We start from the raw sequence: 113,887 nt of genomic DNA, 5'->3' as shown, positions 1-113,887 counted from the left end.
TTCCCCGGGCTCGCGCGAGCGGGTCTCCCGGGAGCGGTGTGACACGGCCCGGACGAAATACGTTCGCCACTCCTTGCGCCCGGGTGAGATCCTGGAATCCGTATGTCTACTTCCTTCGCCGATCTCCAGTCCCAGCTCGGACAGCTCTCGCTCCGCGACGCGCACAGGCTCGGCCGCCGCCTCGAGGGTGCCCGCCGCATCCGTAAGCCCGAGGCCCGCCAGTCCGTGCTGGACGAGATCTCCGCCGAGGCCGGCAAGGCATCCGAGCGGCTCGCCGGACGCGCCGCGCGGGTGCCCGCCCTGACGTACCCGGAGCAGCTTCCGGTCAGTCAGAAGAAGGACGAGATCCTGGAGGCGATACGCGACCACCAGGTCGTGATCGTCGCGGGTGAGACCGGCTCGGGCAAGACCACGCAGATCCCCAAGATCTGTATGGAGCTGGGGCGTGGGGTCCGGGGCATGATCGGGCACACCCAGCCCCGCCGGATCGCCGCACGCACGGTCGCCGAGCGTGTCGCGGACGAGCTGAAGACCCCGCTCGGCGAGGCCGTCGGCTGGAAGGTGCGCTTCACCGACCAGGTGAATCCGGACGCGACCTTCGTGAAGCTGATGACGGACGGCATCCTGCTGGCCGAGATCCAGACGGACCGCGAGCTCCTCGCCTACGACACGATCATCATCGACGAGGCGCACGAGCGGTCGCTGAACATCGACTTCCTGCTGGGTTATCTGGCCCGGCTGCTGCCGAAGCGACCCGATCTGAAGGTCGTCATCACCTCGGCGACCATCGACCCGGAGCGCTTCGCCAAGCACTTCGGCGCGGCGCCGATCGTGGAGGTCAGCGGGCGGACGTATCCGGTCGAGGTGCGCTATCGCCCCCTGCTCGAAGAAGAGGGCGACGACTCCGACCGCGACCAGATCACCGCGATCTGCGACGCCGTCGACGAGCTGGACCACGAGGCCAACGGCGACGTTCTGGTCTTCCTCTCCGGTGAGCGGGAGATCCGCGACACCGCGGACGCGCTGAACAAACGCAACCTCAGACATACCGAGGTGCTTCCTCTCTACGCCCGCCTCTCGCACGCCGAGCAGCACCGGGTGTTCCAGCGTCACACGGGGCGCAGGATCGTTCTGGCGACGAACGTCGCCGAGACCTCGCTGACCGTCCCCGGCATCAAGTACGTGATCGACCCGGGCAATGCCCGCATCTCTCGCTACAGCCACCGCACCAAGGTCCAGCGGCTGCCGATCGAGCGCATCTCCCAGGCCAGCGCCAACCAGCGCAAGGGCCGCTGCGGCCGTACGTCGGACGGCATCTGCATCCGGCTGTACTCCGAGGACGACTTCCTGACCCGTCCGGAGTTCACGGATCCCGAGATCCTGCGGACCAATCTCGCCTCCGTCATCCTCCAGATGACCGCGGCCGGTCTCGGCGACATCGAGAAGTTCCCCTTCATCGACCCGCCGGACCACCGCAACATCCGCGACGGCATCCAGCTGCTCCAGGAGTTGGGCGCACTGGATCCGGCCGAGAAGGATCCGAAGAAGAGGCTCACCCCGCTGGGCCGCAAGCTCTCCCAGTTGCCCGTCGACCCCCGCCTGGCCCGCATGGTCGTCGAGGCCGAGAAGAACGGCTGCGCCCGCGAGGTCATGGTCATCGCGGCGGCGCTCTCCATCCAGGACCCGCGCGAGCGGCCCGCGGAGAAGCAGACCCAGGCCGACCAGCACCACGCCCGCTTCAAGGACGAGACGTCCGACTTCCTGGCGTTCCTGAATCTGTGGCGCTACATCCGGGAGCAGCAGAAGGAGCGCGGCTCCTCCAGCTTCCGCCGGATGTGCAAGCAGGAGTATCTGAACTTCCTGCGGATCCGTGAGTGGCAGGACATCTACGCACAGCTGCGCACGGTGGCCAAGCAGATGGGCATCGAGGTCAAGGAGTCCTCGACGGGTGCCGACGCTCCGGAGCAGTCGGTGCACACCTCGCTGCTTGCGGGGCTGCTGTCGCACATCGGGCTGAAGGACACCGAGAAGAACGAGTACGTGGGCGCCCGCAACGCCAAGTTCGCGATCTTCCCCGGGTCGGCGCTGTTCAAGAAGCAGCCGCGCTTCGTGATGTCGGCGGAGCTGGTCGAGACGTCCCGGCTGTGGGCGCGGGTCAACGCGAAGGTCGAGCCGGAGTGGATCGAGCCGCTCGCCCAGCATCTGCTGAAGCGCACGTACAGCGAGCCGCACTGGGAGAAGGACCAGGCTGCGGTGATGGCGTACGAGCGGGTCACGCTCTACGGGGTCCCGATCGTCGCCCAGCGCAAGATCAATTTCGGCCGTATCGACCAGGAGGCGTCGCGCGATCTGTTCATCCGCAACGCCCTGGTCGAGGGCGACTGGCGGACCACGCACCAGTTCTTCCATGACAATCGCAAACTCCTCGGCGAGGTCGAGGAGTTGGAGCACCGTGCGCGGCGCCGCGACATCCTCGTGGACGACGAGACGCTCTTCGACTTCTACGATCAGCGGATCCCGGAGCACATCGTCTCCGGCGCCCACTTCGACTCCTGGTGGAAGCACAAGCGCCGTGACGAGCCGGAGGCGCTCGACTTCGAGCGCTCGATGCTCATCAACGAGAAGGCCGGGGCCGTCACCAAGGACGACTACCCGGACTCCTGGCGCCAGGGGAACCTCAAGTTCCGGGTGACCTACCAGTTCGAGCCGGGCGCGGACGCCGACGGTGTGACCGTCCACATCCCGCTCCAGGTGCTCAACCAGGTCACCTCGGAGGGCTTCGACTGGCAGATCCCGGGCCTGCGCGACCAGGTGGTCACCGAGCTGATCCGCTCGCTGCCCAAGCCGATCCGCCGGCACTACGTCCCCGCACCGGACTACGCGGCGAAGTTCCTGGACCGTGCGGTCCCGCTGCAGGAGGCGCTGCCGCTGACACTCGCCCGTGAGCTCCAGCGGATGGTCGGTGTCCCGGTCACGGCGGACGACTTCGACCTCTCCCGGATCCCGGACCATCTGAAGATCACCTTCCGGGTCACCGACGAGCGGCGCCGCAAGGTCGCCGAGGACAAGGACCTGGAGGCGCTGAAGATCCAGCTGCGCCCCAAGGCCCGCCAGGCCCTCTCCAAGGCCGCCGCGGCGACCGCGGGGCCCGCGGGTGAGTCCATCGAGCGTTCGGGGCTCACGGACTGGACGATCGGCACGCTGGACCGGATCTTCGAGACCCGGAGGGCAGGCCAGCCGGTCAAGGCCTATCCGGCCCTCGTCGACCAAGGCGAAACCGTCTCCGTACGGCTCTTCGACACGGAGGCCGAGCAGCAGCAGGCGATGTGGCGCGGCACCCGGAAGCTGATCCTGCTGAACATTCCGGTCAATCCCGCGAAGTTCGCCTCGGACAAGCTCAGCAACCAGCAGAAGCTGGCGCTGTCACGCAATCCGCACGGCTCCATCCAGGCGCTCTTCGACGACTGTGCGACGGCGGCGGCCGACCGGCTGATCGCCGCGCACGGCGGTCCTGCCTGGGACGAGGCGTCGTTCCGCAAGCTGTACGACAAGGTGCGCGCCGACCTGGTGGACCTCACCGTCCGCACGATCGGCCAGGTGCAGCAGGTCCTGGCCGCCTGGCAGGCCTGCGAGCGCCGGCTGAAGTCGACGAACAGCCTGGTCCTGATCAACAACGTCACGGACGTACGGGATCACCTGGCCCGCCTCGTGCCGCCCGGGTTCGTCACCGCGACGGGGCTGCGCAGACTGCCCGACCTGATGCGCTACCTGATCGCCGAGGACCGCCGGCTCCAGCAGATGCCGACGAACGTCCAGCGCGACACCACGCGCATGGAGAAGGTCCACGAGATGCAGGACGAGTACGCCTGGCTGCTCGAACAGCTGCCGCAGGGGCGGCCCGTGCCCCAGGAGGTCCTGGACATCCGCTGGATGATCGAGGAGCTGCGGGTGAGCTACTTCGCGCACGCGCTGGGTACCGCACAGCCGGTCTCCGACAAGCGGATCGTGAAGGCGATCGACGCCGCCGCTCCGTGAACCCGCCCCGAACGGGGGCGTAGCGGCACCCGCACGGTGAGTGAGTTCGACCTGGCCCTGTGACCTCCTGTAGAGTCTGTCTTCGCAGCCAGCCGCAAGGCAGGCAGCGAAAACCTGGTCCTGTGGAGCAGTTTGGAGTGCTCGCCACCCTGTCAAGGTGGAGGCCGCGGGTTCAAATCCCGTCAGGACCGCAGTACACGGAAGCCCGGATCCACAAGGATCCGGGCTTCCGTGCGTCTTGACTCCGACTCCCGGCGCGGGTAACTCCGTAGGACGGAGTCCGCTCCTTCTTTCCCTCGACGCGGGGCGGCCGGTCCACCGGGAGGCCGCACGCATGTCTGCGCCCACGGAAAGGCACGAGACCCGCGCGCTGCTGCGCGCCCATCTGGCGGCCGCATCCGGCTACCGCCACCTCACCCGGCGCTGCCCGGTCTGCCATCGGCTGCTGCGGCTCGCCATGGAGCCCCTGACGGCCCCACAGGCGCCGCACATACGGCAAGGGCCCGGCAGCGGGACCGAGTCGCCGTCAGCCCCTGAGGCCGCCGCCCACGCCCCCGTGGCGGGCGCCCCCGCGGAGGCCGCGGCACCACAGGGGGACTCGGCCGGCTCCGGGGACGAAAGTCCTCCCGCGACATGACCATCTGCCGCAGCCAGGCACCCCCGGACAGTGGCAGGCTCGTAGTCGGCAAGACCGCGCGAGTGTGACGGGAGTCACCGAACAAGTTTTACGGAGGGGCGGCTTTACGCACTTCCTACAACTGGCGAATTTAATATGTGCCATTGCACCGCCTGGGAAGTACATCCCGGACCGTTCCACCCGAGCCGTCCCACGACGCCCGGGACCCGGGCGAACAGCCCCGAACAGCCCCGACCACAGTCGCACTCGGACGCTCGGCAAACCGACCCGTCGGCAGGTTCGGACGGACGTCCGGACCGTTCGGGCAGCCTTCCGCGCACCGCGCGTCCACCCGGCAGCCCACCACGCACCGGCCCACCGGCCCACCGGGCACAAAAAACCCGGGCCACAGACCCGGGGCACAAAAAGATCGCGCTGGACCCGGCGGAGTCCAGCGCGATCGAACGACGTACCCGCATGTCACAGGCATGGCGCCCGTTGGGGCAGGCGCCCGTCGTATGGAGCTATGAGTGCGGACACCTGGGGTTGGGGGACCCTTCAGTGCCCTGTTGTGGCTGCGGCGACAGGGGTGTGTCAGGCCTCGCTGCGCTGCTGCGGAATACCCGCAAGCAGTGCGCGGACCTCTGCCTCGCGATACCGGCGATGCCCACCGAGCGTGCGGATGGACGTGAGCTTGCCAGCCTTTGCCCAACGGGTGACCGTCTTCGGGTCCACGCGGAACATCGTGGCAACCTCAGCCGGGGTCAGCAGCGGCTCGGCATCAGGGGTGCGAGCGGTCATGAGCGGCCTCCTCGGGAGAACCGAACCATCTCGGTTCTTTCCTCTAAATTCTGCACCTTGACCCGCGTTGCCCGAAATGGCGGACGCGGGTCGAGTCGGTTATAGGACGAACGGCTTGTCTTCGGCACTACAACTACACCATCCGTCCAGCCACGTCGGCCAAACCGATGGAATTGCCCTCCCAGGTGCTCATCAGCGACGGAAGCCGATGGACCATGCCATAGCGGACAGTCATGGCCCAGTAACGATCAGTCACAGGACAACCAGGAGTCGTCGGAAGTCGTCAGACCCCCCATAGCGTGCAATGCTGAGCATTCCACCCACAGTTGGGCGGACAGAGTCCTCCCCCGGACTCCTTGTCCTATTTTGGCATGAGGAGTAGGGAAGGGCGCAAGGGCCCTGTAAGTGCTATCCGTCACGCTTGAGGCAAAGGCCCGGTTCGGGACGTAGGTCCCGGGCCGGGAGAGCGACTCCCCGCCCCACCTGTCGCACGCGTCACACCAAGCACCGGTTCACGGCCCGTCAGTTGCCCTCAGGACATCTCCGTTCACCTCCGCCGGGCTCCGTCGGTGCCCACGGATGTCGGACACCTCACAGGATGTCTCTTCCCTGCGGATAGCGCCTCTATGCGGCGGTGCGTTCTGATTCACACCGCTTCGGGCTAGTTGGAGGATTGTAGGTCACGCACGGCACGCCAGCGGTCGGCGAGACGGCCGTACGCGACCCCCGCCGCGTCACCGTCCCCGGAGCGCAGCGCCGCGATGCCCTCGGCCACATCCGCGGCCGACCGGTCGGTCTCGAGCTGCTCGCCGCTCAGCGCGTGGACCAGGCCGCCGTAGTCCAGCTCGACCATGGCGCGCGGGTGGAACTCCTCAAGCCAGCGCCCCACCTCCACGAGCCCCTCGGTCAGCGGCCCTTCGTCGATGGTCTCCCGCAGGGTCCGCAGCGCCCTCGCCAGCCGGCGCCGCGCCTGCACCATCGGGGTCCGGTAGCGCAGCAGCCGGTCCCCCGCGCCGCCGGCGCCCACGTACTCCCGCTCCTCGTCGTCGAACAGCACGAACCAGCGCACCGGCACGTGCCACACCGTGGTCCTGATCCAGGGTCGGGCGTCCGGGTTCCGCTCGGCCCACCGCTCGTAGTCCGCCTCCGCCTGCCCCCGCACCACCGGGGGCAGCACCGCGTCCAGCACGGTGGCCGGAAACAGACCCCCCAGTTCGCTCATCGCCATCCAGCCCCGCATCCGGGTCCGCCAAGGACAGACGCAGACGACCCCGTCGACCAGAGCGATGAAGGCGTCCCCGCTCTCGTGCACCGGCACCGCCACCGGAGGGGTGGGAACCAGATCCGCCAGCGAACGACGGAGTTCGTCCTGGGCCGTGGGGAGCTTCGTGCGTCGCGCGTAGCGCGTCCAGTGGCTCCGTTCCGGTTCGCGGAAGGCGGCGAGCGGCTCGTAGACCCGCAGATAGGACGCGTATGGGATGAGCACCGAAGACACCACCGACATGCGGTAAATCGTGTCACGCCGCTACTCCGCCGGAGGGTGATCCGGAGCACGGGAACAGATCTACGTGTCACGAGGACTTGCGACGCGCGGCAGGTCGTTACGCTCTTGCCCAGTCGGACCGGCCGGTCACGGTCGGTCCGGGGCCCTCCCCACCTTCAGGAGGGTCTTCCGCCGCTTCGTACTTGGGAGTCACCACAGTGACCGATGTGACCGGCGTACCCGTCGACGTGCTGCACACCCTGTTCCACTCGGACCAGGGTGGCCATGAGCAGGTCGTGATCTGCCAGGACCGCGCCAGCGGCCTCAAGGCCGTCATCGCCCTCCACTCCACCGCCCTGGGCCCGGCCCTCGGCGGAACCCGCTTCTATCCGTACGCCTCCGAGGCGGAGGCCGTCGCGGACGCGCTGAACCTCTCGCGCGGAATGTCGTACAAGAACGCCATGGCCGGGCTCGACCACGGCGGCGGCAAGGCCGTCATCATCGGCGATCCCGACCTGATCAAGTCCGAGGAACTGCTCCTGGCCTACGGCCGGTTCGTGGCCTCGCTCGGCGGGCGCTACGTGACCGCCTGCGATGTCGGCACGTACGTCGCCGACATGGACGTCGTCGCCCGCGAGTGCCGCTGGACCACCGGCCGCTCGCCCGAGAACGGCGGCGCCGGCGACTCCTCCGTCCTCACCGCGTACGGCGTCTTCCAGGGCATGCGGGCCTCCGCGCAGCACCTGTGGGGCGACCCCACGCTGCGTGGCCGCAAGGTCGGCGTCGCCGGGGTCGGCAAGGTCGGCCACCACCTGGTCGAGCACCTGCTGAGCGACGGCGCCGAGGTCGTCGTGACGGACGTGCGCGAGGAGTCCGTACGCCGGATCACCGACCTGCACCCCGAGGTGTCCGTGGCTGTGGACACCGACGCGCTGATCCGCACGGAGGGCCTGGACATCTACGCCCCGTGCGCGCTCGGCGGCGCCCTCGACGACGACAGCGTCCCCGTGCTCACCGCCGCGGTGGTGTGCGGCGCGGCCAACAACCAGCTGGCGCACCCGGGCGTCGAGAAGGACCTCGCCGACCGGTCGATCCTGTACGCACCGGACTACGTGGTGAACGCCGGAGGCGTGATCCAGGTCGCCGACGAGCTCCATGGTTTCGACTTCGACCGGTGCAAGGCGAAGGCCACGAAGATCTTCGACACCACGCTGGCCATATTCGCACGTGCGAAGGCGGACGGGATCCCGCCGGCCGCGGCGGCCGACCGGATCGCCGAACAGCGGATGGCCGACGCCCGCCGTCGCTGACGCGTCATCGGAGCGTCGAGCACCCGTCACCGGACTGTGAGCACGAACCGGTGACGGGGCCCCGCAGGGCGCGGGAGGGCGGCCGGCGGGCCACGGGGAGACAAGACTCACTCCGGTCGGCGGGTCGGCTGCCCACAAGAGGTTAAAATCGGGGTTGACCAGCGAGGACAGGCTTCTCGAAGGCCCTGTACCGAGGCACGTGATGCGGGCGGCGTACCGTATGGCCGAGGAAGCAGGTACGGTTAAAGCCACGGGCGCGGTCTCTCTGCTGAGAGTCCGTCCTGAAACATGAACGCGTGTCAAGACTCTGGGGCCGTCGAGCCCCGTCACCGAGGGGGTCGAGCCATGGGGCGCGGCCGGGCAAAGGCCAAGCAGACAAAGGTCGCCCGCCAGCTGAAGTACAGCAGCGGCGGAACGGATCTGTCGCGTCTGGCCAATGAGCTGGGCGCATCGCCTTCGAGTCAGCCACCGAACGCCGAGCCGTTCGAGGACGACGACGAGGAAGATGACCCGTACGCACAGTACGCGGATCAGTACAACAACGACGATGACTCGGACGAGGACGATCAGTCCGGCCCATCGTCACAGCGCCGCGGCGCTTGACCTCGCGCTGACACATCAACCCGGTCCGGGCCTGCTCGGACCGGGTTCTGTGCTGTCCCGGCACGGATGGACGGAAGCGACCCGTGGTCGGCGCCGCCCGCCGCCGGTCCGTCGCTGTGCCGGACCGGCGGTCATGGCGTCCTACCGTGCGTAGTCACCGGTCAGCTCGGCGCCCGTGGCGCGGTCGCCGCGATCGGTGATCTCGCCGGCGACCCAGGAGTCGACCCCCCGGTCGGCGAGCGTCGTCAGCGCCGCGTCCACCGAGTCGGCGGGCACGATCGCGATCATGCCGACACCCATGTTGAGCGTCTTCTCCAGCTCCAGCCGCTCGACCCGCCCGGCCTTGCCGACCACGTCGAAGACGGCGCCGGGCGCCCAGGTGGACCGGTCGACCGTGGCGTGCAACCCGTCCGGGACGACCCGGGCCAGGTTGTTGGCCAGGCCGCCTCCGGTGACATGGCTGAAGCCGTGCACCTCGGTCGTGCGGGTCAGCGCCAGACAGTCCAGGGAGTAGATCCTGGTGGGCTCCAGGAGCTCCTCGCCGAGCGTCCTGCCGAACTCCTCGACCTCGCGGTCCAGGCTCCAGCCGGCCCGGTCGAAGACCACGTGGCGCACGAGCGAGTACCCGTTGGAGTGAAGACCGGACGACGCCATCGCGATCACGGCGTCACCCTTACGGATACGGTCCGGGCCCAGCAGCCGGTCGGCCTCGACCACGCCGGTCCCGGCACCCGCGACGTCGAAGTCGTCCGGGCCGAGCAGGCCCGGGTGCTCGGCCGTCTCGCCTCCGACCAGTGCGCAGCCCGCCAGGACACAGCCTTCGGCGATGCCCTTCACGATGGCCGCGACACGCTCGGGATGCACCTTGCCGACACAGATGTAGTCGGTCATGAAGAGCGGTTCGGCCCCGCAGACGACCAGGTCGTCGACGACCATGCCGACCAGGTCGTGGCCGATGGTGTCGTACACGCCCATCTGCCGGGCCAGATCGACCTTCGTACCGACGCCGTCGGTGGCGGAGGCGAGCAGCGGGCGCTCGTAACCCTTGAGCGCCGACGCGTCGAAGAGGCCGGCGAATCCGCCGAGGCCGCCGAGGCCCGCGACCTCGGGGCGCTGCGTCTTCTTCACCCACTTCTTCATCAGCTCGACGGCGCGGTCACCGGCTTCGATGTCGACGCCTGCCGCAGCGTAGGAAGCACCTGTTGTCTCAGACATGGCCCGGGATCTTTCGTGTGTGAATACGGGGCTGGTGGGAAAGCAGCCGGCCGGTCCGGGTCACGGACGACGCAGCGCGTCGGCCGCCGCGGTCGCGGCGGGGCCGGCCGCCAGCTCGGTCTCCAGCAGCTGCTTGCCGAGCAGCTCCGGGTCCGGAAGCTCCATCGGGTATTCGCCGTCGAAGCAGGCGCGGCACAGATTCGGCTTGGCGATCGTCGTCGCCTCGACCATCGCGTCGAGCGAGATGTAGGCGAGGGAGTCGGCACCCATGGAGGTGGCGATCTCGTCGACGGACATGCCGTTGGCGATCAGCTCTGCGCGGGTCGCGAAGTCGATGCCGAAGAAACAGGGCCACTTCACGGGCGGGGAGGAGATCCGGATGTGGATCTCGGCGGCGCCCGCCTCGCGGAGCATCCTCACCAGGGCGCGCTGGGTGTTGCCGCGGACGATCGAGTCGTCGACGACCACGAGGCGCTTGCCCTTGATGACTTCCTTGAGGGGATTGAGCTTGAGCCGGATGCCCAGCTGGCGGATGGTCTGTGAAGGCTGGATGAAGGTCCGGCCGACGTACGCGTTCTTGACCAGCCCGGACCCGAACGGAATTCCGCTCGCCTCGGCGTAGCCGATGGCCGCGGGGGTTCCGGATTCCGGTGTCGCTATGACCAGATCGGCCTCGACGGGGGCCTCGGCCGCCAGCTTCCGGCCCATCTCGGCGCGCGAGAGGTAGACGTTCCGCCCGGCGATGTCGGTATCGGGGCGGGCCAGATAGACGTACTCGAAGACACAGCCCTTGGGCTTCGCTTCTGCGAAGCGGGAGCTGCGCAGACCGTTCTCGTCGATGGCGACGAGCTCGCCCGGCTCGATCTCGCGGACGAAGCTGGCGCCGCAGATGTCGAGGGCGGCGGACTCGGATGCCACCACCCAGCCACGCTCAAGACGGCCGAGAACCAGGGGGCGGATGCCCTGCGGGTCACGGGCGGCGTAAAGAGTGTGCTCGTCCATGAAGACGAGCGAGAAGGCGCCCTTGACCTCGGGGAGGACCTTCGGGGCGGCCTCCTCGATCGTGAGCGGTTTGTCGTCGTCATCTCTCTGGCCGGCGAGCAGCGCGGTCACCAGATCGGTGTCGTTGGTCGCGGCGACCTGGGTGGCGCGGCCGTCCTTGCGGGGAAGGTCGGCGACCATCTCCGCGAGCTGGGCCGTGTTGACCAGGTTGCCGTTGTGACCCAGGGCGATCGAGCCGTGCGCGGTGGCACGGAACGTCGGCTGCGCGTTCTCCCACACCGAGGCACCGGTGGTGGAGTAGCGGGCATGACCGACCGCGATATGGCCCTGGAGCGATCCCAGAGATGTTTCGTCGAAGACCTGCGAGACCAGTCCCATGTCCTTGAAGACCAGGATCTGGGACCCGTTGCTCACTGCGATGCCCGCGGACTCCTGTCCACGGTGCTGCAGGGCATACAGTCCGAAATAGGTGAGCTTGGCGACCTCTTCGCCCGGAGCCCAGACACCGAAGACGCCGCAAGCGTCCTGGGGGCCTTTCTCTCCGGGGAGCAGGTCGTGGTTGAGTCGTCCATCACCACGAGGCACGCCACCGAGTGTAGGCGAGATCGACCACCGGTCCGAATTGGGTGACCGCCCCGCCCCGCCCCCGGGCAGGGCGGTCGGGGGTTTCACGGGAACGCGGGGACCGATACCGGACGATCACTCCGGGTGATCATGGCCGTGTCGCCGCCTTCGCCCCGGAGGGCCCTGGATGCGGCCGACGCCCGGGATGGAGGGCGGTTTCCGGCCGGTCGGGCACCTGTGGCCGTGCCACCCTCGCCGGCCCTCCTCGTGGCACTCGGTGAGCCGGGACGCCCGGCGGCGCGGGGACTGACCGAGCGCTCGCTTCGTGGCGAGCCTCACACTGCGCACGCCCCGCCGCCCCGCCCGGTTCGACCGCGAACGGGCGGATCCTGAGGCTTTGCGGGACGGTTGTCCGCAGTACGAGACCGCCGTTGACAGGGTCATGGCCCGTTGGGCAGGCTCCTTCCCCATGCAGCCTCTCGGTGACCATTCGGTCACGCTCGTGGAGCGCCGCCACGTCGATCTGGGACGTGTCGCGAGCGCCATCTGTCGCCACGCCTGAGCCTGCCGCAGCGCACCCCGGGGCTTTCCCGAGTGGCCCCGGCACACATGTGCGCCTCTTCTCTCTTCCTCCGCACGGCCCGTCCTGACCCGGTGCGCCCTTCGGCGCCCCGGTCCCCGACGGGGTCCGCCGCGCCCGCCCCTCGTGCTCCGCCCTCCCCCACCGGCGCCCGAGGCCTGCCCTGGAGACCTCATGACTTCTCGTGACGCGCACGCACGGCCGGACGAGCACTCCGGTTCGCCCCTGAGCCGACGCGCCTTCACCACCGCCGTGGGCGCGACCGCCGCCACCGCCGCCGTCGGGATACAGGCCGCCCCCGCGGCCGCCGCGACCGGGGCCGCCGCCGACGAGGTGACACGGGAGCGGCCGTTCCGCGCGGCCCGCGGCAAGCACGCGCGCCGCCCCAACATCCTCTTCATCCTCGGCGACGACCTCGGCTGGGCGGACCTCTCCTCGTACGGGGCCCCGTACATCCGCACCCCCAACCTGGACAGGCTGGGGCGCGAAGGCGTGCGGTTCACGGACGCCTACTCCGGGTCCGCCACCTGCTCACCCACCCGCTTCAGCCTCTACACGGGGCGCTATCCGGGGCGTACGAAGGGCGGGCTCGCCGAGCCCATCGCCGACAGGTCCGTGGGTCTTGAGCCCACCCATCCGACACTGGCCTCCCTGCTGCGCGGTGCCGGGTACTCGACCGCGCTGATCGGCAAGTGGCACTGCGGATACCTGCCGGACTACAGCCCCACCAAGTCGGGCTGGGACGAGTTCTTCGGCAACTTCGGCGGAGCGCTGGAGTACTACTCCAAGCTCGGTCTGGCCGGCGAGTACGACCTGTACGAGGGCGACGCCGAGTACAAGGACCTGCGCTACTACACCCGGATCCTGACGGAGCGTGCGAGCGAGTACGTGCAGCGCGACCACGACAAGCCGTGGCTGCTCAACCTCAACTTCACTACCCCGCACTGGCCGTGGATCGCCGAGGGCGACACGGCCGAGAGCGCCGAGATCGTACGCAAGATCAAGGAGGGCGGTCTCGACGGGCTCTTCCACGCCGACGGCGGCTCGGTCGAGAAGTACACGCAGATGGTCGAGGACCTGGACCGCTCGGTCGGCGAGGTCCTGAAGGCCCTGAAGCGGTCGGGGCAGGAGGAGGACACCCTGGTCTTCTTCGGCAGCGACAACGGCGGCGAGCGGTTCTCCTACAACTGGCCGCTGTCCGGCAACAAGAGCTCCCTCCAGGAGGGCGGCATCCGCGTGCCCTCGGTGCTGCGCTGGCCCGCGCGCATCGACGCCCACCAGTTCAGCGATCTCCCGGTGTTCTCGCCGGACTGGACGGCGACGCTGCTGGAGCTCGGCGGGGCGCGCCCCGACCCCGCGCACCCGCTGGACGGCGTCAGCCTCGCCGGATATCTGCTGCGGGGCGAGACGCCGAAGGAGCGCGACCTGTTCTGGCGGGTGCGCGGTGAGCGGGCGCTGCGGCGCGGCGACTGGAAGTACTACCGGGGGACCGGCGGGACGGACCAGCTGTTCAACCTGGCCGACGACCGGCGCGAACAGGCGGACCGCGCCGCGGCCGAACCGGAGCGGGTGGCCGAGCTGCGGGCGTCGTGGGAGAAGACGGACTCCGGCCTGCTGCCGTATCCGACGGCCTCCTGACGTCCTGCTGATGCCCCTTCTGATGCCCCTTCTGACGTCCTGCTGACGTCCCGCTCGTCGCGCTGACGTCCCGCTGACGTCCCACGCAGCTCAGGTTCCTGGACGGGTCAGCCCCGGCCGGGCCGCTCGTCGGCCGCCGGGGCGGACGCGTCGAGCCCCTCGCCGCTGCCGGCGTCGATCGACAGGGTTCGGTGGTCGACCGTGTACGTCGTCGTCCCCTTCAACACCCGGAGCAGCACGCGCTCCAGCTCCATCCGGGGGCCCGCGCACATCATCTTGGTGGAGGCGAGCGGACCGAAGGTGAGCGTGGAGCCGGACACCTTCGCCTTGCCGTGGAAGGAGTTGCAGCCGAGGTTCCCCGCCACCGAGCCGTCCTTGCCGAAGGTGAGGTGCGCCTTGCCCTTCGTACCGGCGGGCAGGGATGTGGCGGTGCTGCCTGAGACCAGTGCGGTGACCTTCCAGGCGGTGCCGACGAGAGGAGCCGCCGGTTCGGACGCGAGGGCGATGGAGTCGCCCCGCGCGGTGGTCAGGGTCAGGGTCCTCTCGTCGCCCTCGCCCGCCACCTCGGCCCTGAGCTCGCCGTGGAGCGCCTTGCCCAGCGCGTTCTCGAACCGCTGGACATCCTTCGCGCACCCCATTCCGGTGGTGGTGCCAGGCCCGATGGTGACCTTGTCGCCGTCGAGGCCGGCATCGGCGGTGAAGCGGTTGCAGCCCAGACTGCCGGTGGCCTTCCCCTCGGCGTCGATCTCGATGTGGGCGCCGTCGGGGGCGGTGCTCTTCTGTCCTTGGACGGTCAGCGAGGACACCTTCCAGCGGACCCCGGTCACGGCGGGTCCTGCCCGTACGGCGCCGCTGCCGTCCCCGGAGTCCCCGGATCCCGACTCGGAACCGCAGGCGGCAAGGGTGAGGAGGGCCAGGACGCTGAGGGCCATACGTCGTGTACGCATGGCGATGGGACGGAACGACCGGCCGGTCCGGTTCCCTTCAGCCCATCAGCGGAAGCAGCGGGGCGAGGTCCGCCCGCTCACCGCTGGCACTGACCTGCGCCGCTTCGAGCGCCTCCGGCCACCGCGTACGTCCGGTGGCCAGCCGGATCCAGGTGAGCGGATCCATCTCCACGACGTTGGGGGGCGTACCCCTGGTGTGCTTGGGGCCGCCGATGCACTGGACGACCGCGAAGGGCGGGACCCGCACCTCGACCGAGCCACCGGGCGCCCTGTCCGCGAGCGCGTCGGCGAGCAGCCGGGTGCAGGCGGCGAGCGCCTGGCGGTCGTACGCGATGTCGAGGCCGGTCGCCCGGCGGAGATCGTCGGTGTGGACGACGAGCTCGACGGTCCGGGTCACCAGGAAGTCGCCCAGCCGCATCGTGCCCGCCCGGGTCGTCACCAGCCGGTCGCCCGCGTCGGTGGGGACCAGCTCCGCGAACCGGGCGGCCGTCTCCTCGTACAGCGCGTCGAGGTCGGGCCTGGCCGCGGCCAGGTCCAGGGCCAGGCCGGCGATGTCATCGGCCCGGTCCGCGGTGGAGAAGGGCCACTCCACCAGGGTGAGCTGCGGCTTGGCCCCGGCCGGCTCAGGCAGCTCCAGCTGCCGGCTGACGCGCTCAAGCGCCGTGGTGAGGTGGGCGGCGAGGTCCCGCACGGTCCACTCCCCCAGCCCGGAAGGACCGGCCAGCTGATCCTCCGTCAGCGCGCCCACCGCCCCCCGGACACGGTCGAACTGGGCCAGGACCGCGGTGCGGGTCCGGCTGAGGTCGTAGGCGCGCGGGCGCTTCTTGGCCGGGGGCATACGGGCGAGATTAACGGGCGCCTCTGACAACGCCCTCCCCGTACGGCTCGACACTCGACGCCGGCCGAGCGATCAGCCTGTGCTGACGGCTCCCTCGGCGTCGAACACCTCGCCGTTGGCCGGTACGCCGATGCCCCGCCAGGTGAAGGGGATCCCCCGGGCCTTCTCGAGGTCCGGGTGGTCCATCAGCTGGAAGTGCACATGCGGCTCCGTGGTGTTGCCGGAGTTACCGCACCGCGCGATCCGCTGTCCCGCCCTGACGGTGTCGCCGGCGCGCACCTGGAGGGAGCCGCGCTGGACATGGGCGTAGGCCGCGTACGTCCCGTCGCCGAGGTCGAGCACGACGCGGTTGCCGAACACCCGGTGCGCGCCCGCCAGTCCGCGCGCCTCGCCCTCGGCGAGCAGGAGATAGGCGAGCCCCAGCAGGGAGTTCCGGCTCAGGTGGTCGCGCTGTGTGTCGTCGGCGGCGACGACCGTGGCGTCCGCGACCGCGACCAGGGGAGCGCCGAAGCCGGGGAAGGCCCGGGGCCTGCGCGCCACGGGCCACAGCCAGGCGAACCCGGGACGCCCGCCCGTGGCCCCCGCCGGTCCGTCCTGTCCCTCTGCCGCGGTCCCTGCCGGAGCCTCCGCCGTCACGATGTCGATGGCGTACGTCTGGCCGAAGGTGTGGAGGCCATGGCTCGGTACCCGGTCGGCGGGACTGTTGAGCGCGGACCAGCGGCCCCGCACCGGCGGGAGCACCTCGACGGCGTCGCGTCGCGCGGCTCTGAGGTCACGGCTCGCCATACGGCCTCCCGCGATGCTCCCCGTCCACGCGAGTACGAGGGGGAGGAAGACCAGCCAGGACGGGAAGGGGTACTCGACGAACAGCCCCGTGACGACGAGCGCCACGAAGACCAGAACGAACACCCGGGCGAGCAGCCCCGGCAACCTGCGTACGGACATGTGATCTCCCCCTGCTGTCGTGTTCCTCAGGGCCAGGCGGCCGTGAGCACCACCAGGAGCGGCACCACGCGGACGCCGGGCACCTCGTAGCGCCCGCGTCCCGTCGTGTGCAGCCAGCCCGCGCCCGTCAGGAGGCGCAGATGGTGGTAGATCTGGCCGGTCGTCCCCGTGTCGTCGAGCTCGGCCAGTTCGGCGGCCGTGCGGCGGCCGCCGAGGATCTCGCGGAGCAGCCTCAGCCGTACCGGATGGCCGAGCGCTGCCAGGGGTTCGGCGGCTTCCGCCCAGTCGGGGCGGTCCTCCCGCGTGCTCCCCAGAAGCCCGGCGGTGAGCGCGCCGTACTGCCACTCGTACCGCTCACCGGCCGGCAGCTTCACCGCGCCCGTGAACATCACCCCGCCGTCGGCCGCGGCCTCCCCGACGTGGCCGAGCTGTTCCTTCAGCCCCTCCAGCGCCCAGAAGTCCCCGGCACCCAGCTCCGGCTTCGCACTCCCGGTGACCGGTTCAGCGGCCGATTCCAGCACGGCGAGGCGCCGCTCCAGCTCGGCGACGCGCTCCGCAAGCTCCATGACATCCACCTTACGTAATTACGTAATTTCATTCAACACCCATGACGCAGGAACGCCGAAGCCCCCGTCCGGTCGGCCGGACGGGGGCTTCGGTACAGGGCTTCGGTACAGGCAGAGCCTGGAACCCTAGGCGAACAGACCCGTCAGGGTCCCCTCGTGGGCCGTGCGCAGCTCGCTCAGCGCAATGCTGAACTCGCCCTGGATCTCGATCTCATCGCCGTCCACGACACCGATCCGGGCGACGGGCAGTCCCCGCGCCCCGCACATGTCGTTGAAGCGGAGCTCCTCGCTGCGCGGAATCGAGACGACCGCGCGGCCCGCCGACTCCGAGAACAGGAAGGTGAACGCGTCCAGACCCTCGGGGACGACCAGCCGGGCACCCTTCCCGCCGCGCAGGCAGGACTCGGTGACCGCCTGGATCAGACCGCCGTCGGAGAGGTCGTGCGCCGCGTCGATCATGCCGTCGCGGGAGCCCGAGATCAGGATCTCGCCGAGCAGCTTCTCGCGGCCCAGGTCGACCTCCGGCGGCATCCCGCCCAGGTGCTGGTGGACGACCTCGGACCAGGCCGAGCCGCCGAACTCCTCACGGGTGTCGCCCAGGAGGTAGAGCAGCTGGCCCTCCTCGGCGAAGGCGACCGGCGTGCGCCGGGTGACGTCGTCGATCACACCGAGGACGGCGACGACCGGCGTCGGGTGGATCGCCGTCTCACCGGTCTGGTTGTACAGCGACACGTTGCCACCGGTGACCGGGGTGCCCAGCTCCAGGCAGCCGTCCGCGAGACCACGGGTGGCCTCGGCGAACTGCCACATGACGTCCGGGTCCTCGGGCGAACCGAAGTTCAGACAGTCCGAGATGGCGAGCGGCTTGGCGCCGGACGCCGCGACGTTGCGGTAGGACTCGGCCAGCGCGAGCCGCGCGCCTGTGTACGGGTCGAGCTTGGCGTAGCGGCCGTTGCCGTCGGTCGCCATGGCCACGCCCAGATTCGACTGCTCGTCGATCCGGACCATGCCGGCGTCCTCGGGCATCGCCAGCACGGTGTTGCCCTGCACGAAGCGGTCGTACTGGTCGGTGATCCAGGACTTGGAGGCCTGGTTCGGGGAGCTGACCAGCTTCAGGACCTGCTCACGCAGCTCCGCCCCGTTCGACGGACGGGCCAGCTTGCCGGCGTCGTCGGCCTGCAGCGCGTCCTGCCAGGACGGCCGCGCGAACGGCCGGTGGTAGGTCGGGCCCTCGTGGGCCACGGACCGCGGCGGTACGTCCACGATCTGCTCGCCGTGCCAGAAGATCTCCAGCTGCGAGCCCTCGGTCACCTCACCGATGACGGTGGCGATGACGTCCCACTTCTCGCAGATCTCCATGAAGCGGTCCACATGCTGCGGCTCGACGATCGCGCACATGCGCTCCTGCGACTCGCTCATGAGGATCTCCTCGGGCGAGAGGGAGGAGTCGCGCAGCGGCACGGTGTCCAGCTCGACGCGCATCCCGCCGGAGCCCGCGGAGGCCAGCTCGCTCGTGGCGCAGGAGAGCCCGGCGCCGCCGAGGTCCTGGATGCCCGCGACGAGCTTCTCCTTGAAGATCTCCAGGGTGCACTCGATGAGGAGCTTCTCCTGGAACGGGTCACCGACCTGGACGGCGGGCCGCTTGGTGGGCTTGGTGTCGTCGAAGGTCTCCGAGGCCAGCACGGAGACACCGCCGATGCCGTCGCCGCCGGTGCGGGCGCCGTACAGGATCACCTTGTTGCCGGGACCCGAGGCCTGGGCGAGGTGGATGTCCTCGTGCTTCATCACGCCGATGCAGCCGGCGTTGACGAGCGGGTTGCCCTGGTAGCAGGCGTCGAAGACGACCTCGCCGCCGATGTTCGGCAGGCCGAGACAGTTCCCGTAGCCGCCGATGCCCGCGACGATGCCGGGCAGGACCCGGCGGGTGTCGGGGTGGTCGGCCGCACCGAAGCGCAGCGGGTCGACGACCGCGATCGGACGGGCACCCATGGCGAGGATGTCGCGGACGATGCCGCCGACGCCGGTGGCCGCGCCCTGGTAGGGCTCGATGTACGAAGGGTGGTTGTGCGACTCGACCTTGAAGGTGACCGCGTAACCCTGGCCGACGTCGACCACACCGGCGTTCTCGCCGATGCCGACGAGCATCGCGTCGTTGGCCGGGACCTTCTCGCCGAACTGCTTGAGGTGGACCTTGCTGCTCTTGTAGGAGCAGTGCTCGGACCACATCACGGAGTACATGGCGAGCTCGGCGCCGGTGGGACGGCGGCCCAGGATCTCGCGGATCCGGGCGTACTCGTCCTCCTTGAGGCCGAGCTCCTTCCAGGGCTGCCCGGCGTCCGGGGTTTCGGCCGCGTGCTCGACCGTGTCCAGGCTCATGCGTTGACCAGCTTCTTGATGATCGAGGTGAAGAAACCCAGACCGTCGGTGCGACCGGTACCGATCAGCGGCTCGACGGCGTGCTCCGGGTGCGGCATCAGACCGACGACGTTGCCCGCGGCGTTGGTGACGCCGGCGATGTCGCGCAGCGAGCCGTTCGGGTTGACGTCGGCGTAACGGAAGGCGACACGGCCCTCGGCCTCCAGCGCGTCGAGCGTGCGCTCGTCGGCGGTGTACCGGCCGTCCACGTTCTTCAGGGGTACGGAGATCTCCTGACCGGCCGTGTAGTCGGAGGTCCAGGCCGTCCCCGCGTTCTCCACCCGCAGCTTCTGGTCGCGGCAGATGAAGTGGAGGTGGTTGTTCCGCAGCATCGCACCGGGCAGCAGATGCGCCTCGGTCAGGATCTGGAAGCCGTTGCAGATGCCGAGGACCGGCAGGCCGGCCTTCGCCTGCTCGATGACGGTCTCCATCACCGGCGAGAAACGCGAGATGGCGCCGGCGCGCAGATAGTCCCCGTAACTGAATCCGCCGGCCAGGATGACCGCGTCGACCTGGTGGAGATCCTTGTCACGGTGCCAGAGCGACACGGGTTCGGCGCCCGCGATCCGCACGGCCCGCAGGCTGTCCTGGTCGTCGAGCGTGCCGGGAAAAGTGACGACGCCGATACGGGTGGTCACTTCTCCTCCTCCACCTTGACGGTGAAGTCCTCGATGACGGTGTTGGCGAGGAAGGTCTCGGCGATCTCGTTAATACGGGCGAGGGCGGCATCGTCGACCGGCCCCTCGACCTCGAGCTCGAAACGCTTTCCCTGACGAACGTCCGCGATTCCTTCGAAGCCGAGACGGGGCAGTGCGCGCTGCACAGCCTGTCCCTGCGGGTCGAGGATCTCCGGCTTGAGCATGACGTCGACTACGACGCGTGCCACTGGCACTCCCGGTGGTGTGGTGCGGCTGTGTCTCCGAGGGGTTCCCCAGATCCCCGCGGGTCCGCTCAGCCTACCTGGCCAGAAATTCTACGCGGGTAGATATCGAGTGGCCCCGATCACGGTGAGATATCGGAGGTGACAACGCCCGGGAAAAGTCTGGAAAAAAATCTTCACCCGGATTGCACGCGGACACACACCGGCAACACGCGGATGCAATTGGCCGGGCTTCACAATGCGGCTCCCACCGCTGTACAAATGAATACCGAGGAAAGCACGATTGCCCCGGAACAGTCGACAGCCGTCGATCCGTATCCGCCCAGCCGCCAGAAGGCCGGCATCAGCGCATGTCAGACGCGAGGATGCCGTAGGAAAGGACCGATATCCGTGGCTCAGCGCGTCGTGGTCACACTCTCCGACGACATCGACGGGGGAGAAGCGGCGGAAACGGTCACCTTCGCCCTGGACGGGAAGTCGTACGAGATCGACCTCAATCCCGCCAATGCAAAGAAACTGCGTAAGTCGCTGGCTCCGTACGTAGCCGCCGGCCGAAAGCAGACAAATACTGGCAAGCGCGGCAAGGCCCCGGTGGCGTACCACCACACCTCGATCGCGCCCGACCCCGCGGCCGTGCGCGCCTGGGCGCGCTCGCACCGGATGGAGGTGCCGGCCCGCGGCCGGATCCCCAAGAAGGTCTACGAGGCGTTCGACGCGGCCAGTTGAGGGCTGCGTCCGGAATGTTCTCTTCCGGTTCGCTCCCCTCCGGCCGCTCGGACGACTCCTCGGGGAGCCGACTTGCACAACACCCCCGCAGGTCGGCTAGAGTCTGGAGCACGCCGAAGGGCAAGGCCGGAAAGCCGGGTCCGACGCAGCGTGCGGGTGTAGTTCAGTAGTAGAACATCCCCCTTCCAGGGGGAAGGCGCAGTGTGCAATTCCTGTCACCCGCTCTGCACTGCCTTACCGAGCCACTGAGTGGATCAGGTAGAGTAGTGAGCGCTCCACCGGTGAAAGCCGAGTGGCAGCAATGCGGACGTAGCTCAGTTGGTAGAGCGCAACCTTGCCAAGGTTGAGGTCGCCAGTTCGAACCTGGTCGTCCGCTCCGGAATCAAAGGCCCCGGTCGATATCGACCGGGGCCTTTGGCGTTTCCTCCCCCGGTGTCATCACGGCCCATGACAAACGTCATGGGCCGTGATGACACCGTGTACTGGCCGCGGCCGTGATCCGGCGGAAGTCTTGGTCCATGGCCGTGAAGGGGTGAGGGAGACATGTGGGTACGGGCGCAGGTGCGCGGATGGCAGAAGCGTGAAGCATTCGACAAGATCGATCTCTACACCCGCGGGACCATGCACTGCCTGGCCTGGGGGATGATCTTCTGCGTGGTGCTCCTGTCGGTGACCCGGCCGGTGCGGCACTCGGGCGCGCCCGCCCTCCTGATCGTCGTCACGGTCCTGGCCGCTGTCGCCCAGGGCGTCTTCTCTGTGCGGCTGGTCACGCGGGCCCTCGACAGCTACCTCGGCCTCGGTGCCTTCGGGTGGCGGCTGCCCGCCTTCGCGGCTGTCCTGTGCCTGGCGAACACGGCAGGTCTGCTGACACTCGGTGGGTACGCCGGCACCGAGGCGTTTCCCGGACTGCAGATGGCGTTGGGGGCCGTGGCGTGGCCCTTCCTGACACCTTTCGTCCTCACCGTCCCGATCTGGGCGTCCAGTGTGTGCATCGCGGTGCTCGCAGCCGGGATGAGCGGTGGCGCCCTGCTCGCGGGGGCTACCGGATCCTTCGCGCTCACCACGTTGGCGGGGGTGGGCTTCGGCGGCGTACTGCTCTCCAGCACCGTGCGTCTCTCCGCGTGGACGCTCGGGATGATGCAGAAGCTCCGTGACGCGCGGGATGTGGAGGCCCGGCTGGCGGTCGCGGAGGAACGGCTGCGGTTCGGGCGGGACATGCACGACGTCCTGGGCCGGAATCTGGCCGTGATCGCGCTGAAGAGCGAGCTAGCGGTCGAGCTGGCGCAGCGCGGAAAGCCCACGGCGGTCAACCAGATGATCGAGGTGCAGCGCATCGCCCGCACCTCCCAGCAGGAGGTCCGGGAGGTCGTACGGGGATACCGGGAGGCCGATCTCCATACGGAACTCCTCGGAGCCCAGGGCGTCCTGCGGGCAGCCGGAATCGAGTGTGCCGTCCACGGCGACGGCGGGCGGCTGCCCTCCCCCGTGCAGTCGGCGCTCGGCTGGGCCGTACGCGAGGCGGCCACCAATGTGCTGCGGCACGGCGATCCGCAGCGGTGCGACATCCTGCTGGAGACCACACGGGACGGGATCCGGCTGGTGGTGGAGAACGACGGCCTGACGCCGGACAAGGCCGTCGTCTCCGGCGGCGGCTCGGGGCTCCACGGGCTGCGGGAACGACTGGCCGAGGTCGGCGGTTCGCTGGAGGCGGGGCCGACGGACGGCGGACGCTTCCGGCTGACCGCCGCTGTCCCGCTGCCCCCGCCAGGACCCGCGGCATCCCCGCCGCACACGGCGCACACACCGGACACGCCACGATCGTCCGCTTCCCCGCTGCCCGCGCCCCCGCTGCCCGCCTCACTGAGTACCGCGCCCTCGCCGCTGGAGAAGAAATGAGCTCACCCGCACCTGGCCCCGTCCGCGTCCTGCTCGCCGACGACGAGCATCTGATCCGGGGCGCGTTGGCCGCGCTGCTCGCCCTGGAGGACGACATCGTCCTGGTCGCCGAGGCGGCGACCGGACCTGAGGCCATCGCCATGGCCATGGCGCACCGGCCCGATGTGGCCGTCCTCGACCTGGAGATGCCGGGCGCCGACGGTGTGAAGGTGGCCACATCGCTGCGGACCGGACTGCCCGGCTGCCGGACCATGATCGTGACGAGTCACGGGCGCCCGGGCAACCTGAAGCGGGCGCTGGAGGCGGGCGTCCGCGCGTTCGTCCCGAAGACGGTCAGCGCCCGGCGACTGGCCGAGATCATCCGGACCGTGCACGCGGGAAACCGCTATGTGGACCCGGAGTTGGCGGCCGACGCGATCTCCGCAGGGGACTCTCCGCTGACCGCGCGGGAGGCGGAGGTGCTCGAACTGGCTGCGGACGGGGCGCCGGTCGCGGAGATCGCCGAGCGGGCGTCGCTCTCGCAGGGCACCGTACGCAACTACCTGTCGGCGGCCGTCTCCAAGCTCGGGGCCGAGAACCGTCATGCGGCCGTGCGTCTCGCACGGCAGAGAGGTTGGGTATAGTGAGCAGCGCGCTTCGGCGCTTGCGGACGTAGCTCAGTTGGTAGAGCGCAACCTTGCCAAGGTTGAGGTCGCCAGTTCGAACCTGGTCGTCCGCTCCACGCAAGAAGGCCCCGGTCCTCGTGACCGGGGCCTTCTGCCGTTACGTCTCCCGCCGTTACGCCTCGGCCCTCACACGTCCTGGGGCGGCCAGCCCATGCCGGTCAGGAGTTCGTACGCGTCGATGTACTTGGCGCGGGTCGCGTCGACGACCTCCTGCGGCAGCGGCGGGGGCGGCTGCTCGCTGCGGCGGTCCCAGCCGGAGACCGGTGAGGTCAGCCAGTCGCGCACGAACTGCTTGTCGTACGACGGCTGCGCCTTGCCAGGCTCCCAGCTCTCGGCCGGCCAGAAGCGCGAGGAGTCGGGCGTCAGCACCTCGTCCGCGAGGATCAGCTCCTCACCGCCGTCCTCGGCGGGCGCGAAGCCGAACTCGAACTTCGTGTCGGCGAGGATGATCCCGCGCTCACGCGCGATGTCCCGTGCGCGACCGTAGACGTCCAGCGTCGTCCGGCGCAGCAGGGCGGCCGTCTCGGTGCCGACCTCACGAGCGACCTCCTCGTACGACACGTTCTCGTCGTGATCGCCGACCGCGGCCTTCGTGGCCGGGGTGAAGATCGGCCCCGGGAGTTCGGAGCCGTCGACGAGGCCCTCGGGCAGGCCGAGACCGCAGACCGTGCGGGTCGCGTCGTACTCGATCAGGCCGGAGCCCGTCAGATAGCCGCGCGCCACGCACTCGACCTGGACCATCCGCAGCGAGCGGCAGATCAGGGTCCGCCCGGCCCAGTCGGCGGGTGCGCCGGCGGGGAGCTCCGTCGACAGCACGTGGTTGGGGACGAGATCGGCGAGCTGGTCGAACCACCACAGCGACAGCTGGGTGAGCACACGGCCCTTGTCGGGGATCTCGGTGGGCAGGACCCAGTCGTACGCGGAGATACGGTCGCTGGCGACCATCACGAGGTCACCCGCCTCGTTCCGGTACAGGTCGCGCACCTTGCCTGTGTGCAGGTGGGTGAGCCCCGGCACCTGCACGGGCTCGGGCTTTTCTACGAAACCGGACACGCTGCCTCCGCGTAGGTTGATCCAGGAGTCGTTCCGATTGTCCCGCATGCACCCTGGCCACGCCGCCAGGGGTCGCTCCGTGGACGGACCGGCGCCTCGCGGCTCAGTCCCGCTTGCAGATCCGGTCGAGCAGATTGGCCGTCGCCCGCTGGATACGGGAGTCGACATGGCCCGGGCGGTCCAGGGCCGGGGACCAGGCGAAGGTGCCCGAGGCGAAGACGAGCGCGCCCGAGGGGGCGCGGTACAGCGAGGTCTCCTGGTGCCGGGTCGCCCCCTCGCCGTCCGCGTACGGGGAGTGCGCGAGCAGCATGCGGCTCTCGTGCTCGGGGAGTGTCGTACGCGGGAAGTAACGGTCGGCCTCGCCGGCGACCAGCCCGTCGATCTCGTCGTCCTCGGCCGCGCCGGTCGCTTCCCAGAGCCAGTGGCTCGCGTTGCGCACGACCAGCGGGTGCGGATCGGGGACCCGGCCCGCGTACTGGATGCCGAGCAGCTGTTGTTCGGGGCGGTCGATCTCGCGCCACAGCGCGGATTTCCCCGGGCCACGGCGCTTGCGGCAGGTCAGCAGGCGGTCGGGGACACCGGAGGGCGACGGGCCGAGGCCGACCTGCCAGTACATGGTGTTGGCCGAGAGGAAGACGAGTGAGGTGCCGGTGTCCCTGGCGAGCTCGGTGGTGCGGCGCATCGGCACCGACCAGTACTCGTCGTGGCCGGGGAAGACCAGGCCACGGTAGCGGCTGGGGTCGACGCGGCCTGCGTGCAGATCCCGGGCGTCGGCGTACGCGAGGTCGTAGCCGTAGCGCTCGGCCCAGCGGATGAAGTCGTAGGCATGGCCGACGTGCAGGGGGAGGCCCGCGCCCGCGTAGGGGCGGTCGAAGGAGAGGGTGACCGCGGCGTCCTCCTCGCCGAGCAGCCGGCCCTGCTCGTCCCAGGCGTGGTAGAGGCTGGCGCCCGTGCGGCCGTCCTCCGGGTAGAGGTTGTACGCCTGCCAGGTGACGTCGGGGAGCAGGAGCAGCAGGTCCGCCGGGTGGTCGTCACGAACCGTGAACGGGACATGCGAGCGGTGGCCGTCGGCGGTGGTCAGCACGGCGACGTAGGCGCCGACCGACCAGTAGGTGGGGATCTGCAGGCGCCAGGACAGCCACCAGTGGTGGCAGGAGACCGTCCGCTCGGCGGCCAGCGGGGCCGGCTGGACGATGCCGGAGAGGCGCGGGCTGGTGGTGATCTTCGCGGCGCCGTCGCCCGCGTAGTGCCCGATGCGGTAGACGTCGACGGAGAACTGCTGGGGCGGGTCCACGGTGATGTGGAAGTCGATCGCCTCGCCGGGTGCCGCGGCGCCCGGGGAGACGAACCCCTTGATCTGCTGGCGCACGTCGTCGGCCGTCCGCGTGCCGCCACCCGCCCCACCGCGGCCAAGGTCGGGGTCGGCGTACCAGGGGACGACGTGGCCGGTGTCGTCGAAGTAATTCTCGCTGCCCCGGAGCCAGGGCAGCGGGCCCTGTCCGAAGGGGTCGCTCACGGCGTGCGCGAGGGCACCCGATTCCCATCGCCGGATCTGCTCCGCCCCCATCCCGCTCCCCTCCCTCGTCCCCCGGATGTCTGACGCGCCGGATGCCGACGCCAGCCCCAGCACATCACATTACGCACGCAGTCCGTCACACTTCGTCGCGAATAGATGTGAACGGATCCTGATCTTCCAGCTATCCGGGGGATATTCCGGGCATTTCGCCACTTGGGTGGACGGACGGTCGTTCAACTCCGGGCCCCCTCGACCCAGGCGCACCGCTCAGCCCAGGCGTACGGGTCAGCGGCGTACCGCTCAGCCCAGGCGTACGGGTCAGCCCAGGCGTACGGGTCAGCCCAGGCGTACGGGTTTGTCGGTACGCACTCCCACCGCCGTGAGCCAGGAGCGCAGCGGATCCGCGTCGCCGTCCTCGACGAGGCTGAGCACCGGGACGCCGAGGTCCGGCCTGCGGACACCGTCGACGAGCAGCGCGGGGCCGTCCAGCCAGTCGAGCCCGGGGGCGGCTCCCGCCGTGTCCACGGCGGCGCAGCAGACCATCGCCACGACGTGGTCGGCGAGCAGCTCCGTGCCCGAGCGGGGCGGCTGAAGGGGGAAGAGCGGGAGAGGCCCCGACAGGCCGAGCGGATCGGGGTCAGCTCCGGACGCCGCACCGTCGGCCGGGCTGCTGCCGCCGGGGCGGGGGCGCGGCGCCGCCTTCTCCTCGTCGCGGGCGACGGCGGCGCCGATCCCGGCCGCGAGCGCCTCGCTGTCGGCACCGGGGGCGGCCAGGTGGTCGATCACCCGCGCCAGCGTGGGCATCGGAGAGCCGTCGGCCCCCGTCGCGTCCGGCGCCCCCACGGGGACGCTGGTCGCCACCCCCATGGCATCGAGCACCCGGTGCAGACGGGAGGCCTCCGTACGCCACTTCCGGTCCACGACCTCGTCCGGATACTGCTGCCAGTCGACCGGCGACCAGCCAGGGCCGGCTTCCGCGGGCCCTCCGTGGAAGAGTCGGGCGGCCAGCAGCGATGCCGCCTCGTCGGCCGCGCCCGGCTCCTCGATGAGATCGCAGGCGGGGCGCTCCCCCAGCCGGGAGGTGAAGCCCTCGGCCAGCCGGTCGCGCCGGGAGAGCTCCGTGAGCGCGGAGACGACACCGGCGTCGAGCCTGGAGGGCCAGCGCCCCATCCGCCAGGCGGGCAGCGCGACCCGGGTCAGCAACCGGTCCCAGCCCGCGTAGGCAAGACCGACCTGCTCCTGGGCGGCGATCCGCAGCCCGTAGTCCACCTCCTGCGCACGCCCCGACGCGGCGGCGGCCACGCCGCGCTCCATCTCCGCCGCATGACCGTGACAGCCGCGCAGCAGCACCCTGGCGATCCATCCCACGAAGGCCGCGGAAACCCTGCGCACCGGCCCCTGCCCGGGCACGGTGGCGTCGGCGACCGCGGCGTCCAGGCCGCGGACGAAACGGCGGGCCGCGGCTATGTCCGGGTGCGCGGACGGCCCGGTGCCCGCGACGACCGGGGCGAGAACCGCGCGCAGCTCGGCGACCCTCATCCACCACAGGAAGGGGGACCCGATGACCAGCACGGGCGCCGCCGGGATCCGACGGCCGCGTCTGCTCCCCGCCGGACCTGCGCGATCCTTCGCCCCGGGCTGGGCGGCGGGGTGCGTACGGTCCTCGAGCCAGCTGTCGCAGTCCGGGGTCAGCGCTATGGCCGACGGCGCCGGGACGTCGAGCCGGTCGGCCAGGTCCCTGACCAGCCGGTAGAGATCGGGGGCCGCGGCCTCGGTCAGAGGCACCGTCGGACTGACCGCCGGCCTGGCGCGCGCCACCGCGACGGCGACCGCCGCCGCGAGCAGCAGGATCACGACGGCGCAGGCCGTCACCGTCCAGCTGACCGTGGACCAGACGCCTGGGCCGAGACGGCCCTGGCCGAGCGCGACGAGCAGCACGACGGCCACGGCCGCCGGCAGGATCGCCAGGGCCGTGGCTCTGCTCCGGATGCGCAGCAGAGCCACGGCCCTGGCCCGCGCTGCGTGCGCACCCAACTCCTCAACCGAACCGGTGGTGGACACGGCTGGACGTCACCCCCTCTGCCCCCGCGACGGTGTTGGTCACTCCCCCACTGTGGCACCCGTCACTGACATCGCAATGCCGGTGGGCCAAGTGCCGGAAAGCTTGCGCCGCACCCTAGTTGGGGCCTCGGCGGGCGTCATCCGGATGGCCGAGCCGTCACCCGATGGAATGGCTTTGGGTAAAGCTGCTGACGTACCGGTGCACGGTCGTTCGGTGATACCGCGCGGCCTCGCGAAGGGGCCTGACACCCCTGTGCCCGGCGCCTCCCGTGGGGCGCCGGGCACAGGGGACGAGCGGAGACTCGGGTGAGGAGTGGGGGCTCAGGCTTCCTCGGCGGCCTTGCGGGCGATGTCCGTACGGTGCTGGGAGCCGTCGAGCCGGATCCGGCCCACCGCCGCGTAGGCGCGCTCCCTGGCCTGCGTCAGGTCCTTGCCGCTCGCTGTCACGGAGAGCACGCGCCCTCCGGCGCTGACGACCGCGTCGCCGTCCTGCCGGGTACCGGCGTGCAGGACGAACGCGTGCGGTGCATCCTTCGCCACCACATCGGCGAGGCCCTCGATCGGGTCTCCCGTGCGGGGGGTGTCCGGGTAGTTGTGCGAGGCGATGACCACGGTGACGGCGGCGTCGTCGTGCCAGTTCAGCGCGGGCGCGGCGTCCAGGGTGCCGTTGGCCGAACCGAGCAGGAGCCCGGCGAGCGGCGTCTTCAGCCGGGCCAGGACCACCTGGGTCTCCGGGTCGCCGAAGCGTGCGTTGAACTCGATGACCCGTACGCCGCGCGAGGTGATCGCGAGGCCCGCGTACAGCAGCCCGGAGAACGGGGTGCCACGGCGGCGGAGCTCGTCCACGGTCGGCTGGAGGACGGTCCGCATGACCTCGTCGACCAGCTTCGGGTCGGCCCACGGGAGCGGGGAGTACGCGCCCATGCCGCCGGTGTTCGGGCCCTCGTCGCCGTCCAGGGCGCGCTTGAAGTCCTGGGCCGGCTGGAGGGGCAGCACCGTGGTGCCGTCGGTGATCGCGAAGAGGCTGACCTCGGGGCCGTCGAGGAACTCCTCGATGACCACACGGTCGCAGGCCAGGGCGTGGGCCCGCGCGACGTCGACGTCGTCCGTGACGACGACACCCTTGCCTGCCGCGAGACCGTCGTCCTTCACGACGTACGGCGCGCCGAAGGCGTCCAGGGCCTCGTCGATCTCGGCGGGCGTGGTGCAGACGTAGCTGAGGGCGGTCGGGACGTTGGCACCGGCCATGACGTCCTTGGCGAACGCCTTGGACCCTTCGAGCCGTGCGGCCTCGGCCGAGGGGCCGAAGCAGGGGATACCGGCCGCGCGCACGGCGTCGGCGACACCGGCGACAAGCGGTGCCTCCGGGCCGACGACCACCAGCTCGGCACCCAGCTCGGTGGCGAGGCGCGCGACGGCGTCGCCGTCGAGTGCGTCGACCGGGTGCAGTTCGGCCACCTCTGCGATTCCGGCGTTGCCGGGGGCGCAGTACAGAGCGGTGACTTCGGGGTCGAGGGAGAGAGAGCGGCACAGGGCGTGTTCGCGGGCGCCGCCGCCGATGACGAGGACCTTCACGGGGTGCAGCCTAGCCGCCGGGGGCAGGGTGCCTCGACGGGCGCCGCTCCGTGGACGGCCCGCCGACGGCAGCGCCGTCGACGGACAGGCCCGTCAGCGGACAGCACCGTCGACGGACGGCCCCATCGGCGCGATGACTCGGCCCGCGGGCCCGACCGACTACGCGGGTGCGGGTGCGCGTGCGAGCTCGGGCTCGGGCTCGGGCTCACTCATTGGTGAACTCCTCGACGACCGTGGCGCCCAGCTCGCGGACGATCAGGTCGTGCCCGGAGAGCGCGGAGTCGACCAGATCGGGATCGTCCGCCTCGGCGGTGTCGTCCTCGGGCGCGACCGCCCGGGGCGGCTCGGGAGCCGGGCGGTCGTACGAGGACCGGTCGTACGAGGACTCCTCGGGCCGCCCGGACGACTGCTGCGCCGGGGGCTGCTGAGCGGGCGGCGGGGCCTGCGGGGCGGGTGCGGCCGGCCGGGACTCGTACGACGGAGCCGGCGGCGCCGCGGGCGGGGGCTGATAGGGGGCGGCCGGGGGCCTGCCACCACCACCGCCACCGCCGGTCGGCGCGGGCTGGCCGCCACCGCCCGACGGGTCGACGACCGCGTCGACCCGCCACGTGGCGTTGAACTGCTCGGCGAGGGCCTGCTTGAGCACCTCTTCGCTGCCGCTGCTGGAGAAGGTGTCGCGTGCCCCTGCGTTGAGGAAGCCGAGCTGAAGGGTGCTGCCGTCGAAGCCGGTGACCTGGGCGTTCTGGCTGAGCAGGATCCAGGTGAACCGGCGGCGGTTCTTCACGGCTTCGAGGATGTCCGGCCACATGTTCCGCACCTGGGCCGCGCCCTGCGCCATGTCCTGCCCGCCGGCCGCGGGTGCCCGCCCGGCGGGGGCCTGGGAGGGCGGGGCGGGGGCCGGCGGGGGCGTCTGTGCCTGAGGGGCCTGGGGTGCCTGAGGTACGCCGCCTCCGGGCGCTGAGGCGGTCGGCCAGCCGCCCGGCCTGCGCGCCGGTTCCGCGCCGCCCGCACCGCCACCGGCTCCGGCCGCCCCCGGCCAGGCGCCGGGACGCTGCCCTGCGGGAGCGGGAGCCTGGGGCTGCTGAGCCTGAGGGGGCTGCTGAGCCGTCGACTGCTGGGCCTGGGGCGCCTCCTGCGGTGCCGCCGGCTGGGACTGCTGGGCTTGGGCTGCCGCAGGGGGCGTCGCGGCCTCGGCGGCCATGGGCGCGGCCCGGGGGGCTTCAGCGGGCGCACCGCCGCCCGGAGCGCCGCCCGGAACCTCGCCCCGGACCGCCGCACGGGCCGCTGCGGGACCGCCGACACCGCCGCCGGGCATCCCGACGCCGGGCCCATGGGCCTCCGGCCCCGGCACGTACCCCACAGCGGGCCCGGGCCCCGCTGCGGCGAAGGACCCGCCGCGCTCCAGCCGGTCCAGCCTGGCCTGGAGCGAACGCTCGTCGTCGAAGGCGGCGGGCAGCAGCACGCGGGCACAGATCAGCTCCACCTGGAGCCGGGGCGATGTCGCCCCACGCATCTCGGTGAGCCCTTCGTTGACCAGGTCGGCGGCGCGGCTCAGCTCGGCGGCGCCGAAGACGGACGCCTGCGCCTGCATCCGCTCCACCACATCGGCGGGCGCGTCGATGAGCCCCTTGTCCCCGGCATCCGGCACCGCGGCGAGGATCACCAGGTCACGGAGGCGCTCCAGCAGATCCGCGACGAAGCGCCGGGGGTCGTTGCCGCCCTCGATCACCTGGTCCACGACCTCGAAGGCCGCCGCCCCGTCGCCCGACGCGAAGGCGTCCACGACGGAGTCCAGCAGAGACCCGTCCGTATATCCGAGGAGCGAGGTAGCCATGGCGTATGTCACACCGTCGTCGGCGGCGGAGGCCAGCAGCTGGTCCATGACGGACATCGAGTCACGCACGGATCCCGCACCGGCCCGCACCACGAGCGGCAGCACGCCGTCCTCGACGGAGCTGTTCTCCTTGCCGCACACCTCCGCGAGATAACCGCGCAGCGTCCCGGGCGGCACCAGCCGGAAGGGGTAGTGGTGCGTGCGCGACCTGATCGTGCCGATGACCTTCTCGGGTTCGGTGGTCGCGAAGATGAACTTGAGATGCTCCGGCGGCTCCTCGACCACCTTCAGCAGGGCGTTGAACCCGGCCGGGGTGACCATGTGCGCCTCGTCGATGATGTAGATCTTGTACCGACTCGACGCGGGCCCGAAGAACGCCTTCTCCCGCAGGTCACGGGCGTCGTCCACGCCACCGTGCGACGCGGCGTCGATCTCGATGACATCGATCGAACCCGGTCCGTTGCGCGCGAGGTCCCGGCAGGACTGACACTCCCCGCAGGGAGTCGGCGTGGGCCCCTGCTCGCAGTTCAGACAGCGGGCGAGGATGCGCGCACTGGTCGTCTTTCCACAGCCACGCGGCCCGCTGAACAGATACGCGTGGTTGACCCGGTTGTTCCGCAGGGCCTGCTGCAACGGGTCAGTGACATGCTCCTGACCGATGACCTCGGCGAAGGACTCGGGGCGATAGCGGCGGTAGAGCGCAAGGGACGACACACATACGAGGTTATCGGGGCGGACTGACAACCGGCCCCGCCCGGGCCTGGAACCCGGCGGACGATCACACACGCCTGGCACATCACTCCGGACACGCAAGGGCCCCCCACGCACCCGCCAGAGCCAACTTACCCTTGCTGCCTTCCGGCCCTGGGGGAGTTCAGTCAGATAGCGCCACGTGAGGGGCTGACGCCCACCTTAGCCGATCCCAGCCCCCTGTCGTCCACCCGCTCCCCGACCCCACCCCTCCCGGAGACCGGTGCGGAACGATCTGACGGGAACGTGTTCGCGAGCACCCTCCAACGTCTTGTATTGTTTGCCGCGGAGGATTCGCCTAGTGGCCTAGGGCGCACGCTTGGAAAGCGTGTTGGGGGCAACCCCTCACGAGTTCGAATCTCGTATCCTCCGCCATTGCTCTCACCGGGCAATACGTTGAAGGGCCCCATCGCTTGCGGTGGGGCCCTTCGACGTTGGTGGTTGCAGTTCTGGTTGCAGTTGCCGCCTACCGCCCGTTGAGGGCTGTCCGGCACACGTTGCAGTACATGGCCGCGTTCCGCCCGTACCGCCGCATCATCTGGGTACAGCTGGCGCACAGCCCGAGCTCCCATGGCGGACAGCCCAGCGCTGCGGAGGCTGCTGCCCGCTCGACGCGAGTGATCCGCGTCGGGTCGCTGGAACGTTGGGTTGGCAGACGGGGGAGGGTAAAGCCGCCCGTCGGTTGATCGAGATCGCGAAGAGGCCGGGCGTCACTGATGAACCAGCTGTCTTCGCCTGCCCGGCAGGTGCGGTCGACCTCCTGCTCAGCGAAGGTGATCACGTCGTCGTCTTCCTCGGCCGGGACTGCGGGCAGGGGCGTCTTCTCGTTGACGATCTCCTCCCACAGCGCACGATCGGCCGCCGACACCCACATGTGCCGCCCAGCGCGGCCACTGCCCCGACTGGGCACGTAGACCGGGACGCTCTCCCCTGTAGCGCTCTGCAGGACCAGGTCCTCGATGCGGACCGGCTTCTTCTCCGGGAGGCACAGCGCCGGCACGAACCAGTCCGCGTGAATCGCGCCACAATGACCGGCGCCCTCTCTGAGGAGGCAGTGGCGCTCGCTGCTCGGTACGCACTTCCAGACTTCGAGGTGCCGGTAGCCGCCGCGGATCACCATCTCCTTGCGGTCAACAATGTCCTTCCACGGCATGTCGTCTACGCGCGCCCAGGGGGCACGGTCGATCAGGGAGGCCGTCCGGTCCTTCGCCACCCACAGCGGGGTGATGCCGTGTTCCACGGCGTTGACCGAACGCCGGTGCACGCTGCTGGGGCTGAGGTGGTGGTACTGGATCTCCCAGCCGATCCTGAGACCGCCAGGCCCGGTGACTACGGCGTCCGAGACGCTCCGCCGGTTCGCCATGGGAACCTCGGCCTCGGCGTCCAGACCGTAGCGCCCGGCGGTCTCGACGATCCGGTCCTTGGTGGCCTTGTGCTGGGCACTCTCCGCCGGGGTCGCCTTGTGCGTGATCGGCAGGTGTGAGGCCACGAGAGGTCGCCGGCCCCCAACCCTGCCTCGACGGATGAACATCCACGGGGACTTCCCGCCGGTCTCAGACAGGCATTCCCGCCCGTCGTGGTGTGCGAGGCATTCGAGCAGATGCGCGTCGCGGTCGGAGACCTTGGCGGTGATCTCCCGCAACAGATCGGGACGCCCCGGGTGACCGAGGTCAGGCAGTGACAGATTGATCTCTAGGCCATATCCGGTGTGCCACACCCCATTTGCCATCTCTCTAACATAGAAGCGACCACTGACACTCAACAGGGCGTCTCCCAGGGGGAGATGGGCAACAACAGCACGAAGCCGTGCGACGGATCCCCGTCGCACGGCTTCGTGCTGTTGATTCAGCGTCTACCACTCGTCTGCGTCGCCGTACTTCCCCGGGTTCTGCGCGCGGTCCACAGCTTGTGTACACGCCTCGGCGAAGGCGGCCCCCACGGCCACTTTGTCCGTACCGCGCGCGTTGGCCTCGACCTCTTGGCCCGTACCGGGGATTCGGACCGTGCGCCAGACCGACGGGCGGTTGGTGTAGGCACCGATTTCGAACTCCCAGGTCGGCACGGACCACTGTTCGGGGAGCGCTGTCGACTCTCGCTCTCCGCTGGGACGGAACAGCGCACGGGCGTGAAAGACCACCGTCCGCTCGGGCATCCGATCACGGACCTCCCGCACACCACCGGGGCCGTTGCGCTCCCAGCGCCCGCGATCCCACTCCTCGACCTCAGCCGTTCGGTCCGGCCAGTCCTCGCTCCACTGGGCAACGACCTCGGCAGCATGCTCTCGCTGAAGGAAGGGCACCCGCCGCTCACCAAGGCGGGCGACGTGGACCATCAGCTCAGCAGGGACAGGGCTCTGGTCGGCGCCAGACAATGAGCCTCCGACCGCCTGGGCCGGGGCATTGCCCCAGAGGAGCCCACCGACCTTGTCTGCCGTGTCCTTCAGGACACGGCTGGTGAGGTGCTGGTAGCGGCGGCGCATCCGCGCAGATTTTCCGGGCTCCCAGCCCATGATTCCGTCCACAACCGCGTCAGAGACACCGAGAATCAGCAGGACGGTCGCCGCGGTGTGGCGAGCATCGTGGAGGCGGCCGTCGCGGACTTCCGCCGCCTTCAGGAGGCCCTTCCATTTATGGAAGTCCGTGTTCGGGTTCAAGGGCTCGCCGGTCGGCGAGGTGAAAACGTACCCCTTCTCCGTCCACAGATCGCGTGCGCGCTTCCGCTCGCGATCCTGTTCCTCCTTGTGCCGACGAAGCAGCTTCATCAACTCACCCGGGACACCGATGGGCCGCTGGCCGGCGCGGGACTTCACGGTCTTGGTCTCGCGACGCGTATTGATCTTCTGAGGGCAGAAGCCCGGTTTACGCCCGCAGCGGTCGCCGCATCCGTGCTGATAGCGGGGCCGCAGCCGACCTCGGCGCACGCGGATCACATCGAGTTCGAAGTCAACGTCACTCCACTGCATGCCGAGGACCTCGCCCTGCCGCAGGCCGAGCGCCAGGGCGATGACCCAGCGTGCGGTGTTGCGATGCTTGTGCGCTTCGGCGAGCAGGCGCTGGACCTCCTCGATCGAGTACGGCTCAACCTCCTCCTCTTCGACACGAGGGCCTTTGGCAATCGTGGCCGGGTTGACCGCGAGGTGACCCCGACGCACCGCCTCGTTGAGCGCGGTGCGGACGGTCCGGTGCGTCTGGTGGGCGGTGCCGGCGGCGCTTCCGGTTTCCTGCATCTTCTTGTAGAAGCGCTCCAGGTGTTCCGGCTCCAGCTTCTCCAAGCGGTGGGCGCCCAGGCCAGGTATGAGGTGGTGGTAGACCGCGACGCGGTAGCCGTCGATCGTGTTCTCGGAGACGTTCGGCGCGGCAATGTTCTCGACCCAGTGGACGAGCCAGGTCTCCAACGTCCAGTTCTGGCCGGCCTTGCGGACGGACCCCTTGTCCCGCTGGCGCTCCAGTTCGCGGACAGCCTTGGTCACGTCAGGACGGGTCTTGCGGCTGATGTGGCGCCGGTCAGGTGCGCCGTCGTCCTTGGTGCCCACGGTGACGTATCCGTGCCAACGGCCGTCCTTGCCATGGAAAATCGAAGAGGCGCCGTTGGGCTGACGGCCCTTCGCCGTCGCGCCCCGGGTCATGCTGCGGCCCCGAAGTCGCTGGCCGTGAGGCGCCTGGCCAGGAAGTCGTTCACCGCCTCTGCTGGGATACGGCGCAAGCTGCCGATCTTCACCGAGGCGATCTCGCCGGAGGTGACGTACTCGTACAGTTTCGTGCGGCCGATGCCGATGCGGCGCGCGGCTTCGGCAACGGTGAGGGCCACGAGGGTGGTGTCGCCTCCGGCGGGACGCCGTTCGGAGAGCAGATTCCGCAGGTCGGCCTCGGGGACGTCCAGCAGGTCCGCTATCTGGGCAAGCGGCAGTTCGGTGCGGTGCAAGGGAGGGTCCTCTCCTGGCAGGCCAAGGGACGGCGAATCCCGGTAGGCCGGCAAGTCGTTCAGGGACGGGCGTGAAGTGAAGGAACCGGAGACGGCAGGCCCTCGCTGTTCGTAGCAGCGAGGGGCCGAGTCAGCTCTGTTCGGACGGCGCGTCCATGCGCTCGCCGAGATAGCTGCGAAGCCGAGTTGGCGCTCCGAGGTGGTGATGGAACTCGCCGTTCGAGGCGATGGTCAGCTCGTGGGTCAGCAGAGCCTTGACCATGTCTTCCTGGTTGGGATTGGCGTCCGTGTACGCCGCGAGTTCGTCCTGGATCCGGCGCATGTCCTTGCCCAGGGCCCGCCATTCCTTCCATCTCGCTACGTAGTCGCCGACAAGACGACGGACCAGGGGGTTGGCGAGCTGGCCGGGGGGGCTGGTCAGCTCGTCGAAGGTCAGGTCGAAGACCTTGCAGAAGCCGAGCGCCTCATCAAGGTTGACCCGACGGCGGGGCTTGCCGCTCTCGATGCGCCAGATCGCGGACTGGTTGACCGGGTGGCCGGCGTCTGCCATTCGCTCGGCCAGCGTGACCGTGCTCCACCCGCGTGCCTCGCGTTCGAGCTTGATCCGCTCCGCGACATGCTCCTCGGCTGGCGGCCGGTCCGGCCCCGCGCGGGAGGCGCCTTCGTCACTGCTCATCACTGCACCTCCTTGCTGAGGCCCGACGGACAGCCGGGGCGATGGTGAAAACTAAACACCATTCCGGAGCCAAATGCAACCGTTGCGCTTCCGAAAACGTCAGGTACTGTAGACGTCCGCCCTCGAACGGCGGTGAACGCAAAAAGCCCCCGACGCTACGAACGTCGGGGGCCAAGCACGAACTCTCGTAACCGCCCATCCCTGAACGATTGACCCGCGTGGCCTGGGATTCGCCGTCCCGTACGGCCCGCAAGTTGAGGAGCTCAATGTCCAGTATGGACGAACCCCGGCCGACCGCGCCACACCTCGCGGGAACCGGCCGCCAGCCCACGCCCGGCGACCTCACCGCGGTCCCGCCGCACGACGTCGACGCCGAGGCCGCCGTGCTGGGGGCCTGCATGCACAAGGGCGCGGTGATCGACGAAGTACGCCTGCTGCTCAACGCAGCCGATTTCTACCGCCCCGCACACGAGACGGTCTGGCGTGCCATCCTCGCCCTGCACAGCGAGGACAAGCCAACCGACCCCATCGTCCTGTCGCACCAGCTGCGCGCCCAAGACGACCTGGAGCGGGTCGGCGGTGTGGTGTACGTCCACCAGCTCGCCGACGCCGTACCCTCCGCCAGCAGCGCCGCCTACTACGCGGGCATCGTGCGCACGATGGCCGATCTCAGGCGTCTGCGCGCCTCCGGCATCCGGACCGCTCAGCGGGCGATGGAGCCGGGCGCCGATCCGGATGCCATCCGCAGCGAGGTGGAGGCAGAGGTCCAGACGGAGCGCGAGCGTGCGCTGGCCTCGGGACAGGGCCGACTCTCCCGGTTCATCACCGACGGATGGCGCTTCGTCACCGAGACCGGCACTGACACCGAACCTCTCTGGGGCACTCGGGAGCAGACGGCCTGGTCGTCGGGAGAGAGCCTGATGATCGTCGGAGCTCCGGGAGTCGGGAAGACCACGCTGGCCCACCAGGTGATCCTCGCTCGTCTGGGCCTGTCGGACAGCGTCCTGGACATGCCGGTCGCACCGAGCCGACGGGTGCTTTACCTCGCGCTGGACCGGTACAAGCAGATCGCCCGCGCCATGGCGCGCAGCGTCGGGCCCGAGCATGAGCAGCGCTTGCGCGACGGGCTCGCCGTCTGGCAGGGCCCCCTGCCCGCCAGTCTGGACAAGGAGCCCGATCTCCTCGCCGACCTTGCCGCAGCCCACCAGGCCGACACCATCGTGATCGACAGCCTCAAGGACGCGGTGAGCACGCTGGTCGACGACGCCCTCGGCGTCGCCTACAACAACGCCCGCCAGCGAGCTATCCGCAATGGCGTCGAGATCATGGAACTCCACCATCAGCGCAAGGCCACCGAGGGCGCTCCACGCGCCCAGAAGCCCACCCTGGACCGTGTCTACGGCTCCACGTGGATCACGTCCGGCGCGGGCAGCGTTCTCTTCGTCTCCGGGGAGGCCGGCGACCTCGCCGTCACCCTGCACCACCTCAAAACCCCCACCGGCGAGATCGGCCCCCTCCAGGTCATCCACGACCACGAACGCGGCATCTCGACGCTCGACCCCGCCCTCGACCCGGTCGCCATCCTGCGACAGCGCCCCGACGGCCTGACCGTGCGCGAACTCGCCATGATCCAAAGCGGCCAGAACAACCCCGAGCGCTCGGCCACCGAGAAAGCCAGGCGCACCCTGGACCGACTCGTCAGGGCCGGACTCGCAGGCAAGGCCGAAGGCACCGCAGGCGGCACCGGAGGCGGCCAGCAAGCCCGCTACCGCGCCTCAGTCCGCCATATCGGCGCCGTCTCCTGACCTGATCGCCGAACGCCGGGACCGTACACGAGGGCGTACACGCACCCCTCCCCCGCGCACCGGCCCACGCCTCACCGCAGGCGTACACGCCACGAACGAAACCCCAGGTCAGACGATCACGCGATCGTTCACGCCGTACACGCACACCAGCGTTCACGCGTGAGCCCCCCTTTAGAAGGGGGCTCGCGTGTACGCCCCCGGCGTGAACGCCGTGATCGCCTCCGCAGAACCACCCCGGAGAACCCGCATGACCACACCCGCCACGCCTCATGACACCACCCAGCAGGGCAACGCGATGCCCCACGCCGAGCACGTCCAGGACGTGAAGCCACAAGCAACGGCCCAGCATGCCGCCGAGCGGTACGCCCTCGCCGCAGCCGGAACCGTCATCATCGCCCTCACCGCCGGCGGCTTCTGGCTCTCCTACGCACACCTCGCCCAAGTCGCCGGACAGCATGGCCTGGGAAGCTCCCCGGTCCGGCAATGGGCCTGGCCCGCGACCCTGGACGCCTTCATCGTCGCGGGCGAACTGCTCATGCTCCGCGCCGGCCTCCGGCGAGTGACCGACTGGTGGGCGGTCACCCTGACCGCTACCGGGTCGGTCGGATCCATTGCGCTCAACGTGGCCGGTGTCAGCGGCACGGGCAACGCGAGCGTCGTGCCCTTGCTCGACTACGTGGTCGCGGCGGTTCCCCCGACCGCAGCCCTATTGGCCTTCGGCGTGCTGATGCGGCAGATCCACCAACTGGTCGACCGGCCCCTCGACCGCCCGGCACTCAATTCCGCCGAGGCACCGGAACCGCAGGCCACGCCATCCGAACGCATCGCCAATCCGCAGGCAACCGACTCCAGCCGAACGCCGTCGCCCCGGATTTCGGAGCACCAGCCGCGTGGTGGGCGTCCGGTCAGCGCGACGGTCGAGGACCTGGTTGAGATCGGGCGGATCGCTGCGGCCGAGCAGCGCAAGCTCACACGGGGCATCGTGCAACAGGCCATACGGGCCAAGGGACATACGGTCGGCGGCCAGAGGCTGACCGAAGTCATGGAAGTCCTCCGGTCGGAACCCGGCATCGGTCGGAACGTCGGCTGATCGTCCGCCATCCCGGTGGCCGGAACTCCTACGGCCACCGGTCAAGCGGTCCCCGCCTCTCCGCCGCCCTCACTCATCCACACTCCCGCAGTCGTAGCCGTGGCCTCCGCACGCCACCACCCGGCCCACATCTTCCGGAGAGCTATCCATGACCCACGAACCGATCCACACTGACGGCTCCATCGACGGGCCGCCGACACTGACGAAGTCGCCTACGCTGACGGAACGTTTGCGGCGGGCGTTTGGACGGACGGCTCCTGGCGGAGCCAGTAGTACCCCGAGTCCGACTCATGGCCGGTCTTCGGGGGTCTCCGCCCCAGGGGTGGCGGAGACGGTCCGGCGCCAGGGGGCGCCGGACCGGGAGGCCGGGGCCGAGGGCGGCCCCGACCAGGACGAGCTCCGTACCGTCCAGCAGCAGATCCTCCACCCCACGCCCACCGCCGAGCCGATGGCCGGCGAGCGCGATGTGCAGAGCGTCCAGCCGGCGATCCGCCGCTTCACCGGCACCAAGCGAACCGTCCGCCTCGGCCCGCTGCGCTTCACCGTCGACGAGCACGCCGCCCTCCAGGAGGCCGCCGCCGAGCACGGCTACAAGGGCGAATCCGGCTTCGCCGCCGACATCGTCCTCGCCTTCGTCACCGGCCGGTTCGCCGCGAACCTTCCCCTGTCCGAAGACCGCCGCCGCACCCATATGTTCCGCGCCCAGGTGCTGCGCGAGCTCAACCGCATCGGCGTCAACGTCAACCAGATCGCCCGCGCACTCAACAGCGACTTCACCCCGCCCAACATTCGCCAGCGCCTCGACGAACTCCACCACCTGCTCGTCCTGATCGCCGAAGCCCTGCGTCGGCCCACTGACCCGACGGAGGTCTGACCGGATGATCGCCGCCATCAAACCGGCAGGAGCCAACACCCGCGGCCTGCTCGCCTACCTCTACGGCCCCGGCCGGCACGACGAACACCTCGACCCACACCTGGTGACCGGATTTGCCATGCTCGGCATGCCCAACCCCGGACGCAACGAGAACGCCACCCTCACCGATCTCGCCCGCCACCTCGACGAGCCCGTTCACCTTCGGAACAGCGAGTTCGGCAAGCCCGTCACCGACCACGTCTGGCACTGCCCCGTCCGCGCCGCACCCGAAGACCGCCATCTCTCCGACACCGAGTGGGCCGACATCGCCCAGCGCATCGTGTCCGCAGCGGGCATCGCCCCTGACGGCGACGACCTGGCCTGCCGCTGGATCGCCGTACGCCACGCCGACGACCACATCCACATCCTCGCCACCACCGTCCGCGAAGACGGCCGCCGCCCCAAACTCCACGACAGCGGCATCCGTGTCGGCGACGAATGCCGTCAGATCGAGAAGGACTACGGGCTGCGACAACTGAAGAAGGGCGACCGCACCGCAGCCCGGCGCCCCACCCAGGCCGAGATGCACAAAGCCGAGCGCCTCGGCTGGGAGCAGACCAGCCGCCAGTGGCTCCAGGACCGCATCCGCGCCGCCATCCCCCACGCCACCAGCGCCGAGGAACTCCTCGCTTACCTCGAAGCCGACGACATCCTGGTCAAGCCTCGCCGAGGCCCCTCCGGAGACCTCCTCGGCTACGCCGTCGGCCGGCCCGGCGACCTGAACAAGGACGGCGAGCAGATCTACCACCCCGGCGGGAAGATCGCCCCCGACCTCACCCTCCCCAAACTGAAAGCCCGCCTGGAAACCAGCGCACCGGAGGAACACCCCACAGCCCGCCGCAACCGACCCACCACCCCCTGGCATCAGGCCACCGAAGCCCTCGACACCCTCCGCCCAGAGACCACCAACACCAGCGCCGACGAGGACGCACGAACACAGGCGAACATCAGCGCTCTGGGCGAACTGATCGAAGCCACCGCCCAAGCAGCACCCGCCGACCACCGTGCCCAACTGCGCGCAGCCAGTACGGCATTCGCCCGGGCACAGCGGTCACAGATCCGGGCCGAGCACCGGGCCGCCCACGCCCTGCGGACCGCAGCCCGCGACATCGCACACACCGCCACAGGCCCCGACGGCAGCGCCCTCGCAGCCCTGACCGCCGCACTCCTCTGGGCCGCCATCCTCACCGCACGCTGGCACGAGGCCAAGGGCCACGCCCACCAGGCCGACGCTGCCCGCCAAGCCGTCCAGCACCTCCAGTCAGCAGCCGACACCGCGCTCGCTCCGACACTCACCACACTCCAAGCCCGGCGCCCCGGTGAAGAGACTCGCCGCACTCTCGCCAACGACGTACGCGCAGCCGTCCCCGAACACGCCGACCGGATCCTCACCGACCCCGGCTGGCCCGCCCTCGCCACCGTCCTCGCCGACGCCGAAGCCAGCGGCCACAAACCCCACCACCTCCTCAAAGAAGCCGCAGCCCAACGCGAACTGACCACAGCCCGCCAACCCGCCCGCGTCCTGATCACCCGCATCCAGCACACCAGCCGCAACCCCCCACCCAACCGCCGCGCCGAGGCAGCCCGCCTACGAAGCGTCAGCGCATCAGCCTTCGGAACCCCTTCACCTAACGACCAGCCGAGGACGACCGCAGCGCCCACAAGCCAGCCGAGCCGCCACCGACGCTGATCCGGCAGGAGAGTCAGATCCCCAGAGACCCGCCAGCAGCGTCGGCGAGGGTCTCCCCAGGGCGCCCGTGAGCCCCGGAAGCGTGGACCTACGTCGGAGAGGCGCCTGCGTATCAACGGCTGGGCCGGTCACCACACGTGGTGACCGGCCCAGCCGTTAATGCGCCCACTGTCCGTTCTCAGCCTCACTCCCGACGGAACATGCCGCCCCGCGCGCGATGCTTTCCAACGCGGCGCCCCTCAGGCTGCTCGGTCGCAGAAGCCGTGCTCACAGGTAGCGGGCGAGTCGGTTCGTCGTGAAGGAGGAGAGACTGCCAGACCTGCTCCTGCAAGACGCGGATGCACGGGCCGCAGGCGAACATCGCCGCCTGGGCACCCGCCACACTCACCGGGCCGATCCACAGAACACGGGTCCATCGCTGGCCGCAGTAGAGCCAGCAGAAGCCGTCAGTCCACGTATTGCCGTCGTCAGTGTCTGCCGCGGCGGGCAGACCGCCGCGCGCGAACTCGGCGATGCCGGGTATGACCCGAGGCGTCACGGCCAGTTCTATAAACACAGCTCGGCCCCCAAGATCACTCGCTCAGGACAGCTGTCCTGGCCGCAGCTTGCTTGTCGGCGTCGGCGAAGAGGAGCGTGGGCTCGGCCAGGATGTCCCTGCCGGCTTCGCTCTTGTAGATCTCGTCGACGCTGCCGAACCGTGCCTCGGTGTAGTCGAGGTCGAGCAGGGCGGCTGCCTGGCGGACCGATGCCTCATCGGGTCCTTCGATCTCGACGAAGGTGGGGAGGTCCGGCCAGGTGTCGAAGTCGAAGGCGACTTCGCCCAGGCGCCACTCCTCGCGGTAGTTCTCCTGGTAGCGGACTTCGCGCAGGCCGACGTTGCGGAGGATCTCGGCCATGGCATGCAGGTCGGACACCTCGGTCTCGATCTCGGTGGTGCCGTCGATCGTCGTGGAGTCGGTGACCTGCTTCAGCGTGAGAGTGGAGCGGGTGGCCTCGTCCCTCAGGCGGACCCAGGCGCCGCCTTCGAGGGCGTCGTTCTCGAAGATCTTCCGGGTGAGGAGGGTACGCGGAAATGCCTGGACTGCTCCGAGCGCCGTCAGTTTGGCCTGGAGGCCGTCGACGTCGACGTTGAGGAACTTGGCCTCGTACTCGTGCTTCATAGGTCCTTCTTCCCGTAGCTCTAGGAGGGGGTGGACGCACGGGCGGCGAGGAGAAGGCCCATGCGGTGGTTGTGATCCTGCAACTGTCCGACGTGCGCCTGCTCGGTGAAATCGTTGGTCCGCAGGGTGAGCAGGACGTCCCAGTCCCCGATGAAGTAACGCCGCAGCTTCTCCGGGGATGTGTAGTGCTCCAGCACGTGATGGCGTTGCGTGAGGGGCATCATGAACTCCGCGCCGAACAGACCGCCGGGCCGGACCAGACGCTGCATGCGGTCGACGAACTCGCCCAACGGCCGGTGATGGTTGGCACTGTAATGCCACGAGCAGCTCGTCCAGACGGCATCACAGAGGGCGGTGACGGATTCGGAGGCGAGGAAGTCCTCCTCCACGACCTGAACACGGTCGTGGAGCCCTTCCTGCTTCAGCCGCTCGATCATGCCCATCGCGTGACCGGTTCTGCCACCCGGAAGTTGGACCTCGCCGCCGTGGAGGGCGAGCGGGTCGCGCTCGATCGCGATGACGCGGTAGCCGGCCGCGGCCAGTGGCACGACGAGTCTGCCGTCGCTCGCGCCGATGACCGTCACCGTGGAGTCAGGCTCCGTACGCTCCTTCAGCGCGGCGAGGAACTGAGGGAAGAAGGTGAGGGTGTGCCGCCACATGCTGGGTGCCTGCACTGGCTTGCTCTCCTTGCGGGTCGGTGCTCAGGACGGCTCGGAGGACCTCGTCAGGGGTGAGACCGGTGGTGTTCACGCGGTGCATCGAAAACGAGGCATAGGCGTCGGTGATCTTGTCTGCAGTGATCTCGGCGAGGGCGTCCCAACGCGAGACAGGCTTGTCGCGCCTGGCGAGTCGGCGCCGGCGCTCGTCCTCCGAGCAGACGAGGTAGTAGGTGACGGGACGCGGGATGCCCGACGGCAGGGACACGGAGAGGTCGGCCCCGAAAGCGCGGTGGTTGGCCAGGCACCGTGCGAAGTAGCTCTCGACCACCACCGGGATGCCGGCGGACAGGTACCGCTGGATCTGATCGGTGGCGGTGAACAGAGCTGAGAGGTAGAAGCACATGCGTGCCTCTGCGTTTCCCAGCCGGTCGACCTCCTGCCGAAGTGCCTGGTAGCCGGGTGGCACGGTCGGGACCAGTACCGCGCCACGGGCGGCCGCGAGCATGGGGGCGAGCGTCGACTTGCCGGTGCCGCGTAACCCTTCGACGCTCTCGAACGATGCCGGGTCAGACACGTCCGTAAACCACGTCCGGCACCGCGAGCGTGAGCTCGTCGGTGGCGGACGGCCGGTGGTCGATGTGGTCGGTGAGCTTGTCGTACCAGAAGGCGTGCGAGTCCTTGCCGACGGCCTTGCAGGACATGGTGAGCGCGCCGCGCGGGTCAGCTTCGATCCGTTCGATCTCCACAGGGCCCCCGGCGGGGAGGCAGGCGTCCGGTGCACCGAGCTCGGACAGGTCCTCGTCGAGGATCACCTCGATGTCCAGCTCGGCCGAGGCCAGGCGCTCCCGCAGACGGGTGTAGGCCGTGGCGTCGTTGACGAGGAGCTCGGGGTGGTCCGCTGCGTTGCCGACCGGCCGGAGGCAGTGGAGTTTCAGCTGCTCCACCCCGTAGTGCTGCAGTGTGCGGGCGAGCGGCAGGACCTCGTCGATGTTGCGTGAGGTGACCGTCATGGTCGCGCCGGCGCGGACGCCGAGCTGCTGGGCGATTTCGAGTGCGCTCAGGGCACTGCGGTAGCTTCCGAACTTCCGGATCTTGTCGTTGGTTGTACCGATGCCCTCCAGCGATACCCGGAGCAGGTCCAGGTCGGGGGCGATCTCGGTCAGCCGGCGCTCGATGCGGTAGCCGTTGGTGCAGATCTCGACCTGCATGCCCAGGTCCCGCTTGGCGTACCGGACGACTTGGGCGAGGTCTCGGTAGACGAACGGCTCGCCGCCCAGCAGGGTGACGGCCTCGGTGCCGTACTCGTCGCGCATCAGCGTGAGGAGGTTGACCGCCTCGTCCGTGGTGAAGGCGTCGGCGTGCTGGAGCCGTTTGCCGTGGAAGCAGTGCAGGCATTCGAAGTTGCAGCGGTAGAGCAGCTGCAGGTACAGCATCCGGATCCTGCGGATCCCGGTGACTTCGCTGATCACGAGGGTCTCCTTCGAGGTGCTTGCCTGGTGGGAGACCTGATATTGGCGGGACAGGTACGGACCTCGTCACCGCGTATCGGGACGCTCCGAGGACGTCCTGGGACGTTTTCAGCGTGCGGAGAGCGCCTCCAGGATCCCGAGTACACGGCCGGTGTCTGTCAGATCGGGCAGAACCGTACGGGCACCGGCCTCTGCCAGCTCCTGGGCGCTATGGACTCCGGAGGCGACCGCGATGATCTCGGAGCCCGTGGAGAGTGCGGCCTCCACGTCCCTCGGGGTGTCTCCGACGAGCACAACGAGCACGCCATCCGGGGCGCCCCGCAGCCGCTGGGCACGCTCCCGGGCGACAGCGACCAGGTCGGGGCGCTGAAGGGCATCGGCCCCGTAAGCGCCAACTGGCAGGTCGAGGAGGGGATCAAGGCCGAAGGCCGCGACCTTCACGCGGGCGTTGTCCGCGATATTGCCGGTGAGCACCGACGACACCCAACTGCTGCGTACGGACACCTCCTTCAGGACTTCCCGCACGCCGGGCAGGGCTGTCCCCCGCTGGCTGAGGGTATGGAGACGCGCCTCCCCTGCGTCGGCAAGCGCCTCCTCGACCGCTGCCCAGTCCGGCTCGGCCAGGCCGTTCCGCTCGAACATGTCACGCATGATCAGCCGGTCCGTACGCCCTTCCGTCCGCGCCGGCCCCGCGGGCGCCCTTCCCGCCAGGGCCGTGAAGGCCGCGGCGTAGATCTCCTTGCTGACCCCGGCGTTCTCGATCAAGGTGTGGTCGATGTCCCACAGGACGATGAGCTCCATGCATCCAGCGTAAATACAGCGGTCATGGCCCCCTTCCTTCTGGGGAACGTCCCGAAACGTCCTTGCCGCTCCTGACCGATCTCGGCTTGTATGGCTTCTGTGAACGAGCGATTGCACTCCGTGCTCACCCAGCGCGGTATCCCACCTGAATCACTTGCTGAAGTCTGCGAGGTGGACCCTAAGACCGTTGGCCGGTGGCTCGGCGGGCGCGTTCCCCATCCTCGCCACCGCTTCCGCGTCGCCAAGCACTTACGGGTCGAGGAACTGTTCCTCTGGCCCGCGCCGGCGCCGAGCACGCCGCAGCAACTGGCAGGTTCGGGGCAGGAGCTGGTCGGGACCTACCAGAACCGGGCGAGCGTCCCGCGCGACACGTGGCTGTCGCTGCTCAACGGCGCCCAGGAGCAGATCAGCGTCCTCGTCTTCTCCGGAACCTTCTTCGCCCAGTCCAACCCCCACGTCGCCAAGATGCTCGCCGAGCGCGCATCGAGCGGGGTGCGAGTGCGTCTCTGCTTCGGCGATTCGAAGGGCCGGTCCGCAGCAATCCGGGGCCACGAAGAAGGAATCGGCGACACACTCGCTGCCAAGATCCGCGCTTCCCTGACCTACTACCGGCCCCTACTGTCCGAGCCCGGCTGCGAGGTGAGGCTGCACGACACCACGCTCTACACCTCGATGTTCCGGTACGACGATGATCTTCTGATCAACCCGCATGTCTGGGGCCAGCCGGCCAGCGCCAACCCCCTCCTCCATCTCCGCAGAGCAGACACGGCGGGCTGGTTCGACAACTACGCTCAGAGTTTCGAAGCTGTCTGGGCCACCGCACGGCCCTGGACACCAGACCAGGAGGGGCCCTCGCCACATGGGCAGGACTGAGTACTACAACGACCCCAAGGCCCCCAAGGCGAACACGCTCATCCCCGCCAACAACCTGCTCGTCATCGACGACAACGGCGCCATACTCCTCCAGCGCCGCCGGGACACCGGCCAATGGGCCCTGCCCGGAGGAGCCCAGGACATCGGCGAGACCGCCGCCCAGTGCGCCGTGCGTGAATGCCTGGAAGAAACCGGCATCGTCGCCGAGATCACCGGATTCCTGGGGGTCTACACGAACCCGAACCACATCGTCGCCTACACCGACGGCGAGATCCGCCAGCAGTACGAGAACACCTACATCGGCCGACCCGTGGGCGGCGAGCCCACGATCAACGACGAAGCCGATGGCGTCCGCTACGTCCAACCGAACGACCTGGACAAGTACGACATCCACCCCAGCATGCGCCAACAGATCGGCGACTACCTCGCCGGCACGTACCCCTACCTGGGCTGAGCCGCCAATGCTGCTTCCACCCGGCCGACGGCCGCCAGGATGTCCGGCGTTGCCCGACGGATGAACCGCCCCACCAGGCTGTCAGGCCCGTATCGCCCGGTGATCTCGGCCAACCGAGCCTCGACCGTCGTGACCTGGCCGTCGGGTGTGGTCGTCATGTCGCAGTACACAAGTGCGTCCACAAGGCGCTGGTCGTCCAGAAGTGGAAACTCGGCTTCCAGTACGGCCCTCAAGCCCCGCTCGTCGGCTTCCACCAACGCAAACGAGTGGTTGGCCACGAGACGGACCAGTCTTTTGTCAGCAGCGTGGCTGTCACGGAGGAAGCGAGCACCGTCCAGCGGATGAAATCCAGTGATGGCCAGGCGAGGCGCGTAACCCACGTCGTGCAGTACCGCAGCAGCAAGCAAGAGGTCCGCCTCGTCCCCGACGAGCGCCGCCAGTTCGCTTCCGCGCCACGCGACCCCTTGCGAGTGCGTCCATCGACGAGGGAGTGGTTCACTCAACTCCGCTTCGGCCACCAGGCGAGCCCACTTCGCCACCGATCCATTCATGTTCCCCGCCGTTCACCGCGCGCCGGGGGCGGGCAGGTTGAGCTCGCCAGTGGACAGCTCTTTCCGCATCAGGTCCCTGTAGCTCCGGCTCTCATGCTCGAGGAGAACCAGCGCCTCCTCCTGGCTCGACTTCCCTGCCGCCACGTACACCTCGACCGCAGCCACCCGAGCCCTGAACGATTGCTCCTCCAGGAACTCGACCACTTGGTAAGCGCTCGCCTCCGGGTGGAGCTCCAACCAGGTAGCAGCCAACTGATGGCCGAACGCAAGGGTCATAGCGTTGGTAATGATTGCGTGATCTTGGGCTGCATTTCGACGAGACACAGGTACCACCATGGCAACAGGAAGGCAGCCGCGCAGCTACTTCTCGTAAGACAGCTCCGGCAGCCACGTCCGTCGGGCCGTCCGCGGGTTACACCGGACTAGTCACTACCGCGACCCGGGGCTCGCCCAATCAGAGCGCAAGCTGAAAAGGCTCACTCATAGGGGCCGAGGAACCGTGAGCCGTTCAGGTGGATCAGGTGGTCAGGCGCGTCAGCCACCCAGGCTTCGGTCTCCCAGGCCAGGTCGGCCAGCCACTTGCGCATCGTGGCGCGGTCCGGGAAGCAGTTCACGAACACCAGCCCTGCCTTGTCCGTCGCGAAGAGCTTCTTCAGGTGCTGACGCCGTCCGAAGTCGATCGGTCCGTGAGAAGTGACGGCCTCCATCAGGAAGAGCCAACCGCGCTGCTCGTCGTAGACCACGAGGTCCGGGTTCTTGCCGTGCTCGTCGAAGGTCAGTCCGAGACGTGCGAGGACGTCGTCTTTGCGGATGTCGTAGCGGTGATCCTTGGCGTCCCCCAGGTAGAGCACCTGCCCGCCAGGGGCGAAGCGAGGGCAAAACTCCTCGACCATGTCCCGGATCAGGGGGTTTTGGCCACCGGGAGAGAGGCGGAACGGAGACCCATCGGGCAGCGTGACCGGGAGCATCTGCATGTCGCGGGTGGCCTTGTACGCAGCCTGCTGGGTGGGAGCTTCGGCTATCCAGGCGTCGAGGGCGTCCTGGAACCCCGGGGTGCCGAAGAGACGCACTACTGACAGAGCAGCCGGAGTGATCCGATAGTTGTTCTTTGAGGAGTTGACCGCGCGCCCTTCGGGAGCGTCGGAGTTGTGCTCAGCGAAACCCGCGTCGACGAACTGGTGGAGCGTCTGCTTGCGAAAGGTCTCGCGCGAGTTCGGGGCGTACCCCTTGCCCCACTTGTTCGCGATGACGCCCATGACTTCTGTGACGCCGAGGCGCGGGTTGGTCGCCACGTCCCACGGCTCGCCGGGCTCTAGGCCGAGCAGCACGAGGGCTGTCAGGGCGGACCTGTCATTGCAGCGAACCTTGTCGAAGCGGAAGGCTTCCAGGAGGGCGCTGGCGTTGTCGACGGATGCTCGTAAAGTGCTGGTCACTCTGCGGAGCCTACGACAGCGGGGAACAAGTCAGCCACGAGGGCGTCGAGCTTCGACTGCTCCGGGAGCCATTCCGGCGCGCTCTGCGCCAGGCGCACCAAGTCGTCACGGGAGGGGAAGGGGAGCGTCTTGACGTCCCCGGCATTGACCTGGGTGTGCCCGGAGAAGGTGCGAAAGATCGCGTCGAGTGTCGAGGAGTTCAGCCAGAGCATCAACCCGTGCGCAAGCTGAGGCTCGATAGGCCCCTTCTTCTCGTGCAGATAGTTGGTCTTATTGTCCAGGGCAATCGGGCCGTCGTGCTTCCAGACGCCCGCGACCACGCGCCGCCTCTCCTCCTTCGCGGAGAAACGCTTGATGACGACGTAGTGCCCTTCGGGAAGGAGTAGTTTGCGTGCGGCCTCGGTACTGGGGAAGAAGCCCTGCGGCTTCTTCGCAGTGCGCTGTGGCCACTCGACCACTCCGCCGCGCACGTTGGCCTGGTAGACCATCGGCACGACACCGTCGGCGCCGAAGTCTTCGGTCAAGTGCTCGCGGTTGCGGAAGTCCACGACCTTGCCCGTGCTGACGCCCAAGCCCAGGTCAGCCAAGGTGAACGCGACGGCCGGCGGCACAACAGCGGAGTCATCGAAACGGACGAACCGCTCGCGGTCCCCGGGCAGGACCACGGCGTCGAACAGGATGGTGCGGCGCAGCGGGGCGTCGCCGTGCGCGATCGACGCTGACAGGACGACCTGGGGCTGCTGATCGCCCCGTGTGCCAGCCACGATGACGTTTTCCTGGAGGACGCCGGTGTCGGCGAAGACTGTGTTACGGCTCTCGAAGACGTGTAGGAGATCGAGGCTGGTGCGATCGAGCATCCACTGACGAAAGGCGCGGTGGTAGGTGCCGTTGGCCCAGGAGCGGGGCACGATGATCGAGATCTGGCCGCCGGGGGCGAGGGCGGCTGCGGCCCTGGCCCAGAAGGCCGTGTAGATGTTGCTGGTATCGACCAGGTGGTGCGCAGTGCGCGTCCGATGCAGGCTGCCTGCGGCGAGCTTTCCATAGGGCGGGTTGGCGACGACGAGGTCAAACGGCCCGTCGATGAGTGCGTCATCGTCGGTTAGGTAGTCGCCCTGCACGAGGTCGAACGTGATGCCGTAAGTTGCCTTGCACTCCTCGAGCGTGGCGCGCAGGTACGGAATGACTTGCGGGTCGATCTCCACTGCAACGACATGTACGTGCAGGTCAGGGCGTGCTTCGTACAGTCGGGTCACCAGTGCGGCGGTCAGCGAGCCGGCCCCAGCACCGGGGTCCAGAACACGCACGGTATTACTCAGCGCGTCCAGGCGAGGCATCGAGGCGATCAGGTCGGCAGCTGGTGCAGGAGTGAAGTACTGCCCCAGGGCGGCCTGGGAATCAGACGCAAGGACACTGAGCGCCTCCACCCGCCGTGCCTCGGTGTTCTCGATCAATTTCACGTCCGCGATCCTCTCACGGGGTACCTCCGTGAGGTCATTGGTAGAGATATGCACTATAAGTGCACCACCTCGTGGCAACGTCAGGCGGCAGGTAATGAAGGGCGAGGTGGGCCCAGGGCTCCCCAGGACCGTGTGTCATGCGCTGATCACCCACGTCGTCACCGACAGCACCCCCGGGCTGCCGGCAGACGCTCAGAGCGCCTGGACGACGGTGGTCCCTCCGGTGTTCGGCTCTGCCGCAGGATGCGTGTCAGGCAGGCGACTACGCGACGGCGTCCACGCGGCGCGCGGGCCGCAGCGAGTCGCGCGTTTCAACGGGCCGGGCTGACGGCCTCGGCTTCCGGTCCCTGCCGAACGAAGCACCGGAGACTCTGCTTCCAGGGCGATAAGCGCCTTCAGACTCCAGTCGAGAGTTCGGGACGCGCGTCAAGGGCGGTCCGGCAGAGAGCCTCTTGCACGTCCGTATACGCCAGCAGATATAGCATCCGGATGCAAGACGCCGGATGAGCTTCGAAGTAGCTCACGGTAGCTGCCAGCAGGGTATCCACGGTGTGCTGTAGATCACTGTTACCCCCGCCGGTCCCCAGCAGCGGAAGAACGACCGAGCGCAGTGGCTCCCCAGTCTCGGCAAGCCGGTCAACCTCAGAGAGAATGTTGCGGGCGCACCGCGCAAGGTCCATCACCTGGCGGTAGCCAGATCCGGGTTCCCCCTCGACCGCTGCAACATGCATGATCTTCCGAACCTGATGACTATCCATCAGCTCGCCAGGCCCAGTGACCAGCACCTGGCCCGCTGACACGTGCTGTCGGCCAGCCATCCGCTCGACAAGTTCTCCGGCGATGATGTCGTCAACCAGATGTCCGGCGTCGTCCCGACGACCCCCGTGATAGCGGATCGCAGCGGAAACGGTCGGCTCATCAACGCGGGACATCTCCATGCGGGTGTTCTCTGGGTTGACCCACACGTCGACACCAAGCACATTCGCAAGATTTCCCGTCACCACACCGATTCGGTGCCGCCTGCTGCCACGTAGGGGGAGGTCATACCGGGTGGACTGAGCGAGCGGGCGAGGGGCCTCTCCCGTGGAGCGTTCACCCACCAACTGCCGGCGCAGAGAGGAGTTCTCGCGCCAAGCCTTCTTCAACTGAGCGTTCACCTCGTCCCGTCGGCGGGTCTTGGCAAGCCAAGTGAAGGAAATCAGCATGAAGAACGCGGCGAATCCTGCCGCGCCGCTGAGGCCGAACCCCAACGCCCTGCCATCCGTGAGCGAATCCGGGAAGACCGAGAACAGGAACAGCGCCGCGGCGAGCGAATACAGCAGAACGGAAGGAAGCTGGAGGGCGTACTGCCGCTCGGCCCTACTCGGCGCGGACGACCAGATCTGCAGGGCGATGCCAGCGACGGTGAGGATCGCCGTGATGGCGAGCTGCAACGGATTCAATGGTGGCATCCCCTCTGCCTCGGACCCGACACGGGCCCGATCATAAGTGTCGCTGGCCGCGAAGTGATCGGTGAACCAGAGCCATTTGGAGGTGGCTTGAAACGTTCGCGTGGCCAGGGAGGGCAACGGGAGGTGCGCACCTCCCCAGCCGCAGTGGTTGGATCGGTTCATGGGTCCTATCGACTTCGGTGACATCACAGACCTCAAGATCCGCCTCCAGTTCCTGGCCGAGGAGGCTGACCGTCGCCTTGTCACGGTCTTCGGTTCGGGGATCAGTAGCGAGGTCCTCCCCAGCGTCCCCCAGCTCACGGAAATCTTCCGGGAGCACGTGCCAAAGCCGGGCCTCGCCAGGTTCGACGCGACTGTCGCCGACGCAACGGACCCCGGCCTCAAATACCAGAGCGCGGCGGCAGTGTTGACCAGGCAGGCCGGTGAGGCCACGGTCATGAGGGCGATCCGGAAGGCTGTGCTCCAAGCGTGCCCCGACGTGCCTGAGACAGACGTGACGGCAGTTGCCAGGGACGAGGAGCGCTGCCGGGAGTACGCCAGGACAGGGAACTGGATCATTCCCCGCGGGTACCAGCGGTTCGCGCAGTTCTTTGCCTCGCTCAGCGGAGGGGCACGGGGCCCGATCATCACCACAAACTTCGACCCGCTGATCGAGATTGCCCTCGGTCAGGTCGGGATTCAAGCCGTCCCCATCCCCATTCCAACCGACACCGTCCCCGCAATGGGGCAGCTGAGCGAAGCCATCGCCCACCCCGTCCTGCACATCCACGGCTACTGGACCGGCCAGGCTACGAGCAACGTACCGACGAGGATTACTTCCGCCCGCCCCGGGCTGGACGATGTGCTGAGGCGGCTGCTCACGAACTCGGTCGTACTGGTGGTGGGCTACAGCGGGTGGCTCGACAGCTTCATGAGGAGCATGCGCAGCCAGGTTCTCGACAATACGGCCGACCTACTGGAGGCCGAGGTCCTCTGGGCAGCGTACGAGACCGATGCCACCGCCGTTACGAGCGGCCCTCTTGGCGACTTCGTGGGTGCTCCGGGCTTCACCCTCTACCTCGGCGTCGACGGGCACGAGCTGTTCACCGACGAGCTGGAGCGGGACGAGACAGAAACCGAAGAGGCCCCTTCTCAGTACGGGTACTCGCGGGTGCCGCGCGTTTTGGCTGACTCGGCCTCGTACCAGCCAGGGGCCTTCGCGGAGGGTAGCCAGCCGGTATGGGCGGACGCCGTGCCGGGCCGCTGGCCCGTGCTCAGCTCAACAGTCTCCCTGGAGCAGATGGTGGTCGAGTGCCTGAGGAACGGCGGTGGCGGCGGTGCGGTGGCCATTGGTCCGCTGGGCGAGGGCAAGTCCCTAGCTCTGCGCCAAGTGGCGCACGCAGTAGCGGGTTCACGGCCGGAGTGGAACGTGCTGTGGCGGGAACCCGGCGCACCGCTGTTGACCAAGGACTGGCTAAACGACGTCCGCGCGACCGGGAAGACCCTGATCTGCGTCGACGAGGCCGACCTGATCATGGACGACATGGTGTCCACGAAGGACGTCTGGGCGGCCGAGGGATCGGGCATCGCCTTTCTGCTCGCCAGTCAAGACCGCCTGTGGTGGCAGGGCGCTGGTTCGACACTGCGACCATGGATCGAGGACGTCGTGTTCCATGGCATCACCAACGACGACGCCAGGAACATTGCGCTGACCTGGCAGAGGCTTGGGCTGCTGCCTGGCGGCAGTCAAGAGATCGACAGCGTCGCGGAACGCCTCGCGGCGTCAGCCGACGCCATGGTCGCCGAGAGCAACACGCTCTTCGGAGCGGTTCTCGACGTCCGGTACGGGGCGGATCTGGGTGCCCGTATGGAGGATCTGGTACGCAAGCTGCACGAGATCAAGCTGACGGACTCCGTGGACCTCGGCGACATCTTCGGGGGCATCTGCGTGATGCAGCACACGCTCGACAAGAACGGCAACCGTGGCAAGGGAGCAAGCAGGTCGGTGATCGCGGCCATGGTGGGCCTCGACCCGGTCTTCGCCGACGGAAAGATCCTTCAAACGCTCGGCCGGGAGGCCGCAGTGACTTTCGCCGGCCACCGTGTCTACTGTCGGCATCCCTCCATCGCTGCAACGGTGGTCGAATACCTGCACCGGGAGGGAACCGCCTCGAAGGTATACGAACTCGTGGGCCAGGCTGGCGGGGAACGCCTAGTGAAGAAGGCTTCAATCCTCGAGGGCTACCGCGATGCCTACAAGCTGTCCCGCTCCCTGTCGGCGCCCGAGTCAGTGTGGGCGGCAAAGGGGGCGGTGCAGGGCACCGGTCGCAAGATCCTTGAGTCGCGAGTGTCCCTGCTGCGGGCCCTCCGTTTGGAACGGAAGCAGAGAGCCGGTGCCTACGCTAGAAATCTGGCGCCTGAGCTTGCGGACTATGACGACTACCACAGGGCGGTCAGGGCGTTCCTCGTGGAGTTCTCGATCTCACTCAGGGACGAAGCGGAGGCCCAGACATCGTCTGGCCTGGCGGCACTTGCGCTGGACGACCAAATCGGCTTCACGCTTGACGAAGACCGGGCGGGCTACGCGCTGGTGAGCCTTGCCAAGTCGGCTGCGGCGCTGAACGCCCAGACCCGTGACGCGGCCACCAAGGACGCCCCCACCCTCTGTTCCATTCTGTTGGAGTACATACGCGGAGAAGCGGATGCTTCAAAGCACCTTGGCCGCTTTCGGCCCACAGCACACCACGAGATGCGGCAACTGTCGACCGTCAAGCTCTGCGGCCAACTGGCAACGATGTTCAATAAAGCTGCCGCGCAGGCACTTCAGGAGACCAAGGTCGATGTGGAGACGCGCGGGGTGCTGTCTTTCGGCACCCTGCGCCGACTGGCTGACCGCTCTCCCCGCCAAACCGGTCGGTGACCCGCGCCCGCCACAAGCGGAGCAGGGCATGGTTGCAGTTCTGGTTGCATCCACCCCCGTCCGGGGCGGTACGGGTAAGCAACCAGACTGCCCTCCGGTGCTGGTCAGAACACTCCTGACCTGAACCGAACCCCCAGGCGAACATTTGGAAAGCGTGTTGGGGGCAACCCCTCACGAGTTCGAATCTCGTATCCTCCGCCATTGCTCTCACCGGGCAATACGTCGAAGGCCCCCGCAGCTTGCTGCGGGGGCCTTCGACGTTGTCCGTTTCCGTCGCCCCGCAGCGGGGCGGACCGTCGCCGGATCTTGGTGCGGCCCCACCTTCTATCCTCGCCAGGTGATAACCACCGGTCGTCCCCGCCTCAAGATCACGCTGCCCAGCCGGGCGCTTCTGCCTTCCGGCGACACGGGCACCGCGCAGAGCCTCGCGAAGCAGCCCGTACCCCGCTCGCCCCTCCTGCCGGCGCGCGCCGTTGACCTGGTGCTGATGGTCATCGCTCTGCTGCTCGCGGTCTTGGACAGCTTCCAGAACCCCTACTCGGGACCGGCCGCTCCCTGGGCGAACCTGCTGCTCGCCGCGGTGAGCGCACTGCCACTGCTCGCACGGCGCCGGGTCCCCGAACTGGCACTCGCCGTCGGACTGCTCGCCAAGGTTCTCCAGGTCTCGATGTTCGCGACGCCTCTCGCCTACTACGCGGAGGGTGCCTACCGCGGCCCGCACAGCCGCCGGACCGTCTGGGCCTCGGCCGGCATCGGGCTTGTGGTCCTCGCGCCCTGGCATGCGGCGACATGGTCCAGCTTGGGGACAGTGGTGGCCTGGTTCGCGGTGAACTTCGTCCTCTCCTGCCTGGTGCCGCTGCTGCTGGGGCTCTACGTGGGCCAACGGCGCGCCGTCGTCGCCGGCCTCGTCGAACGGGCGGAGCGCGCCGAACGAGAGCAGCAGCTCCTCGCCGAGGCCGCGCGGGAGGAGGAGCGCCGGCGCATCGCAAGCGAGATGCACGACGTGGTCTCCCACCAGGTGAGCCTGATCGTCGTACACGCCAACGCGCTCAGCGTCGTCGCCCACGACCCGGAGGTGACGGGTGAGACCGCGCAGATCATCCAGACGGCCGGCCGGCGCGCGCTCACCGAACTCCGCGAGATGCTGGGGCTGCTCAGGAACAGCCCGGCCGGTGGCCCGGACACCGCAACCGGGTCGGGAGCGGAGGCCGAGGCGCACGATCCTGTCGCGTCGGCCGAGCAGCGGCCCGCCCCCGGCTCGGCCGTCGACAAGATCACCGAGCTGGCCGACGGTTCCCGTACCGCCGGGCTGCCTGTCACCGTGCTTGTCGAGGGCCCGCCGCAGCCACTGTCAGACCCGGTCGCGCGTGCCGCGCACCGGGTCGTGCAGGAGGCTCTGACCAACGTGCACAAGCACGCCCCGGGCGCCATGACGCAGATTCACGTCGAGTTCGACCCGCGAACCGTGGGGGTACGGATCATCAACGGCCCGGCCGAGAGGCCCGTCGAGGCGGCCCCCGACGGTGAGCCTCTGCTCCCCAGCGGAGGACACGGGCTGATCGGTCTGGCGGAGCGGGTCCGCCTGGCCGGAGGCACCTTCGGGTCCGGGGCCACAGGTGACGGCGGCTTCCGTATCGACGCCGCGCTCCCCACGTCGGCGCCCGGAGCGCCCGCGACCGTGGCTTGACCCTGCCGGGAATCGTGACGAACCGGCCTGCGGGGCCCGCTCGGTGAGATGGCCGATGAGCCAGGTGTTCAGGTCAGTCCGGCGTCATGGGTGATGAGCGCGACCTGGGTGCGGTTGGCGGCGTCGAGCTTGGTCATGATCCGGCTGACATGGACCTTGACCGTGGACTGGCTCACCAACAGGTCGGTGGCGATCTCGGAGTTGCTGTGGCCCTGGGCGACCGCCACGGCGACCTCCCGCTCGCGGGCGGTCAGTTCCGCCATCCGCGAGCGCGCCTGCGGAGCGGCCGCGCCCGTGGCGAAGACAGCGAGCAGCTTGGTGGTGATGCGCGGTGAGAGCATCGCCTCGCCGCGCGCGAGGACCCGTACCGCGTCGGTCAGTTCGCGCGGCGAGGTGTCCTTGAGCAGGAACCCGGCCGCGCCGTGCTGGAGTGCCGCGTAGACGTATTCGTCGACGTCGAAGGTGGTGAGCACCCCGACGGCGGGAGGATCGGCCAGCGCGGCGAGTTGCCGGGCGACCTCCAGGCCGCCGACGCGGGGCATCTGGATGTCGGTGAGCACCACGTCCGGCCGGTGCTCGGTGACCAGGTCCACTGCCATCGAGCCGTCGCCGCCTTCCGCGACCACCTCGATGTCCGGCTCCGCGTGGAGGATCATCCGGATGCCCTTGCGGACCAACTCCTCGTCGTCGAGGAGGATCACCTTGACGGTCACTCGGGCCACCTCCTCGTCCGCTCACGGGCACCGGCGTCCGCACACCGTATCCGCCCCCGCGAACTCCCCCGTCGTTCTCGCGATCATCCCGCGGCACGACCCGGCCGGCGTGCCGTACGACTTTCGGGCAGCCCATCCCAACGGGGAGGGTGACGCGCCGAGGGCACCGGCCGGGACAGGATCGACGGTGTCGGGGCCGGCCGGGCCGGATGCGGATCTCCGGACGGGGCTTCCCCACATCGGTTCCGTCCGGCGCCGCTCCTGCGCTTCACCGGTGACCGAATCCTTGAACGAGACACAGGAGGACAGATGGCCAGGACGATCAAGCGCGGCAAGGCGGCGTTGTTCGCAGCGGCGGGGACGATCGCGCTCACCATGACGATGACGCCGTCGGCATCGGCGATCATCGGGGGACACGACGCCACGTCACCGTACCCATTCATGGTGAGCGTGCAGAAGGACGGCCACCACTACTGCGGAGCCTCCCTGATCGAACCGGACTGGATCGTGACCGCCGGGCACTGCACCGTGGGTGTCAAGACCGAGCAGCTTTCCGTACGGGTCGGCGACCTGGATCGTACGAAGGGGGAGAAGGCGAAGGTCACCAAGGTCATCGCACACCCGGACTTCTCCTACGAGCCGTTCCACGACGACGTGGCCGTCATGAAGCTGGACCACCCCGTGGACGCGAAGCCCATCAAGGTGGCCGCCAAATCCGTGCGGACGGGTTCCGACACTCGGATCCTCGGCTGGGGAATGACCTGCGAGGACGGCAGCGAGTGCCCGGACCTCCCGGTCCGTCTGCAGGAACTCGACACCAGGATCGTCCCCGACGACCGGTGCAGCGAGGACTACGACGCGGACAACGAGCTGTGCACCGACAGCCCCACCAAGAACGCGCAGGCGTGCATCCTCGACTCCGGCGGGCCGCAGATCAAGGGCCGTCCCGGGCGGTGGGAACTGATCGGGGCGACCAGCCGCGACGGCGACGCCGATCCGGCGTGTGCCACCGGTCCCGGCATCTACACCGACCTGACGGCCCACCGCACATGGCTCAAGCGGGTCACCGCGAAGTGATCGGTCTCGCCCGTCGTGCGAGCAGCGCCGTCGGGCCGCACCACCACGTCCTCACCGGGACGTCGGCCTGCGCCGCCGGGGCGCGGCGTCGGGTTCGGCGGCCTGGAGATCGGCCAGCAGCTCGGCCTGGCCCGTCAGCACGCCGGACAGGATGGTTCGCGCCACCCGCAGCAGCTCCGCAACTCGCGGGTCGGTCAGCGAGTAGTGGACGGCGGAGCCCTCGCGACGCGGGACGACCAGGTTGGCCCGGCGCAGGACGGCCAGCTGCTGGGAGAGGTGGGCCGCTTCGACGCCGATCTCGGACAGCATCTCGGAGACCGCGTACTCGCGCCGGCTGAGGAGTTCCAGCACACGAACACGCACCGGGTGGCCGAGGGTTTTGAAGAACTCCGCTTTCAGTTGGTACAACGGCGCGCTCATCGACCTGGCCCCGCCCCGCCCCCGGCCGCCGACCGGCCGGCGGGCCGGACCGTCGCCGTCGCCGTCGCCGTCGCCGTCGTGCGAGCACCGTGCACCGCGTCCACCTCAGATCGCTTCACCATGGGGACATCATCGCGCCCCCACGCCGAAGTCGTGGCCTCGGGAAGCGACGGGCCGAGCGATACCGCAGGGCGCGCTGTCAGGCCTTCTTGACCACGCTGGACTTGAGCTGCATGGGGCCGAACCCGTCGATCCTGCAGTCGATGTCGTGGCCGTCCACACCGTCCACCAGCCGGATGTTGCGTACCTTGGTGCCGGCCTTGATTCCGCTCGGGCTGCCCTTGACCTTCAAGGCCCTGGTCACTGTCACCGAGTCGCCGTCGGCAAGTACGTTACCGACGGCATCCCTGATCGCCCCGTCGTCCCCTGTGCCGCCCAGGGGTCCGGGGGACGCGGGCGGCCACTCATGACCGCACTCGGGACAGACCAGGAGCGCGCCCGCCTCGTTGGTGTACACGCCTGAGCACTCGGGGCACGGCGGCGGAGTCCCGGTCTCATCGCTCATGGTGGTTCCTTCTTTCACGGGGGAGGCTTTCACAGGGGAGGGTGATCCAGATGCTCTTGCCCTTGCCGTCCGCGTCAGCGCGGACGACGGCGGTGCCGCCCAGACCGAGGGTGAGCTCCATGACGGTGCGCAACCCGCCGCCGCTCGCCTCCGTGACCGCCGAGAAGAGCTCGGGCCGGTGGGGGTGCCGGTCGTGCACGGCGAACGCGAACGTGTCAGGACCGGCCGCGTAGATCACGGTCAAGGACGGGGACAGAGCGGCGGCGTGCCGGACGCTGTTGGTGACCAGCTCGGACAGGATCAGCAGCGCCGGATCGACCACAGGGTGGCGTCTGCTGACGCCCCACTCGGTCAGGACCTGTTCGGTGGTCTCACGGGCGATCCGCACCGCGGACCCCATGGCGGGCAGAGTCAGTACGTGCCGCAACGGGAGGACCTCCAGCTGATCGCTCACCGGGGGGCCTCTTCGGTGACGGGCCCGGCGGGGAGGAGTCCGGCCCTGCGCAGGTGGGCGTGGGCTCCGGCGATCGCTTCCGGTGTGGTGGCGTACTCGCGGCCCTCCCGGCGCAGCAGGTCCAGCGCACCGACCGATTCGAGGGCGCGCCGCTGGCCGGGGCGTATCCCGGAGGTCAGTACGGCGATGCCGCGCCGGTGCAGCTTCTCCACGGCGTCCTTGAGCACCAGGGCCCCGGTGGCGTCCATCGTGGTGATCCGCGACATCCGGAGGATCACGACGCGGACGTCGGCGACCTCGGCGAGCTCCAGAAGGAAGCGGTGGGCGCCGGCGAAGAACACCGGCCCGTCGATGCGGTAGGCGACGATGTGCTCGGCCAGCAGCGCGTGTTCCTCCTCGCTGTGCTCGCCCGGCAGATCGGCCTTGAAGTCGACCTGGTCCATCCGGGCCTGGCCGGCGACCGCCCTCAGGGCCAGAGCGCCCGCGACGGCCAGGCCGATGATGACCGCGTAGACGAGGTCGAGGGCCAGTGTGGCGACCGCGGTCAGCACCAGCACGATCGCGTCCGAGCGGGTCGCCCTGACCATCGCTCGCAGTGCGCCGACCTCGACCATGCGGATCGCGGTGGCCAGCAGCACTCCGGCGAGCGCGGCCAGCGGGATCCTGGAGACGAGCGGGGCGGCGGCGAACACGATCACCGCGAGGACGGCTGCGTGGGTCAGGGCGGCGAGGCGGGAGCCCGCGCCGCTACGGACGTTGACGGCCGTACGGGCAATGGCCGCGGTGGCCGGTACGCCGCCGAACAGCGGGGCGGCCAGGTTCGCGATGCCCTGCCCGAAGAGTTCCTTGTCCGGGTCGTGCTTCTGCCCCACTGTCATGCCGTCCGCGACCGTGGCCGACAGGAGTGACTCCAGCGCTGCGAGCGCGGCGACCGCCACGGCCGGGGCAAGGAGCGAGCCCAGCGCGGACAGGTCGAGGAAGCCCAGCGAGGGTGCCGGCAGCCCGGACGGCAGGTCTCCGATCGGTGCGGCCCCGTCCAGGTGGAGGATCTCAGCGGCCAGCGTCGCGGCGACGACGGCGACGATCGAGAACGGGATGGTGGGCCGCCATCGGGCCCCGAGCAGCATGACGAGCGCCACAGCGAGGGCCAGGGTGGCCGCGGTCCAGTTCGGGGTGCGTACGAACTCCCCGACGGCCCGCCAGGTCACCACCAGGACCTTGTCCCCCTCGGGTTTGGCGACCCCGAGGGCGTTGGGGACCTGCTGCAGGCCGATGACGCACGCGATGCCGAGGGTGAAGCCCTCCACCACCGGCGCCGGGATGTACCGCATGTACCGGCCGGCCTTCAGCAGGGCCAGCGCGATCAGCAGCACGCCGGCCAGCAGTCCGACCGTCAGCACCCCGCCAGGACCGTACTCGGCGACGATCGGCACCAGCACCACCGTCATCGCGCCGGTCGGCCCGGATACCTGGAGGTTTGAGCCGCCGAACAGTGCGGCGAGCGCACCGGCGACGACAGCGGTGGCCAGCCCGGCCTCGGCGCCCAGGCCTGAGGAGACTCCGAAGCCGAGCGCGAGCGGCAGCGCCACGATCGCCACGGTGAGGCCGGCGAGCAGGTCACGGCGCGGGTTGCGGGCCATGACGGCGAAGTCGGCACGGGCAGGCAGCAGAGACCGCACCCGGCCCCACGACCGGCCGGACGACCCGCTCATCGCGGCGAGCCCTCGGCTTCCCGCAGCTCCACGAGCAGTTCGTTCTGCCCGGCCAGCATCTCGGTCAGGATCCGGCGGGCCGCCCGCATCAGCTCTGCCACGTCCCCGCCCGCCAGCTGGTACACGACCGTCGCCCCCTCACGCGTGGAGGCGACGATGCCCGAACGGCGGAGCACCGCCAACTGCTGGGAGAGGGCCGAGGGCTCCACCTCGATAGCCGCCAGCAAGTCACGGACCGGCATCGGGCCGTCCTGCAACAGCTCCAGAACCCGTATGCGTACGGGGTGCCCGAGCATCCGGAAGAAGTCGGCCTTGGCCTGATACAGCGGAACCGGCACGGTCACGGACCCCTTTCACCACCCCGACGGCCCGAGGCTTCGTTCGCCACCGCGCCTGCGGCTACCTGTCGGCACAGCATGTAGTCAATTGCTAAATTTCGCAATTCACAGATTCATTGTGCCGCTCGGGCCTCGTCATCCGTCGGCCTTCTCCGGGACCGGCCGGTCCTTCCTGAGCTGCTCGAAGACCTTCCTGGCCCGCCCCCGGTCCACCTCCACCGCGGAGCCGGCCCGGGTCGCCAGGCCTCTGCCGGTCACCGGTATGTTCAGCCGCGCCATGTCCGAGCCGCCGCGCATCATCCGGAACACCGAGGCCAGGTCCTGCGGGTGCGTGTCGTTGTCGACGGTGAGCGCGCCGAGGCCGGTGGAGGCCGCCGAGAAGGCCTTGCGCGGATTGCTCAGCACCTCCGGGGACGCCGCCTTCTCGGCCAGTGCGGCGAGGAACTTCTGCTGGTTCCTGGTCCGGCCGAGATCGCCCTCCTTCTCCTGGTGGCGCTGGCGCACGAAGGCGAGGGCGCCGCGTCCGTCGAGGGTGTGGCAGCCCTCGGTCAGGTCCAGGCCCGACTTGGGGTCCCGTACCGCGTGGTCCAGACACATCGGTACGCCGCCGACCGCGTTCACGATCCCGACGAAACCGCTGAAGCCGATCTCCGCGTAATGGTCGATACGCAGTCCGGTGTTGGCCTCGACCGTGCGGACCAGGAGCGGTGCACCGCCCAGGGAGAAGGCCGCGTTCAGCTTGTTCTTCCTCGCCGGGTGGTGGACCCCGGTGTCGGGGCTGACATAGGCCGGGACGGTCATCCAGGAGTCGCGGGGCAGACTGACCATCGTGGTGCCGTGCGCTCCGGTGTGCAGCAGCATCATGGAGTCGGTGCGCCGGCCCGCGTCGGCCGAGCCACCGGTGTGCAGGGCCTTGCGGTCCTGGGCCGACATCCCCTCCCTGCTGTCGGAGCCGACGATGAGGTAGTTGGTGCCCTTGCCCGGCACCGGGCGGTCCTTGACGGCGCCGAGGTCGATGCCCTTGGTGAGCGCGGAGTCGGCCCAGACGTAGCCGCTGACCGAGACCGCGACCAGCGCCACCACCAGGGTGAGGATCAGGAGGGCGAACTTACGGCCGCGACTGCGCGGCGGCCTCGGCGTGCGCTCGCTGTTGCCGTAACCGCCGGACCTGCCGTCACCGATGGCGTCGCCGACGTCGCCGGCCGGCGCGGGGGCGGCCGGCTCCCGCACCGCGGGCGGTACGGCGGGCGATACCGCCGACGGTACGAAGACGTCGGCAGGCAGGCCGGCGTCGTACAGCCCGTCGTGGGGCGGGGGCGGCGCGGCGTCGGCGGCGTACCGGGGCCCGGGCCCGGGCCCGTCGACGACCCGGCCGGACACCACCCGGGACGGCTCCGCCCCGTGCGCGGCCGCGCCGCGCATCCCGCCGCGCTTCCCACCGCCCCGGAACCGTCGTGGTCTCCTGTGGGTCATCGCGACTCCAGACTCCGGGCCCGCGGCCGGCCGCCGATCTCCTGCGCCGCCGTGCCGGAACGCTGCATCCGCTGCCACTTCAGCCGGGTGCCCGACACGGTGGCCGCCACCGACTGGATCACCACCAGATACATCAACTGCCGGTAGACGACCAGCTGGAACGGCATCGCCCACAGCGACCGCAGACGCTCGCCGTCCAGCTTCAGCGCGTATCCCGCGCAGAACATCTGGGCGGCCAGGAAACCGCCCCAGACGGCCATCGCGTCGGACCCGTCCTGGAAGAGGATCCCGTACAGCGCGTAGACGTCGATCACCGGCGCGAGGAGCGGCAGCGCCATCTGGAACACCAGCAGATAGCTGATCCCGCGGCGGGCGAACCGGCCGGCCGGGCCGAACTCCCGCAGGGCCCCCGCGTGCTTGCGAGCCGCCTGGAGCGTGCCGAAGCACCAGCGGTAGCGCTGGCGCCACAGCTGCCGCAGCGAGGTGGGCACCTCGGTCCAGGCGATCGCGGTCTCCTCGTAGACCACCCGCCAGCCGGCCCGCCACAGCGCCATGGTCAGGTCGGTGTCCTCCGCGAGGGTGTCGGTGCTGACACCGCCGACGCCGAGGGCCGCGTCCCTGCGGAACGCCCCGATCGCGCCCGGCACCGTGATCATGCACTCGAGCACCTCGAACATACGGCGGTCGAGGTTGAAGCCGAAGCAGTACTCCAGATGCTGCCAGCGGCCGAGCAGTCCGCGCCGGTTGCCGACCTTGGTGTTGCCGCTGACCGCGCCGACGGCGGGGTGTGCGAGCGGCTGGATGAGCCGCCGGATCGCATCAGGTTCGAGGACGGTGTCGGCGTCGACCATCACGACGATGTTGTAGCGGGCGTACCGGAGGCCGGTGTTGAGGGCCTCGGCCTTGCCGGCGTTGGCCTGCCGTACGACGTTCAGCCGCGGGTCGCGGACGGATTCGGCGATGGTGGCCGTGCGGTCGCTCGAACCGTCGTCGATCACCACGATCTGCAACTGCCGGTGGGTGGAGGCAAGGAGTGAGCGAAGCGTCGACTCGATGCCCTTCTCCTCGTTGTAGGCAGGCACCAGGACCGTCACCGGGTCGCGGATCTCCCGCAGCCACGGTGAGCCGGGCCGGTACCGCTCCAGGCGCCGCACATGCACCCGGGCGAAGAAGACCAGCATCAGCAGCCGCAGCACACCGAGCCCGCCTGCGACGACGAGCAGCCAGCCCATGATCGTGAGGAACCGGTCACCGGCCCGGACGGACAACAGCAGCGCTTGACCACGCACCTGCTGCCATGGCGTCGCGGTGCGCTCGGAGGCCCCGAGACCGGTGGCCACCGACACGGTGTCGAACTCCTCGACGTCCTTGTCCTTGTTCTTCAACAGCGCCTCGGCCTGCCCGAGGCCGTGCGCGTTCTGCTCGTACTGCCGCAGCACCCCGGTGCCGGCCTTCTTGCTCCACGGGGAGGCCGCGACGACCGTGTACCCGTCGGCTGAGGCGCGCCGCACCGCGGGCCACATGTCGCCGCACAGCGTGGGCACCGAGGTCGTCCGGGGCATCCGCAGCAGGTCGGTGTGGGCACCGGCGGAGCCGGCCAGGGTCGCCTGGGTCAGGGCGAGCTCCAGGCCCGCACGCTGCGAGGAGGCGTCGTCCATCGCGGCACCGGTGTAGGTGCCGGAGCCGATCTCGTGGCCCTCGGCACGGATCTGCCGTACGAGCCCGGGGTACTTGGCCGCGTCCGCTCCGCTCAGGAAGAACGTGGCGTGGGCGTGGTGGCGGCTCAGGAGGTCGAGGACGCGTGGGGTCCACACGGGGTCGGGGCCCCCGTTGAAGGTCAGTGCGACCTTGCCCGCGGGGACCGGCAGCGACACGGCCGTGTCGCCGCGGACCTTCGTCAGCACCGGGCTCGTGGTGTTCACGCCGTCGGGTACGGGCTCGTCGCAGGTCAGCCTGGTCCTTGCGGCGTCGACCTCGTGCTTGGTCCAGCCGTGGAAGACCAGCACCACCGCCACCAGGGCCAGCGAAAGGGCCAGCAGCAGCCAGTGGGCGCGCGGTTCGCGCTTCTGCTTGTGTCGTGCAGCCATCAGGTGGAGACCAGACCACCCGGCCTGCTGGTCGTGCGTATGACCACCCTCGGGGACAGCTCCTTCGCGCGCCTGTTCCTGTTGCTCATGCGCAGCGAGTGTAGTCAGAAATTGATTGGCCTTTGCAAACTACGATCAAATCGGCCCACTTGCGACCAATGCCACCACTTGTTCGGACCTTCTATGGAACTATCCGGATATACAGCTAGATCCATGCTCGATATTCACGCGCCGACCCACACCCACGCACCGTCTGGCAAATCGCTAGATATTCACGATTGCAAATTCTTCGGTTCGCCGACTCGTCGGGAGAGCTCAGCCGGGACGAAAAACGAGACGCTCCCGTTCCGTCGGACACCCCGTGCCGGATGATGGGAACCGATCCGACGGTGTGACAGGCGATATGAGGGGCGGCGCAGTGGCAGACAGCGATTCCATCCGGGCGGAGCCGGACCTTCCGCCGGTCGGGGAGAGCAACGCGGGTCCCAGGCGGTCCCTGCGCGCGCGACTGGGCGGAGCCGTGGTCGTACTCGTCCTCGCGGTGCTGTTCTTCCTGCCTTGGTGGACACTGTTCGGCTCCGGCACCGACTGGCCGCTCCCGGTCTTCCTGGTCGGCACGGTCGTCCTCGCCGCGATGCTGGTCGCCTTCCCCTTCCTGATGGCCGCGGGCCACGGGCGCCGGCGGGCCGACCGGGCGGCTCGCATCGCGGACAGCACCCTCGGGGTGATCTGGGTGCTGTTCACCTGGTCGGCGCTGGGCGGCCTGGTGCACCTCGTGCTGATCGGGCTCGACGCCGGTGGCGCCGACCGGGCCAGGGTCATCGCCGTGGCGGTCGCCGTGGTCTCGGCCGGGCTGCTGGCCTGGGGGCACCACGAGGCCATGCGCGTGCCCCGTGTGAAGCGGCTGGACGTCCACGTCCCGCGGCTCGGTGCCGGCCTGGACGGGACCCGTGTCGTCGTGCTGGCCGACACCCACTACGGGCCGATAGACCGGGCCGACTGGTCGGCTCGGGTCACCGAGGCGGTCAACGAGCTCGACGCGGACGTCGTGATCCACGCCGGCGACATCGCCGATGGCACACCCACCCAGCGCCACGCGCAGTCGGCGCCGCTCGGGACGATCAGGTCGCGGCTGGCGAAGGTCTACGTCACCGGGAACCACGAGTACTTCGGAGAGGCGCAGGGCTGGCTGGACCGCATGGCCGAACTCGGCTGGGAACCGCTGCACAACGCCCATGTCATGGTGGAGCGCGGCGGGGACTCCCTCGTACTCGCGGGAGTGGACGACGTGACGGCGGAGTCCTCCGGTCTGACCGGACACGGCACGAACCTGGTCGGCGCGCTCGCGGGCACGGACCCGGACCGGCCGGTCCTGCTCGTCGCGCACCAGCCGAAGTTCGTCCGGCAGGCAGCTGCCGCCGGCATCGACCTACAGGTGTCAGGGCACACCCACGGCGGCCAGATCTGGCCGTTCAACTTCCTCGTCCGGGTCGACCAGCCGGTGGTGCACGGCCTGAGCCACCACGGGGAGCGGACCCAGCTCTACACCAGCCGGGGCGCCGGCTTCTGGGGGCCGCCCTTCCGGGTCTTCGCACCGAGCGAGATCACCCTGCTCACCCTCCGCTCGGGCGGCGAGGACGACGCGAGCTGAGGGCGCGAGCTGACAGCGCGAGCTCACGGCGTGAGCTGAGGGCCTCGATGCCCGCCGACGGGCCTGCCCGCGGCCGGCCCCGAGGTCCTCGCGTCATCGAGCGTCGCCGTCCGACACGGCAGGGCCATGCGTGACCCTGATCTTGGACTGGCCGTGGGGGAGGTCTTCCCAGTCCTGCATGAAGCGGGCCTGGAGGCCGTGCTTCTCCGCCAGGGCGACGAGCGTCTCGGTGCGGTAGTAGAAGTCCTCCCGCAGGACCTGGTGTTCCTCGCCCTCCGTACGGTCGAAGGTGAAGTCGAACCAGCCGCCCGGTGCCAGCACACGGCCGACATGGGCCAGGCACTCCTCGATGACCGGGAGCGGGGAGTGGGAGAAGACGCTGTGCGCGTGCACCACGTCGAAGTGGGCGTCGGGCAGGAAGCGCAGGGTCAGGTCGTGGACCGGGGTCAGCGTCGGGAGGCGCTTCTGGAGGTCCATGGTGACCACCGTGTCCTGCGCGGCGGAGAGGATGTCGGGCGAGATGTCGAGGCCGTAGTAGTGCCCCGGCTCCAGGTGGCGGATGAACCGCCAGCCCGCCCGCAGGTTGCCGCAGCCGATCTCCAGCATCCGGTGTTCCGGGCGCAGGCCGTGGCCGATCAGATAGTCGAACTGCATCTCCCCCAGCGCGAGCCACCGGTCGTGGCTGGCACTGCCGACCGCCGCCTCCGGATTCGCGCGGGTGTCGGAGCGCATCACCGCGCGGTAGTAGGAGACGTGGTCGGGTGAGCGGTGGCGCAGCCAGGCGTCGCGTGCCGCGCGGGTCAGGTGGCGCGGCACCCGTCCGGGGTGGCGCAGTGCGTACGAGATGCGGTGGCCGAGGGCGGCGCGGTTGGCGTTGAGGTTCTTGGCCGGCATGTGAGTTCTTCCTCCTGGCGGGGTCACTGCAAGCCTCCTTTCCCGGGCGGGTGCCGGGCCGGGCCGTCCGGCTGCGCCGTGGGGGCCGTTCGGGGGACGCCCTTACCAACCGATCGGTGGTTGCCTCAGCGCGTTCGGCACGGTAGAGACGCCGGGAGGCGGCAACGGTCCGCAGGGCGGCGATGTGGGGTGGGCGGGGCGATGGAGCGACACGATCCGGATGGCCGGTGGCTGGGTGTGGTCATGGACGCCGCGTTCTTCCTGTTGCTCGGATCGTCGCTCGTACGTTTCCTGAGCCGGGACCAGGACGGCGCGCGTACCGCGTGGGTCGTCGTGCTGTTCACCGTCTTCTGTCTGGTGTACGTCATCGGCCGGTGGTCGGCACCCGCACCGCGTCCGGGCGCCCGGCCAACCGCCCGGCATCTGGCCTGGCTGGGTGTGGTGTCGAGCGTATGGATCGTCCTGCTCGCGCTCGCTCCGAGCGCCACCTGGTGCGTGATGCCACTGCTGTTCGCCGGGCTGCACACACTGCCCGCACGGATCGGCGTACCGGTCGCCGCAGGGCTGACCGCGCTGATCGTCGCCTCACAACTGCGGACGGTGGAGGGCACGTTCAACCCCAACATGGTGGTCGCGCCCTTCGCGCTCGGCGCGGTGGCCACCGCCGTCCTGGTCCATCTCCAACGCCAGTCGGCCCGCCAGCGCGCACTGATCGACGACTTGGTACGCACCCGCCGTGACCTGGCCGCCACCGAGCGGCGGGCCGGCACACTCGCGGAGCGGCAGCGGCTGTCGGGCGAGATCCACGACACCCTGGCGCAGGGGCTGTCCAGCCAGCAGATGCTGCTCCAGGCGGCCGACCGCGTGTGGCGGGCCGATCCGGTCGCGGCCCGCGAGCACGTACGGGGCGCGGCCGGGATCACCGCGCGGAGCCTCACCGAGGCACGCCGGTTCGTGCACGACCTGGCCCCCGCCGACCTCGCCGAGCACACCCTGGCCGAGGCGCTCGGTGCGCTCGCCGAGCGGGAGAGCGGCCCCGGTCTCGGTGTGGTGTTCCGGCTCGACGGCGTCCCCGGCCCGGTCCCTGAGCGGGTCGACGCGGCGCTCCTGCGCATCGCACAGGGCGCGCTGGCCAACGTGCGCGAGCACTCCGCGGCGACGCGGGCCGCGCTGACCCTGACCTGTGTGGACGACCAGATCTCGCTGGACGTCGCCGACAACGGCCGTGGCTTCGATCCGGGTGCCGTTCAGCCCCCGGCCCCGGGAGCGGACGGGGCCCGCGGGCACGGGCTGCCCGCCATGCGTATCCGGGCACGGCAGTCGGGCGGTGTGCTCACGGTGGAGTCCACGAAGGGCGAGGGCACCGTGGTGTCGGTGGCCGTTACGCTTCACGACGTATCGAGGGAGATCGCACCATGACCGCAGCTCAGCCCCCGGCTACCCCGGCCCCGGAGCCCCGCGCACCGATACGCCTGCTGCTGTGCGACGACCACGCGGTGGTGCGGGCCGGGCTGCGCGCGCTGCTGGCCAGCGCCGACGGCATGGAGGTGGTCGGTGAGGCGGGCAGCGGCGAGGAGGCCCTCGCCGTCGCCGCGCGCGTACGGCCCGACGTGGTGCTGATGGATCTCCAGCTCGGCGACGGCATGGACGGTGTGACGGCCACCCGCCATCTGTCGTCGGGGGGCGGGGACGGGCCGCGCGTGCTGGTGCTGACGATGTTCGACACCGACGCCGACATCACCCGGGCCGTCGAGGCGGGCGCCACCGGCTACATCCTCAAGGCGGAACGCCCCGAGGAGCTGTTCGCGGCGATCCATGACGCGGCCTCCGGCCGCACCGCGCTGTCGGCCCCGGTCGCCGAACGGGTGCTGGCCCAGCTGCGCAGCCCGCGCCCCTCCCTGTCCGAACGCGAGCGGGACATCCTCCAGCAGCTGGCGAGCGGGCTGGGCAACCGGGAGATCGCCCGGGTCCTGTTCATCAGCGAGGCCACGGTCAAGAGCCATCTGGGGCGTATCTACGGCAAGTTGGGCGTGGACACCCGGGCGGGAGCGGTGGCGGTCGCCAAGGAGCAGCGGCTGGTGCCGTGAAGGCGTGAAGGCGTGAAGGCGAGCTACCGGGGCCGACAGTGCCGGCCTGTCCGCCAGTTCGTGGTGGCGGTGCTGATGACGCCGTCCAGCCGTCCCCGCACGCTGACCAGGTCGCCGATCTGCTGGTCGATACGGGCCCGTTCGACCGCGAGCCGGTCGAGCAGCTCCGGGGTCGCCTCGCCGTTCACGACGCAGGGCAGCAGTTCCGAGATCGCCTTGCTCGGCAGCCCTGCGCCGTACAGCTGCTGGATCAGCTGGACACGGTCGACCGCGCTGTCCGGATAGAGCCGCTGGCCGCTGGTGCTGCGTTCCGAGGTGAGCAGCTGCTGTTGCTCGTAGTACCGCAGCGCCCGAACGCTCACACCTGCCTTGGTGGCGAGCTCGCCGATGCGCATCATGCCTCCCGACATCTCCCGGCCGACATCCCCCGGGCCGCACTTCTTGACCCTGACGTCAACGTCAGGTCTTAGCGTAGCCCGTGCAGGCCACGCCCGTCCGGCAGGCCGGAGGGGGAACTCTGTGACCTGCTGGTTCGACGGCCCGGCCCGCCAGGAAACGCGAAAGAAGGCACCCCCAATGACTGCATCGGACGCCACGCCCACGCCCACCTTCACGGACGTGGCCATCACCGCCCCCTCCCCCGTCGTCTCCGTGAAGCCGATCCCGCTGGACGTACCGGGCCGGGGCGAGGCTCTGCGGGTGAGGGTCTCCGCGCCGACCACCGGAAGCGCGCTGCCCGTCGTCCTCCTCTCGCACGGCTTCGGCTCGTCGCTGGACGGATACGGGCCCCTGGCGGACTACTGGGCAGCGCACGGTTTCGTGGTGATCCAGCCCACCCACCTCGACTCCAGGACGGTGGGCCTCCCCCAGGACGACCCCCGTACGCCGCGGATCTGGCGCTCCCGCGTCGAGGACATGACGTACGTCCTGGACCGGCTCGAGCTGCTGGAAGCCGCCGTCCCCGGTCTCGGCGGGCGCGTCGACCACAGCCGCATCGCCGTGGCCGGGCACTCCTTCGGCGGTCAGACGGCGGGCAATCTGCTGGGCCTGCGCGTGCTCGATCCGGTGAGCAGGACGGAGGAGGACCTGTCCGACTCACGCATCACGGCAGGTGTGCTGCTCGCCACGGCAGGAACCGGCGGGGCCGACCTGACCCCGTTCGCAGCCGAGCACTTCCCCTTCATGAACCCGAGCTTCGCCCACATGACCACGCCGGCTCTCGTCGTCGTCGGGGACCGGGACGACTCCCCGCTGTCCACGAGGGGTCCGGCGTGGATGGCCGACCCGTACGTCCTGAGCCCCGGCGACAAGAGTCTGCTCACGCTGTTCGGGGCAGAACACTCGCTCGGTGGGATCACGGGATACGAGGTCCGGGAGACCACGGACGAGAACCCCGAGCGCGTCGCCCTGATCCAGCAGGTCACCCTGGCCTACCTCCGCCATGCTCTCGGCATCGGGAGCGCCGGCTGGACGTCGGCGCGGGAGGCCCTGTCGGGGAGCACCTCCCCCATGGGCCGGATCGAATCCAGGAGCTAGTGCCGCATCGGGCAACGTTCATCCTGTCGGCCGCAGGATGCGCCGGTTCCCGCCCGGAGCCGGCTGGTCAGTCAGTGTGGGGCGTGCGGGGCGCCCGACTGCCGCGTGCCAGACCAGGGCCGCACATATGAAGGCCGCCGCCCCGGAGACCAGTGACCTGGTGAGGGAGTCGTTCCGTGCGCCGGAAGCGAGGGCGACGGCCAGTGCCAGCGTCAGGATGATGGCCGGCAGCGCACGAGGGCTCGACGTGGCGCCGGGCGCGGCGGCCGGCGGCAGCAGCCAGGTCGCGAGGCCGTAACAGGCGCAGGCCAGCAGTGTGGCTCCCAGCACTTCGCTGGGCCGGTGGCCTCCCATGGTCGCGCTGGCGGCGGCGATGCAGGCGAGCCACAGCACACCGGCCGTGGCGACGTAGGGGCGGATACGGGGGGAAACCACGAGGACGGCGGCGAGGGTCAGCGAGGCGGGGATGGCCGTGTGCCCGCTGGGGAAACCCTGATCAAGGAGATTCTCCGGCGCGCCCACCAGATCGGGGCGGGGCAGGATGGTCGATTTGAGCACCTCCTTGCCTCCGGTCGTGAGAATGACGACCCCGAGCGCCGCGCACCCCTGCCGCCAGCACCGCCGCACCAGCGTGAGGACCACGATGACGGCCAGGCCCACCATCAGGGTGGGCTTGGCGCTCAATTCCATCGGCGGCAGGGGCGTCGAGCCGTAGGCCGCTCCTGACAGGGGGTAGATCCATGCTTCTCTGCGCCCCTCTTCACCGAGACCGAACAGGGCGTTCTCGGCTCGTTGCCCCCACGGGGTGCAGATGGCGAGCAGGTAGACCGTCAGAAACCCCAGGGTGTACAGCAGAGTCGGCATCCACGGCCGCGTCGTACGCGACGGGCTGGGGTCGTCGGGGGCCTCCCTTGAGGACCCCGGACGGTGCGCGGACAGGGGCTGAGAATCGTGCTGGGTCATCGCTGTGTTCTTCCGTCGGGGGAGTTCGGTGTCGCACGCCTTCCGGTACGACGTGGGCCGCCGGGCTCGGCCGGCCCACCTGGGGTCCGCGCCTATTCGGCGAGTGCCCGGCCCTGTCGGCGCTGGGCGGCGATCGCCAGGGCGGGGAGGGGGGCGACCAGCAGGACGAGGACCACCAGGTCGGGAAAGGACTGCATGAACCCGTCCGGCCGGACGACGATCGCCTGCATGCGGACGATCGCGAACGCCGCGACGGGGATCAGCCACCGGCGGTCGCCGGTGGCGGCCGTCGCCACCCATGCGGCGATCAGCGCGGCGACTTCGAGGACGAACAAGCCGCGCTGGAACGTCGGGCTGATGGAGATGATGTGCAAGCCCCCAGCCACGAACATGGCAAGCACGACGGGGACCAGCCAGCGGTACGAACGGCGTCGCAGACGGCTGGGACGGCAGAGCGCCAGCACGGCGCACGCGGCGCACAGCGCCCCCGACAGCACCAGGTCACGGGCCGTTATCGGGGCGCCGAGACCGTAGTAGCCCAGGCCCGCCATGCCCTCGTCGCCGAAGAGGGTGCGGCCGTGGGACGTGGCGCCGGCCCAGATCATGGCTGCCGCGGCCGGAAGCGCGATCCACGGTCTGCCGCGCAGCAGGGCGATCAGGCAGCCCAGCGGGAGCAGCCCGTAGGGCAGCAGCCGTATCCGCGTGGGACCTTCGGCCCACGGGTACCAGCCGGAGAAGCGGAAGGTGATGGCGTGCTGTCCGGGGTCGATGTGCAGTGCCCAGTGCCAGACATCCTGCAAGTACGGAACGAGCGCCAGCGCGGCGAGGGCCAGGGCGGCCAGATGGATGCCGTCCAGCCACCACGGCCGGGCCGTGTCGTCGACCACGGCACGGGCGCGGGCCTGCGTCCCGGCGCACAACAGGGCGGCGACTTCCCGCGGCGGGGGCCAGGAGCGGCCCGGATACACCTCGGACAGGCAGGCCAGCAACTCCTCTCCCTGCCGGGAGCGGTAGGGCTCGGGATAGGCCGCGAGCAGCAGACGATTCATGCCGGGGCCGCTCCGGCATCCCGCGAGTGCCCGATGACGACGGCCGCCGCCTGCTGCATCCGCAGCGCCTCCCGGCCGAGCGCCTCGGTGCCGTCCTCGGTGAGCCGGTAGTAGCGCCGCGCCCGCCCGTCCACGATCTCCTCATGGCCGGCGGCCACCAGTCCCGCCCGCTCCATCCGCTCCAGCGCGCCGTAGAGAGTGCCGACAGCGATCCGAAGCCGCCCGTCGGTGGCCCGCTCGGCAGCCTTGATGATGCCGTAACCGTGCAACGGACCTTCCATCAGCGCGGCAAGGATGAAGTACTGCGGTTCAGTCAGGCGCGGACTCTGTCTGGTCATGCATCAAGCATATATCGAGCACCGGTATATATCTGCCAGCGAACGCGCGGTCACCCCTGCGCCGGCGCGGTGGCCGTCAGGAACCCGCGTACGTACCCGGCCACTGTGTCCAAGTGGCTTTCGAGCAGGAAGTGTCCGCCCCCGCGGACCAGGTGGATCTCCGCATCCGGCAGGTCCCTCGCGAAGGCGCGCGCTCCGGCCGGGCCGAAGATCTCGTCGCCCGCGCCCCAGACCGCGAGGAGCGGAACCTGGCGTTCCCTGAAGTAGGCATGCACCCGGGGGTAGAGGGGCGGGTTGCTCGCGTAGTCGCGGAACAGGGCAAGCTGCACCAGGTCGTTGCCCGGCCGGTCGACCTCGCGGTGGTCGGTGGCCCAGGTGTCGGGGTCGACCAGCTCGGGCCGGTCCACTCCGTGCAGATACTGCCAACGGATGGCGTCGAGCGAGAGCGCGGCGCGGACCGCGGGTTCGGTGGCGGGGCCCGGATTCTCGCAGTACGCCCATACGGGCTTCCAGAAATCCGGTACGAAGCCGTCCTCGTAGGCGTTGCCGTTCTGGGTGATCACAGCGGTGACCGCGTCCGGGGCGCGCAGGGCGAGCCGCCAGCCGATGGGTGCGCCGTAGTCCTGGACGTACAGGGCGTAGCGCGTGACGCCGAGCTGGTCCAGCAGGGCCTCGGTGATGCCGGTCAGGGAGTCGAAGGTGTAGGTGAACGCGTCCACGGGCGGGGCGTCGGAGTTGCCGAAGCCGAGGTGGTCGGGGGCAATGACGTGGAATCGGTCCGCCAGCGCCGGAACGAGGTGGCGGAACATGCGTGAGCTGGAGGGGAATCCGTGCAGGAGGACGAGCGTGGGCGCCTCCCGGGGTCCCGCCTCGCGGTAGAAGACGCGGTGTCCCCGCACGGTCGCGTACCGGTGGTTGACCTCAACCATGACTAACTCCCTCAAAGGCATTTGACGGTTATTGCTCGGCGTCCAGTAGATGCCCCCTGGAGTAACCTGTCAAACGATCCGATGCAGTTAGGTGGGAGAAGGTGGGGACCATGCTGGACGACCAGGCCCTGATGCAGGCGCTGAACAGCACTCCTGTCACGGATGGCCGACGCCATGACCTGTGGGCCGACGATCACGAGGTCGCCCGGTGGGCGCGGGAGCACGGGGGAACCGGTGGCGAGGAGGAGCGCCGGTGGCTGCGTACGGCCCGGGACGCGCTCCAGGCAGTGGAGTCGGGTGCCGCGTCGGTGTCGAAGGAGCCCGGTCTGCGTCACGTCCTCGCAGACGTCAACAAGGTCCCCCGGGCCGGCGTCTCGGGCATCGAGTGGCAGCTGGAGGTGGAGCCGGAGCGCAGGCTCGCCGTGGAGCTCGTGCTCGCATGGGCGGACGTCAAGGAGCACATGCCCGGGCGGCTACGGCCGTGCGGGAACCCCGAATGCCGCCTCTTCCTCCTGGACCGCAGTCGCGCCAACACCGCACGGTGGTGCTCGATGAAGACCTGCGGGAACCGGCTCAAGGCCCGCAGACACCAGGCCCGGGTGCGGGAGACCCCGCGGCCCGAGTGACTGCCCGCAGACCCCGGCGGCTCAGGCGGCTCGGGCGGCGCCGGTGGGTGCGTCTGCGCCTGCGCCTGCGCCTGCGTCGAAGTAGCGGCCCTTCTCAAGGCCTTCGAGGAGACCGGGGCCGGTCGGCCGCCGGCCTGAACAGCCGCGCGGCGTCGAGGCGGTGCACGGCCGGCCAGCGGTTGGCGCCGTCGCCGATGCAGCCCGAGGCGGCCCCCAACGGCAGTCACTGCCATCGCGTAGGATCGGCCCATGGGTAGATGGGAGCCGAACGCGCGCGGGCGCCTGGCGGAAGCGGCGCTGGAGCTCTACAGCGAGCGAGGCTTCGAGCAGACCACCGTGGCGGAGATCGCCAAGCGGGCCGGGCTCACCGAGCGGACCTACTTCAGGCACTACGCCGACAAGCGCGAGGTGCTCTTCGGCGGCTCCCAGCTGCAGGATCTGCTGGTCGGGGTGGTCGCCGGTGTGCCGGAGTCCACAGCGCCGATCGACGCGCTGGCGGTGGGCCTGGACGCGCTGTCGGAGATGTTCGACGACCGTCGTGCGTACGCGCGCAAGCGGCAGGCCGTGATCGTGGCGAACGCGGAACTCCAGGAGCGCGAGCTGATCAAGCTCGCTTCGCTGTCGGCCGCCCTTGCCGACACCCTGCGCCGGCGCGGCGTACCGGAGCCGGCCGCGAGCCTGACCGCCGAAGCGGGGATCGCCGTCTTCAAGGTCGGCTTCGAGCGGTGGGTCGCGGCGCCCGACGACCGCTCCATGGCACCGGTGATGCGGGAACTGCTGGACGAGCTCAAGGCCGTGACGGCGGGCTGGAACGGCTCGTAGAGGCCCCGATCGCGGATCACGGCAGGCCGGGCGCGGATCGCGGGAGGCCTCTGCCGTGGATCGCGGGAGGCCCCTGTCGCGGATCGTCGCAGGCACCGCCGTCCCCGACGCACCTGCCGGAGGCGCTCACGCGTCGAAGGAGAGATCCCTGGCCACACGCTCCGCCGACGACAGCAGGCTCTTTCGGACCTGGCTGGTCCGGTACATCCGGTCCGCCCTGAAGGAGACGCCGAGCGAGCCGACCGTGCTGCCCCGGTAGACCGGCACCGCGATGCAGACCGTGCCGAGGTCGTACTCCTCCCGGTCCATGATCATCGGTGCCGGCAGTGACGATTCGAGCTGCCGGATCAGGTCCTGGCGATGTGTGATCGTGTGGGAGGTGAGGTCGGGGAGGGCGTGCCGCGAGAGGTATTCGCCGCGCGCCTCGTCGTCCAGTTCACGCAGGACGCACTTGCCGAGTGCCGTGGCGTGCCCCGCGTCCTCGAATCTCGCCCAGAGGTCGACCCTGGGCGTCTGCCGGCTGTCGACGATCTCGGCGATCCGGATCTCACCCTCCTCGTAGAAGGTGAGATAGGCCGCGGCCGAGAGATCGTCGCGCAGCGAGGCGAGAGCCGGGCGCACCCGGCCGGCCAGGGCCCGCTCGTCGTGGACGCCGTGCGGCACGCCGCCGAGGACGAAACTCCCGTCGTCGAGCCTGCGCAGATGTCCGTCCCGGGTGAGAGCCCGCAGCAGCTCCATGGCCGTGTCGAGAGGCAGCCCCGCGAAGTGCGCCAGCTCGTTCGCGGGTGCGCCGCCCGCGTGCACGGTCACAGCTTCCATCAGACGGATCGCGTGCTGGACGGAAGGAATCCGCGTGTGGCCCGCTCGGTCACCCATCCCACAAGCGTGGACCCGTGGGCGGGACCCGGCAAGGCAGGACCGATGCCCACCGGCGGGGCTCACCGGCCGGGAGCCCTCACCGGCCCGAGCACCGGGTCAGTCCTCGCCCTCCAGGTCACCCTCGGACTCCAGGAACACCTGGCGCAGCGCTTCGAGCACCGCCGGGTCGGGCTTCTCCCACATGCCCCGGGACTCCGCCTCCAGGAGGCGTTCCGCGATGCCGTGGAGAGCCCAGGGGTTGGCCTGCTGGAGGAACTCGCGGTTCGTCGGGTCCAGGACATACGTCTCGGTCAGCTTGTCGTACATCCAGTCCGCGACCACGCCCGTCGTCGCGTCGTACCCGAAGAGGTAGTCGACCGTGGCGGCGAGCTCGAAGGCGCCCTTGTAGCCGTGGCGGCGCATCGCCTCGATCCACTTCGGGTTGACCACCCGGGCGCGGAACACCCGCGACGTCTCCTCGACCAGGGTGCGGGTGCGGACCGTCTCGGGGCGGGTCGAGTCACCGATGTACGCCTCGGGGGCGGTTCCCTTCAGCGCGCGTACGGTCGCGACCATGCCGCCGTGGTACTGGAAGTAGTCGTCGGAGTCCGCGATGTCGTGCTCGCGGGTGTCGGTGTTCTTCGCCGCCACCGCGATCCGCTTGTACGCGGTCTCCATCTCGTCCCGGGCCGGGCGTCCGTCCAGCTCGCGGCCGTAGGCGTAGCCGCCCCACACCGTGTAGACCTCGGCGAGGTCGGCGTCGGTGCGCCAGTCGCGGGAGTCGATGAGCTGGAGCAGCCCGGCGCCGTACGTCCCCGGCCTGGAGCCGAAGATACGGGTGGTGGCGCGCCGCTCGTCGCCGTGTTCGGCCAGGTCGGCCTGGGTGTGGGCGCGTACGAAGTTCCGCTCGGCGGGCTCGTCGAGTGAGGCCGCCAGGCGCACGGCGTCGTCGAGCAGGCCGATGGTGTGCGGGAACGCGTCGCGGAAGAAGCCGGAGATGCGCAGCGTGACGTCGATACGGGGCCGGCCCAGCTCCTCGTACGGGACCGCCTCAAGGCCGGTCACACGGCGGGAGGCGTCGTCCCAGACGGGGCGTACGCCGAGCAGGGCGAACGCCTCCGCGATGTCGTCACCCGCGGTGCGCATCGCGCTGGTACCCCAGAGGGACAGACCGACGGAGGTGGGCCAGTCGCCGTTGTCGGCGCGGTAGCGCTCCAGGAGCGAGTCGGCGAGTGCCTGCCCGGTCTCCCACGCGAGGCGGGAGGGCACGGCCTTCGGGTCGACGGAGTAGAAGTTGCGGCCGGTCGGCAGGACGTTGACCAGGCCGCGGAGCGGGGATCCGGACGGGCCGGCCGGGACGAAGCCGCCGTTCAGCGCGTGGACCGCGTGGTCGAGTTCGTCGGTCGTCGCGGCGAGACGGGGCACGACCTCGCGGGCGGCGAAGTCGAGGATGTCGGCGACGGCCTGCGGGTGTCCCTCGGCCACACCGGCGACGGCTGCCGGGTCCCAGCCGGCGTCGTCCATGGCCTGGACGAGCGCGCGGGCCTGCTCCTCGACCGTGTCGGCCGCGGTGCGGGTGGCAGCCGACTCGTCGAGGCCGAGCGCCTCGCGCAGGCCGGGCAGCGAGGCCGTACCGCCCCAGATCTGCCGGGCGCGCAGCACGGCGAGCACCAGGTTGACGCGGTCCTTGCCGGCCGGAGCCGCGCCCAGGACGTGCAGACCGTCGCGGATCTGGACGTCCTTGATCTCACAGAGCCAGCCGTCGAGATGCATGATGAACTCGTCGAAGCCCTCGTCCTCGGGCCGGCCCTCAAGGCCCAGGTCGTGGTCGAGCTTCGCGGCCTGGATGAGGGTCCAGATCTGCGCACGTACGGCCGGGAGCTTGGCCGGGTCCATGGCGGCGATCTGGGCGTGCTCGTCCAGGAGTTGTTCGAGGCGGGCGATGTCGCCGTAGCTGTCGGCGCGGGCCATCGGCGGCACCAGGTGGTCCACCAGGGTGGCGTGCACGCGGCGCTTGGCCTGGGTGCCCTCGCCGGGGTCGTTGACCAGGAACGGGTAGACGAGCGGGAGGTCGCCCAGCGCGGCGTCGGGGCCGCAGGCGGCGGACAGGCCCGCGTTCTTGCCGGGCAGCCACTCCAGATTGCCGTGCTTGCCTAGGTGGATCATGGCGTCCGCGCCGAAGCCGTTGTCCTCGGCGGACGCGGCGATCCAGCGGTAGGCGGCCAGGTAGTGGTGCGAGGGCGGGAGATCGGGGTCGTGGTAGATCGCGATCGGGTTCTCGCCGAAGCCGCGCGGCGGCTGGATGAGGATCAGCAGATTGCCGCGGCGCAGGGCGGCGAGCACGATGTCGCCCTCAGGGTTACGGGACCGGTCGACGAACATCTCGCCGGGCGCCGGGCCCCAGTGCTCCTCCACTGCCTCACGCAGCTCGGCAGGCAGCGTGGCGAACCAGCGGCGGTAGTCGGCGGCCGGGATACGGACCGGGTTACGCGCCAGCTGCTCCTCGGTCAGCCACTCCTGGTCGTGGCCGCCGGCCTCGATCAGCGCGTAGATCAGCTCGTCGCCGTCGCCGGAGACCAGGCCGGGAATCTCTTCCTCCGGGCCGAAGTCGTAGCCCTCGGCGCGCAGTCGGCGCAGCAGGGCGACGGCGCTGGCGGGGGTGTCGAGGCCGACCGCGTTGCCGATGCGGGAGTGCTTCGTCGGGTACGCGGACAGGACGAGCGCGACCCGCTTCTCGGCGGCGGGGATGTGACGGAGCCTGGCGTGCCGTACGGCGATCCCGGCGACCCGGGCGGCCCGCTCGGGGTCGGCGACGTACGCGGGCAGGCCGTCCTCGTCGATCTCCTTGAAGGAGAACGGCACGGTGATCAGGCGGCCGTCGAACTCGGGCACGGCGATCTGGGTCGCCGCGTCCAGCGGGGAGACACCCTCGTCGTTCTCCTCCCAGGCGGCGCGCGGGCTGGTGAGGCAGAGCGCCTGGAGGACGGGTACGTCGAGGCCGGTGAGGGCGCCCGCGTCCCAGGATTCGTCGTCGCCGCCCGCGGACGCCGTGGCGGGCTTGGTGCCGCCCGCGGCGAGGACGGTGGTCACGATGGCGTCGACGGACCGGAGTTCGTCGATGAGCTCGGGCTCGGGGGTGCGCAGCGAGGCGACGTACAGCGGGAGGGGGCGGGCGCCCGCGTCCTCCACGGCGGTGCAGAGCGCGTCGATGAACGCGGTGTTGCCGCTCATGTGGTGGGCGCGGTAGTAGAGCACCGCGACCGTCGGCCCTGTGACATCGCGGGCGGTCCGCTCCAGCGGGCCCCACGCGGGGGCCGGGGCGGGCGGCTCGAAGCCGTGGCCGGTGAGCAGCACGGTGTCGGAGAGGAAGCGGGCCAGCTGCTCCAGGTTGGCGGGGCCGCCGTGCGCGAGGTAGGCGTGCGCCTCGGCCGCGATACCGATCGGCACGGTGGAGGCGGCCATCAGCTGGGCGTCGGGGGCCTGTTCACCGGTCAGTACGACGACGGGCCGGCCGGTGGCGAGCACCTGGTCGAGGCCGTCCTGCCAGGCGCGTACGCCACCGAGGAGACGTACGACGACGAGGTCGGTGCCGTCCAGGAGCGTCGGAAGGTCATCGGGGCCGAGCCGGGAAGGGTTGGCGTAGCGGTAGCTGACCGGACCCTGGGAGGCGCGGGCGCTCAGCAGGTCGGTGTCGGACGTCGACAGGAGCAGGATCATGCGGCGTCAGCCCTTCCTCGGGGTGTCCACGCCCCGGGCGGTGTCGAACGGCTGGAGTTCCTGACTCGCACGGCCTTCGGGGGCCGGGCTCACAGTGGCGGGACCGCGCCGGATTCTCACCGGGCTTCCTCCGTGTCGCCGTCTGGCGATGGCGGGCCGAACGGACCGCCGCTAGGCATAGTAGGCGGCGGGTGGGGGGTCCTGACCAGACGGCCCCCGCCCTGACCGGCACGGCACCGGGTGTCCGGTGCGTCACGGACCGGCACGGCAACGGGTGTCCGGTAGGTCACAGTGACGGCAGGGCCCCGCCACGGTCACGGTCGGTATGCTCGCCGCCATGCCCGCCTCCCCCCTCGCGGCCTCGTCCGAGGCCGTCACGTCCCGGTCCACGGGCGACGCGTGTGCCCGGAGCAGCGGTGACGCCTGCCCCGGCGCGCTGCGTCTGCACCGGGCGGACGACGGGGCACTGGCCCGGATCCGTATACCCGGCGGAGTGCTGACATCCCACCAGGCGGCGGCGCTCGGGCAGGCCGCCGAGCTCTTCGGTGACGGTGAGCTGCATCTCACCTCCCGTGGAAACGCGCAGCTGCGCGGGCTGGCCCCGGAGTGCGGTGCCGAGCTGGCCGGGCTGCTCGACGGGGCCGGACTGCTGCCCTCCACCCGTCATGAACGCGTACGCAACGTGGTCGCGTCCCCGCTCTCCGGGCTCGACGGCCTCGGGGCCCTCGACATCCGCCCCTGGCTGACCGGCCTCGACCGCCTTCTGTGCGGAAGTGAGAGCGCAACGGCGCTCTCCGGACGCTTTCTGTTCGCGCTCGACGACGGCCGTGGTGACGTGGACGCTCTCGGCGCCGACCTCACCCTGCGCGGCGACGACGACGGCGCCCTGCTGCGCGTCGGGGACGGCGATGCCGTACTCCGCGTCCCCTCTCCCGAAGCCCCCCGCGCCGCGCTGCTCGCCGCCGAAGCCTTCATCGACGCGGCCCGCGACAGCGGAGCCTGGCGGATCAAGGACCTGCCGGACAGCGGCGCTGCGCTGCCCGCCGAGGTCGGGCGCCGGCTCCGCCTGGCAGGCGTCACCGTGTCCGATGGCCACCTCCCCCGCCCCGTCGAAGCACTGCCCCCGGCCCCAGGCCCCGTCCCTGGCGGCGCCCCTGAGGCCGCGGTGTCCGTCGGCGTACCGCTGGGGCGGCTGGACCTGGCGCAGTGGCGGCTGCTGTCGAGCGCCGGGGAGCTGCGCCTCACCCCCTGGCGCGGGGCCGTGGTCACCGGAATCGCGCCCGGCCGTGCGGAGGACCTGCTCACCGCCCTCTCGGAGTCCGGCCTGATCACCGGTCCAGGCTCCCCCTGGGCGGGTGTGGGGGCCTGTATCGGACAGCCCGGCTGCGCGAAGTCACTGGCAGACGTACGGGCCGAGGCGGGGGCCGCCGTCGGGCCGGCCGGCCGGCTCCCTGTGTACTGGTCCGGGTGCGAACGCCGCTGCGGTCACCCGCACGGGGAGTGGATCGATGTGGTCGCCACCCCCGAGGGACACCGGATCTCCCATGTGCGGGGGGACCGGGCCGCCGAGGCGTCGACGGTCCTGGCCGGCGACCCGGCCGCGCTCGGCGCCGCCGTGGCGGCGGCCAGGGGCCCACGCACCTGACCACCACGCATCACCCCCTGCACGCATCACCCTCTGTTCGAAGTTCGAAGACGAAAGCGACAGCACTGTGCATCAGTACGAGAAGGACGGACCGGCGATCTACCGCCAGTCCTTCGCGACCATCCGCGCGGAGGCGGACCTGGCAGGGCTGCCCGCCGATGTGAGCCAGGTCGCCGTCCGCATGATCCACGCCTGCGGCATGGTCGACCTCGTACGCGATCTCGCCTTCTCACCGAACGCGGTGGCCGACGCCCGCGCGGCCCTGCGCTCCGGCGCCCCGATCCTGTGCGACGTGGCCATGGTCGCCAGCGGTGTCACCCGCAAGCGGCTGCCCGCGGACAACGACGTGATCTGCACCCTGTCCGACCCCGCCGTCCCCGCTCTGGCCGCGAAGCTCGGCACCACGCGCAGCGCCGCCGCGCTGGAGCTGTGGCGGGACCGGATGGAGAGCGCGGTCGTCGCCGTCGGCAACGCTCCCACCGCCCTCTTCCGGCTGCTGGAGATGATCGAGGAGGGCGCCCCGCGCCCCGCGGCCGTCATCGGTGTGCCCGTCGGTTTCATCGGGGCCGCCGAGTCCAAGGAGGCCCTGGCCACCCACCCTTCGGGTCTTGAGCACCTCGTCGTACGGGGCAGGCGCGGTGGCAGTGCCATGGCCGCCGCCGCCCTCAACGCGATCGCCAGCGAGGAGGAGTGAGCGTGCCCGAGCAGCAGCGCACCCAGGGCACCGGGCGGCTGTACGGCGTCGGGCTCGGCCCGGGTGATCCGGCCCTGATGACCGTGCGGGCCGTGCAGATCATCGGCGAGGCCGACGTCGTCGCCTACCACTCCGCCCGGCACGGACGCTCCATCGCCCGCTCGATCGCGGAGCGGTACATCCGCGCCGACCACATCGAGGAGGCGCTGGTCTACCCGGTCACGACGGAGACCACGGACCATCCGGGCGGTTACCGGGGCGCGCTGGACGAGTTCTACGCCGAGGCCGCGGCCCGCCTCGCGGTGCACCTGGACGCCGGACGCACCGTCGCCGTGCTCGCCGAGGGTGACCCGCTCTTCTACGGCTCGTACCAGCACATGCACAAGCGGCTCGCCGGCCGGTACGACACCGAGGTCATCCCCGGTGTCACCTCGGTCAGCGCCGCCGCCGCCCGCCTGGGCACCCCGCTCGTCGAGGCCGAGGAGGTGCTGACGATCCTGCCGGGCACCCTGCCCGAGGAGGAGCTGACGGCACGTCTGGCGGCCACCGACTCCGCCGTGGTGATGAAGCTCGGGCGGACGTTCCCCGCCGTGCGCCGCGCGTTCGAGGCGTCCGGGCGGCTGCCCGATGCGCGGTACGTCGAGCGCGCCACCATGGCAGGGGAGCGGACGGGCGAACTGGCGGACACCGACCCGGACTCCGTGCCGTACTTCGCGGTCGCCGTGCTGCCCAGCCGGATCGACGCGGTCCGCCCCTCGCCCGCTGCGGCCCCGGGTTCCGGCGAGGTCGTCGTGGTCGGCACCGGTCCTGCCGGGCCGCTGTGGCTGACGCCCGAGACCCGCGGCGCGCTGGCCGCCGCCGACGACCTGGTCGGTTACACGACGTATCTGGACCGGGTGCCGGTACGGCCGGGCCAGCGGCGCCACGGCTCCGACAACAAGGCCGAGTCCGAGCGGGCCGAATTCGCCCTGGACCTGGCACGCCGTGGCCGCCGTGTAGCCGTGGTGTCCGGGGGCGATCCCGGGGTCTTCGCGATGGCGACGGCCGTCCTGGAAGTGGCCTCGCAGGACGCGTACACGGACATCGAGGTGCGGGTGCTTCCCGGGGTGACCGCGGCCAACGCCGCCGCCGCCAAGGCGGGTGCGCCGCTGGGCCACGACTACGCCACCCTCTCCCTCTCGGACCGGCTCAAGCCGTGGGAGGTCATCGCCGAACGGCTGCGCGCCGCGGCCACGGCCGACCTCGTCATGGCGCTGTACAACCCCGGCTCCCGCAGCCGGACATGGCAGGTCGGCAAGGCCCGTGACCTGCTGCTCGAACACCGCTCCCCGGACACCCCCGTGGTGCTCGGCCGCGATGTCGGGGGGCCGGCGGAGAGCGTGCGTACGGTGCGGCTGGCCGATCTGGATCCGGGCGAGGTGGACATGCGGACGATCCTCATCGTCGGTTCCTCGCAGACACGGTGGGTGCGCCGGGGCGACGGACGGCAGATCGTCTGGACACCCCGCCGCTACCCGGAGGGCTGAGAGCCTGTCGGGTGGCCGCCGGTCGCCAGGGCTGAGGGGGTGGCCGCCGGTCGTCGGACCGTTGTCGGACCCCCGTGCCACGATGGCGGTCATGAGCACTCCCGAACGCCCCATGCCTCCCCTGGACGCCGACGAGCGGACCTCCCTGGAGAGCTGGCTCGACTTCTACCGCGTCACGCTCGCCCAGAAGTGCGACGGCCTGGCGGACGACCGGCTCCGCGAGCCGGCCGCCGAGCCGTCGCCGATCACCCTGCTGGGGCTCGTCCAGCACCTGGCGGAGGTCGAGCGGAACTGGTTCCGCCGGGTCCTCGCCCAGGAGGACGTACCCCCGATCTACGACCCCGAGGCCGATCCGAGGGGCAGGGCCGAGGGCTTCGACGTGGCGCAGGACGCGACGTACGAGAAGGCGCGTGCCATATGGCAGTCGGAGATGGACCGGGCCAGGGAGAACTGCGCGGCGCGCGGGCTCGATGACACCGTCCCGTTCGGCGGCGGTGGCCAGGTCACCCTGCGCTGGATCTACACGCACATGATCGGCGAGTACGCACGCCACTGCGGCCACGCCGACCTGGTGCGGGAGCGCATCGACGGCCGTACGGGCGTCTGAGCGGGTCAACGCCTCGGGCTCACGAGCCTGTGAGCCTCCGCAGCAGGGCGAGGGCCTCCTCCGGGGTGCCCGCCACCGGCACCCCCTCGGGGACCGGCGGCCGGCCGACCACCACCACCGGGATCCCGGCCTCGCGGGCGGCGGCCAGCTTGGGCGCGGTCGCGTCGCCACCGCTGTCCTTCGTGACGAGGACATCGATGCGGTGGAGCCGGATCAGCTCCCGCTCGCCCTCCAGGGAGAACGGCCCCCGGTCGAGCAGCACCTCCATCCGCGCCGGATGCGGGGCATCCGGGGCATCCACCGAGCGCATCAGGAACCACAGCGAGTCCAGTCCGGCGAACGCGGCCAGACCCATGCGCCCCGTGGTGAGGAAGACGCGCGAGCCGAGCTCCGGCAGCAGCTCCGCCGCGCCCGCGAGCGAGCCGGTGAGGTGCCATCGGTCGCCCTCGACCGGCACCCAGCCGGGCCGCCGCAGAGCCAGCAGGGGAACATGGACAGTGGCGGCAGCCGAGGCCGCGTTGAAACTGATCGTTCCGGCGAAGGGATGGGTGGCATCGATGACCGCATCCACATCGTGTGCGCGGAGCCACTCGGCCAGGCCGTCGGCCCCGCCGAAGCCCCCGACACGTATCTCGCCGGGCGGCAGCCGCGGCCGGGCGACGCGTCCAGCCAGTGAGCTGGTCACCCTGGCCCCGTCCACCGCCACCAGCAGCTCCGCGAGGCGACGGGCCTCCGTCGTGCCGCCGAGGACGAGTACGTGCAACGGCATCGGATCGGTCCATCCATGAGCGGTGAGGCGCGGGGCATGAGCGGTGAGGCGCGGGGCGGGCGCACCGCCCAACTCAAGCACACCGGTCTCCGGCCGGGATGGACGACCGGGGCCTGTGCCACAGCGGCGACCACGGCCGCCTACACGGCCCTGCTGACCGGCGAGTTTCCCGATCCGGTGACCATCACCCTGCCCAGGGGCCAGACCCCCGCCTTCGCACTCGCGGTGGAGGAACTCTCCGAGGGCCGGGCCACGGCGGGCGTGGTCAAGGACGCGGGCGACGACCCGGACGTCACGCACGGCGCCCTGGTCCGGTCCACCGTGCGGATGCTGCCGGCGGGGTCCGGGGTGGTGTTCCGGGCCGGGCCCGGCGTGGGGACGGTGACCCTTCCCGGGCTGCCGCTCGATGTCGGGGAGCCCGCGATCAACCCCGTGCCCCGGCAGATGATGCGGGACCATGTCGCGCGGGTGGCCGCGGAGCACGGCGGGACCGGCGATGTCGAGATCACGGTCTCCGTGGACGACGGCGAGGAGATCGCACGTTTCACGTGGAACATCCGCCTGGGCATCCTGGGCGGAATCTCGATCCTCGGCACGACCGGCATCGTCGTGCCGTACTCCTGCTCGGCCTGGATCGACTCGATCCGCCGTGGGGTGGACGTGGCGCTCGCGGCCGGGCACCGGCATGTCGCCGGGTGCACGGGCTCGACATCGGAGAAGACCGTGGTCGCCGAGTACGGGCTGCCGGAGATCGCCCTGCTGGACATGGGGGACTTCGCGGGCGCCGTGCTGAAGTACGTACGCCGTCATCCGGTGGAGCGGCTGACCGTCTGCGGCGGGTTCGCCAAGCTGTCCAAGCTGGCCGCCGGGCATCTCGACCTGCACTCGGGCCGTTCCCAGGTGGACAAGCCCTTCCTGGCGCGGCTGGCGCGGCAGGGCGGCGCGAGCGAGGCGCTGGCGGCGGAGATCGAGGTGGCCAACACCGGGCTCGCGGCACTGCAGTTGTGCGCGGCGGCCGGCGTACCGCTGGGCGATCTGGTCGCTGTGGCCGCCCGGGATCAGGCGCTGTCGGTGCTGCGGGGGGCGCCGGTGGCGGTGGACGTCATCTGCATCGACCGGGCGGGGGCCGTCGTGGGGCGCAGCGAAGCACGCTGACCCCCGGTGGCCGCGGCCGTCAGCAGGTGTGGCGGTCGCGCGCCGGGGAGTACAGATGGCTGTCACGGAACTGCTCCGCGCCCAGCGTCCGGCCGACCATGATCACGGCTGTACGGATCACCCCGGCCGCCTTCACCTGCTCCGCGATGGAGTCCAGCGTCCCGCGCAGGATGATCTCGTCGGGACGCGAGGCCATGGCGACCACTGCGGTGGGGCAGTCCGCCCCGTAGTGCGGCAGCAGCTCGTCGACCACCCGGTCCACGTAGCGCGCCGCGAGGTGCAGGACGATCAGCGCGCCGCTGCGGCCCAGCGTGGCCAGGTCCTCGCCCTCGGGCATCGCCGTGGCCCGCTGGGCGATGCGGGTGAGGATCACGGTCTGGCCGACCGTGGGCACCGTCAGCTCCCGCTTGAGCGCCGCCGCTGCCGCCGCGAACGCGGGTACGCCCGGCACCACTTCGTAGGGCACGCCCGCCTCGTCGAGCCGCCGCATCTGCTCGTTGACCGCGCTGAAGACCGACGGGTCGCCGGAGTGCAGCCGGGCCACGTCCTGGCCGTCCTCGTGGGCCCGCACCAGCTCGGCGGTGATCTGGTCGATGTCGAGCAGGGCGGTGTCCACGAGCCGGGCGTCCTGCGGGCATTCGGCGAGCAGTTCGCGCGGCACCAGGCTGCCCGCGTACAGGCAGACCGGGCTGGCGGCGAGGAGGCGGGCGCCGCGCACCGTGATCAGGTCGGCGGCGCCGGGGCCCGCGCCGATGAAGTACACGGTCATCTGTCGTCTCCTGGAGCGTGCGAGGTTTTCTGTACGGACCACTGGGTGACGGGCATGGCCTGACGCCATCCGGTGAACCCGCCGACGGGCACGGCGTGGGCCACCGCGAGGCGGACCAGGTCACCACCGAGCCGCCGGTACCACTCGGCGAGCAGCGCCTCCGACTCCATCGTGACCGTGTTGGCGACCAGCCGGCCACCCGGAGGAAGCGCCTCCCAGCAGGCGTCGAGCAGCCGGGGGGCGGTCAGTCCGCCGCCGATGAACACCGCGTCGGGCACGGGCAGTCCGGCCAGGGCGTCCGGCGCGCGGCCGGTGACCACACGGAGCCCGGGGACGCCGAGCCGGTCCGCGTTGCGGACGATGCGGCGCGCCCGCTCGGGGTCGCGTTCCACGGTGACGGCGCGGCAGGACGGATGGGTACGCATCCACTCCGCCGCGATCGACCCGGAGCCGCCGCCGACGTCCCACAGGAGCTCACCCGGGGCAGGCGCGAGCACGCCGAGCGTGGCGGCCCTGACATGGCGCTTGGTGAGCTGGCCGTCGTGCTCGTACGCCTCGTCGGGGAGCCCGGGCACGGCTCCGACGCGCAGGGCGTCCGGAGCGCTGCGGCAGTCCACGGCGATGATGTTGAGCGGGTCGCCCGGCGGGTGCGCCCAGGTGTCGGCGGCCCCGTCCAGGCAGTCCTCGGCCGGGGAGCCGAGCTGTTCGAGCACCCGCATCCGGCTCGGCCCGAAGCCCTGCTCACGCAGCAGCGCCGCCACGACGGCGGGTGTGCCGGCATCGGCGGAGAGCACCAGCACCCGGCGCCCGTCGTACAGCGCTGCGGCCAGCCGGGCCGTGGGGCGGCCGACGACGGTGACGGTCTCGGTGTCCTCCACCGGCCAGCCGAGCCGGGCACAGGCGTACGACACCGAGGACGGGTGCGGCAGTACGCGGAGCGCACCGGCGCCCAGCTCCTCGGTGAGGGCACGGCCGATGCCGTAGAACATGGGATCGCCGCTGGCCAGTACGGCGGTCCTGCTGCCCGTGTGCGCCGCGAGCAGACCGCGTACGGCGGGCCGCAGAGGTGACGGCCACGGCACCCTCAGGCCCGCGCAGTCCGGCGGGAGCAGTTCCAGCTGGCGCGCGCCGCCGACCAGGACCTCCGCGTCCAGGAGCACGCTCCGGGCGCTCTCCGCCAGCCCTGCCCAGCCGTCGGCGCCGATCCCCACGACGCTCACGGCGGACGCGGGTGCCGGAACGGCGGGCGGGGGTGACACGGGTGACACAGCCGGTACCTCGGTGTTGGTGGGACGACGCAGCCGAACTCTACGGGGGCGGCTTCCCGACCCGCGCGGCGGAGTGATTCCGAGGAACCTCCCGCGTGGTGTCGAGAACCCGCCGTCGGCTTCGGCGTCCCCTGTGAGAGTCGCCCACCAGGGGCGGCGACCGAGAACCGAGGAGCGACACCATGAAGTACCTCGTGATGATTCAGGGCTCGCAGTCCGACTACGACGCCATGTCCGGCAAGCCGTCGGCGGAGAGCCCCGCCTGGAGCGAGAAGGACATGCAGGCGATGTTCGCCTTCATGGGAGGGGTCAACAACGACCTGGCCGAGTCCGGCGAACTGATCGACGCCCAGGGCCTCGACGCCCCCGCCAGGACCCGCGCGGTACTGCCCGGCACGGACGGGCGGCCGGTCGTCACTGACGGCCCCTACGGGGAGACGAAGGAGCAGCTCGCCGGATTCTGGGTGCTCGACTGCGAGAGCCTGGAAAGGGTCACCGAGATCGCCGCACGCATCGGTCAGTGTCCGCAGCCCGAGGGCGCACCCGTCTACCCGGTGCTGATCAGGCCGATGGACGCCCTGAGCGACCCCGAGGGTGCCGCCGGATGAGAGGCGCCGTGTGAACGCCGGACCGACCCGGATCGACGACCTGCCGCGCCACCACGCGCCGCAGGTCCTCGGCGGGGACGCCGGGTAGCGGAGCCGGCACCCACGGCCACGCACGAGTCGCCGATCCCGCTCACTCTCGCGATCATCGGATGCATGACCAAGAGCGACAACGGCAAGGCCCGCACCGTGCGGATCGCCCAGGAACCCGAAGCGGACGAGCTGCTGGGCCGGAGCCCGCTGGCCGCCCTCGTCGGCATGCTGCTGGACCAGCAGGTCCCCATGGAATGGGCCTTCACCGGACCGTTCACGCTCGCGCGGCGCATGGGGTCGGACGACCTGGACGCCCGGGAGATCGCCGCGTACGACCCGGACGCCTTCATCGAGCTGTTCACCACGAAACCGGCCCTGCACCGGTATCCGGGCTCCATGGCCAAGAGGGTGCAGCAGCTCTGCCAGTACCTGGTCGACGAGTACGACGGGCAGCCCGAAGCGGTCTGGACGGACGCCGCCACCGGAGCCGAACTGCTGAAACGGCTCAACGCACTGCCCGGGTTCGGCACCCAGAAGGCACGGATCTTCCTGGCACTGCTGGGCAAGCAGTTCGGCGTACGCCCGACGGGCTGGCGGGAGGCCGCGGGTCCGTACGGCGAAGAGGGCTCGCACCGCTCGGTGGCCGATATCACCGGCCCCGACTCGCTCGCCGAGGTGCGGGCGTACAAGCAGCAGGCGAAGGCGGCGGCCAGGGCGGCCGGCCGGTCCCGCTGACCGCCGCTCACCACCCGCTCGGACCACCCGGAAGGAACCCCTGTGCGCTCAACACGTCGCAGAGTCACGGCGGTCGCGGCCGGCGTGGCCCTGGCCACACCGCTGCTCCTCGCCGCCTCACCCGACCACAGGCACGCGTCGCCCGACCACAGGCACGCCTCACCCGACCACAGGTACGCGTCGCCCGACCACGAGCACGCGTCACCCGACCCCGCGTCCGCGGCGCACGACCCCGCCCAGGACGCCGCCGAGCTCGCACGGCAGCTGGTCGACCGCGCGTCCGCCGAGGACGCCTACCGGCACCTGGAGCGGTTCCAGGCCCTGGCCGACTCCTCGGACGGCCACCGCGCGGCCGGCTCACCCGGGCAGGAGGCCTCGGCCGCCTACGTCCTCCAGCTGCTCCGGAAGGCCGGATACCGGGCCGGCTACCAGGCGTTCGACTTCGTCTACACCGAGACGCTCGCCGAGAAGCTCTCCGTGGTCTCTCCCACGCCCCGTGACATCGCGATCAGGGCGATGACGTATTCCGCCTCCACCGACGAGGGCGGCATCACGGCGGCCGTCGCCGCCGTCCCCGCCGACGGCGCCGCGGGCTGCGAGGCCGCCGACTACGCGTCGTCGGACGTCACCGGCCGGATCGCCCTGATCGAGCGGGGCGGCTGCACCTTCGCGGAGAAGCAGACGGCAGCCGCGGCGGCGGGCGCGGTCGGCGCGGTGATCTACAACAACACCGAAGGAGGCCTCTCCGGCACCCTCGGCGACGCGAAGGCGGGGAAGATCCCCACCGGCGGGCTCACCCAGGACGAAGGTGAGAAACTCGTCGCCGACCTGGCGAAGGGCGAGGTGAAGGTCTCCTTCGAGATCCGTGAGTTCCGGGAGGACCGCGTCACCCGCAACGTCGTCGCCGAAACCCCCGGCGGGGACGCCACGAAGACGGTCATGCTCGGCGCACACCTCGACTCGGTCACCGACGGACCCGGCATCAACGACAACGCGTCCGGCTCGGCGGGACTCCTCGAAGTCGCCCTGGAGCTGGCCAGGACCCACCGGACACCCGCCAACAAGGTGCGATTCGCCTGGTGGTCGGCGGAGGAGAACGGCCTGCTGGGTTCGGAGGCGTACGTCGCGAAGCTCTCCGAGGCCCAACGCGAGAAGATCGCGCTCTACCTCAACTTCGACATGATCGCCTCCCCGAACGGAGCGCAGTTCGTCTTCGACGGCGACGACTCCGACGGCGCGGGCGCGGGCCCGGGGCCCGAAGGATCCGCCCAACTGGAGCGGGACATCAACGCGTTCCTGGACAGCCGGGGCAAGCCGCACACCGGCACGGACTTCAGCGGACGCTCCGACTACGGGCCGTTCGTCGAGGCCGGCATCCCGTCCGGCGGCACGGACACGGGCGCCGAGGGCATCAAGACGGCCGCCCAGGCCACGACGTACGGCGGGACGGCCGGCGTCGCGTACGACCCCTGCTACCACGCCGCCTGCGACGACCTGGACAACATCGACATGGGGCACTTCGACACCAACATCGATGTGATCGCCCACGCGGTGGGCACCTACGCCCAGGACCTGAGCTCCCTGACCCGCCCGGTCACCGCCGCGTCCGCGGCCGACAAGGGAGGCGGCGGCCTGCGGCAGGGACATGCGCAGAGCGTCACCGAATAGCACGCAGCTCGCGAGCACCTCGCACGCGCCGGTTTGAACACCTTCACACCGCTCTGGCCGGACTTGCGGCGATGTCCCGTGGCTGCGCCCGGAGGCCCTTGACCGGTAGGCTTTCCGTGTGATCTTCAAGCGCATCGGAAATGGGCGGCCATATCCCGACCACGGCCGGGAAAGCACCCGTCAGTGGGCGGACGTCGCGCCGCGCCCGGTCCGTCTCGACCAGCTGGTGACCACCAAGGGCCAGCTGGACCTGGAGACCCTGCTCGCCGAGGACTCCACGTTCTACGGCGACCTGTTCGCCCACGTCGTGAAGTGGCAGGGCGACCTCTATCTCGAGGACGGACTGCACCGCGCCGTGCGCGCCGCTCTGCAGCAGCGCCAGGTGCTCCACGCACGCGTGCTCGAAATGGGCTGAACCCGCCACTCCCACACATGGAGCATTTCGGGCCTTTCGGGTGCTTTTATGCTCGTACGGGTGCCATGGGCTGATCGTTTAGTAGGCATCATCACCAGGTCGCACTACGCTGCGGCCATGAGCATGCTGACCCCTCCCGGCATGGGCGGAAAGTACCGCATCACGGGTGACAAGTACCCCCGGCTGCGCCGCCCCCGTCATCGCCGCAAGCTGGTCCTTTCGGCGGCCGCCGCCGTGGTCGCCCTCGGCCTGGCCGGTTGGGGCACGCTCCAGATCGTCGACGTCTTCACCGGCGGCGACAATCAGGCCAGCGCGGCGGACCGCCCGAAGGCCTGCCCCTCCCCGAGCGCTTCGGCGTCCGCGAAGGCGCTCCCGAAGCCGGCCACCATCAAGGTCAACATCTACAACGCGACGCCCCGCAGCGGACTGGCCAAGACCGCCGCCGACGAGCTCAAGAAGCGCGGCTTCGCCATCGGCAAGGTGGACAACGCCCCGGCCGCGTACGACAAGAAGGTGCCGGGCACCGGGGTGCTGCTCGGCGGCACGACCGCGATGAACGGCTCGTTCCCGGTGCTCGCCACCCAGCTGCCGGGGGCCACGCAGAAGACCGACACCCGCAGCACGAAGGACGTCGATCTGATCATCGGTACGAAATTCAAGGCGTTCAGCACGCCCGCGGCCGCGGCGACCGCCCTCACGGCCCTCACCCAGCCGTCCCCGGCGCCGTCCTCCTGCTGAGAGGCGGCACCACGGGCCGGGGTGGCCCGCAGCACCACGGCCGGGGCGGCCAGGCCGTCGGCAGCCCCCGTCAGCAGGTCAGTCGGCGGTGCCGTACATCCGGTCGCCCGCGTCCCCGAGCCCCGGCACGATGTAGCCGTTCTCGTTGAGCCGCTCGTCGACCGAGGCCGTCACGACGGTGACCGGGGTGCCGGCCAGCTCGCGCTCCATCACCTCGACGCCCTCGGGCGCCGCGAGCAGCACGACCGCGGTGACATCGTCCGCGCCACGCTTGATCAGCTCCCGGATGGCCGCGACGAGCGTGCCGCCGGTGGCCAGCATCGGGTCCAGGACGTAGACCTGGCGGCCGGAGAGGTCCTCCGGCATCCGCGTGGCGTACGTCTCAGCCTGGAGCGTCTCCTCGTTGCGGATCATGCCCAGGAAGCCGACCTCGGCCGTCGGGAGCAGCCGCACCATGCCGTCCAGCATGCCGAGCCCGGCACGCAGGATCGGGACGACCAGGGGGCGCGGATACGACAGCTTCACACCGGTCGTGGGCGTCACCGGGGTCTCGATGTCGACCTGCTCGGTCCGCACATCCCTGGTGGCCTCGTACGCGAGGAGGGTGACCAGCTCGTCGGCGAGCCGCCGGAAGGTCGGGGAGTCGGTGCGCTTGTCGCGCAGTGTGGTGAGTTTGTGCGCCACCAGCGGGTGGTCGACGACGTGGATCCGCATGGCGTCAACAGTAACCGGGCCCCGGAGGGGCTTCTCGCCAGTCCGCGCTGGCATCAAGCGCCTGTTCGGAGGGAAGGTGGGGGCATACGGACCCAGGCTTGGGGTGGTGTGTCGATTGTCCGACGGGGAGCAGCGGAATCAGCGGCAGGCCGGACGCGACGCGCGCGACGTGCCCGACGCGCCGGATGACGTGCCGGACGCGCAGGAGAGTGACATGGCCCGCCGGAGGCGCAGGGCGCAGTTCCTCCGTGAGCTCAACGAGGCGAAGCAGCTGCGCGACCGGGTTCAGCCGCGCCGGGCCCGCGCGGCCCGTATGCGCCAACAGATGCGGATGCGTACGTTCCGCTGGTGAGGCCTCCTCCCGGGACTGCCGGAGCGCACCCGGACGGGCCACGGGAGAACCGCGGGCGGACGCGCACCCGGAAGAACTGATGGCCGACGCAACGGCCGAAGAGGTCTCGCATCGCGCTCGTTTCTGCCACGATGCCGATTGGGCGGGGCCCAGAGCAGCCGGATGACCGTCTGCCCTCCCGTCGGACCGATTCCCTTATGACCAGTGGGAGAGTCACGGTGTACTTCGCCGCACTGCTCGCGCGCACCGAAGACGGGTGGGAAGCGAGCGATACAGAGCTCGACGATGTGGAAACCCTGTCCGACCTGACGGATCTGGCCCGCGAGGCCTCGGTGGACGAGGACACGGTCCTCGTCTACATCGAGCAGGAGGACGCCTGGTTCGGCGTCGTCCGGGTGGACGGTGAGGAGGACCCCCGTATCTACATCTCGGACGCGTCCGCCGCCGCCCGCTCCTCGTACGGGGAGATCCTGCTCACCGATGAACTGCTCGGCCGCGAACCGGGGGCCGAGGACGAGATCGCCGCACTCGAGGAGCTCGTCGACCTCGACGACACGGAGGACGTCGAGCCGGATCCGCCTCAGCCCGACGCCGACAACGAAGGCAGCGCCGGCACCGCTGTCACCGACCCCGACCCCGACCTGGACCACGACCCCGACGCCGTACCGACCGGGCCGCTCGGCGATCTCGGAGTCCTCGCCGACCTCGGCCTGTCCGAGAAGGATCTGCTGACCCTGCGTACCGACGCCCTGGCGGAGATCGCGGACGCACTGGGAGCGGCCGAGGTCCTGGAGGCCGTCCGTTAGGGTCCGCGGGTGAACGCACCACCACCCACACCCTCCTCACCGCCTCCCGCCGATCCCGTACGGGACCCGTGGCAGGCATCCATGCGCCAGGCCCTCGACGAGGCGGCGCAGGCGGCGTCGGCCGGCGATGTGCCGGTCGGCGCCGTTGTCCTGGGCCCGGACGGCGCACTGCTGGCCACCGGCCACAACGAGCGCGAGGCGACCGGTGATCCGACGGCGCACGCCGAGGTGCTCGCCCTTCGCCGCGCAGCCACCGCTCTCGACGCCTGGCGGCTGACCGGTTGCACGCTGGTCGTCACCCTGGAGCCCTGCACGATGTGCGCGGGCGCACTCGTCCAGTCCCGGATCGCCCGGGTGGTCTACGGCGCACGCGACGAGAAGGCCGGCGCCGCGGGCTCCCTGTGGGACGTCGTACGCGACCGCAGGCTCAACCACCGCCCCGAGGTGATCCACGGCGTCCTGGAGGACCGCTGCGCCGCCCTGCTCACCGCGTTCTTCCGGGAGCGCTGAGGCCACCTCCCGGACACCGCGGCCGGGCGCCGGGAATCGGATTTCGGACCAGGCCCGGCATGGTCTAAACTCTCTCTCGGTAGCGTGTCCGAGCGGCCGAAGGAGCTCGCCTCGAAAGCGAGTGTGGGGAAACTCACCGTGGGTTCAAATCCCACCGCTACCGCAGGTAGATGAAGGGACCGACCCGTTTGGGTCGGTCCCTTCACTGCGTTCCGTCTCAGTTGGCCCGAACGAGAGCCCCGGAGGCGCCATCGTCATCGTCCGGGGCGGCGGACGCCGGCGCCGGGAGTGTCGAGGCGACGATCGCGGCCGGCGCTACGACCGCAAGGCCTTCCCCCGGGTGGCGCCGAAGCGAGTGCTCACACTTCAAATAATTTTGCAGGGTATGCATTTTTGCTTACTATGCACGACGTGCCGAAGACGACAACCTCCACACCCGGGCTGCGGGAGCGCAAGAAGCAGGCAACCCGCACGGCACTCGCCGAGGCGGCCGTGCGGCTCGCCGCCGAGCACGGTGCCGAGAACGTCACCGTCGAGGCCATCAGCGAGGCTGCCGGTGTCTCACCCAGGACGTTCTTCAACTACTTCCCCAGCCACGACGACGCGTTCGTACTGGTCGACGACGCGGTGGGCGAACGGATCAGGGAGTCCGTGCGCCGCGCCCCCGCCGACCGGCCGCCGCTCGACGTCGTACGCGACGCCCTCGTCACCGAGCTCGACGGATTCGAGGGGCGCCAGGAGCTCTGGGCCCTCCAGTCCAAGGTGCTCCAGCGGTCACCGCACCTCATCCAGCGCGGCCTGAAGGCGCACGTGGCGGACGAACGTGCCCTGGCGGTCGCCATCACCGACTGGCTCGACACCACCACGCCTGGACCTGACGGGCCGTCCGGAGCCGGCATCTTTCCCCGGCTCCTCGCCGCCGTCACCCAGACCGCCCTGCGGGTCGCCATCGAGCACTGGTGCGAGCACCCGGGCGAGACCGTACTGGCGGATGCCTTCCAGGACGCCTTCGCCCAGCTGGCGCAGGGCCTTCCACGGCCGCCCGGGTGACCCTGCCCGCCGCTGTTCCCGCCCGCCCGCACAACCACCGACCCGTTCTGATCCCGTACCGAAGAAGGACACCGTGACCGCAGCCGAGGCGCCTGAACAGTCGCCCACCTCCATGTCCAACCGTCAGATACTCCAGGCGATGTCCGGCCTGATGGCGGGCATGTTCGTCGCCATCCTCGCGGGCACGGTCGTCGCCAACGCCCTGCCGCGGATCATCGCCGACCTCGGGGCGAGCCAGTCCTCGTACACCTGGGTCGTGACCGCCGAGCTGCTCGCCATGACGGCCACCGTGCCGCTGTGGGGCAAGCTCGCCGACCTGTTCAACCAGAAGCTGCTGCTCCAGCTCTCGCTCAGCCTGTTCGTGGTCGGTTCCCTGGTGGCCGGCTTCTCCCAGGACGTCGTCACCCTGATCGTCAGCCGTGTCATCCAGGGCATCGGCGCCGGTGGCCTGACGGCACTGGCCCAGATCGTGATGGCCGCCATCATCCCGCCGCGCCGGCTCGGCAAGTACGCGGGCATCTTCGGCGCCGTCTTCGCCGTCGGTACGGTCGCGGGGCCGCTGATCGGTGGTGTCCTCGTGGACACCTCGTGGCTCGGCTGGCGCTGGTGCTTCTTCGTCGGTGTGCCGTTCGCGCTGGCCGGGATCGTGCTGCTCCAGCGCACCCTGAAGCTGCCGACCGTACGCCGCCAGGTCAGGATCGACTGGCTGGGCGCCTTCCTCATCGTGACCGGCGTCTGCGCGCTGCTGATCTGGACGTCCCTCGCGGGCAACAGCTTCGACTGGGCGTCCTGGCAGACGGCCGCACTGGTGATCGTCGGGCTCGTGCTCCTGGTCGCGGCGGTCTTCGTCGAGCGCAGGGCCGCGGAGCCGATCATTCCGCTGGACATCTTCCGCAACCGCACGGTGTCGCTCACGACCCTGGCGAGCTTCTTCGTCGGTATCGCGATGTTCGCCGGGACGGTGTTCCTGTCCCAGTACTTCCAGATCTCGCTGGGCAAGTCCCCGACGGCCGCGGGGCTCATGAGCCTCCCGCTGATCGGCGGTCTGCTGGTGTCGTCGACGGTCGCCGGCCAGATCATCTCCGCGACCGGCAAGTGGAAGGTCTACCTCATCGCGGGTGGCGTCGTCATGACGGCCGGCCTCGGCCTGCTCTCCACCATCGACGCCGACACGCACTTCGGCCTGCTCAGCGTCTACATGGCGTTCATGGGCATCGGCGTCGGCATGCTGATGCAGAACCTCGTGCTCGCCGCGCAGAACGACGTACCGGCGCACGAGCTGGGCGCCGCGACCTCCGTGCTGTCCTTCTTCCGCAGCCTCGGCGGCACCATCGGCACCAGTGTGCTCGGCGCGATCCTCGCCAACCGGGTGGCCAGCGAGATGACCAAGGGCCTCTCGGAGGCCGGAATGCCGACGGCGGGCGGCGGCCACAGCAGCGCCGTGCCCGACATGACCACGCTGCCCGAGCCGGTGAAGCAGATCGTCGAGCACGCCTACGGCATCGCGACCGGCGACCTCTTCCTGGTCGCGACCCCGTTCGCCTTCCTCGGTCTCGTCGCGGTGTGCTTCATCAAGGAGAAGCCCCTCAAGACGACGAGCGGCATGGAACGCCTCGCCGCCGAGGAGGCCGACGCGGCCGCGGGCGCGGCCGTTCCCGCGCCCCGCAGCCCCGGGGACGCGGACATTGCGGACGCCGCTCCCGGCGCGGTCGGTCTGCAGAAGGACTGACCCGGACGGACGTACGCACCTGTCCGTACGCACGGACAGGTCTGTCACGCACGCACGGATGACACGAAGGGCCCGGCGCGGTGTGCGCCGGGCCCTTCGGATGTCAGGTCGGGGGGAGCGGCATCGGGGGGACAAGCCGCTCCCCCCGATGAGAACGGGGCCCTGGGCCCTCGCCGCGGTCGGGGGAAGTCACGCGGTGGGGACCTCGTGGAGGTCCCGTTCCTCGGCCCGCGCATTCCTGCCGGTGCTACGGGCTCACTGCCCATCCTCCTCCCCGCCGTAAGCCCCGCACGCCGACAAAGGGCCCGAATCGGCAGGTCCTTAGGCCTTAAAAGCCACATCAGTGATCCGGAACGCCCACTGGATACGGCCGTGTGTGCGGCTAGAATCACCCGACTGCACAGGTGAACGAAGGGGAGGGGCAAGGCTGTGGTGCAAGCGAGGAAGATCGCGCTCTACATGATCGTGGTCTTCGTGCTGTACACGATCATCACCTCTCCCGAGCGGAGCGCCGACCTCGTTCAAATAGGGTTCGAGGGAGTTTCGAGCGCCGCGCAGAGCGTCGGAGACTTCATGTCCGAGCTCGTGAAGTAGGAGTCGCACCATGATCCGCCACCTGGTCCTGTTCAAGCTGAACGACGGCGTCGAGCGGGACGACCCGCGGGTCGTCGCGGGTGCGGAGGCCTTCCGCCGGCTCGACGGGAAGATCCCCGAGCTGCAGTTCTGGGAGTGCGCCTGGAACATCACCGACCGGCCGATCGCGTACGACTTCGCCATCAACTCGGCGGTCGCCGACGAGGACGCGCTCAAGCGGTACATCGAGCATCCCGAGCACCAGGCCGCGGCCGGACAGTGGCGCGCGTTCGCCACTTGGGTGATCGCCGACTACCCCTTCTGACCCCTCCGAATCGCCGGTCCCACCCGCCCCTCCCCTACAGGAGAGGGGCTTTTCGGCATGTTTAAACCAAAACACCCTCAACACGACTCCATGCGGTGCTTGCACACAGTGGACATGTCTTGTGATGCTATGACCGCTTTTGACGGATGAGTTGACCGTAGTTGACCGCAAAGGGGTGGCGACACCGTGCCGGCCAGTACAGCGCCTCAAGTCCCGCCCCAGAACGTCCAGACGGACGACATCCAGACCGAGACACCCGACCCCACCACCCCGGCCAGAACCCGGGGCGCGGACACCAGAGCGCTGACCCAGGTGCTCTTCGGGAGGCTCAAGGACCTCGAAGCCGGCACCCCGGAGCACCACAGGGTGCGCGCCGCGCTGATCGAGGCGAACCTGCCGCTCGTGCGATACGCGGCGGCCCGCTTCCGCAGCCGCAACGAGCCGATGGAGGACGTCGTCCAGGTCGGCACCATCGGCCTGATCAACGCCATCGACCGCTTCGACCCGGAACGCGGCGTCCAGTTCCCCACGTTCGCCATGCCCACCGTGGTCGGCGAGATCAAGCGCTACTTCCGCGACAACGTACGGACCGTGCACGTCCCGCGGCGGCTGCACGAGCTCTGGGTCCAGGTCACCGGTGCCACGGAGGACCTGACGACCGCTCACGGCCGCTCACCGACCACCGCAGAGATCGCCGAGCGCCTGAAGATCTCCGAGGACGAGGTCCTCGCCTGCATCGAGGCGGGCCGGTCGTACCACGCGACCTCACTGGAGGCGGCGCAGGAGGGTGACGGGCTGCCCGGGCTCCTGGACCGCCTCGGCTACGAGGACCCGGCGCTGGCCGGGGTCGAACACCGCGATCTGGTCCGGCACCTGCTAGTCCAGTTGCCCGAGCGCGAACAGCGGATCCTGCTCCTGCGCTACTACAACAATCTGACGCAGTCACAGATCAGCGCCGAACTGGGTGTCTCCCAGATGCATGTGTCAAGGCTTCTGGCCAGAAGTTTCGCCCGACTGCGATCCGCAAACAGGATCGAAGCGTAACCGGAACGGGTAGACCCCGAGGAGACAGGATCCCGGGGCGTAAAAGCCGCACACCCCCTGTTTCCTGCGCGGTTCCGGCGCTGACTTGTCGACAAGTCACTACAGCGTGTTGCCGACATGTGACATTCTGCTGGAACCGCGTTTGCCGCAGCCCCACCTCCGGTATTCAGGTGGAGGCTGCGTTCCTCCGATGGTCGTGGCCACCGCGACCGTCCGCGACCTCAAGGGGGTGGCATGTCCACAGAACAGGGCAGCTCGAAGGTGCTCACGCTCACGAAGAGCGTGCCGGCACCTGCCGTGCTCACCAGCTCGCCGGAAGCCATCGACACCCGCACGCTGTCCCGCTCCCTGTTCCTGCGGCTCGCCGCACTGGGCCCCGCACCGGGCCCCGACGGAACGGACAGCCCGGAGCGGGCCTATGTGCGGGACACACTGATCGAGCTCAACCTCCCGCTGGTGCGGTACGCGGCGGCACGGTTCCGGAGCCGTAACGAACCCATGGAGGACATCGTCCAGGTGGGGACGATCGGCCTGATCAAGGCGATCGACCGCTTCGACTGCGAACGGGGCGTGGAATTCCCCACGTTCGCGATGCCGACCGTGGTGGGGGAGATCAAGCGCTTCTTCCGCGACACCTCGTGGTCGGTGCGAGTTCCGCGCCGGCTCCAGGAGCTGCGGCTCGCCCTCACCAAGACCAGCGACGAGCTCGCCCAGAAGCTGGACCGCTCGCCGACGGTGCCGGAGCTGGCCAAGGCGCTCGGGGTCTCCGAGGAGGACGTGGTCGACGGCCTGGCCGTGGGCAACGCCTACACGGCCTCCTCCCTGGACTCACCGTCCCCCGAGGACGACGGCGGCGAGGGCTCGCTGGCCGACCGCCTGGGGTACGAGGACGCGGCGCTGGAAGGCGTCGAGTACCGCGAGTCCCTGAAGCCGCTGCTGGCCAAGCTCGCCCCGCGCGAGCGGCAGATCATCATGCTGCGCTTCTTCGCCAACATGACGCAGTCGCAGATCGGCGAGGAGGTCGGCATCTCACAGATGCACGTCTCCCGACTGCTGACCAGGACGCTCACGCAGCTCAGGGAGGGGCTCATCGCCGACTGACCCGCTCCGGGGTCACCACCGACCCGGAAGGTCCGTACGGAACGGCTCACGAGGCCGCCGGGGCACCACGCAGCGCCGCCCCGGCGGCTTCGCCGCGTCGGGGCCCCGCACGGGTCCCCGACGCAGACGCTCCCGCACCGGAGGCCGGTGCGGGAGCGGAAGCTGGTGCGGAAGGGGACGGGCGGCGGTCAGCCGAGCGCGAGCCAGGCGACCGCGCCGAGGACGACGATGACCGCGACGACGGCCACGATCACCCCGGTCTTCGAGCCGGACGTGGTCGCGGCGGGCTGCTGCCTGCCCTGCGGCTCGCCGTCGTCGACGAACGCGCGGAACATCTGCGTGCTGCCCGCCGGGTCGTGAGTGCCCTCGGGGCCCGGCTGCGGGGCGTGCGGGTTGTGTGCCATGGCCCAGGACCCTAGCGAACGCAGGCGTTCCGCCCAACCCCCGGGGCCACGGGGGGCGATGCCCTTCCCACGTGTCCACGGCCTCTTCACCCGTTCGCCGGAGCGCTCCGCGCCCCCTCCACACGCCCCCTGCCCCATGAAGGGCTGTGGCGAGGAACACATCCGGCACACCCCCACCCCCTCTGCGCTGCACGCTTGACCGGGCCCCTACGTGGGCTTTTGCCTTCCTTTACTTCTGCAAGGGCCATTTCGTTTGCCTGCGGCAACCAACCGCTTCTATCGTTGCCCTAAGCAACAAGATGACCTCGCAAGACGTCTGGAGGGTCAGTGGCAGCACGGAGCCAGTACGAAGAACTGGCCCGGCAGCTCAGCGCCGTCGGTGCCGTCAAACGGGGCCTCACCCGCATCCTGCCCGCCGAGTGTCCCGGTGGCTCGGCCACCGTGCTGACGCTGCTGGCCAAGTACGGGGAGATGCGGATCTCCCGCCTTGCCGAACTCCTGTCCGTCAACATGTCGGTGACCAGCCGTCATGTCACCCACGCGGTGGACAGCGGCTGGGTCGAACGGTCTCCTGACCCCGCGGACAAGCGGTCCCGCATCCTGCGGCTGACCCCCGCGGGCGACGAACTGATCGATGAGCTGAGCCGACGGACGACCGAGATGTTCGCCGACCACCTGGTCGACTGGTCCGACGACGAAGTCGGTCAGCTCAACACGTTGTTGTCCCGGCTGCGCGACAGCTTCTCCTGCCGCGGCCCCGGAGGGTGTGCCCCGGGAAGGCACAGCGGCGACTGCCGCGCCGGGCACTCCGACGACGCACACACCCGTACACCCGTGTAACAGAAGCGAAGAGAAGGAATTCAATGGCTACGACCACACCATCCGGTGTGCGGGGCGGCCACGCCAAGCACGGGGCTCCCGAAGCCCCCGCAGGCACGCCGATGACACACCGGCAGATCATGGAAGCGCTGACCGGGCTGCTGCTCGGCATGTTCGTCGCGATCCTGTCGTCGACGGTCGTCTCCAACGCGCTGCCCGAGATCATTTCCGACCTGGGCGGCGGCCAGAGCGCCTACACCTGGGTCGTGACGGCCTCGCTGCTGGCCATGACCGCCACCACCCCGCTGTGGGGCAAGCTCGCTGACCTGTTCAGCAAGAAGCTGCTGGTCCAGATCGCGCTGCTCATCTATGTGGGCGGTTCCATAGTCGCCGGTCTCTCGACCAGCAGCGGCATGCTCATCACCTGCCGTGTGGTGCAGGGCATAGGCGTCGGCGGTCTCTCCGCCCTCGCCCAGATCGTGATGGCCGCGATGATCGCCCCGCGCGAGCGCGGTCGCTACAGCGGCTACCTCGGCGCGGTCTTCGCCGTCGCCACCGTGGGCGGTCCGCTCCTCGGCGGTGTCATCACCGACACCAGCTGGATGGGCTGGCGCTGGTGCTTCTACGTGGGTGTGCCGTTCGCGGTCATCGCCCTGATCGTCCTCCAGAAGACCCTGAAGCTCCCCGTGATCAAGCGCGAGGGCGTCAAGATCGACTGGTTCGGCGCGTTCTTCATCAGCGCCGGCGTCTCGCTGCTGCTGCTCTGGGTGACCTTCGCGGGCGACAAGTACGACTGGATCTCCTGGCAGACCTGGACGATGCTCGCCGGCACCGCCGTGCTCATCGCCCTGTTCCTGATAGTCGAGTCCAAGGCCCGCGAGCCGATCATCCCGCTGCGCCTCTTCCGTAACCGGACCATCACGCTGGCCTCCGCGGCCTCGTTGTTCGTCGGTATCGGAATGTTCGCGGGCACCGTCTTCTTCAGCCAGTACTTCCAGCTGGCGCGGGGCAAGTCGCCGACGATGTCCGGCGTCATGACGATCCCGATGATCGCCGGACTCTTCCTGTCCTCGACCCTGTCGGGCCAGATCATCACCAAGACGGGCCGCTGGAAGGCCTGGCTGGTCAGCGGTGGCTTCCTGCTCACCGCGGGTCTCGGGATGCTGGGCACCATCCGGTACGACACCGAGTACTGGCACATCGCGATCTTCATGTTCGTGATGGGTCTCGGCATCGGCATGATGATGCAGAACCTGGTGCTCGCCACGCAGAACCAGGTGGCTCCCGCCGACCTGGGCGCGGCCAGCTCCGTCGTGACGTTCTTCCGTTCCCTCGGTGGCGCCATCGGCGTCTCGGCACTGGGTGCCGTCCTCGGCAACCGCGTCGCCCACTACGTCAAGGACGGCGTAGCCGGCCTCGGCGCCGACGGCGCCGCGGCGAGTGGCACGGCCGGCGGGGGCATCCCCGACCTGGACACGCTCCCCGGTCCGTTCCGTACGGTCGTGGAGGCTGCCTACGGCCACGGTGTCGCCGACGTCTTCCTGTACGCCGCTCCGGCCGCGCTGGTCGCCTTCCTCCTTACGATCTTCATCAAGGAGGTCGCCCTCAAGACCAGGGCGGGCAACGACAGCACGCCCGACGAGGTCGCCACCGCGACCGAGTCCGTCGAGGCCACCGTCGGCGCCGCACCGGTCTCCGAGGGAGTCGCCGGGGTCGCCCCGGCCGACGCCCTGGAGCAGATCACCGCAACCACGGAGCTGACCATTCAGGGAACACCTGTTCGTGGTGTGGTGCGGGGCTCCGAGGGTGCACCCGTCGCCCGCGCCGCCGTCACACTGATCTCGCTGGGCGGCCGGCAGCTGGGGCGCTCCGTCGCCCAGGCCGACGGCGGCTACGTACTGGACGCTCCGGGCTCCGGCAGCTACGTCCTGATCGCCTCCGCCGACGGTTTCCAGCCGCAGGCGTCCACGGTGGTCGTCGGCGACGAGCCGCTGGCCTTCGACATCCTGCTCGCCGGTACGAGCGGCCTCTCCGGGACCGTACGCACCGCCGAGGACGGCACCCCGGTGCGGGGCGCCATGGTCGTCGTGACCGATGTGCGCGGCGACGTACTGGCCACGGGCGTGTCGAGCGACGCGGGTGAGTTCACCTTCGGTGAGCTGATCCCCGGCTCGGTGACCGTCGCCGTCACCGCTGCGGGCTTCCGTCCGCTGGCCCTGCCGGTGGAGGTCGGTGGCCAGGGTGTCACCCGCGCCGACGTGGCCCTGCGGGCCGGTGCGCAGGTGCGGGGTGTCGTCAGGGCCGGCTCCGGCCGGGCACCGCTGAACGACGCCCGGGTCACCCTGATCGACGCGGCAGGCAACGTGGTCGCCACGTCGACGACCGGCGAGGACGGCGTGTACGCCTTCCCCGACCTGGACGCCGGTGAGTACTCCGTGATCGCGACCGGCTACCCGCCGGTGGCCGGCTCGCTGTCCGTGAGCGGCGCCGGGGTCGACGGTCACGACATCGAGCTCGCCCACCCGGGCGAGTAGGACCGGCCGTAAGGTCCACGCAAAGACCTCCGGTGGCACGGCGCTTCGAGCGGAGACGCCGCGCCACCGGTGGAAATGGGCCCCGGGGCGGGAACGGCAGGCAGGGGACGGCCTGCTGATCCCGCCCCGGGGCCCGACTTAGACCGACCGGCAAATGGCGGGCGGGTGAAGGAGCGGGGCTGGGTGCGTGCAGCTGCAAGGCGGAGGATTGAGCCATGGCGGAGCCATGGTGATTGACGACAACGCCGCAGATGCGCGTGCCCGGCCCCGCGACGCCGCCCGCCATTTGCCGGTCGGTCTTACGAGACCGCCCGGTCGGTCTGAGTCGCTGCTTCACGAGTGATTTGAGCAAGGAGAGAACACGGGATGGGACTTCGCGCACAGGTACGTACGCGGGACGGCTGGGCGGTCCAGCACGCCGTCGTGACGGTGACCGACATGACGGGCACCCAGGTGCTCCGGGCCTCCGCCGACGAGGACGGGGCCGTCCGCACCGGCGATCTCCTGCCGGCCGGCGCGTACACGGTGATCGTCACGGCGGTGGGTTACGCCCCCGCCGCGTCCACCGCACTCGTCACGGCCAGCGGCCGGGTCGAGGCCGGGACCGTGGTGCTGGCCCGGCAGGGCGGCGTGGAACTGCCGCCTCCGGGAACCTGGTCACTCGACCCGGTGCACTCGTCGGTGGCCGCGGTCGCCCAGCACCTGGGGATCTCCAGCGTGCACGGCCGGTTCACGGAATTCGGGGGCCGTATCGAGATCGCCGAGGACGTCCACAACTCCCGGGTGGAGGCCTTCATCGCCTCCTCCAGCATCGACACGGGCAACGCCACGCGGGACAAGCACCTCTGCTCGGCGGACTTCCTCGACGTGGAGACGTTCCCTGAGCTCACCTACAGCTCCCGTGGACTGACCCCGGCCGGGCCCGACCGCTGGACGGTGCACGGCGTGCTCACGATGCACGGGATCGCGCGCGACGTGGACCTCGACCTCAGCTACCTGGGCACCGGACCCGACCCGTGGGGCGGAGTGCGGGCGGCCTTCCACGCCACGGCGGAGCTGCGCCGCGACGACTTCGCCATGAACTACAACCAGGTGCTGCAGGCGGGCATCTCCGCGATCGGCACGACCCTGCGCGTGGAACTCGACATCCAGGCGGTCCAGGGCGAATCCCTCCCGGGATAGGCCGAGCGGGGAAGGCCCCGGGGGTCCTAGGGTTGGCCGTATGGCACCCAACATCGCGACCAACACCGCCGTGGAACTCGCAGAGCTGCTGGACTTCGTGCGGCCCAGGCACCGGGCGATCCTGCTGACCACCCGGTCCGACGGCCGCCCCCAGGGCTCCCCCCTCACCTGCGGCGTCGACGACCTGGGGCGGATCGTGGTCTCGACCTACCCCGAACGGGCCAAGACCCGTAACGCCAAGCGGGACGAGCGGGTGAGCCTGATCGTCCTGTCGGACGAGTGGAACGGCCCCTGGGTCCAGGTCGACGGGTCGGCCGAGGTCATCGACGCACCGGATTCGGTCGAGCCCCTCGTCGAGTACTTCCGCAACATCTCCGGTGAGCACCCGGACTGGGACGAGTACCGGGCGGCGATGCTCAAGCAGGGAAAGTCCATCATCCGGGTCACTCCGGAGCGCTGGAGCCCGATCGCCACCGGTGGCTTCCCCGCCCGTCTGGCCGACGGCAGTTGAACATACCGGTGTCACCTCTCCACCCGGGCCCGCTCGCGCGGGCCCGGCTGCTGACCTCCCCGTCGGTGGCCCCCGATGTGATCCACGGGCTGGAACGGATCACCGGGCGTCCGGCGGACCCCGCGCCCGCCACCGCGCCCGACGCGCCCTTCGTGTACGTCGGGGACGTGCTGCCCGAAGCGCTGCGGACCCCGGACCTGTTGTGGTTCCACAGCGTCAGCGCGGGTACGGACGCACTGCTCGCCGCCGGACCCTGGCCCGAAGGGGCCCTGCTGACACGGACCGTGGGGCGGATGGGCGAGCGGATCGCCCAGTACACGCTGGCCTGGATGCTCGCCGAATGCCAGTCCGTCCCGGAGCACACCGCACAGCACTCCAGGTCCGAGTGGCGCCGCCTGCCGTCCGAACTCATCGCCGGGCAGACCGCCGTCATCCACGGCACGGGCCGCATCGGCTCCGCGGTCGCCGGCCTGCTGCGGGCCTGTTCGGTACGTACGGTCGGCGTGAGCCGCACCCCTCGCGACGTACCCGCCGGCTTCGAACGGGTGGTCCTGGCCGGCTCCCGGGAGGAGACGGCGGAGCTGGCGCAGGCCCGGTGGGTGGTCTCCACCCTGCCCCTGACCGACGCCACGGAGCTGTTCTTCGACGAGGCCAGGTTCTCCGCGATGCGGGGCGCCGGCTTCGTCAACGTGGGCCGGGGCGCGACCGTGGACATGGCGGCCCTGGAGGCCGCGCTGCACAGCGGGGCGGTCCGCCGCGCCGTGCTCGACGTGCTGCCCGACGAGCCCGCGGGCCCCGGCGACCGGGCCTGGCGGCTGCCGCGCACGGTGATCACGTCGCACTCGGCCGGCATCACCGCCGACGAGGATGTCGTCGCCGACTTCGCGACCTGCTGGGAGGCGTTCGCCGAGGGGCGTACGCCCGCGCTCGCCGTGGACACCCGGCGCGGCTACTGAACACCCGACCGGACGCGGGCACCCGACCGGACGCGGGGCCGCCGCCTACGCGCGGCGTGCCTCGCGTTCGCACGTCGCCTCGATGCCCGCGATCAGGAGGTCGAGCGCGAACGTGAAGTCCCGCTCGCGCATCTCCTCCACCGTCGCCCCGCCGCGCGCGTCCATCAGCTCCTCCGACGGCCGCATGGCCCGATGGGCCTCGGGGTCCGCGCGGATCGTGCCCATCGCCCGCTCGACGTACTCGTCCTGGGTGAGCCCGGCCTGTACCGTGCGCTGCACGAAGTGACCCTCGGTGGTGCCGAATCCGTAGACGAACTGGAAGACGGCCGCCATCGCGCCCGTCCGGCGTTCGAGGGGCAGCCCGGTGGCCCGGATGACGTCCTGGACGGCGTACGAGAACAGCATCGCGTGCGGGCCGATGTTCAGGAAGCTGCCGATGAGGGCCGCCACCCAGGGGTGACGGACGAACATTTTCCGGTAGCTGGTGGCCAGTTCACGCAGCCGGTCGCGCCAGTCGGCGTCCTCCGACGTGGCCGGGACCTCGCCGAAGACGGTGTCCAGCGCGAGTTCCAGCAGGTCGTCCTTGGTGTCGACGTACCAGTACAGGGACATCGCCGTGACATCGAGCTCGGCGGCGAGGCGCCGCATGGAGAACTTCGCGAGACCGTCGGCGTCCAGCAGCCGGACACTCGCCGCGGTGATCCTTTCCACGTCGAGGCCGGCCGGCTGATCCGTCCTGCGGGTGCGCGTCGGTGTCCGCCGCTCCAGCCACACACTGACCCGGGAAGGCTTCTTCGCACGGTCTGCCGCGGACCCCATGGCGCACACTCCTTGTCTTACGGTGGCACTCCTGCGTACGGGCGCGCCCCTTCCGATGCTATGCCCGTCACCTGCCCTTCCCGGTCCGCTCCGCACGCCTCAGGAGGATCGCGGCCAGCAGTCCTCCTGCCAGGACGGCCGCCGCGCCGACCAGTTGGCTGGTCTCCAGGCCCGAGGCGAAGGCGTCCGTGACACGCTCACGCTCCGCCGCCCCGTCGGCGGCGGCGAGCGCGGCGGGCAGGGACACGGCCCCGGCCACACCCGGTACGAGCGCGGCGAACCGGGAGTTCAGTACGGCTCCGAGCACGGCGACCCCGAGCCCGTTGCCGAACTCGGCGAGTGTGCCGTTGACTCCGGCGCCGACGCCGGCCTTCTCCGGCGGGATGGCGCTCATGATCGCGTTGGCCATCGCAGGCATGGCGATGGCCACCCCCGCGCCCATGACGACCAGGCCGAACAGCATGCCGTCGTAGCCCCGCCCGCCCAGCAGCGCGATCGCCGCGAGGCCGGCGGCCAGCAGGCTCATCCCGGTGGCGATGACCACGGGCGTCCCCAGCTTCCCCACGAGGCGGGCGCCGAGCCCCGTGAGGTTGAGCGCGACGACGGTGAGGGCGAGCGGAGCCGTGCGCAGCCCCGCATCGAGCGGCTCGTAGCCGAGGACGAACTGCAGGTGCTGGGTGAGCAGGAAGAGCGAACCCGTCATCCCGAACGCGACCAGGATCGCGCCCGCGACGGCGCCGGTGAACCTCTGGTCGCGGAAGAAGCGCATGTCCAGCATCGGGTTCGGGACATGGAGTTCCCACAGGGCGAAGCCGGTGAGTACGGCGGCCCCGGCGAACGCGGACAGCAGAACCGGGCCTGAGCCCCAGCCGTGTTCGGGCCCCGAGATGATCGCGTACACGGCGGACGCCATGCCGAGGGTCGAGAGCAGCGCACCGACCAGGTCGGGGCGGGCGCCGTCCGGATTCCTGGACTCGGGGACGAGCCGGACGACCGCGATCAGGCCGATGGCCGCCACGGGGATGTTGATCAGGAAGATCGCACCCCACCAGAAGTGGTTCAGCATCGCCCCGCCGATCAGCGGACCGGCCGCGAACCCGAGGGAACTGACGGTGGACCAGATGCCGATCGCCTTGACGCGCTCGGTCTCGTCGAAGATCTGGACGACCACGGCGAGTGTGGTCGTCATCAGGAGCGCGCCTCCGACCCCCATCCCGGCGCGGGCGGCGATCAGCTGTCCCGAGGACTGCGCGAGCCCCGCGGCCAGCGAGCCGACACCGAACAGCGCGAGACCGGCGACCAGCATCTTCTTACGGCCGTAGCGGTCGGCGGAGCTTCCCGCGGTGAGCAGGAGTCCCGACTGGACGAGCGAGTAGGCGTTGATCATCCACTGCACATCGGCGGTGGATGCGTGCAGATCCGCGGTGAGGGAGGGGATCGCGACGTTCAGGACGGTGTTGTCGAGCAGCACGGTGAGCTGGGCGAGGCAGATGACTCCGAGGATCACCCAGCGCCGGGCATGGGCGCTGCGGGGGACGGGGTCGCGTCGCTCGGGGGCGGTCGCCGTCATGGGGACTCCTGGTTCCGGGCACTTGTACGGTGTACGGGAGAGGTTCCTGTACACCGTAAGGCATCCCCTGTACGCCGTACAACAGCACGCGAGAGGGCGGTGGCCCCGGAGCAGATGCTCCGGGGCCACCGCCCCTCGGGTCCCGCCGCGCCGCTTTCAGCCTGTCGGGCTGGTCAGCTCGTCGGCCGGGTCAGGTCGTAGAACGTCGCGCTACCCACGGTGACCTCCTTGAAGCTGTCCTCCACCCACGTCGAGATCCGGGAGGAGGTGCCGTCGTCGCCACCCATGCCCCCGCCGCCCATGCCGCCCGAGATGAAGTAGTGGATCTTCCCGTCCTCCACGTACTTCTTGAACTGGGCGAGCGTCGGGGACGGGTCGCTGCCGTTGAAGCCGCCGATAGCCATCACCGGGTCACCGGTGGCGAGTTGGTAGCTCGCGGCGTTCTGCGAGCCGATGGCGGCGGCGCTCCAGGTGTAGGCGTCGGCGTTCTGCTTCAGCAGCGTCTTCGCCCCGGAGTCCACGGAGGCGCCGTCGAGCAGACCGCCCATGCCGCCACCACCGCCGCCCATGCCGCCTTCGGCGTTGCCGCCACCGGGCGTGCCGCCCTGCCGGCCGCCGACGGTCCGGCCCTTGCCCTGACCACCCTGGCCCGTGCCCTGGCCCGGGGTGCCCCCGCCGGGGAAGCCGCCGCCCTGCGCGTTGCCGGGTTCCTGGCCGCCGCCCTGCTGTGTGCCCTGGCCGGGAGGCCGCATCCCGCCGCCAGGACCACCGCCCTCACCGCCTCCGCCGGGACCACCGCCCGGGGCACCACCGGGACCGCCCATGCTCGCGCCCGAAGGGCCGGCGGTGACGATCGAACCCTGGTGCCCGGTGTTCAGCGTGCTGATCGTGTACGCCGTCGGCCCGGCCAGCGACGCCGCGAGGCCCAGGCCCGCCACGCCCAGCGCGAGCGGCCGGCCCAGCCGTGCCGCGAACAGCAGCCCCACGGCGCCCGCCAGGCCGCCGATCAGAACGGCCCAGCGCAGCCACGGGAAGTAGTCGGGCGTGCGCCCGAGCAGGACGTACGACCAGACGGCCGTCGCCGCGACGGTCGCACCGAGCGCGGTGCCCGCCCACCACTTGGCCCGTTCCTCCCAGAGGACCGTGGCGCCCATGCCGACCAGCGCCGCGATGTAGGGCGCCAGGGCCACCGTGTAGTACTGGTGGAAGATCCCGGCCATGAGGCTGAAGACCAGAGCCGTCATCAGCAGCGAACCGCCCCAGGCGAGGAACGCCGCACGGGCCGTGTCGGTCCGCTTCGCCCGCCAGGTCAGCCAGATGCCCGCGACCAGCAGGATCAGCGCGGCGGGCAGCAGCCACGAGATCTGGCCGCCGATCTCGGAGTTGAACATCCGGCCGAGGCCGGTCTCACCCCAGCCGCCGCCCTGGCCGCCACCACCGCCGCCACCGCCGCCACCGCCACCGACGCTGCCGGTCTCCTCGCCGTTGATCCGGCCGAGTCCGTTGTAGCCGAAGGTCAGCTCCAGGAAGGAGTTGTCCTGCGAACCGCCGATGTACGGACGCGAGGACGCGGGCCACAGCTCGACGATCGCCACCCACCAGCCGCCGGCGACGATCATCGCCAGCGCGGACAGACCGAGCTGGCCGAACCGCTTCCGCACGGACACCGGCGCGAACACCGCGTACAGCACGGCCAGCGGCGGCAGGATCAGAAACGCCTGCAGGGTCTTCGACAGGAACGCGAGACCCACCGCGACACCCGCCCAGACCAGCCACTTCGTACGGCCGCCCTCGATCGCGCGCAGCACGCAGTAGACGGTGACGGTCATCAGGAGCGCGAGCAGCGCGTCCGGGTTGTTGAAGCGGAACATCAGCGCGGCGACCGGGGTCAGCGCGAAGACCGCCATCGTGATCAGCCCGGCGCCCGCACTGAACCGGCGGCGTACGGCGGCGTAGAGCACACCGGCCGTGGCGACGCCCATCAGGACCTGCGGTGCGAGGACCGCCCAGGAGTTCAGGCCGAAGATCCGCACCGACAGGGCCATCGGCCAGAGGGTGGCCGGCGGCTTGTCGACGGTGATCGCGTTCGCGGAGTCCAGCGAGCCGAAGAAGAAGGCCTTCCAGCTCTGACTGCCGGCCTGGACCGGTGGCGGTCTTCACGATGTGCACGGTGGAGTCCGGGTCGTCGACCCAGTCGACCGGCACCTCGTGGATGCGCAGCCCGGCCCGCTCAGCGAGCACCAGCATCTCGGTGTCGAAGAACCAGCCGGTGTCCTCGACCATCGGCAGCAGCCGCTGCGCGACCTCACGCCGTATGGCCTTGAAGCCGCACTGGGCGTCGCTGAACCTGGCGGCCAGCGAGGAGCGCAGGATGAGGTTGTAGGCCCGCGAGATGAACTCCCGCTTCGATCCCCTCACCACGCGCGAACTGCGCGCCAGGCGGGAGCCG

Annotated in this window: 101 protein-coding genes, 6 tRNA genes, 1 other RNA gene, 2 pseudogenes and 1 riboswitch (1 of these 111 running past the window's edge); of the genes and pseudogenes, 54 read left to right on the top strand and 56 right to left on the bottom strand. The window is 70.1% G+C overall.

The annotated features are described in order from the left end of the window. Nucleotides 1-102 precede the first annotated feature (102 nt). The 3 genes from hrpA to AB0C75_RS04080 all read left to right on the top strand — a co-directional run bounded on the left by hrpA (nt 103) and on the right by AB0C75_RS04080 (nt 4,672). A complete protein-coding gene (gene hrpA, locus AB0C75_RS04090; protein WP_362886822.1) occupies nt 103-4,035 on the top strand; it encodes an ATP-dependent RNA helicase HrpA in 3,933 nt (1,310 codons plus the stop codon). Nucleotides 4,036-4,151: 116 nt separating this feature from the next. Further along, nucleotides 4,152-4,226 (top strand) — tRNA-Asp (locus tag AB0C75_RS04085). Nucleotides 4,227-4,369: 143 nt separating this feature from the next. Then, nucleotides 4,370-4,672, top strand: a complete 303-nt coding sequence (locus AB0C75_RS04080; protein ID WP_362886820.1) for a DUF6274 family protein — start codon at nt 4,370-4,372, stop codon at nt 4,670-4,672. 573 nt (nt 4,673-5,245) lie between these two features. On the opposite strand, the gene bldC is transcribed toward AB0C75_RS04080, so the two are convergent. Both bldC and AB0C75_RS04070 read right to left on the bottom strand, forming a co-directional pair. Beyond that, nucleotides 5,246-5,452 carry a developmental transcriptional regulator BldC gene (gene bldC / locus AB0C75_RS04075; RefSeq protein WP_003949541.1) on the bottom strand — a complete coding sequence of 69 codons (207 nt, stop codon included), beginning with the start codon at nt 5,450-5,452 and terminating at the stop codon, nt 5,246-5,248. A gap of 661 nt (nt 5,453-6,113) precedes the next feature. Beyond that, a complete protein-coding gene (locus AB0C75_RS04070; protein ID WP_362886818.1) occupies nt 6,114-6,956 on the bottom strand; it encodes a hypothetical protein in 843 nt (280 codons plus the stop codon). Between the two features lie 197 nt (nt 6,957-7,153). Between AB0C75_RS04070 and AB0C75_RS04065 the strand changes: the two genes are divergently transcribed. Both AB0C75_RS04065 and AB0C75_RS04060 read left to right on the top strand, forming a co-directional pair. Then, nucleotides 7,154-8,245 (top strand): Glu/Leu/Phe/Val dehydrogenase dimerization domain-containing protein, encoded by a 1,092-nt coding sequence (locus tag AB0C75_RS04065; protein WP_362886816.1) that lies wholly within the window; start codon nt 7,154-7,156, stop codon nt 8,243-8,245. Nucleotides 8,246-8,590: 345 nt separating this feature from the next. Then, nucleotides 8,591-8,848 (top strand): DUF3073 domain-containing protein, encoded by a 258-nt coding sequence (locus AB0C75_RS04060; RefSeq protein ID WP_362886814.1) that lies wholly within the window; start codon nt 8,591-8,593, stop codon nt 8,846-8,848. 141 nt (nt 8,849-8,989) lie between these two features. On the opposite strand, the gene purM is transcribed toward AB0C75_RS04060, so the two are convergent. Together purM and purF are read right to left on the bottom strand one after the other, a co-directional pair. Continuing rightward, on the bottom strand, nt 8,990-10,063 hold the full coding sequence (gene purM / locus AB0C75_RS04055; RefSeq protein WP_362886812.1) for a phosphoribosylformylglycinamidine cyclo-ligase: 1,074 nt from the start codon (nt 10,061-10,063) through the stop codon (nt 8,990-8,992). 60 nt (nt 10,064-10,123) lie between these two features. After that, the gene (purF, locus tag AB0C75_RS04050) at nt 10,124-11,650 is read right to left on the bottom strand and encodes an amidophosphoribosyltransferase (RefSeq protein ID WP_362886811.1); all 1,527 of its coding nucleotides are present in this window, start codon (nt 11,648-11,650) and stop codon (nt 10,124-10,126) included. Between the two features lie 421 nt (nt 11,651-12,071). On the opposite strand from purF, the gene AB0C75_RS04045 reads away from it, so the two are divergent. After that, nucleotides 12,072-12,191: a putative leader peptide gene (locus AB0C75_RS04045; protein WP_362886809.1), complete on the top strand. Its 120-nt coding sequence runs from the start codon at nt 12,072-12,074 to the stop codon at nt 12,189-12,191. Between the two features lie 192 nt (nt 12,192-12,383). Further along, nucleotides 12,384-13,847 carry a sulfatase-like hydrolase/transferase gene (locus AB0C75_RS04040; RefSeq protein ID WP_362886807.1) on the top strand — a complete coding sequence of 488 codons (1,464 nt, stop codon included), beginning with the start codon at nt 12,384-12,386 and terminating at the stop codon, nt 13,845-13,847. 107 nt (nt 13,848-13,954) lie between these two features. On the opposite strand, the gene AB0C75_RS04035 is transcribed toward AB0C75_RS04040, so the two are convergent. From AB0C75_RS04035 to purS, 7 genes are all read right to left on the bottom strand, one after another. After that, nucleotides 13,955-14,794: an META domain-containing protein gene (locus AB0C75_RS04035; RefSeq protein WP_362886805.1), complete on the bottom strand. Its 840-nt coding sequence runs from the start codon at nt 14,792-14,794 to the stop codon at nt 13,955-13,957. Between the two features lie 37 nt (nt 14,795-14,831). After that, nucleotides 14,832-15,632 (bottom strand): sterol carrier family protein, encoded by an 801-nt coding sequence (locus tag AB0C75_RS04030; RefSeq protein ID WP_362886803.1) that lies wholly within the window; start codon nt 15,630-15,632, stop codon nt 14,832-14,834. A 72-nt stretch (nt 15,633-15,704) separates the two neighbouring features. Then, entirely contained in the window at nt 15,705-16,577 is an 873-nt protein-coding gene (locus AB0C75_RS04025; RefSeq protein ID WP_362886801.1) for a M23 family metallopeptidase, read from the bottom strand. Between the two features lie 26 nt (nt 16,578-16,603). Further along, complete coding sequence (locus AB0C75_RS04020) at nt 16,604-17,143, bottom strand: helix-turn-helix domain-containing protein (protein ID WP_362886800.1); 540 nt, start codon at nt 17,141-17,143, stop codon at nt 16,604-16,606. A gap of 126 nt (nt 17,144-17,269) precedes the next feature. Then, a complete protein-coding gene (purL, locus tag AB0C75_RS04015) occupies nt 17,270-19,519 on the bottom strand; it encodes a phosphoribosylformylglycinamidine synthase subunit PurL (protein WP_362886798.1) in 2,250 nt (749 codons plus the stop codon). Further along, nucleotides 19,516-20,196: a phosphoribosylformylglycinamidine synthase subunit PurQ gene (purQ, locus tag AB0C75_RS04010; protein WP_362886796.1), complete on the bottom strand. Its 681-nt coding sequence runs from the start codon at nt 20,194-20,196 to the stop codon at nt 19,516-19,518. Before purQ ends, purL begins: the two co-directional genes overlap by 4 nt. Further along, nucleotides 20,193-20,444, bottom strand: a complete 252-nt coding sequence (purS, locus tag AB0C75_RS04005) for a phosphoribosylformylglycinamidine synthase subunit PurS (RefSeq protein WP_362886794.1) — start codon at nt 20,442-20,444, stop codon at nt 20,193-20,195. The genes purQ and purS overlap by 4 nt, the downstream gene beginning before the upstream one ends. Before the next feature lie 384 nt (nt 20,445-20,828). Between purS and AB0C75_RS04000 the strand changes: the two genes are divergently transcribed. The 6 genes from AB0C75_RS04000 to AB0C75_RS03975 all read left to right on the top strand — a co-directional run bounded on the left by AB0C75_RS04000 (nt 20,829) and on the right by AB0C75_RS03975 (nt 23,781). Further along, nucleotides 20,829-21,164: an Lsr2 family protein gene (locus tag AB0C75_RS04000; protein WP_362886792.1), complete on the top strand. Its 336-nt coding sequence runs from the start codon at nt 20,829-20,831 to the stop codon at nt 21,162-21,164. 152 nt (nt 21,165-21,316) lie between these two features. Then, nucleotides 21,317-21,388: transfer RNA gene (locus AB0C75_RS03995), tRNA-Gly, on the top strand. A 79-nt stretch (nt 21,389-21,467) separates the two neighbouring features. After that, a tRNA-Gly gene (locus AB0C75_RS03990) sits at nt 21,468-21,540 on the top strand. A gap of 167 nt (nt 21,541-21,707) precedes the next feature. Next, nucleotides 21,708-23,060 carry a histidine kinase gene (locus tag AB0C75_RS03985; RefSeq protein ID WP_362886790.1) on the top strand — a complete coding sequence of 451 codons (1,353 nt, stop codon included), beginning with the start codon at nt 21,708-21,710 and terminating at the stop codon, nt 23,058-23,060. Continuing rightward, nucleotides 23,057-23,683 (top strand): response regulator transcription factor, encoded by a 627-nt coding sequence (locus tag AB0C75_RS03980; protein ID WP_362886788.1) that lies wholly within the window; start codon nt 23,057-23,059, stop codon nt 23,681-23,683. The genes AB0C75_RS03985 and AB0C75_RS03980 overlap by 4 nt, the downstream gene beginning before the upstream one ends. A 22-nt stretch (nt 23,684-23,705) precedes the next feature. After that, nucleotides 23,706-23,781 (top strand) — tRNA-Gly (locus AB0C75_RS03975). A gap of 70 nt (nt 23,782-23,851) precedes the next feature. Here the strand turns inward: AB0C75_RS03975 and AB0C75_RS03970 are convergent. From AB0C75_RS03970 to ffs, 6 genes are all read right to left on the bottom strand, one after another. Next, on the bottom strand, nt 23,852-24,778 hold the full coding sequence (locus AB0C75_RS03970) for a phosphoribosylaminoimidazolesuccinocarboxamide synthase (protein WP_362886786.1): 927 nt from the start codon (nt 24,776-24,778) through the stop codon (nt 23,852-23,854). A gap of 103 nt (nt 24,779-24,881) precedes the next feature. Further along, nucleotides 24,882-26,345 carry a N,N-dimethylformamidase beta subunit family domain-containing protein gene (locus AB0C75_RS03965; protein WP_362886784.1) on the bottom strand — a complete coding sequence of 488 codons (1,464 nt, stop codon included), beginning with the start codon at nt 26,343-26,345 and terminating at the stop codon, nt 24,882-24,884. Between the two features lie 285 nt (nt 26,346-26,630). Next, nucleotides 26,631-28,355: a hypothetical protein gene (locus AB0C75_RS03960; RefSeq protein WP_362886782.1), complete on the bottom strand. Its 1,725-nt coding sequence runs from the start codon at nt 28,353-28,355 to the stop codon at nt 26,631-26,633. 321 nt (nt 28,356-28,676) lie between these two features. Then, nucleotides 28,677-29,930: a phosphoribosylamine--glycine ligase gene (gene purD / locus AB0C75_RS03955; RefSeq protein ID WP_362886780.1), complete on the bottom strand. Its 1,254-nt coding sequence runs from the start codon at nt 29,928-29,930 to the stop codon at nt 28,677-28,679. A 205-nt stretch (nt 29,931-30,135) separates the two neighbouring features. Then, nucleotides 30,136-32,478, bottom strand: a complete 2,343-nt coding sequence (locus tag AB0C75_RS03950; protein ID WP_362886778.1) for a DNA polymerase III subunit gamma and tau — start codon at nt 32,476-32,478, stop codon at nt 30,136-30,138. A 94-nt stretch (nt 32,479-32,572) separates the two neighbouring features. Beyond that, nucleotides 32,573-32,669: signal recognition particle sRNA small type (ffs, locus tag AB0C75_RS03945), an RNA gene on the bottom strand. Nucleotides 32,670-32,801: 132 nt separating this feature from the next. Between ffs and AB0C75_RS03940 the strand changes: the two genes are divergently transcribed. Then, nucleotides 32,802-32,889, top strand: a tRNA-Ser gene (locus AB0C75_RS03940). 91 nt (nt 32,890-32,980) lie between these two features. On the opposite strand, the gene AB0C75_RS03935 is transcribed toward AB0C75_RS03940, so the two are convergent. From AB0C75_RS03935 to AB0C75_RS03920, 4 genes are all read right to left on the bottom strand, one after another. Then, nucleotides 32,981-34,276, bottom strand: a complete 1,296-nt coding sequence (locus tag AB0C75_RS03935) for a hypothetical protein (RefSeq protein WP_362886776.1) — start codon at nt 34,274-34,276, stop codon at nt 32,981-32,983. A gap of 90 nt (nt 34,277-34,366) precedes the next feature. After that, nucleotides 34,367-36,139: a tyrosine-type recombinase/integrase gene (locus AB0C75_RS03930; protein WP_362886774.1), complete on the bottom strand. Its 1,773-nt coding sequence runs from the start codon at nt 36,137-36,139 to the stop codon at nt 34,367-34,369. Then, nucleotides 36,136-36,435, bottom strand: coding sequence for a helix-turn-helix domain-containing protein (locus AB0C75_RS03925; RefSeq protein ID WP_362886772.1), 300 nt, complete (start codon nt 36,433-36,435; stop codon nt 36,136-36,138). Before AB0C75_RS03925 ends, AB0C75_RS03930 begins: the two co-directional genes overlap by 4 nt. Before the next feature lie 130 nt (nt 36,436-36,565). After that, nucleotides 36,566-37,111, bottom strand: a complete 546-nt coding sequence (locus AB0C75_RS03920; RefSeq protein ID WP_355287967.1) for a helix-turn-helix transcriptional regulator — start codon at nt 37,109-37,111, stop codon at nt 36,566-36,568. A 266-nt stretch (nt 37,112-37,377) separates the two neighbouring features. Here AB0C75_RS03920 and AB0C75_RS03915 point away from each other — a divergent pair, with 266 nt between their 5' ends. The 4 genes from AB0C75_RS03915 to AB0C75_RS03900 all read left to right on the top strand — a co-directional run bounded on the left by AB0C75_RS03915 (nt 37,378) and on the right by AB0C75_RS03900 (nt 42,609). Then, nucleotides 37,378-38,916 (top strand): DnaB-like helicase N-terminal domain-containing protein, encoded by a 1,539-nt coding sequence (locus AB0C75_RS03915; protein ID WP_362886770.1) that lies wholly within the window; start codon nt 37,378-37,380, stop codon nt 38,914-38,916. Nucleotides 38,917-39,211: 295 nt separating this feature from the next. Further along, nucleotides 39,212-40,006 (top strand): DUF2637 domain-containing protein, encoded by a 795-nt coding sequence (locus AB0C75_RS03910; protein ID WP_362886940.1) that lies wholly within the window; start codon nt 39,212-39,214, stop codon nt 40,004-40,006. Between the two features lie 322 nt (nt 40,007-40,328). After that, nucleotides 40,329-40,880: a MobC family plasmid mobilization relaxosome protein gene (locus AB0C75_RS03905; RefSeq protein ID WP_362886768.1), complete on the top strand. Its 552-nt coding sequence runs from the start codon at nt 40,329-40,331 to the stop codon at nt 40,878-40,880. Between the two features lie 4 nt (nt 40,881-40,884). Further along, nucleotides 40,885-42,609, top strand: a complete 1,725-nt coding sequence (locus AB0C75_RS03900; RefSeq protein WP_362886767.1) for a mobilization protein — start codon at nt 40,885-40,887, stop codon at nt 42,607-42,609. 572 nt (nt 42,610-43,181) lie between these two features. Here the strand turns inward: AB0C75_RS03900 and AB0C75_RS03895 are convergent. The 5 genes from AB0C75_RS03895 to AB0C75_RS03875 all read right to left on the bottom strand — a co-directional run bounded on the left by AB0C75_RS03895 (nt 43,182) and on the right by AB0C75_RS03875 (nt 46,698). Further along, a complete protein-coding gene (locus AB0C75_RS03895) occupies nt 43,182-43,769 on the bottom strand; it encodes a class IV adenylate cyclase (protein WP_362886765.1) in 588 nt (195 codons plus the stop codon). Nucleotides 43,770-43,789: 20 nt separating this feature from the next. After that, the gene (locus AB0C75_RS03890; RefSeq protein WP_362886764.1) at nt 43,790-44,443 is read right to left on the bottom strand and encodes an SAM-dependent methyltransferase; all 654 of its coding nucleotides are present in this window, start codon (nt 44,441-44,443) and stop codon (nt 43,790-43,792) included. Further along, a complete protein-coding gene (locus AB0C75_RS03885; RefSeq protein ID WP_362886762.1) occupies nt 44,361-45,002 on the bottom strand; it encodes a hypothetical protein in 642 nt (213 codons plus the stop codon). The genes AB0C75_RS03890 and AB0C75_RS03885 overlap by 83 nt, the downstream gene beginning before the upstream one ends. Then, the gene (locus tag AB0C75_RS03880; protein WP_362886760.1) at nt 44,995-45,897 is read right to left on the bottom strand and encodes a radical SAM protein; all 903 of its coding nucleotides are present in this window, start codon (nt 45,895-45,897) and stop codon (nt 44,995-44,997) included. The genes AB0C75_RS03885 and AB0C75_RS03880 overlap by 8 nt, the downstream gene beginning before the upstream one ends. 108 nt (nt 45,898-46,005) lie before the next feature. After that, entirely contained in the window at nt 46,006-46,698 is a 693-nt protein-coding gene (locus AB0C75_RS03875; protein WP_362886758.1) for a haloacid dehalogenase-like hydrolase, read from the bottom strand. Between the two features lie 99 nt (nt 46,699-46,797). Between AB0C75_RS03875 and AB0C75_RS03870 the strand changes: the two genes are divergently transcribed. Both AB0C75_RS03870 and AB0C75_RS03865 read left to right on the top strand, forming a co-directional pair. Next, nucleotides 46,798-47,571: an XRE family transcriptional regulator gene (locus AB0C75_RS03870; RefSeq protein ID WP_362886756.1), complete on the top strand. Its 774-nt coding sequence runs from the start codon at nt 46,798-46,800 to the stop codon at nt 47,569-47,571. Beyond that, the gene (locus tag AB0C75_RS03865) at nt 47,558-48,025 is read left to right on the top strand and encodes an NUDIX domain-containing protein (protein ID WP_362886754.1); all 468 of its coding nucleotides are present in this window, start codon (nt 47,558-47,560) and stop codon (nt 48,023-48,025) included. The genes AB0C75_RS03870 and AB0C75_RS03865 overlap by 14 nt, the downstream gene beginning before the upstream one ends. Here the strand turns inward: AB0C75_RS03865 and AB0C75_RS03860 are convergent. The 5 genes from AB0C75_RS03860 to AB0C75_RS03840 form a co-directional block, all read right to left on the bottom strand. Beyond that, the gene (locus tag AB0C75_RS03860) at nt 48,013-48,576 is read right to left on the bottom strand and encodes an HD domain-containing protein (protein WP_362886753.1); all 564 of its coding nucleotides are present in this window, start codon (nt 48,574-48,576) and stop codon (nt 48,013-48,015) included. The two genes, AB0C75_RS03865 and AB0C75_RS03860, sit on opposite strands and share 13 nt — an antisense overlap. Before the next feature lie 12 nt (nt 48,577-48,588). After that, the gene (locus tag AB0C75_RS03855; protein ID WP_362886752.1) at nt 48,589-48,852 is read right to left on the bottom strand and encodes a hypothetical protein; all 264 of its coding nucleotides are present in this window, start codon (nt 48,850-48,852) and stop codon (nt 48,589-48,591) included. A gap of 200 nt (nt 48,853-49,052) precedes the next feature. Further along, the gene (locus AB0C75_RS03850; protein ID WP_362886750.1) at nt 49,053-50,009 is read right to left on the bottom strand and encodes a BsuBI/PstI family type II restriction endonuclease; all 957 of its coding nucleotides are present in this window, start codon (nt 50,007-50,009) and stop codon (nt 49,053-49,055) included. Beyond that, nucleotides 50,006-51,466 carry an N-6 DNA methylase gene (locus AB0C75_RS03845; protein WP_362886748.1) on the bottom strand — a complete coding sequence of 487 codons (1,461 nt, stop codon included), beginning with the start codon at nt 51,464-51,466 and terminating at the stop codon, nt 50,006-50,008. The genes AB0C75_RS03850 and AB0C75_RS03845 overlap by 4 nt, the downstream gene beginning before the upstream one ends. Before the next feature lie 395 nt (nt 51,467-51,861). Continuing rightward, complete coding sequence (locus tag AB0C75_RS03840) at nt 51,862-53,079, bottom strand: hypothetical protein (protein WP_362886746.1); 1,218 nt, start codon at nt 53,077-53,079, stop codon at nt 51,862-51,864. Here AB0C75_RS03840 and AB0C75_RS03835 point away from each other — a divergent pair. Both AB0C75_RS03835 and AB0C75_RS03830 read left to right on the top strand, forming a co-directional pair. Further along, complete coding sequence (locus tag AB0C75_RS03835; RefSeq protein WP_362886744.1) at nt 53,078-55,816, top strand: SIR2 family protein; 2,739 nt, start codon at nt 53,078-53,080, stop codon at nt 55,814-55,816. The two genes, AB0C75_RS03840 and AB0C75_RS03835, sit on opposite strands and share 2 nt — an antisense overlap. A 337-nt stretch (nt 55,817-56,153) precedes the next feature. Continuing rightward, nucleotides 56,154-57,503 (top strand): histidine kinase, encoded by a 1,350-nt coding sequence (locus AB0C75_RS03830; RefSeq protein ID WP_362886743.1) that lies wholly within the window; start codon nt 56,154-56,156, stop codon nt 57,501-57,503. A gap of 68 nt (nt 57,504-57,571) precedes the next feature. On the opposite strand, the gene AB0C75_RS03825 is transcribed toward AB0C75_RS03830, so the two are convergent. Beyond that, nucleotides 57,572-58,216 carry a response regulator transcription factor gene (locus AB0C75_RS03825; RefSeq protein ID WP_362886741.1) on the bottom strand — a complete coding sequence of 215 codons (645 nt, stop codon included), beginning with the start codon at nt 58,214-58,216 and terminating at the stop codon, nt 57,572-57,574. A 309-nt stretch (nt 58,217-58,525) separates the two neighbouring features. Here AB0C75_RS03825 and AB0C75_RS03820 point away from each other — a divergent pair, with 309 nt between their 5' ends. Next, nucleotides 58,526-59,293 carry a serine protease gene (locus tag AB0C75_RS03820; protein WP_362886739.1) on the top strand — a complete coding sequence of 256 codons (768 nt, stop codon included), beginning with the start codon at nt 58,526-58,528 and terminating at the stop codon, nt 59,291-59,293. Nucleotides 59,294-59,344: 51 nt separating this feature from the next. On the opposite strand, the gene AB0C75_RS03815 is transcribed toward AB0C75_RS03820, so the two are convergent. The 7 genes from AB0C75_RS03815 to AB0C75_RS03785 all read right to left on the bottom strand — a co-directional run bounded on the left by AB0C75_RS03815 (nt 59,345) and on the right by AB0C75_RS03785 (nt 66,342). Beyond that, nucleotides 59,345-59,713, bottom strand: coding sequence for a metalloregulator ArsR/SmtB family transcription factor (locus AB0C75_RS03815; protein ID WP_362886738.1), 369 nt, complete (start codon nt 59,711-59,713; stop codon nt 59,345-59,347). 199 nt (nt 59,714-59,912) lie between these two features. Continuing rightward, nucleotides 59,913-60,278: a zinc ribbon domain-containing protein YjdM gene (locus AB0C75_RS03810; RefSeq protein WP_362886736.1), complete on the bottom strand. Its 366-nt coding sequence runs from the start codon at nt 60,276-60,278 to the stop codon at nt 59,913-59,915. Continuing rightward, nucleotides 60,268-60,732 carry an ATP-binding protein gene (locus AB0C75_RS03805; protein ID WP_362886734.1) on the bottom strand — a complete coding sequence of 155 codons (465 nt, stop codon included), beginning with the start codon at nt 60,730-60,732 and terminating at the stop codon, nt 60,268-60,270. The genes AB0C75_RS03810 and AB0C75_RS03805 overlap by 11 nt, the downstream gene beginning before the upstream one ends. Continuing rightward, nucleotides 60,729-62,444, bottom strand: coding sequence for a SulP family inorganic anion transporter (locus AB0C75_RS03800; RefSeq protein ID WP_362886732.1), 1,716 nt, complete (start codon nt 62,442-62,444; stop codon nt 60,729-60,731). Before AB0C75_RS03800 ends, AB0C75_RS03805 begins: the two co-directional genes overlap by 4 nt. Next, nucleotides 62,441-62,782 (bottom strand): metalloregulator ArsR/SmtB family transcription factor, encoded by a 342-nt coding sequence (locus AB0C75_RS03795; protein WP_362886938.1) that lies wholly within the window; start codon nt 62,780-62,782, stop codon nt 62,441-62,443. The genes AB0C75_RS03800 and AB0C75_RS03795 overlap by 4 nt, the downstream gene beginning before the upstream one ends. Before the next feature lie 135 nt (nt 62,783-62,917). Continuing rightward, on the bottom strand, nt 62,918-64,255 hold the full coding sequence (locus AB0C75_RS03790; RefSeq protein WP_362886730.1) for an LCP family protein: 1,338 nt from the start codon (nt 64,253-64,255) through the stop codon (nt 62,918-62,920). Then, nucleotides 64,252-66,342 carry a bifunctional polysaccharide deacetylase/glycosyltransferase family 2 protein gene (locus tag AB0C75_RS03785; protein WP_362886728.1) on the bottom strand — a complete coding sequence of 697 codons (2,091 nt, stop codon included), beginning with the start codon at nt 66,340-66,342 and terminating at the stop codon, nt 64,252-64,254. The genes AB0C75_RS03790 and AB0C75_RS03785 overlap by 4 nt, the downstream gene beginning before the upstream one ends. Nucleotides 66,343-66,760: 418 nt before the next feature. Between AB0C75_RS03785 and AB0C75_RS03780 the strand changes: the two genes are divergently transcribed. Continuing rightward, nucleotides 66,761-67,993, top strand: coding sequence for a metallophosphoesterase (locus tag AB0C75_RS03780; RefSeq protein WP_362886726.1), 1,233 nt, complete (start codon nt 66,761-66,763; stop codon nt 67,991-67,993). Nucleotides 67,994-68,086: 93 nt separating this feature from the next. Here the strand turns inward: AB0C75_RS03780 and AB0C75_RS03775 are convergent, their stop codons facing one another. Beyond that, nucleotides 68,087-68,887 carry a class I SAM-dependent methyltransferase gene (locus tag AB0C75_RS03775; RefSeq protein WP_362886724.1) on the bottom strand — a complete coding sequence of 267 codons (801 nt, stop codon included), beginning with the start codon at nt 68,885-68,887 and terminating at the stop codon, nt 68,087-68,089. A gap of 201 nt (nt 68,888-69,088) precedes the next feature. On the opposite strand from AB0C75_RS03775, the gene AB0C75_RS03770 reads away from it, so the two are divergent. Continuing rightward, nucleotides 69,089-70,306 carry a sensor histidine kinase gene (locus AB0C75_RS03770; protein WP_362886722.1) on the top strand — a complete coding sequence of 406 codons (1,218 nt, stop codon included), beginning with the start codon at nt 69,089-69,091 and terminating at the stop codon, nt 70,304-70,306. After that, nucleotides 70,303-70,974 carry a response regulator transcription factor gene (locus tag AB0C75_RS03765; RefSeq protein ID WP_362886720.1) on the top strand — a complete coding sequence of 224 codons (672 nt, stop codon included), beginning with the start codon at nt 70,303-70,305 and terminating at the stop codon, nt 70,972-70,974. The genes AB0C75_RS03770 and AB0C75_RS03765 overlap by 4 nt, the downstream gene beginning before the upstream one ends. Before the next feature lie 23 nt (nt 70,975-70,997). Here AB0C75_RS03765 and AB0C75_RS03760 read toward each other — a convergent pair whose 3' ends face one another. Continuing rightward, a complete protein-coding gene (locus AB0C75_RS03760; RefSeq protein WP_362886718.1) occupies nt 70,998-71,372 on the bottom strand; it encodes a MerR family transcriptional regulator in 375 nt (124 codons plus the stop codon). A gap of 178 nt (nt 71,373-71,550) precedes the next feature. On the opposite strand from AB0C75_RS03760, the gene AB0C75_RS03755 reads away from it, so the two are divergent. Next, a complete protein-coding gene (locus tag AB0C75_RS03755; protein ID WP_362886716.1) occupies nt 71,551-72,510 on the top strand; it encodes a chlorophyllase in 960 nt (319 codons plus the stop codon). An 18-nt stretch (nt 72,511-72,528) separates the two neighbouring features. Here AB0C75_RS03755 and AB0C75_RS03750 read toward each other — a convergent pair whose 3' ends face one another. The 4 genes from AB0C75_RS03750 to AB0C75_RS03735 form a co-directional block, all read right to left on the bottom strand. Continuing rightward, a complete protein-coding gene (locus AB0C75_RS03750) occupies nt 72,529-73,374 on the bottom strand; it encodes a phosphatase PAP2 family protein (RefSeq protein ID WP_362886714.1) in 846 nt (281 codons plus the stop codon). Nucleotides 73,375-73,565: 191 nt separating this feature from the next. Next, nucleotides 73,566-74,522, bottom strand: a complete 957-nt coding sequence (locus tag AB0C75_RS03745; protein WP_362886712.1) for a hypothetical protein — start codon at nt 74,520-74,522, stop codon at nt 73,566-73,568. Continuing rightward, nucleotides 74,519-74,860 (bottom strand): PadR family transcriptional regulator, encoded by a 342-nt coding sequence (locus AB0C75_RS03740; protein ID WP_362886710.1) that lies wholly within the window; start codon nt 74,858-74,860, stop codon nt 74,519-74,521. The genes AB0C75_RS03745 and AB0C75_RS03740 overlap by 4 nt, the downstream gene beginning before the upstream one ends. Before the next feature lie 50 nt (nt 74,861-74,910). Beyond that, the gene (locus tag AB0C75_RS03735; RefSeq protein ID WP_362886708.1) at nt 74,911-75,789 is read right to left on the bottom strand and encodes an alpha/beta hydrolase; all 879 of its coding nucleotides are present in this window, start codon (nt 75,787-75,789) and stop codon (nt 74,911-74,913) included. 110 nt (nt 75,790-75,899) lie between these two features. Here AB0C75_RS03735 and AB0C75_RS03730 point away from each other — a divergent pair, with 110 nt between their 5' ends. Further along, entirely contained in the window at nt 75,900-76,415 is a 516-nt protein-coding gene (locus tag AB0C75_RS03730) for a CGNR zinc finger domain-containing protein (RefSeq protein ID WP_362886706.1), read from the top strand. 249 nt (nt 76,416-76,664) lie between these two features. Beyond that, nucleotides 76,665-77,237: a TetR family transcriptional regulator gene (locus AB0C75_RS03725; protein WP_362886704.1), complete on the top strand. Its 573-nt coding sequence runs from the start codon at nt 76,665-76,667 to the stop codon at nt 77,235-77,237. A gap of 126 nt (nt 77,238-77,363) precedes the next feature. On the opposite strand, the gene AB0C75_RS03720 is transcribed toward AB0C75_RS03725, so the two are convergent. Next, entirely contained in the window at nt 77,364-78,113 is a 750-nt protein-coding gene (locus AB0C75_RS03720; protein WP_362886702.1) for an IclR family transcriptional regulator C-terminal domain-containing protein, read from the bottom strand. 99 nt (nt 78,114-78,212) lie between these two features. Next, the gene (gene cobN / locus AB0C75_RS03715; protein ID WP_362886700.1) at nt 78,213-81,812 is read right to left on the bottom strand and encodes a cobaltochelatase subunit CobN; all 3,600 of its coding nucleotides are present in this window, start codon (nt 81,810-81,812) and stop codon (nt 78,213-78,215) included. Between the two features lie 54 nt (nt 81,813-81,866). Then, nucleotides 81,867-81,943: riboswitch (cobalamin riboswitch) on the bottom strand. Nucleotides 81,944-82,149: 206 nt separating this feature from the next. On the opposite strand from cobN, the gene AB0C75_RS03710 reads away from it, so the two are divergent. From AB0C75_RS03710 to AB0C75_RS03695, 4 genes are all read left to right on the top strand, one after another. Then, nucleotides 82,150-83,457 carry a cobalamin biosynthesis protein CobG gene (locus AB0C75_RS03710; RefSeq protein ID WP_362886698.1) on the top strand — a complete coding sequence of 436 codons (1,308 nt, stop codon included), beginning with the start codon at nt 82,150-82,152 and terminating at the stop codon, nt 83,455-83,457. A gap of 67 nt (nt 83,458-83,524) precedes the next feature. Next, nucleotides 83,525-84,151 (top strand): precorrin-8X methylmutase, encoded by a 627-nt coding sequence (locus AB0C75_RS03705; RefSeq protein WP_362886696.1) that lies wholly within the window; start codon nt 83,525-83,527, stop codon nt 84,149-84,151. Next, nucleotides 84,148-85,677 (top strand): precorrin-2 C(20)-methyltransferase, encoded by a 1,530-nt coding sequence (locus AB0C75_RS03700; protein ID WP_362886694.1) that lies wholly within the window; start codon nt 84,148-84,150, stop codon nt 85,675-85,677. The genes AB0C75_RS03705 and AB0C75_RS03700 overlap by 4 nt, the downstream gene beginning before the upstream one ends. Before the next feature lie 91 nt (nt 85,678-85,768). Then, nucleotides 85,769-86,284 carry a DinB family protein gene (locus tag AB0C75_RS03695; protein ID WP_362886692.1) on the top strand — a complete coding sequence of 172 codons (516 nt, stop codon included), beginning with the start codon at nt 85,769-85,771 and terminating at the stop codon, nt 86,282-86,284. A 19-nt stretch (nt 86,285-86,303) separates the two neighbouring features. On the opposite strand, the gene AB0C75_RS03690 is transcribed toward AB0C75_RS03695, so the two are convergent. Next, a complete protein-coding gene (locus AB0C75_RS03690) occupies nt 86,304-87,047 on the bottom strand; it encodes a cobalt-precorrin-6A reductase (RefSeq protein WP_362886937.1) in 744 nt (247 codons plus the stop codon). Between the two features lie 42 nt (nt 87,048-87,089). Here AB0C75_RS03690 and AB0C75_RS03685 point away from each other — a divergent pair, with 42 nt between their 5' ends. Beyond that, complete coding sequence (locus AB0C75_RS03685; protein ID WP_362886690.1) at nt 87,090-88,208, top strand: cobalt-precorrin-5B (C(1))-methyltransferase; 1,119 nt, start codon at nt 87,090-87,092, stop codon at nt 88,206-88,208. 19 nt (nt 88,209-88,227) lie between these two features. Here AB0C75_RS03685 and cobM read toward each other — a convergent pair whose 3' ends face one another. Both cobM and cbiE read right to left on the bottom strand, forming a co-directional pair. Then, entirely contained in the window at nt 88,228-88,977 is a 750-nt protein-coding gene (gene cobM, locus AB0C75_RS03680; protein ID WP_362886688.1) for a precorrin-4 C(11)-methyltransferase, read from the bottom strand. After that, entirely contained in the window at nt 88,974-90,245 is a 1,272-nt protein-coding gene (gene cbiE, locus AB0C75_RS03675) for a precorrin-6y C5,15-methyltransferase (decarboxylating) subunit CbiE (RefSeq protein WP_362886687.1), read from the bottom strand. The genes cobM and cbiE overlap by 4 nt, the downstream gene beginning before the upstream one ends. Nucleotides 90,246-90,427: 182 nt before the next feature. On the opposite strand from cbiE, the gene AB0C75_RS03670 reads away from it, so the two are divergent. From AB0C75_RS03670 to AB0C75_RS03650, 5 genes are all read left to right on the top strand, one after another. Next, on the top strand, nt 90,428-90,853 hold the full coding sequence (locus AB0C75_RS03670; protein ID WP_362886685.1) for a YciI family protein: 426 nt from the start codon (nt 90,428-90,430) through the stop codon (nt 90,851-90,853). Between the two features lie 153 nt (nt 90,854-91,006). Continuing rightward, nucleotides 91,007-91,618, top strand: a complete 612-nt coding sequence (locus AB0C75_RS03665) for an HhH-GPD-type base excision DNA repair protein (protein WP_362886683.1) — start codon at nt 91,007-91,009, stop codon at nt 91,616-91,618. A gap of 42 nt (nt 91,619-91,660) precedes the next feature. Further along, nucleotides 91,661-93,286, top strand: a complete 1,626-nt coding sequence (locus AB0C75_RS03660; RefSeq protein WP_362886681.1) for a M20/M25/M40 family metallo-hydrolase — start codon at nt 91,661-91,663, stop codon at nt 93,284-93,286. 118 nt (nt 93,287-93,404) lie between these two features. After that, nucleotides 93,405-93,701 carry a type II toxin-antitoxin system VapB family antitoxin gene (locus AB0C75_RS03655; RefSeq protein ID WP_014155093.1) on the top strand — a complete coding sequence of 99 codons (297 nt, stop codon included), beginning with the start codon at nt 93,405-93,407 and terminating at the stop codon, nt 93,699-93,701. Between the two features lie 141 nt (nt 93,702-93,842). Continuing rightward, nucleotides 93,843-94,439 (top strand): LytR C-terminal domain-containing protein, encoded by a 597-nt coding sequence (locus AB0C75_RS03650; protein WP_362886935.1) that lies wholly within the window; start codon nt 93,843-93,845, stop codon nt 94,437-94,439. Between the two features lie 78 nt (nt 94,440-94,517). Here AB0C75_RS03650 and upp read toward each other — a convergent pair whose 3' ends face one another. Beyond that, entirely contained in the window at nt 94,518-95,153 is a 636-nt protein-coding gene (gene upp / locus AB0C75_RS03645; RefSeq protein ID WP_031097280.1) for a uracil phosphoribosyltransferase, read from the bottom strand. A gap of 115 nt (nt 95,154-95,268) precedes the next feature. On the opposite strand from upp, the gene AB0C75_RS03640 reads away from it, so the two are divergent. The 10 genes from AB0C75_RS03640 (at nt 95,269) to AB0C75_RS03595 (ending at nt 102,643) form a co-directional block, all read left to right on the top strand. Next, on the top strand, nt 95,269-95,505 hold the full coding sequence (locus tag AB0C75_RS03640; RefSeq protein WP_362886679.1) for a hypothetical protein: 237 nt from the start codon (nt 95,269-95,271) through the stop codon (nt 95,503-95,505). Nucleotides 95,506-95,723: 218 nt separating this feature from the next. Continuing rightward, nucleotides 95,724-96,311 (top strand): hypothetical protein, encoded by a 588-nt coding sequence (locus tag AB0C75_RS03635; RefSeq protein WP_362886933.1) that lies wholly within the window; start codon nt 95,724-95,726, stop codon nt 96,309-96,311. 81 nt (nt 96,312-96,392) lie between these two features. Beyond that, nucleotides 96,393-96,821, top strand: coding sequence for a tRNA adenosine(34) deaminase TadA (tadA, locus tag AB0C75_RS03630; RefSeq protein ID WP_362886931.1), 429 nt, complete (start codon nt 96,393-96,395; stop codon nt 96,819-96,821). Nucleotides 96,822-96,899: 78 nt separating this feature from the next. Next, a tRNA-Ser gene (locus AB0C75_RS03625) sits at nt 96,900-96,984 on the top strand. 239 nt (nt 96,985-97,223) lie between these two features. Then, a complete protein-coding gene (locus tag AB0C75_RS03620) occupies nt 97,224-97,871 on the top strand; it encodes a TetR family transcriptional regulator (RefSeq protein ID WP_362886677.1) in 648 nt (215 codons plus the stop codon). Nucleotides 97,872-97,983: 112 nt separating this feature from the next. Further along, the gene (locus AB0C75_RS03615; RefSeq protein ID WP_362886929.1) at nt 97,984-99,600 is read left to right on the top strand and encodes an MDR family MFS transporter; all 1,617 of its coding nucleotides are present in this window, start codon (nt 97,984-97,986) and stop codon (nt 99,598-99,600) included. Between the two features lie 429 nt (nt 99,601-100,029). Continuing rightward, nucleotides 100,030-100,194: a hypothetical protein gene (locus tag AB0C75_RS03610; protein ID WP_362886675.1), complete on the top strand. Its 165-nt coding sequence runs from the start codon at nt 100,030-100,032 to the stop codon at nt 100,192-100,194. Nucleotides 100,195-100,204: 10 nt separating this feature from the next. After that, nucleotides 100,205-100,498 carry a Dabb family protein gene (locus AB0C75_RS03605; RefSeq protein ID WP_362886673.1) on the top strand — a complete coding sequence of 98 codons (294 nt, stop codon included), beginning with the start codon at nt 100,205-100,207 and terminating at the stop codon, nt 100,496-100,498. A 186-nt stretch (nt 100,499-100,684) separates the two neighbouring features. Next, nucleotides 100,685-101,542: an RNA polymerase sigma factor SigF gene (locus tag AB0C75_RS03600; RefSeq protein WP_362886671.1), complete on the top strand. Its 858-nt coding sequence runs from the start codon at nt 100,685-100,687 to the stop codon at nt 101,540-101,542. A 234-nt stretch (nt 101,543-101,776) separates the two neighbouring features. After that, a complete protein-coding gene (locus AB0C75_RS03595) occupies nt 101,777-102,643 on the top strand; it encodes an RNA polymerase sigma factor SigF (protein WP_362886669.1) in 867 nt (288 codons plus the stop codon). Between the two features lie 188 nt (nt 102,644-102,831). Here the strand turns inward: AB0C75_RS03595 and AB0C75_RS03590 are convergent, their stop codons facing one another. Next, the gene (locus tag AB0C75_RS03590; protein ID WP_362886667.1) at nt 102,832-103,047 is read right to left on the bottom strand and encodes a hypothetical protein; all 216 of its coding nucleotides are present in this window, start codon (nt 103,045-103,047) and stop codon (nt 102,832-102,834) included. A 327-nt stretch (nt 103,048-103,374) separates the two neighbouring features. Here AB0C75_RS03590 and AB0C75_RS03585 point away from each other — a divergent pair, with 327 nt between their 5' ends. The 5 genes from AB0C75_RS03585 to AB0C75_RS03565 all read left to right on the top strand — a co-directional run bounded on the left by AB0C75_RS03585 (nt 103,375) and on the right by AB0C75_RS03565 (nt 109,049). Continuing rightward, entirely contained in the window at nt 103,375-103,887 is a 513-nt protein-coding gene (locus tag AB0C75_RS03585; RefSeq protein WP_362886665.1) for a MarR family winged helix-turn-helix transcriptional regulator, read from the top strand. 23 nt (nt 103,888-103,910) lie between these two features. Next, nucleotides 103,911-106,400, top strand: coding sequence for an MFS transporter (locus tag AB0C75_RS03580; protein ID WP_362886663.1), 2,490 nt, complete (start codon nt 103,911-103,913; stop codon nt 106,398-106,400). Nucleotides 106,401-106,766: 366 nt separating this feature from the next. Then, entirely contained in the window at nt 106,767-107,582 is an 816-nt protein-coding gene (locus tag AB0C75_RS03575; RefSeq protein ID WP_362886661.1) for a YceI family protein, read from the top strand. A gap of 40 nt (nt 107,583-107,622) precedes the next feature. Next, nucleotides 107,623-108,093: a PPOX class F420-dependent oxidoreductase gene (locus AB0C75_RS03570; protein ID WP_362886659.1), complete on the top strand. Its 471-nt coding sequence runs from the start codon at nt 107,623-107,625 to the stop codon at nt 108,091-108,093. 8 nt (nt 108,094-108,101) lie between these two features. After that, complete coding sequence (locus tag AB0C75_RS03565) at nt 108,102-109,049, top strand: D-2-hydroxyacid dehydrogenase (protein ID WP_362886657.1); 948 nt, start codon at nt 108,102-108,104, stop codon at nt 109,047-109,049. A 45-nt stretch (nt 109,050-109,094) separates the two neighbouring features. Here AB0C75_RS03565 and AB0C75_RS03560 read toward each other — a convergent pair whose 3' ends face one another. The 4 genes and pseudogenes from AB0C75_RS03560 to AB0C75_RS03545 form a co-directional block, all read right to left on the bottom strand. Beyond that, entirely contained in the window at nt 109,095-109,868 is a 774-nt protein-coding gene (locus tag AB0C75_RS03560; RefSeq protein WP_362886655.1) for a TetR/AcrR family transcriptional regulator, read from the bottom strand. A 67-nt stretch (nt 109,869-109,935) separates the two neighbouring features. Further along, complete coding sequence (locus AB0C75_RS03555; RefSeq protein ID WP_362886653.1) at nt 109,936-111,438, bottom strand: MFS transporter; 1,503 nt, start codon at nt 111,436-111,438, stop codon at nt 109,936-109,938. 173 nt (nt 111,439-111,611) lie between these two features. Further along, nucleotides 111,612-113,582 (bottom strand): annotated as a pseudogene (locus AB0C75_RS03550) (glycosyltransferase family 39 protein); the annotation flags it as partial. Between the two features lies 1 nt (nt 113,583). Continuing rightward, a pseudogene (locus AB0C75_RS03545) lies at nt 113,584-113,887 on the bottom strand (dolichyl-phosphate beta-glucosyltransferase) (its annotated part continues 431 nt past the right edge of the window); the annotation flags it as partial.

Origin of the sequence: Streptomyces sp. NPDC048565 (genome assembly GCF_040650935.1) — a bacterium.
In the GTDB taxonomy this organism is placed as follows: Bacteria; Actinomycetota; Actinomycetes; order Streptomycetales; family Streptomycetaceae; genus Streptomyces.
The sequence above is the reverse complement of the archived record's forward strand: the minus strand, read 5'-3'. Positions and strand labels throughout refer to the sequence as shown.

Excerpts from the sequence above, each read along its gene's own strand:
- AB0C75_RS03730 (WP_362886706.1), top strand. The coding sequence starts at position 75,900 with ATGCTGGACGACCAGGCCCTGATGCAGGCGCTGAACAGCACTCCTGTC.
- AB0C75_RS03865 (WP_362886754.1), top strand. The coding sequence starts at position 47,558 with ATGGGCAGGACTGAGTACTACAACGACCCCAAGGCCCCCAAGGCGAAC.
- AB0C75_RS03895 (WP_362886765.1), bottom strand. The coding sequence starts at position 43,769 with ATGAAGCACGAGTACGAGGCCAAGTTCCTCAACGTCGACGTCGACGGC.
- AB0C75_RS03695 (WP_362886692.1), top strand. The coding sequence starts at position 85,769 with ATGAGCACTCCCGAACGCCCCATGCCTCCCCTGGACGCCGACGAGCGG.
- AB0C75_RS03930 (WP_362886774.1), bottom strand. The coding sequence starts at position 36,139 with ATGACCCGGGGCGCGACGGCGAAGGGCCGTCAGCCCAACGGCGCCTCT.
- hrpA (WP_362886822.1), top strand. The coding sequence starts at position 103 with ATGTCTACTTCCTTCGCCGATCTCCAGTCCCAGCTCGGACAGCTCTCG.
- AB0C75_RS03670 (WP_362886685.1), top strand. The coding sequence starts at position 90,428 with ATGAAGTACCTCGTGATGATTCAGGGCTCGCAGTCCGACTACGACGCC.
- cobN (WP_362886700.1), bottom strand. The coding sequence starts at position 81,812 with ATGATCCTGCTCCTGTCGACGTCCGACACCGACCTGCTGAGCGCCCGC.
- AB0C75_RS04070 (WP_362886818.1), bottom strand. The coding sequence starts at position 6,956 with ATGTCGGTGGTGTCTTCGGTGCTCATCCCATACGCGTCCTATCTGCGG.
- AB0C75_RS04045 (WP_362886809.1), top strand. The coding sequence starts at position 12,072 with ATGGCCCGTTGGGCAGGCTCCTTCCCCATGCAGCCTCTCGGTGACCAT.
- AB0C75_RS03720 (WP_362886702.1), bottom strand. The coding sequence starts at position 78,113 with ATGGGTGACCGAGCGGGCCACACGCGGATTCCTTCCGTCCAGCACGCG.
- upp (WP_031097280.1), bottom strand. The coding sequence starts at position 95,153 with ATGCGGATCCACGTCGTCGACCACCCGCTGGTGGCGCACAAACTCACC.
- AB0C75_RS03555 (WP_362886653.1), bottom strand. The coding sequence starts at position 111,438 with ATGACGGCGACCGCCCCCGAGCGACGCGACCCCGTCCCCCGCAGCGCC.
- AB0C75_RS03620 (WP_362886677.1), top strand. The coding sequence starts at position 97,224 with ATGCACGACGTGCCGAAGACGACAACCTCCACACCCGGGCTGCGGGAG.
- AB0C75_RS04080 (WP_362886820.1), top strand. The coding sequence starts at position 4,370 with ATGTCTGCGCCCACGGAAAGGCACGAGACCCGCGCGCTGCTGCGCGCC.
- AB0C75_RS04030 (WP_362886803.1), bottom strand. The coding sequence starts at position 15,632 with ATGCCCCCGGCCAAGAAGCGCCCGCGCGCCTACGACCTCAGCCGGACC.
- AB0C75_RS03800 (WP_362886732.1), bottom strand. The coding sequence starts at position 62,444 with ATGAGCGGGTCGTCCGGCCGGTCGTGGGGCCGGGTGCGGTCTCTGCTG.
- AB0C75_RS03855 (WP_362886752.1), bottom strand. The coding sequence starts at position 48,852 with ATGACCCTTGCGTTCGGCCATCAGTTGGCTGCTACCTGGTTGGAGCTC.
- purM (WP_362886812.1), bottom strand. The coding sequence starts at position 10,063 with ATGTCTGAGACAACAGGTGCTTCCTACGCTGCGGCAGGCGTCGACATC.
- AB0C75_RS03965 (WP_362886784.1), bottom strand. The coding sequence starts at position 26,345 with ATGGGGGCGGAGCAGATCCGGCGATGGGAATCGGGTGCCCTCGCGCAC.
- AB0C75_RS03735 (WP_362886708.1), bottom strand. The coding sequence starts at position 75,789 with ATGGTTGAGGTCAACCACCGGTACGCGACCGTGCGGGGACACCGCGTC.
- AB0C75_RS03665 (WP_362886683.1), top strand. The coding sequence starts at position 91,007 with ATGACCAAGAGCGACAACGGCAAGGCCCGCACCGTGCGGATCGCCCAG.
- AB0C75_RS03615 (WP_362886929.1), top strand. The coding sequence starts at position 97,984 with ATGTCCAACCGTCAGATACTCCAGGCGATGTCCGGCCTGATGGCGGGC.
- AB0C75_RS03685 (WP_362886690.1), top strand. The coding sequence starts at position 87,090 with ATGAGCGGTGAGGCGCGGGGCGGGCGCACCGCCCAACTCAAGCACACC.
- AB0C75_RS03875 (WP_362886758.1), bottom strand. The coding sequence starts at position 46,698 with ATGGAGCTCATCGTCCTGTGGGACATCGACCACACCTTGATCGAGAAC.
- AB0C75_RS03740 (WP_362886710.1), bottom strand. The coding sequence starts at position 74,860 with ATGACCAGACAGAGTCCGCGCCTGACTGAACCGCAGTACTTCATCCTT.
- tadA (WP_362886931.1), top strand. The coding sequence starts at position 96,393 with ATGCGCCAGGCCCTCGACGAGGCGGCGCAGGCGGCGTCGGCCGGCGAT.
- AB0C75_RS03980 (WP_362886788.1), top strand. The coding sequence starts at position 23,057 with ATGAGCTCACCCGCACCTGGCCCCGTCCGCGTCCTGCTCGCCGACGAC.
- AB0C75_RS04025 (WP_362886801.1), bottom strand. The coding sequence starts at position 16,577 with ATGTCCGTACGCAGGTTGCCGGGGCTGCTCGCCCGGGTGTTCGTTCTG.
- AB0C75_RS03710 (WP_362886698.1), top strand. The coding sequence starts at position 82,150 with ATGCCCGCCTCCCCCCTCGCGGCCTCGTCCGAGGCCGTCACGTCCCGG.
- AB0C75_RS04035 (WP_362886805.1), bottom strand. The coding sequence starts at position 14,794 with ATGCGTACACGACGTATGGCCCTCAGCGTCCTGGCCCTCCTCACCCTT.
- AB0C75_RS03790 (WP_362886730.1), bottom strand. The coding sequence starts at position 64,255 with ATGACCCACAGGAGACCACGACGGTTCCGGGGCGGTGGGAAGCGCGGC.
- AB0C75_RS03840 (WP_362886746.1), bottom strand. The coding sequence starts at position 53,079 with ATGAACCGATCCAACCACTGCGGCTGGGGAGGTGCGCACCTCCCGTTG.
- AB0C75_RS03910 (WP_362886940.1), top strand. The coding sequence starts at position 39,212 with ATGCCCCACGCCGAGCACGTCCAGGACGTGAAGCCACAAGCAACGGCC.
- AB0C75_RS03815 (WP_362886738.1), bottom strand. The coding sequence starts at position 59,713 with ATGAGCGCGCCGTTGTACCAACTGAAAGCGGAGTTCTTCAAAACCCTC.
- cobM (WP_362886688.1), bottom strand. The coding sequence starts at position 88,977 with ATGACCGTGTACTTCATCGGCGCGGGCCCCGGCGCCGCCGACCTGATC.
- AB0C75_RS03765 (WP_362886720.1), top strand. The coding sequence starts at position 70,303 with ATGACCGCAGCTCAGCCCCCGGCTACCCCGGCCCCGGAGCCCCGCGCA.
- AB0C75_RS03985 (WP_362886790.1), top strand. The coding sequence starts at position 21,708 with ATGTGGGTACGGGCGCAGGTGCGCGGATGGCAGAAGCGTGAAGCATTC.
- AB0C75_RS03590 (WP_362886667.1), bottom strand. The coding sequence starts at position 103,047 with ATGGCACACAACCCGCACGCCCCGCAGCCGGGCCCCGAGGGCACTCAC.
- AB0C75_RS03770 (WP_362886722.1), top strand. The coding sequence starts at position 69,089 with ATGGAGCGACACGATCCGGATGGCCGGTGGCTGGGTGTGGTCATGGAC.
- AB0C75_RS04020 (WP_362886800.1), bottom strand. The coding sequence starts at position 17,143 with ATGGAGCTTGCGGAGCGCGTCGCCGAGCTGGAGCGGCGCCTCGCCGTG.
- AB0C75_RS03835 (WP_362886744.1), top strand. The coding sequence starts at position 53,078 with ATGGGTCCTATCGACTTCGGTGACATCACAGACCTCAAGATCCGCCTC.
- AB0C75_RS03900 (WP_362886767.1), top strand. The coding sequence starts at position 40,885 with ATGATCGCCGCCATCAAACCGGCAGGAGCCAACACCCGCGGCCTGCTC.
- AB0C75_RS03820 (WP_362886739.1), top strand. The coding sequence starts at position 58,526 with ATGGCCAGGACGATCAAGCGCGGCAAGGCGGCGTTGTTCGCAGCGGCG.
- AB0C75_RS03560 (WP_362886655.1), bottom strand. The coding sequence starts at position 109,868 with ATGGGGTCCGCGGCAGACCGTGCGAAGAAGCCTTCCCGGGTCAGTGTG.
- AB0C75_RS03860 (WP_362886753.1), bottom strand. The coding sequence starts at position 48,576 with ATGAATGGATCGGTGGCGAAGTGGGCTCGCCTGGTGGCCGAAGCGGAG.
- AB0C75_RS03755 (WP_362886716.1), top strand. The coding sequence starts at position 71,551 with ATGACTGCATCGGACGCCACGCCCACGCCCACCTTCACGGACGTGGCC.
- AB0C75_RS03920 (WP_355287967.1), bottom strand. The coding sequence starts at position 37,111 with ATGAGCAGTGACGAAGGCGCCTCCCGCGCGGGGCCGGACCGGCCGCCA.
- purL (WP_362886798.1), bottom strand. The coding sequence starts at position 19,519 with ATGAGCCTGGACACGGTCGAGCACGCGGCCGAAACCCCGGACGCCGGG.
- AB0C75_RS04040 (WP_362886807.1), top strand. The coding sequence starts at position 12,384 with ATGACTTCTCGTGACGCGCACGCACGGCCGGACGAGCACTCCGGTTCG.
- AB0C75_RS03650 (WP_362886935.1), top strand. The coding sequence starts at position 93,843 with ATGGGCGGAAAGTACCGCATCACGGGTGACAAGTACCCCCGGCTGCGC.
- AB0C75_RS03575 (WP_362886661.1), top strand. The coding sequence starts at position 106,767 with ATGGGACTTCGCGCACAGGTACGTACGCGGGACGGCTGGGCGGTCCAG.
- AB0C75_RS03595 (WP_362886669.1), top strand. The coding sequence starts at position 101,777 with ATGTCCACAGAACAGGGCAGCTCGAAGGTGCTCACGCTCACGAAGAGC.
- AB0C75_RS03725 (WP_362886704.1), top strand. The coding sequence starts at position 76,665 with ATGGGTAGATGGGAGCCGAACGCGCGCGGGCGCCTGGCGGAAGCGGCG.
- AB0C75_RS03580 (WP_362886663.1), top strand. The coding sequence starts at position 103,911 with ATGGCTACGACCACACCATCCGGTGTGCGGGGCGGCCACGCCAAGCAC.
- AB0C75_RS03775 (WP_362886724.1), bottom strand. The coding sequence starts at position 68,887 with ATGCCGGCCAAGAACCTCAACGCCAACCGCGCCGCCCTCGGCCACCGC.
- AB0C75_RS03760 (WP_362886718.1), bottom strand. The coding sequence starts at position 71,372 with ATGATGCGCATCGGCGAGCTCGCCACCAAGGCAGGTGTGAGCGTTCGG.
- AB0C75_RS03745 (WP_362886712.1), bottom strand. The coding sequence starts at position 74,522 with ATGAATCGTCTGCTGCTCGCGGCCTATCCCGAGCCCTACCGCTCCCGG.
- AB0C75_RS03570 (WP_362886659.1), top strand. The coding sequence starts at position 107,623 with ATGGCACCCAACATCGCGACCAACACCGCCGTGGAACTCGCAGAGCTG.
- AB0C75_RS03750 (WP_362886714.1), bottom strand. The coding sequence starts at position 73,374 with ATGCCGACTCTGCTGTACACCCTGGGGTTTCTGACGGTCTACCTGCTC.
- AB0C75_RS03810 (WP_362886736.1), bottom strand. The coding sequence starts at position 60,278 with ATGAGCGATGAGACCGGGACTCCGCCGCCGTGCCCCGAGTGCTCAGGC.
- AB0C75_RS03785 (WP_362886728.1), bottom strand. The coding sequence starts at position 66,342 with ATGGCTGCACGACACAAGCAGAAGCGCGAACCGCGCGCCCACTGGCTG.
- AB0C75_RS03605 (WP_362886673.1), top strand. The coding sequence starts at position 100,205 with ATGATCCGCCACCTGGTCCTGTTCAAGCTGAACGACGGCGTCGAGCGG.
- bldC (WP_003949541.1), bottom strand. The coding sequence starts at position 5,452 with ATGACCGCTCGCACCCCTGATGCCGAGCCGCTGCTGACCCCGGCTGAG.
- AB0C75_RS04060 (WP_362886814.1), top strand. The coding sequence starts at position 8,591 with ATGGGGCGCGGCCGGGCAAAGGCCAAGCAGACAAAGGTCGCCCGCCAG.
- AB0C75_RS03915 (WP_362886770.1), top strand. The coding sequence starts at position 37,378 with ATGTCCAGTATGGACGAACCCCGGCCGACCGCGCCACACCTCGCGGGA.